The organism is Hydrogenophaga aromaticivorans, assembly GCF_013387465.1.
In the GTDB taxonomy this organism is placed as follows: Bacteria; Pseudomonadota; Gammaproteobacteria; order Burkholderiales; family Burkholderiaceae_C; genus Hydrogenophaga; species Hydrogenophaga aromaticivorans.
This window is the reverse complement of record NZ_VYGV01000006.1, coordinates 1,002,538-1,110,574: the sequence shown is the minus strand read 5'-3', so window position 1 is coordinate 1,110,574 and position 108,037 is coordinate 1,002,538. Positions and strand designations below refer to the sequence as shown.

128 protein-coding genes, 1 tRNA gene and 1 other RNA gene (2 of these 130 running past the window's edge) are annotated in these 108,037 nt (G+C 64.1%); 68 read left to right on the top strand and 62 right to left on the bottom strand.

Annotation, left to right across the window (positions count from 1 at the left end; translation table 11 throughout):
* From F3K02_RS09690 to F3K02_RS09680, 3 genes are all read left to right on the top strand, one after another.
* Positions 1–861 carry the 3' portion of a LysR family transcriptional regulator gene (locus F3K02_RS09690; RefSeq protein ID WP_177135346.1) on the top strand. It extends 69 nt beyond the left edge of the window, so 861 of the gene's 930 nt are visible here — the last part of the coding sequence; its start codon lies beyond the left edge, outside the window; its stop codon occupies positions 859–861.
* 89 nt (positions 862–950) lie between these two features.
* Entirely contained in the window at positions 951–3,572 is a 2,622-nt protein-coding gene (gene alaS / locus F3K02_RS09685; RefSeq protein WP_177135345.1) for an alanine--tRNA ligase, read from the top strand.
* Between the two features lie 42 nt (positions 3,573–3,614).
* On the top strand, positions 3,615–4,046 hold the full coding sequence (locus tag F3K02_RS09680; protein WP_177135344.1) for an acyl-CoA thioesterase: 432 nt from the start codon (positions 3,615–3,617) through the stop codon (positions 4,044–4,046).
* A gap of 5 nt (positions 4,047–4,051) precedes the next feature.
* Here the strand turns inward: F3K02_RS09680 and F3K02_RS09675 are convergent, their stop codons facing one another.
* A complete protein-coding gene (locus F3K02_RS09675; protein ID WP_343067048.1) occupies positions 4,052–4,882 on the bottom strand; it encodes a pseudouridine synthase in 831 nt (276 codons plus the stop codon).
* Between the two features lie 168 nt (positions 4,883–5,050).
* Between F3K02_RS09675 and F3K02_RS09670 the strand changes: the two genes are divergently transcribed.
* Positions 5,051–5,305, top strand: coding sequence for a hypothetical protein (locus F3K02_RS09670; protein ID WP_343067047.1), 255 nt, complete (start codon positions 5,051–5,053; stop codon positions 5,303–5,305).
* 13 nt (positions 5,306–5,318) lie between these two features.
* Here the strand turns inward: F3K02_RS09670 and trmB are convergent, their stop codons facing one another.
* On the bottom strand, positions 5,319–6,080 hold the full coding sequence (gene trmB / locus F3K02_RS09665) for a tRNA (guanosine(46)-N7)-methyltransferase TrmB (RefSeq protein ID WP_177135342.1): 762 nt from the start codon (positions 6,078–6,080) through the stop codon (positions 5,319–5,321).
* A 122-nt stretch (positions 6,081–6,202) separates the two neighbouring features.
* On the opposite strand from trmB, the gene F3K02_RS09660 reads away from it, so the two are divergent.
* The gene (locus tag F3K02_RS09660; RefSeq protein WP_177135341.1) at positions 6,203–6,424 is read left to right on the top strand and encodes a hypothetical protein; all 222 of its coding nucleotides are present in this window, start codon (positions 6,203–6,205) and stop codon (positions 6,422–6,424) included.
* On the opposite strand, the gene gluQRS is transcribed toward F3K02_RS09660, so the two are convergent.
* From gluQRS to F3K02_RS09645, 3 genes are all read right to left on the bottom strand, one after another.
* On the bottom strand, positions 6,402–7,322 hold the full coding sequence (gene gluQRS, locus F3K02_RS09655) for a tRNA glutamyl-Q(34) synthetase GluQRS (protein ID WP_177135340.1): 921 nt from the start codon (positions 7,320–7,322) through the stop codon (positions 6,402–6,404). The two genes, F3K02_RS09660 and gluQRS, sit on opposite strands and share 23 nt — an antisense overlap.
* A gap of 103 nt (positions 7,323–7,425) precedes the next feature.
* Positions 7,426–8,568 carry an NAD(P)/FAD-dependent oxidoreductase gene (locus F3K02_RS09650; protein WP_425485569.1) on the bottom strand — a complete coding sequence of 381 codons (1,143 nt, stop codon included), beginning with the start codon at positions 8,566–8,568 and terminating at the stop codon, positions 7,426–7,428.
* Positions 8,569–8,644: 76 nt separating this feature from the next.
* Positions 8,645–9,592 (bottom strand): LysR family transcriptional regulator, encoded by a 948-nt coding sequence (locus tag F3K02_RS09645; RefSeq protein ID WP_177135339.1) that lies wholly within the window; start codon positions 9,590–9,592, stop codon positions 8,645–8,647.
* Between the two features lie 153 nt (positions 9,593–9,745).
* Here F3K02_RS09645 and F3K02_RS09640 point away from each other — a divergent pair, with 153 nt between their 5' ends.
* Genes F3K02_RS09640 through F3K02_RS09625 form a run of 4 tightly spaced genes read left to right on the top strand, consistent with a single transcriptional unit; the run spans position 9,746 to position 12,255 of the window.
* Positions 9,746–10,447: a pirin family protein gene (locus tag F3K02_RS09640; RefSeq protein WP_177135338.1), complete on the top strand. Its 702-nt coding sequence runs from the start codon at positions 9,746–9,748 to the stop codon at positions 10,445–10,447.
* A gap of 52 nt (positions 10,448–10,499) precedes the next feature.
* A complete protein-coding gene (locus tag F3K02_RS09635) occupies positions 10,500–10,907 on the top strand; it encodes a DoxX family protein (protein ID WP_177135337.1) in 408 nt (135 codons plus the stop codon).
* A gap of 58 nt (positions 10,908–10,965) precedes the next feature.
* The gene (locus F3K02_RS09630) at positions 10,966–11,520 is read left to right on the top strand and encodes a flavodoxin family protein (RefSeq protein ID WP_177135336.1); all 555 of its coding nucleotides are present in this window, start codon (positions 10,966–10,968) and stop codon (positions 11,518–11,520) included.
* 39 nt (positions 11,521–11,559) lie between these two features.
* The gene (locus F3K02_RS09625; RefSeq protein ID WP_177135335.1) at positions 11,560–12,255 is read left to right on the top strand and encodes a DUF599 domain-containing protein; all 696 of its coding nucleotides are present in this window, start codon (positions 11,560–11,562) and stop codon (positions 12,253–12,255) included.
* A gap of 22 nt (positions 12,256–12,277) precedes the next feature.
* Here the strand turns inward: F3K02_RS09625 and F3K02_RS09620 are convergent, their stop codons facing one another.
* The gene (locus F3K02_RS09620; RefSeq protein WP_218179381.1) at positions 12,278–12,976 is read right to left on the bottom strand and encodes a phosphatase PAP2 family protein; all 699 of its coding nucleotides are present in this window, start codon (positions 12,974–12,976) and stop codon (positions 12,278–12,280) included.
* 141 nt (positions 12,977–13,117) lie between these two features.
* Between F3K02_RS09620 and F3K02_RS09615 the strand changes: the two genes are divergently transcribed.
* From F3K02_RS09615 to F3K02_RS09545, 16 genes are all read left to right on the top strand, one after another.
* On the top strand, positions 13,118–13,453 hold the full coding sequence (locus F3K02_RS09615; RefSeq protein ID WP_246309265.1) for an acyl carrier protein: 336 nt from the start codon (positions 13,118–13,120) through the stop codon (positions 13,451–13,453).
* Positions 13,450–14,715 carry a beta-ketoacyl-[acyl-carrier-protein] synthase family protein gene (locus F3K02_RS09610; protein WP_177135334.1) on the top strand — a complete coding sequence of 422 codons (1,266 nt, stop codon included), beginning with the start codon at positions 13,450–13,452 and terminating at the stop codon, positions 14,713–14,715. The genes F3K02_RS09615 and F3K02_RS09610 overlap by 4 nt, the downstream gene beginning before the upstream one ends.
* Positions 14,716–14,731: 16 nt before the next feature.
* Positions 14,732–15,016 (top strand): phosphopantetheine-binding protein, encoded by a 285-nt coding sequence (locus F3K02_RS09605; protein WP_177135333.1) that lies wholly within the window; start codon positions 14,732–14,734, stop codon positions 15,014–15,016.
* A 52-nt stretch (positions 15,017–15,068) separates the two neighbouring features.
* Complete coding sequence (locus F3K02_RS09600) at positions 15,069–16,418, top strand: AMP-binding protein (RefSeq protein WP_246309263.1); 1,350 nt, start codon at positions 15,069–15,071, stop codon at positions 16,416–16,418.
* Complete coding sequence (locus F3K02_RS27480) at positions 16,405–16,710, top strand: 3-hydroxyacyl-ACP dehydratase FabZ family protein (RefSeq protein ID WP_246309261.1); 306 nt, start codon at positions 16,405–16,407, stop codon at positions 16,708–16,710. Before F3K02_RS09600 ends, F3K02_RS27480 begins: the two co-directional genes overlap by 14 nt.
* Positions 16,707–17,624, top strand: a complete 918-nt coding sequence (locus F3K02_RS09595) for a lysophospholipid acyltransferase family protein (protein ID WP_177135332.1) — start codon at positions 16,707–16,709, stop codon at positions 17,622–17,624. Before F3K02_RS27480 ends, F3K02_RS09595 begins: the two co-directional genes overlap by 4 nt.
* Positions 17,625–17,821: 197 nt before the next feature.
* Positions 17,822–18,310, top strand: coding sequence for an outer membrane lipoprotein carrier protein LolA (locus F3K02_RS09590; RefSeq protein WP_246309259.1), 489 nt, complete (start codon positions 17,822–17,824; stop codon positions 18,308–18,310).
* Positions 18,307–20,655 (top strand): MMPL family transporter, encoded by a 2,349-nt coding sequence (locus F3K02_RS09585; RefSeq protein WP_177135330.1) that lies wholly within the window; start codon positions 18,307–18,309, stop codon positions 20,653–20,655. Before F3K02_RS09590 ends, F3K02_RS09585 begins: the two co-directional genes overlap by 4 nt.
* A complete protein-coding gene (locus tag F3K02_RS09580; protein WP_177135329.1) occupies positions 20,652–21,293 on the top strand; it encodes a hypothetical protein in 642 nt (213 codons plus the stop codon). The genes F3K02_RS09585 and F3K02_RS09580 overlap by 4 nt, the downstream gene beginning before the upstream one ends.
* Positions 21,290–22,090, top strand: coding sequence for a polysaccharide deacetylase family protein (locus F3K02_RS09575; protein WP_177135328.1), 801 nt, complete (start codon positions 21,290–21,292; stop codon positions 22,088–22,090). Before F3K02_RS09580 ends, F3K02_RS09575 begins: the two co-directional genes overlap by 4 nt.
* Positions 22,087–22,863 carry a class I SAM-dependent methyltransferase gene (locus F3K02_RS09570; protein ID WP_177135327.1) on the top strand — a complete coding sequence of 259 codons (777 nt, stop codon included), beginning with the start codon at positions 22,087–22,089 and terminating at the stop codon, positions 22,861–22,863. The genes F3K02_RS09575 and F3K02_RS09570 overlap by 4 nt, the downstream gene beginning before the upstream one ends.
* A 47-nt stretch (positions 22,864–22,910) precedes the next feature.
* On the top strand, positions 22,911–24,101 hold the full coding sequence (locus tag F3K02_RS09565; RefSeq protein ID WP_177135326.1) for a beta-ketoacyl-ACP synthase: 1,191 nt from the start codon (positions 22,911–22,913) through the stop codon (positions 24,099–24,101).
* Entirely contained in the window at positions 24,098–24,901 is an 804-nt protein-coding gene (locus F3K02_RS09560) for a beta-ketoacyl synthase chain length factor (RefSeq protein WP_177135325.1), read from the top strand. Before F3K02_RS09565 ends, F3K02_RS09560 begins: the two co-directional genes overlap by 4 nt.
* Positions 24,895–25,329 carry an ApeP family dehydratase gene (locus F3K02_RS09555; RefSeq protein WP_177135324.1) on the top strand — a complete coding sequence of 145 codons (435 nt, stop codon included), beginning with the start codon at positions 24,895–24,897 and terminating at the stop codon, positions 25,327–25,329. Before F3K02_RS09560 ends, F3K02_RS09555 begins: the two co-directional genes overlap by 7 nt.
* Entirely contained in the window at positions 25,326–26,063 is a 738-nt protein-coding gene (gene fabG, locus F3K02_RS09550; RefSeq protein ID WP_177135323.1) for a 3-oxoacyl-ACP reductase FabG, read from the top strand. Before F3K02_RS09555 ends, fabG begins: the two co-directional genes overlap by 4 nt.
* A 36-nt stretch (positions 26,064–26,099) precedes the next feature.
* Positions 26,100–26,588 carry a hypothetical protein gene (locus tag F3K02_RS09545; protein WP_177135322.1) on the top strand — a complete coding sequence of 163 codons (489 nt, stop codon included), beginning with the start codon at positions 26,100–26,102 and terminating at the stop codon, positions 26,586–26,588.
* An 11-nt stretch (positions 26,589–26,599) separates the two neighbouring features.
* Here the strand turns inward: F3K02_RS09545 and F3K02_RS09540 are convergent, their stop codons facing one another.
* The 7 genes from F3K02_RS09540 to F3K02_RS09510 form a co-directional block, all read right to left on the bottom strand.
* The gene (locus tag F3K02_RS09540; protein WP_343067046.1) at positions 26,600–27,808 is read right to left on the bottom strand and encodes a cation:proton antiporter; all 1,209 of its coding nucleotides are present in this window, start codon (positions 27,806–27,808) and stop codon (positions 26,600–26,602) included.
* Positions 27,805–28,563: a class I SAM-dependent methyltransferase gene (locus F3K02_RS09535; RefSeq protein WP_177135321.1), complete on the bottom strand. Its 759-nt coding sequence runs from the start codon at positions 28,561–28,563 to the stop codon at positions 27,805–27,807. Before F3K02_RS09535 ends, F3K02_RS09540 begins: the two co-directional genes overlap by 4 nt.
* Before the next feature lies 1 nt (position 28,564).
* A complete protein-coding gene (locus tag F3K02_RS09530; protein ID WP_177135320.1) occupies positions 28,565–29,344 on the bottom strand; it encodes a glycosyltransferase family 2 protein in 780 nt (259 codons plus the stop codon).
* Entirely contained in the window at positions 29,337–30,113 is a 777-nt protein-coding gene (locus F3K02_RS09525; RefSeq protein WP_177135319.1) for a lysophospholipid acyltransferase family protein, read from the bottom strand. The genes F3K02_RS09530 and F3K02_RS09525 overlap by 8 nt, the downstream gene beginning before the upstream one ends.
* Complete coding sequence (locus F3K02_RS09520; protein WP_177135318.1) at positions 30,106–30,972, bottom strand: MipA/OmpV family protein; 867 nt, start codon at positions 30,970–30,972, stop codon at positions 30,106–30,108. The genes F3K02_RS09525 and F3K02_RS09520 overlap by 8 nt, the downstream gene beginning before the upstream one ends.
* On the bottom strand, positions 30,969–32,303 hold the full coding sequence (locus F3K02_RS09515; protein ID WP_177135317.1) for an NAD(P)/FAD-dependent oxidoreductase: 1,335 nt from the start codon (positions 32,301–32,303) through the stop codon (positions 30,969–30,971). Before F3K02_RS09515 ends, F3K02_RS09520 begins: the two co-directional genes overlap by 4 nt.
* A gap of 128 nt (positions 32,304–32,431) precedes the next feature.
* Positions 32,432–34,069 (bottom strand): NAD(P)/FAD-dependent oxidoreductase, encoded by a 1,638-nt coding sequence (locus F3K02_RS09510; protein WP_177135316.1) that lies wholly within the window; start codon positions 34,067–34,069, stop codon positions 32,432–32,434.
* A gap of 191 nt (positions 34,070–34,260) precedes the next feature.
* Between F3K02_RS09510 and F3K02_RS09505 the strand changes: the two genes are divergently transcribed.
* From F3K02_RS09505 to F3K02_RS09490, 4 genes are all read left to right on the top strand, one after another.
* Positions 34,261–35,004, top strand: a complete 744-nt coding sequence (locus F3K02_RS09505) for a COG4648 family protein (protein WP_177135315.1) — start codon at positions 34,261–34,263, stop codon at positions 35,002–35,004.
* A gap of 49 nt (positions 35,005–35,053) precedes the next feature.
* Positions 35,054–38,620 carry a DNA polymerase III subunit alpha gene (dnaE, locus tag F3K02_RS09500; RefSeq protein WP_177135314.1) on the top strand — a complete coding sequence of 1,189 codons (3,567 nt, stop codon included), beginning with the start codon at positions 35,054–35,056 and terminating at the stop codon, positions 38,618–38,620.
* Positions 38,621–38,733: 113 nt separating this feature from the next.
* Positions 38,734–40,968 (top strand): ATP-binding protein, encoded by a 2,235-nt coding sequence (locus tag F3K02_RS09495; RefSeq protein WP_177135313.1) that lies wholly within the window; start codon positions 38,734–38,736, stop codon positions 40,966–40,968.
* Positions 40,969–41,103: 135 nt separating this feature from the next.
* Positions 41,104–42,198, top strand: coding sequence for a transglutaminase-like domain-containing protein (locus F3K02_RS09490; protein WP_177135312.1), 1,095 nt, complete (start codon positions 41,104–41,106; stop codon positions 42,196–42,198).
* Positions 42,199–42,336: 138 nt separating this feature from the next.
* Here the strand turns inward: F3K02_RS09490 and tolA are convergent, their stop codons facing one another.
* The 19 genes from tolA to F3K02_RS09395 form a co-directional block, all read right to left on the bottom strand.
* Complete coding sequence (gene tolA, locus F3K02_RS09485) at positions 42,337–43,236, bottom strand: cell envelope integrity protein TolA (protein WP_177135311.1); 900 nt, start codon at positions 43,234–43,236, stop codon at positions 42,337–42,339.
* An 11-nt stretch (positions 43,237–43,247) separates the two neighbouring features.
* Entirely contained in the window at positions 43,248–43,685 is a 438-nt protein-coding gene (locus tag F3K02_RS09480; RefSeq protein ID WP_177135310.1) for an ExbD/TolR family protein, read from the bottom strand.
* Between the two features lies 1 nt (position 43,686).
* Complete coding sequence (gene tolQ / locus F3K02_RS09475) at positions 43,687–44,379, bottom strand: protein TolQ (RefSeq protein WP_177135309.1); 693 nt, start codon at positions 44,377–44,379, stop codon at positions 43,687–43,689.
* Positions 44,380–44,409: 30 nt separating this feature from the next.
* Complete coding sequence (gene ybgC, locus F3K02_RS09470) at positions 44,410–44,841, bottom strand: tol-pal system-associated acyl-CoA thioesterase (protein ID WP_177135445.1); 432 nt, start codon at positions 44,839–44,841, stop codon at positions 44,410–44,412.
* Positions 44,842–44,945: 104 nt separating this feature from the next.
* On the bottom strand, positions 44,946–46,166 hold the full coding sequence (locus F3K02_RS09465) for a pyridoxal phosphate-dependent aminotransferase (protein ID WP_177135308.1): 1,221 nt from the start codon (positions 46,164–46,166) through the stop codon (positions 44,946–44,948).
* Between the two features lie 21 nt (positions 46,167–46,187).
* Positions 46,188–46,727, bottom strand: a complete 540-nt coding sequence (gene nusB / locus F3K02_RS09460) for a transcription antitermination factor NusB (RefSeq protein WP_177135307.1) — start codon at positions 46,725–46,727, stop codon at positions 46,188–46,190.
* Between the two features lies 1 nt (position 46,728).
* Positions 46,729–47,193, bottom strand: a complete 465-nt coding sequence (gene ribH / locus F3K02_RS09455) for a 6,7-dimethyl-8-ribityllumazine synthase (protein ID WP_177135306.1) — start codon at positions 47,191–47,193, stop codon at positions 46,729–46,731.
* 33 nt (positions 47,194–47,226) lie between these two features.
* Positions 47,227–48,357, bottom strand: a complete 1,131-nt coding sequence (gene ribBA, locus F3K02_RS09450; RefSeq protein WP_177135305.1) for a bifunctional 3,4-dihydroxy-2-butanone-4-phosphate synthase/GTP cyclohydrolase II — start codon at positions 48,355–48,357, stop codon at positions 47,227–47,229.
* Positions 48,354–49,001 carry a riboflavin synthase gene (locus F3K02_RS09445; RefSeq protein ID WP_177135304.1) on the bottom strand — a complete coding sequence of 216 codons (648 nt, stop codon included), beginning with the start codon at positions 48,999–49,001 and terminating at the stop codon, positions 48,354–48,356. Before F3K02_RS09445 ends, ribBA begins: the two co-directional genes overlap by 4 nt.
* 113 nt (positions 49,002–49,114) lie before the next feature.
* Positions 49,115–50,248 carry a bifunctional diaminohydroxyphosphoribosylaminopyrimidine deaminase/5-amino-6-(5-phosphoribosylamino)uracil reductase RibD gene (gene ribD / locus F3K02_RS09440; RefSeq protein WP_177135303.1) on the bottom strand — a complete coding sequence of 378 codons (1,134 nt, stop codon included), beginning with the start codon at positions 50,246–50,248 and terminating at the stop codon, positions 49,115–49,117.
* A gap of 38 nt (positions 50,249–50,286) precedes the next feature.
* The gene (locus F3K02_RS27760) at positions 50,287–50,727 is read right to left on the bottom strand and encodes a type IV pilin protein (RefSeq protein ID WP_281362742.1); all 441 of its coding nucleotides are present in this window, start codon (positions 50,725–50,727) and stop codon (positions 50,287–50,289) included.
* A gap of 8 nt (positions 50,728–50,735) precedes the next feature.
* Positions 50,736–54,245: a pilus assembly protein gene (locus tag F3K02_RS09430; RefSeq protein ID WP_177135301.1), complete on the bottom strand. Its 3,510-nt coding sequence runs from the start codon at positions 54,243–54,245 to the stop codon at positions 50,736–50,738.
* A 17-nt stretch (positions 54,246–54,262) separates the two neighbouring features.
* Positions 54,263–55,027 carry a pilus assembly PilX family protein gene (locus F3K02_RS09425; RefSeq protein WP_177135300.1) on the bottom strand — a complete coding sequence of 255 codons (765 nt, stop codon included), beginning with the start codon at positions 55,025–55,027 and terminating at the stop codon, positions 54,263–54,265.
* A 5-nt stretch (positions 55,028–55,032) separates the two neighbouring features.
* Positions 55,033–55,860, bottom strand: a complete 828-nt coding sequence (locus F3K02_RS27295; RefSeq protein WP_343067045.1) for a PilW family protein — start codon at positions 55,858–55,860, stop codon at positions 55,033–55,035.
* On the bottom strand, positions 55,857–56,426 hold the full coding sequence (gene pilV, locus F3K02_RS09415) for a type IV pilus modification protein PilV (RefSeq protein WP_177135299.1): 570 nt from the start codon (positions 56,424–56,426) through the stop codon (positions 55,857–55,859). The genes F3K02_RS27295 and pilV overlap by 4 nt, the downstream gene beginning before the upstream one ends.
* Positions 56,427–56,451: 25 nt before the next feature.
* Positions 56,452–57,009 carry a GspH/FimT family pseudopilin gene (locus tag F3K02_RS27290; RefSeq protein ID WP_281362740.1) on the bottom strand — a complete coding sequence of 186 codons (558 nt, stop codon included), beginning with the start codon at positions 57,007–57,009 and terminating at the stop codon, positions 56,452–56,454.
* Between the two features lie 120 nt (positions 57,010–57,129).
* Entirely contained in the window at positions 57,130–57,579 is a 450-nt protein-coding gene (gene nrdR / locus F3K02_RS09405) for a transcriptional regulator NrdR (protein ID WP_177135298.1), read from the bottom strand.
* A gap of 85 nt (positions 57,580–57,664) precedes the next feature.
* Positions 57,665–58,909 carry a serine hydroxymethyltransferase gene (gene glyA / locus F3K02_RS09400; RefSeq protein ID WP_177135297.1) on the bottom strand — a complete coding sequence of 415 codons (1,245 nt, stop codon included), beginning with the start codon at positions 58,907–58,909 and terminating at the stop codon, positions 57,665–57,667.
* A 284-nt stretch (positions 58,910–59,193) separates the two neighbouring features.
* A complete protein-coding gene (locus tag F3K02_RS09395; RefSeq protein ID WP_177135296.1) occupies positions 59,194–60,099 on the bottom strand; it encodes a lytic transglycosylase domain-containing protein in 906 nt (301 codons plus the stop codon).
* 725 nt (positions 60,100–60,824) lie between these two features.
* Between F3K02_RS09395 and F3K02_RS09385 the strand changes: the two genes are divergently transcribed.
* Positions 60,825–63,581, top strand: coding sequence for a DUF349 domain-containing protein (locus F3K02_RS09385; RefSeq protein ID WP_177135294.1), 2,757 nt, complete (start codon positions 60,825–60,827; stop codon positions 63,579–63,581).
* 51 nt (positions 63,582–63,632) lie between these two features.
* Here F3K02_RS09385 and F3K02_RS09380 read toward each other — a convergent pair whose 3' ends face one another.
* From F3K02_RS09380 to F3K02_RS09355, 6 genes are read right to left on the bottom strand one after another with little or no spacing between them, the layout of a single operon-like run.
* On the bottom strand, positions 63,633–64,493 hold the full coding sequence (locus tag F3K02_RS09380; RefSeq protein ID WP_246309335.1) for a M90 family metallopeptidase: 861 nt from the start codon (positions 64,491–64,493) through the stop codon (positions 63,633–63,635).
* The gene (locus F3K02_RS09375) at positions 64,490–65,302 is read right to left on the bottom strand and encodes a UDP-2,3-diacylglucosamine diphosphatase (RefSeq protein WP_177135293.1); all 813 of its coding nucleotides are present in this window, start codon (positions 65,300–65,302) and stop codon (positions 64,490–64,492) included. The genes F3K02_RS09380 and F3K02_RS09375 overlap by 4 nt, the downstream gene beginning before the upstream one ends.
* A 40-nt stretch (positions 65,303–65,342) precedes the next feature.
* On the bottom strand, positions 65,343–65,849 hold the full coding sequence (locus F3K02_RS09370; protein ID WP_177135292.1) for a peptidylprolyl isomerase: 507 nt from the start codon (positions 65,847–65,849) through the stop codon (positions 65,343–65,345).
* Positions 65,850–65,851: 2 nt separating this feature from the next.
* On the bottom strand, positions 65,852–66,469 hold the full coding sequence (locus F3K02_RS09365) for a peptidylprolyl isomerase (RefSeq protein ID WP_246309257.1): 618 nt from the start codon (positions 66,467–66,469) through the stop codon (positions 65,852–65,854).
* On the bottom strand, positions 66,469–67,974 hold the full coding sequence (locus F3K02_RS09360; RefSeq protein ID WP_246309256.1) for a L,D-transpeptidase family protein: 1,506 nt from the start codon (positions 67,972–67,974) through the stop codon (positions 66,469–66,471). The genes F3K02_RS09365 and F3K02_RS09360 overlap by 1 nt, the downstream gene beginning before the upstream one ends.
* Positions 67,974–68,999 (bottom strand): tetratricopeptide repeat protein, encoded by a 1,026-nt coding sequence (locus tag F3K02_RS09355; RefSeq protein WP_177135290.1) that lies wholly within the window; start codon positions 68,997–68,999, stop codon positions 67,974–67,976. The genes F3K02_RS09360 and F3K02_RS09355 overlap by 1 nt, the downstream gene beginning before the upstream one ends.
* Before the next feature lie 324 nt (positions 69,000–69,323).
* Here F3K02_RS09355 and cysS point away from each other — a divergent pair, with 324 nt between their 5' ends.
* From cysS to F3K02_RS09320, 7 genes are all read left to right on the top strand, one after another.
* On the top strand, positions 69,324–70,712 hold the full coding sequence (gene cysS, locus F3K02_RS09350; RefSeq protein ID WP_177135289.1) for a cysteine--tRNA ligase: 1,389 nt from the start codon (positions 69,324–69,326) through the stop codon (positions 70,710–70,712).
* Positions 70,712–71,362, top strand: a complete 651-nt coding sequence (locus F3K02_RS09345; protein WP_177135288.1) for a DNA-3-methyladenine glycosylase family protein — start codon at positions 70,712–70,714, stop codon at positions 71,360–71,362. The genes cysS and F3K02_RS09345 overlap by 1 nt, the downstream gene beginning before the upstream one ends.
* 109 nt (positions 71,363–71,471) lie before the next feature.
* On the top strand, positions 71,472–72,461 hold the full coding sequence (locus F3K02_RS09340) for an acetyl-CoA carboxylase carboxyltransferase subunit alpha (RefSeq protein WP_177135287.1): 990 nt from the start codon (positions 71,472–71,474) through the stop codon (positions 72,459–72,461).
* Positions 72,462–72,528: 67 nt separating this feature from the next.
* Entirely contained in the window at positions 72,529–73,473 is a 945-nt protein-coding gene (gene tilS / locus F3K02_RS09335) for a tRNA lysidine(34) synthetase TilS (RefSeq protein ID WP_246309331.1), read from the top strand.
* A gap of 102 nt (positions 73,474–73,575) precedes the next feature.
* Entirely contained in the window at positions 73,576–74,856 is a 1,281-nt protein-coding gene (locus F3K02_RS09330) for an aspartate kinase (RefSeq protein WP_177135286.1), read from the top strand.
* Between the two features lie 65 nt (positions 74,857–74,921).
* Positions 74,922–75,014: transfer RNA gene (locus tag F3K02_RS09325), tRNA-Ser, on the top strand.
* 165 nt (positions 75,015–75,179) lie between these two features.
* Complete coding sequence (locus F3K02_RS09320) at positions 75,180–76,337, top strand: tyrosine-type recombinase/integrase (RefSeq protein ID WP_177135285.1); 1,158 nt, start codon at positions 75,180–75,182, stop codon at positions 76,335–76,337.
* 36 nt (positions 76,338–76,373) lie between these two features.
* On the opposite strand, the gene F3K02_RS09315 is transcribed toward F3K02_RS09320, so the two are convergent.
* From F3K02_RS09315 to F3K02_RS09205, 22 genes are all read right to left on the bottom strand, one after another.
* Positions 76,374–76,607 (bottom strand): hypothetical protein, encoded by a 234-nt coding sequence (locus F3K02_RS09315; RefSeq protein ID WP_177135284.1) that lies wholly within the window; start codon positions 76,605–76,607, stop codon positions 76,374–76,376.
* Entirely contained in the window at positions 76,591–76,749 is a 159-nt protein-coding gene (locus F3K02_RS09310; protein WP_177135283.1) for a hypothetical protein, read from the bottom strand. The genes F3K02_RS09315 and F3K02_RS09310 overlap by 17 nt, the downstream gene beginning before the upstream one ends.
* 75 nt (positions 76,750–76,824) lie before the next feature.
* Positions 76,825–77,013: a hypothetical protein gene (locus tag F3K02_RS09305; protein WP_177135282.1), complete on the bottom strand. Its 189-nt coding sequence runs from the start codon at positions 77,011–77,013 to the stop codon at positions 76,825–76,827.
* Between the two features lie 157 nt (positions 77,014–77,170).
* Complete coding sequence (locus F3K02_RS09295) at positions 77,171–77,473, bottom strand: hypothetical protein (RefSeq protein WP_177135280.1); 303 nt, start codon at positions 77,471–77,473, stop codon at positions 77,171–77,173.
* A complete protein-coding gene (locus F3K02_RS09290; protein ID WP_177135279.1) occupies positions 77,470–77,832 on the bottom strand; it encodes a hypothetical protein in 363 nt (120 codons plus the stop codon). Before F3K02_RS09290 ends, F3K02_RS09295 begins: the two co-directional genes overlap by 4 nt.
* Entirely contained in the window at positions 77,822–78,067 is a 246-nt protein-coding gene (locus F3K02_RS09285; RefSeq protein WP_177135278.1) for a hypothetical protein, read from the bottom strand. The genes F3K02_RS09290 and F3K02_RS09285 overlap by 11 nt, the downstream gene beginning before the upstream one ends.
* Complete coding sequence (locus F3K02_RS09280) at positions 78,067–78,468, bottom strand: hypothetical protein (RefSeq protein ID WP_177135277.1); 402 nt, start codon at positions 78,466–78,468, stop codon at positions 78,067–78,069. Before F3K02_RS09280 ends, F3K02_RS09285 begins: the two co-directional genes overlap by 1 nt.
* Positions 78,465–79,484 carry a hypothetical protein gene (locus tag F3K02_RS09275; RefSeq protein WP_177133711.1) on the bottom strand — a complete coding sequence of 340 codons (1,020 nt, stop codon included), beginning with the start codon at positions 79,482–79,484 and terminating at the stop codon, positions 78,465–78,467. Before F3K02_RS09275 ends, F3K02_RS09280 begins: the two co-directional genes overlap by 4 nt.
* A 2-nt stretch (positions 79,485–79,486) precedes the next feature.
* On the bottom strand, positions 79,487–79,693 hold the full coding sequence (locus F3K02_RS09270) for a hypothetical protein (protein WP_177135276.1): 207 nt from the start codon (positions 79,691–79,693) through the stop codon (positions 79,487–79,489).
* Positions 79,694–79,701: 8 nt separating this feature from the next.
* The gene (locus F3K02_RS09265; RefSeq protein ID WP_177135275.1) at positions 79,702–80,391 is read right to left on the bottom strand and encodes a phiTE_015 family protein; all 690 of its coding nucleotides are present in this window, start codon (positions 80,389–80,391) and stop codon (positions 79,702–79,704) included.
* Positions 80,388–80,945 carry a hypothetical protein gene (locus F3K02_RS09260; RefSeq protein WP_177135274.1) on the bottom strand — a complete coding sequence of 186 codons (558 nt, stop codon included), beginning with the start codon at positions 80,943–80,945 and terminating at the stop codon, positions 80,388–80,390. Before F3K02_RS09260 ends, F3K02_RS09265 begins: the two co-directional genes overlap by 4 nt.
* Positions 80,942–81,595 carry a hypothetical protein gene (locus tag F3K02_RS09255; protein ID WP_177135273.1) on the bottom strand — a complete coding sequence of 218 codons (654 nt, stop codon included), beginning with the start codon at positions 81,593–81,595 and terminating at the stop codon, positions 80,942–80,944. Before F3K02_RS09255 ends, F3K02_RS09260 begins: the two co-directional genes overlap by 4 nt.
* Positions 81,592–83,523, bottom strand: coding sequence for a YqaJ viral recombinase family protein (locus tag F3K02_RS09250; protein WP_177135272.1), 1,932 nt, complete (start codon positions 83,521–83,523; stop codon positions 81,592–81,594). The genes F3K02_RS09255 and F3K02_RS09250 overlap by 4 nt, the downstream gene beginning before the upstream one ends.
* A gap of 20 nt (positions 83,524–83,543) precedes the next feature.
* A complete protein-coding gene (locus F3K02_RS09245; protein WP_177135271.1) occupies positions 83,544–84,362 on the bottom strand; it encodes a hypothetical protein in 819 nt (272 codons plus the stop codon).
* A gap of 3 nt (positions 84,363–84,365) precedes the next feature.
* Positions 84,366–85,217: a recombinase RecT gene (locus tag F3K02_RS09240; RefSeq protein WP_246309255.1), complete on the bottom strand. Its 852-nt coding sequence runs from the start codon at positions 85,215–85,217 to the stop codon at positions 84,366–84,368.
* A gap of 58 nt (positions 85,218–85,275) precedes the next feature.
* A complete protein-coding gene (locus tag F3K02_RS09235; RefSeq protein WP_177135270.1) occupies positions 85,276–85,653 on the bottom strand; it encodes a beta-sandwich lipoprotein in 378 nt (125 codons plus the stop codon).
* Positions 85,654–85,661: 8 nt separating this feature from the next.
* Positions 85,662–85,844, bottom strand: coding sequence for a hypothetical protein (locus F3K02_RS09230; protein WP_177135269.1), 183 nt, complete (start codon positions 85,842–85,844; stop codon positions 85,662–85,664).
* A 7-nt stretch (positions 85,845–85,851) separates the two neighbouring features.
* On the bottom strand, positions 85,852–86,178 hold the full coding sequence (locus F3K02_RS09225) for a hypothetical protein (protein WP_177135268.1): 327 nt from the start codon (positions 86,176–86,178) through the stop codon (positions 85,852–85,854).
* Entirely contained in the window at positions 86,175–86,339 is a 165-nt protein-coding gene (locus tag F3K02_RS09220) for a hypothetical protein (protein WP_177135267.1), read from the bottom strand. Before F3K02_RS09220 ends, F3K02_RS09225 begins: the two co-directional genes overlap by 4 nt.
* Positions 86,339–86,599, bottom strand: a complete 261-nt coding sequence (locus F3K02_RS09215) for a hypothetical protein (RefSeq protein ID WP_177135266.1) — start codon at positions 86,597–86,599, stop codon at positions 86,339–86,341. Before F3K02_RS09215 ends, F3K02_RS09220 begins: the two co-directional genes overlap by 1 nt.
* A gap of 1 nt (position 86,600) precedes the next feature.
* Positions 86,601–87,032 carry a hypothetical protein gene (locus F3K02_RS09210; RefSeq protein ID WP_177135265.1) on the bottom strand — a complete coding sequence of 144 codons (432 nt, stop codon included), beginning with the start codon at positions 87,030–87,032 and terminating at the stop codon, positions 86,601–86,603.
* Positions 87,032–87,448, bottom strand: coding sequence for a hypothetical protein (locus F3K02_RS09205; RefSeq protein WP_177135264.1), 417 nt, complete (start codon positions 87,446–87,448; stop codon positions 87,032–87,034). The genes F3K02_RS09210 and F3K02_RS09205 overlap by 1 nt, the downstream gene beginning before the upstream one ends.
* Positions 87,449–87,641: 193 nt before the next feature.
* Here F3K02_RS09205 and F3K02_RS09200 point away from each other — a divergent pair, with 193 nt between their 5' ends.
* A complete protein-coding gene (locus F3K02_RS09200) occupies positions 87,642–87,830 on the top strand; it encodes a hypothetical protein (RefSeq protein ID WP_177135263.1) in 189 nt (62 codons plus the stop codon).
* A gap of 782 nt (positions 87,831–88,612) precedes the next feature.
* On the opposite strand, the gene F3K02_RS09195 is transcribed toward F3K02_RS09200, so the two are convergent.
* Together F3K02_RS09195 and F3K02_RS09190 are read right to left on the bottom strand one after the other, a co-directional pair.
* Positions 88,613–89,023, bottom strand: a complete 411-nt coding sequence (locus F3K02_RS09195) for a hypothetical protein (RefSeq protein WP_218179378.1) — start codon at positions 89,021–89,023, stop codon at positions 88,613–88,615.
* A 407-nt stretch (positions 89,024–89,430) separates the two neighbouring features.
* The gene (locus F3K02_RS09190) at positions 89,431–90,144 is read right to left on the bottom strand and encodes a LexA family protein (protein WP_246309254.1); all 714 of its coding nucleotides are present in this window, start codon (positions 90,142–90,144) and stop codon (positions 89,431–89,433) included.
* 70 nt (positions 90,145–90,214) lie between these two features.
* Between F3K02_RS09190 and F3K02_RS09185 the strand changes: the two genes are divergently transcribed.
* From F3K02_RS09185 to F3K02_RS09035, 30 genes are all read left to right on the top strand, one after another.
* A complete protein-coding gene (locus tag F3K02_RS09185; RefSeq protein WP_177135261.1) occupies positions 90,215–90,442 on the top strand; it encodes a hypothetical protein in 228 nt (75 codons plus the stop codon).
* 211 nt (positions 90,443–90,653) lie between these two features.
* Positions 90,654–91,043 carry a hypothetical protein gene (locus tag F3K02_RS09180; protein WP_177135260.1) on the top strand — a complete coding sequence of 130 codons (390 nt, stop codon included), beginning with the start codon at positions 90,654–90,656 and terminating at the stop codon, positions 91,041–91,043.
* Complete coding sequence (locus tag F3K02_RS09175) at positions 91,040–91,345, top strand: hypothetical protein (RefSeq protein WP_177135259.1); 306 nt, start codon at positions 91,040–91,042, stop codon at positions 91,343–91,345. Before F3K02_RS09180 ends, F3K02_RS09175 begins: the two co-directional genes overlap by 4 nt.
* The gene (locus tag F3K02_RS09170; protein ID WP_177135258.1) at positions 91,342–91,590 is read left to right on the top strand and encodes a hypothetical protein; all 249 of its coding nucleotides are present in this window, start codon (positions 91,342–91,344) and stop codon (positions 91,588–91,590) included. Before F3K02_RS09175 ends, F3K02_RS09170 begins: the two co-directional genes overlap by 4 nt.
* Positions 91,580–92,416: a helix-turn-helix domain-containing protein gene (locus F3K02_RS09165; RefSeq protein WP_177135257.1), complete on the top strand. Its 837-nt coding sequence runs from the start codon at positions 91,580–91,582 to the stop codon at positions 92,414–92,416. The genes F3K02_RS09170 and F3K02_RS09165 overlap by 11 nt, the downstream gene beginning before the upstream one ends.
* Positions 92,400–93,206, top strand: a complete 807-nt coding sequence (locus tag F3K02_RS09160) for an ATP-binding protein (protein WP_177135256.1) — start codon at positions 92,400–92,402, stop codon at positions 93,204–93,206. The genes F3K02_RS09165 and F3K02_RS09160 overlap by 17 nt, the downstream gene beginning before the upstream one ends.
* Positions 93,203–93,346 (top strand): hypothetical protein, encoded by a 144-nt coding sequence (locus F3K02_RS09155; protein ID WP_177135255.1) that lies wholly within the window; start codon positions 93,203–93,205, stop codon positions 93,344–93,346. The genes F3K02_RS09160 and F3K02_RS09155 overlap by 4 nt, the downstream gene beginning before the upstream one ends.
* A 34-nt stretch (positions 93,347–93,380) precedes the next feature.
* Positions 93,381–94,010 (top strand): hypothetical protein, encoded by a 630-nt coding sequence (locus F3K02_RS09150; protein WP_177135254.1) that lies wholly within the window; start codon positions 93,381–93,383, stop codon positions 94,008–94,010.
* A 3-nt stretch (positions 94,011–94,013) separates the two neighbouring features.
* Entirely contained in the window at positions 94,014–94,505 is a 492-nt protein-coding gene (locus F3K02_RS09145) for a RuvC family protein (protein ID WP_177135253.1), read from the top strand.
* Positions 94,502–94,723, top strand: coding sequence for a hypothetical protein (locus F3K02_RS09140; RefSeq protein ID WP_177135252.1), 222 nt, complete (start codon positions 94,502–94,504; stop codon positions 94,721–94,723). The genes F3K02_RS09145 and F3K02_RS09140 overlap by 4 nt, the downstream gene beginning before the upstream one ends.
* Before the next feature lie 227 nt (positions 94,724–94,950).
* Positions 94,951–96,351 carry an SNF2-related protein gene (locus tag F3K02_RS09130; RefSeq protein WP_177135250.1) on the top strand — a complete coding sequence of 467 codons (1,401 nt, stop codon included), beginning with the start codon at positions 94,951–94,953 and terminating at the stop codon, positions 96,349–96,351.
* Positions 96,348–97,256 (top strand): DNA-methyltransferase, encoded by a 909-nt coding sequence (locus F3K02_RS09125; RefSeq protein ID WP_177135249.1) that lies wholly within the window; start codon positions 96,348–96,350, stop codon positions 97,254–97,256. The genes F3K02_RS09130 and F3K02_RS09125 overlap by 4 nt, the downstream gene beginning before the upstream one ends.
* On the top strand, positions 97,253–97,738 hold the full coding sequence (locus tag F3K02_RS09120; RefSeq protein WP_177135248.1) for a recombination protein NinB: 486 nt from the start codon (positions 97,253–97,255) through the stop codon (positions 97,736–97,738). The genes F3K02_RS09125 and F3K02_RS09120 overlap by 4 nt, the downstream gene beginning before the upstream one ends.
* The gene (locus tag F3K02_RS09115; RefSeq protein ID WP_177135247.1) at positions 97,735–98,013 is read left to right on the top strand and encodes a Ref family recombination enhancement nuclease; all 279 of its coding nucleotides are present in this window, start codon (positions 97,735–97,737) and stop codon (positions 98,011–98,013) included. The genes F3K02_RS09120 and F3K02_RS09115 overlap by 4 nt, the downstream gene beginning before the upstream one ends.
* Positions 98,010–98,360 carry a ParB N-terminal domain-containing protein gene (locus F3K02_RS09110; RefSeq protein WP_177135246.1) on the top strand — a complete coding sequence of 117 codons (351 nt, stop codon included), beginning with the start codon at positions 98,010–98,012 and terminating at the stop codon, positions 98,358–98,360. Before F3K02_RS09115 ends, F3K02_RS09110 begins: the two co-directional genes overlap by 4 nt.
* Complete coding sequence (locus F3K02_RS09105; RefSeq protein ID WP_177135245.1) at positions 98,357–98,902, top strand: hypothetical protein; 546 nt, start codon at positions 98,357–98,359, stop codon at positions 98,900–98,902. The genes F3K02_RS09110 and F3K02_RS09105 overlap by 4 nt, the downstream gene beginning before the upstream one ends.
* Positions 98,902–99,432 carry a hypothetical protein gene (locus F3K02_RS09100; RefSeq protein ID WP_177135244.1) on the top strand — a complete coding sequence of 177 codons (531 nt, stop codon included), beginning with the start codon at positions 98,902–98,904 and terminating at the stop codon, positions 99,430–99,432. The genes F3K02_RS09105 and F3K02_RS09100 overlap by 1 nt, the downstream gene beginning before the upstream one ends.
* A 17-nt stretch (positions 99,433–99,449) precedes the next feature.
* Positions 99,450–99,650 carry a hypothetical protein gene (locus F3K02_RS09095; protein ID WP_177135243.1) on the top strand — a complete coding sequence of 67 codons (201 nt, stop codon included), beginning with the start codon at positions 99,450–99,452 and terminating at the stop codon, positions 99,648–99,650.
* Entirely contained in the window at positions 99,647–99,904 is a 258-nt protein-coding gene (locus tag F3K02_RS09090; RefSeq protein ID WP_177135242.1) for a hypothetical protein, read from the top strand. The genes F3K02_RS09095 and F3K02_RS09090 overlap by 4 nt, the downstream gene beginning before the upstream one ends.
* Positions 99,901–100,170 carry a hypothetical protein gene (locus tag F3K02_RS09085; RefSeq protein WP_177135241.1) on the top strand — a complete coding sequence of 90 codons (270 nt, stop codon included), beginning with the start codon at positions 99,901–99,903 and terminating at the stop codon, positions 100,168–100,170. The genes F3K02_RS09090 and F3K02_RS09085 overlap by 4 nt, the downstream gene beginning before the upstream one ends.
* A complete protein-coding gene (locus F3K02_RS09080) occupies positions 100,167–100,742 on the top strand; it encodes a hypothetical protein (RefSeq protein ID WP_177135240.1) in 576 nt (191 codons plus the stop codon). The genes F3K02_RS09085 and F3K02_RS09080 overlap by 4 nt, the downstream gene beginning before the upstream one ends.
* Positions 100,739–100,999 (top strand): hypothetical protein, encoded by a 261-nt coding sequence (locus F3K02_RS09075; RefSeq protein ID WP_177135239.1) that lies wholly within the window; start codon positions 100,739–100,741, stop codon positions 100,997–100,999. The genes F3K02_RS09080 and F3K02_RS09075 overlap by 4 nt, the downstream gene beginning before the upstream one ends.
* A 3-nt stretch (positions 101,000–101,002) precedes the next feature.
* Entirely contained in the window at positions 101,003–101,377 is a 375-nt protein-coding gene (locus F3K02_RS09070; RefSeq protein ID WP_177135238.1) for a phage protein NinX family protein, read from the top strand.
* Entirely contained in the window at positions 101,374–101,640 is a 267-nt protein-coding gene (locus F3K02_RS09065; RefSeq protein ID WP_177135237.1) for a hypothetical protein, read from the top strand. Before F3K02_RS09070 ends, F3K02_RS09065 begins: the two co-directional genes overlap by 4 nt.
* Positions 101,641–102,284: 644 nt before the next feature.
* Positions 102,285–102,576: a transfer-messenger RNA gene (ssrA, locus tag F3K02_RS09060) on the top strand.
* A 348-nt stretch (positions 102,577–102,924) separates the two neighbouring features.
* Positions 102,925–103,362, top strand: a complete 438-nt coding sequence (locus F3K02_RS09055; RefSeq protein WP_177135236.1) for a GIY-YIG nuclease family protein — start codon at positions 102,925–102,927, stop codon at positions 103,360–103,362.
* Positions 103,363–103,487: 125 nt separating this feature from the next.
* Complete coding sequence (locus F3K02_RS09050; protein WP_177135235.1) at positions 103,488–103,892, top strand: crAss001_48 related protein; 405 nt, start codon at positions 103,488–103,490, stop codon at positions 103,890–103,892.
* Between the two features lies 1 nt (position 103,893).
* Positions 103,894–104,631 (top strand): hypothetical protein, encoded by a 738-nt coding sequence (locus F3K02_RS09045; RefSeq protein ID WP_177135234.1) that lies wholly within the window; start codon positions 103,894–103,896, stop codon positions 104,629–104,631.
* Positions 104,615–106,069, top strand: coding sequence for a terminase large subunit domain-containing protein (locus F3K02_RS09040; protein WP_177135233.1), 1,455 nt, complete (start codon positions 104,615–104,617; stop codon positions 106,067–106,069). The genes F3K02_RS09045 and F3K02_RS09040 overlap by 17 nt, the downstream gene beginning before the upstream one ends.
* Positions 106,069–108,037, top strand: partial view of a portal protein gene (locus tag F3K02_RS09035; protein ID WP_484496845.1) — the 5' portion only. Its footprint extends 164 nt past the window's final position; 1,969 of the gene's 2,133 nt are visible here — the first part of the coding sequence; the start codon lies at positions 106,069–106,071; its stop codon lies off the right edge, out of view. The genes F3K02_RS09040 and F3K02_RS09035 overlap by 1 nt, the downstream gene beginning before the upstream one ends.

Sequence of the window (108,037 nt, the reverse complement as noted above, 5' to 3'; positions counted from 1 at the left end):
ATCCACGAGCTGGGGGTTTCGCAATCGGTGGTGTCGCAGGCCATTGCGCAGATGGAGGCCGATCTGGGCACCTTGCTGTTCGAGCGCCGGGCCCGCGGCATGTCGCTCACCCACGCGGGCCACCAGTTCCTGCGCCATGCGCACCAGATCGACGTGGCCATGCGCAACGCACGAGACGCACTGGCCTCGCGGCCGCACACCGTCACCGGCAGCCTCAATGTGGGCGTGACCAGCCTGATGGTGGGTTACTACCTGCCGTTCCTGCTCGACCGCTTTCGCCGCGTGTTCCCGCGCATCCAGGTGCAGATCACCGAAGACCGGCGCGACTACCTGGAGCACCTGCTGATCAGCGGCGAGCTCGACGTGGCGCTGATCGTGGTGTCCCAGTTGCAGAACCGCCAGGCGCTGGAAACCGAAACCATCCTGCGTTCGGGCTGGCGGGTGTGGCTCCCTGTCAACCACCGCCTGACCGGCGAGGAAAAAATCGAGGCCACCGAGCTGGCCCGGCAGTCGCTTGTCCTGTTGCAGGTGGACGAGTTGGGTGACGCCACCACCGCCTTGTGGAACGCTGGCGGTGCGGACCCCACGGTGCTGATCCGCACCTCGTCGGTGGAAGCCGTGCGCAGCCTGGTGGCCACCGGCGCCGGCTGCTCGGTGTTGCCCGACATGCTTTACCGGCCGTGGTCTCTGGAGGGCGACCGCATCGAGGCCCGGCCGCTGGCCCACACCTTGCCGCATCTGGAGGTGGGTCTGGCCTGGCGCAAAGGCGCCGTGTTGCCGGAGTCGCTGAGCAATTTCCTGACGGCGGTGCGCCCCACGCTCGAAGGGCATGCGCCGGGCGGCGTTGGCCACGTCCGCTAGCTGCCTGCCCGCAGGCGCGCTCGGCGCCCCGGACGCCCGGTCGGGCGATAATGTAAAGCTGTTCAGAACCTGCACGAAGCACCACCGACATGACCCGCCCAGCCTCCGTTGCCGACATCCGCAAGACCTTCCTGGACTTCTTCGCCTCCAAGGGCCACACCGTGGTGGCGTCCAGCCCGCTGGTGCCGGGCAACGACCCCACGCTCATGTTCACCAACTCGGGCATGGTGCAGTTCAAGGACGTGTTCCTCGGCACCGACAAGCGCCCCTATGTGCGCGCGGCCTCGGTGCAGGCCTGCCTGCGCGCCGGCGGCAAACACAACGACCTGGAAAACGTGGGCTACACCGCGCGCCACCACACCTTCTTCGAGATGCTGGGCAACTGGTCGTTTGGCGACTACTTCAAGCGCGAATCGCTGAAGTGGGCCTGGGAGCTGCTGACCGAGGTCTACAAGCTGCCGGCCGAGCGCCTGCTGGCCACGGTGTACGAAGAGGACGACGAGGCCTACGACATCTGGACCAAGGAAATCGGCCTGCCGCCCGAGCGCGTGATCCGCATCGGCGACAACAAGGGCGGCCGCTACAAGAGCGACAACTTCTGGATGATGGCCGACACCGGTCCGTGTGGCCCCTGTTCGGAAATCTTCTATGACCACGGCGACCACATCCCGGGCGGCCCTCCCGGCAGCCCCGATGAAGACGGCGACCGCTTCATCGAGATCTGGAACAACGTGTTCATGCAGTTCAACATGGACGAGACCGGCGCCGTGACGCCGTTGCCCGCGCCCTGCGTGGACACCGGCATGGGCCTGGAGCGCCTGGCCGCCATCCTGCAGCACGTGCACAGCAACTACGAAATCGACATCTTCGACGCACTGATCAAGGCCGCCGGCCGCGAGACCGGCACCGCCGACCTGAGCAACCCCTCGCTCAAGGTGATCGCCGACCACATCCGCGCCACGGCGTTCCTGATCAGCGATGGTGTGATCCCCAGCAACGAAGGCCGTGGCTACGTGCAGCGCCGCATCGTGCGCCGCGCCATCCGCCACGGCTACAAGCTCGGGCAGAAAACCCCGTTCTTCCACAAGCTGGTGCCCGATCTGGTGAAGGTGATGGGCGAGGCGTATCCGAACATGGCGTCCCAGGCGCAGCGCATCACCGAGGTGCTCAAGGCCGAGGAAGAGCGCTTCTACGAGACCCTGGCCAACGGCATGGAAATCCTCGACGCCGCCCTGGCCGAGGGCGCGAAGGTGCTGCCGGGCGATGTGGCCTTCAAGCTGCACGACACCTACGGCTTCCCGCTCGACCTGTCGGGCGACGTCTGCCGCGAGCGCGGCCTGACGGTGGACGAGGCCGGTTTCCACGCCGCCATGGAAGCGCAGAAAGCCAAGGGCCGCGCGGCCGGCAAGTTCAAGATGGACAAGGCGCTGGAGTACACCGGCGCCGGCAACAGCTTCGTCGGCTACGAGCAGCTCGAAGCGCCCGCCAAGGTGGTGGCCCTGTACCTGGACGGCACGGCCGTGGCCGAACTCAAGGCCGGCCAGCAGGGCGTCGTGGTGCTGGACACCACGCCGTTCTACGCCGAGAGCGGTGGCCAGGTGGGTGACGAAGGCGTGATCACCAGCGGTTCGGCGAAGTTTGCCGTCGGCGACACGCAGAAGATCAAGTCCGACGTGTTCGGCCACCACGGCGTGATGGAGCAGGGCACGCTCGCCGTGGGCGACACGGTGACCGCCGCGGTGGACACCGCCCAGCGCGCCGCCACCGTGCGCAACCACTCGGTCACGCACCTGATGCACAAGGCCCTGCGTGAGGTGCTGGGCACGCATGTGCAGCAGAAGGGCAGCCTGGTCGACGCCGACAAGACACGTTTCGACTTCACGCACAACGCGCCGGTGACGGACGCGCAGATCCGCGAGATCGAGCAGCGCGTGAACGCCGAGATCGTGGCCAACGCGGCGACGCAGGCGCGCGTGATGGACATCGAATCGGCTCAGAAGACCGGCGCCATGATGTTGTTCGGCGAGAAGTACGGCGAGACCGTGCGCGTGCTCGACATCGGCTCCAGCCGCGAACTCTGCGGTGGCACGCACGTCGGGGCCACGGGCGACATCGGCTTTTTCACCATCACCGCCGAAGGCGGTGTGGCTGCGGGCGTGCGCCGCGTGGAAGCGGTGACGGGCCTGAACGCGCTGGCCTACGTGCAGGGCATGGAAGCCACGCTCGGCGGTGTGGCCGGCACGCTCAAGGTCACGCCCGGCGAGGTGCCCGCGCGCGTGGGTGCGCTGCTGGACCAGATGCGCGATCTGGAAAAGGAAATGAGCGCGCTCAAGAGCCGTCTGGCCTCGGCACAGGGCGACGAGCTGGTGAACCAGGCGGTCGAGGTCAAGGGCATCAAGGTGCTGTCGGCGGTGCTGGCCGGTGCCGACGCCAAGGGCCTGCGCGAAACCATGGACAAGCTGAAGGACAAGCTCAAGTCGGCGGCCATCGTGCTGGCCGCGGTGGACGGCGGCAAGGTGCAGATCGCCGCGGGTGTGACCGCCGACGTGATGGGCAAGGTCAAGGCCGGCGAGCTGGTGAACTTTGTGGCCCAGCAGGTGGGCGGCAAGGGCGGTGGCAAGCCCGACATGGCCATGGCCGGCGGTACCGATGCGAGTGGACTGCCCAAGGCGCTGGCTTCGGTGCAGGCCTGGGTGGCCGAGCGGGTGTGATCGCCTGCGCGCCTGTCAGCGATTGCCAGGGACCCTGAAGCCATGCCGCGTATCCAGATCGATCTGCCCGACCACTTCGCTTTCAGCACGGAGATGTCGATCTACATCAGCCACGTCAACCAGGGCGGGCACCTGGACAACGCGCAACTGCTGACGCTGGTGTCTGAAGCCCGGGTGCGTTACTTCAAGTCCCTGGGTTACACCGAGTCCGATGTCGCCGGCCACCCCATCGTCGTCGGCGACATCGTGGCCCAGTACAAGGCCGAGGGCTTTCATGGCGAGACCATGCGGGTGAGCCTGCTGCCGCAGGACCCCAACAAGTACGGTTTCGACCTGGTCTACCGCATGGACAACGTGGCATCGGGCCGCGAGGTGGCACGCGGCAAGATCGGCATCGTGTTCATCGACCGCGAAACCCGGCGCGTGGCGCTCATCCCGGCCCGCTTCCGGGAGCAGGTGCTGGCTGAGGGCTGAACGGTTCAGGTGGGCCAGTCCAGCTCGCGCTGGCTCTGGAAGGCACGCGGCGCGCCCGTCACCGGGTCCGTGAACGCGATGCCCCGCGCCAGCAGGCGCAACGGGTTCGCAAAATCTTCCGCTTCGTCCGGCCCGTGCAGCACGGTCGGGTAGAGCTGGTCGCCCACGATGGGCAGGCCGAGCGCGTTCATGTGCACGCGCAGCTGGTGGCGTTTGCCGGTGACGGGTTCCAGCGTATAGCGCGCCCAGTCGCCGCGCCGCTCCAGCACATCGATGCGTGTCTCGCTGTTCGGCTCACCAGCCACCTCGTTCATGCGGAAAAAATCGGCCGGGTGTTCCACGATGCGGCTGCTGCTCGTGCGCGGCCAGGTCCATGCGTCGGTGGCCGGCGCGATGGCCTCGTAGGTCTTTTGCATGGTTCGCCCACTGAAGAGCGCGTGGTAGGTCCCGCGCTCGGCGGGGTTCACGGCCAACAGCACCAGCCCGGCGGTTTCGCGATCAATGCGGTGCAGCGGTGCCAGCTGTGGCAGACCGAGCTTGCGTTGAAGGCGCACCAGCAAAGTCTGCTGCACATAACGCCCGCCCGGCGTCACGGGCAGAAAGTGCGGTTTGTCGGCCACCACCAGGTGCGCGTCCTGGTAGAGCACCATTTCTTCAAACGGCACCACCCCTTCGTCCGGCAGCTCGCGGTAGTAGTACAGCCGCGTATTGCCCCGGTACGGCGCCTCGGGCGGTACGGCATGGCCTGCTTCGTCCAGCACCGCGCCCGTGGCCAGCCGCTCGGTCCACGCCGCGCGCCCCACCTTCGGCAGGCGCTCGTCCAGAAAGTCGATCACGCCGGGCCAGCGGACGTCTCCGGTTCTGACCCCAGGCAGTGCGACGCAGCTGGGCGACACGCCGTCGCGGGCGGGAATGAGCGGGTTCTTGGAGGATCGGGCCACGGCGGAGGAGGGTGAGCGAAGGAAATCCGGGTATTCTCTGCGCCTTCACCACAGGACCCCGCCGTGATCAAAGCCGCCAACCTCTCCGACACCGTCATCCGTGCCCGCGTTGGCCGTGCTCGCCTGGCGCTGGCGCTTGGCGTGAGCAGCCTGCTGCTGAGCGGCTGCGCTGTGGTGGCCGTGGTCGATGTGGCGGCATCGGCGGTGGTGGGTGTTGCCGGCCTCGCGGTGGACGCGGCGGTCGGCACGGCCCGCATCGGCGGCCAGCTCATCGGTGCCGGTGCCGACGCGGCACTGGACTCGGACGAGGACGAGTGACCCGACGCGCCGTTCAGGCGCGCACGAACACCAGGTCCCACACGCCGTGGCCCAGCTGGATGCCGCGGTTCTCGAATTTGGTCAAGGGCCGGTAGTCCGGCTTGGGCACGTAGCCGTCGCTGCCGGCCGCGGCCGTGTTCTTCAGCAGCGGCTCGGCGCTCAGGACTTCCAGCATCTGCTGCGCATATGGTTCCCAGTCGGTCGCGAGGTGCAGGTAACCACCCGGTTTCAGGTGGCGCGCCAGGCGGTTCACGAACGGGGTCTGGATCAGGCGGCGTTTGTGGTGACGCGTCTTGTGCCAGGGATCGGGGAAAAAGATGTGCACGCCGTCCAGGCTGCCTTCCGGCAGCATGTGGTCAAGCACCTCGACCGCGTCGTGGCGGAAGATGCGGATGTTCTGCAGGCCCGCTTCGCCCACGAGCTTGAGCAGCGCGCCCACGCCGGGTTCGTGCACTTCACAGCAGAGAAAGTTGTCGTTCGGGCGCACGGTGGCGATGTGCGCCGTGGCGCCGCCCATGCCGAAGCCGATCTCCATGATCAGCGGCGCCGCGCGGCCGAAGGCGGCCGTGGTGTCCAGCGTCTGGCTGGCGTCGTAGTTGAGCAGAAACTGCGGACCGAACTGTTCGTAGGCGCGGGCTTGGCCCGGGCCGGTGCGCCCGGCGCGCAGCACGTAGCTCTTGATCACGCGCATGAAGGGCGCGCCATCGGGCCGTGGTGTTCCGGCGGGAGGTGGGGGCTGGTCGGCGGTGGCGTTGTCGGGGATGTCAGGGTTCATGGTGCGGCGCAAGAGGGGTGGGAGATTGTAGGAGCCCGGCTCGGTGGCGCGGCGCGTGCCGTGATTTCCCGTCGGGGGCAGAATGGGGGTGACAGACTCCACAACCTTTTCAGAGAATCACCATGAACGCCACCAAACTCATTGCCTTGGTCCTGATCGCTGGCGGTGCGCTGGCCCTGATCTACGGCGGCTTCAGCTACACCCAGGACAGCACCGCGGTGAAGCTGGGCCCGCTGGAGTTGACCGTAAAGGAAAAGAAGACCGTCAATGTGCCGCTGTGGGCGGGCATCGGTGCCATCGCGGTGGGGGGCCTGCTGCTGGTCATGGGCGGGCGCAAAGGCTGAGAGGCTGAGCGTCCTTCCACTGCGCGACCCAGGCGGCGAGGGCTTCCGGCACCGATCCCGGAGCGGCCAGCAGACCCAGTGTCGCGGCCGCCCGGTGCAGCGCCAGCACCGGTTCGCTCAGGTCCAGTGCCTGTGCCCCGTTCTGCTTGCTGAGCTTTTCACCGTTGGCGCCCAGCACCAGCGGGGTGTGCAGGTGAGCCGGGCGGGGCAGGCCCAGCGCCCGCTGCAGCGCAATCTGGCGCGGCGTGTTGTCGGCCAGGTCTTCGCCGCGCACCACGTGCGTGATGCCCTGCGCAGCGTCATCCACCACCACGGCGAGCTGGTAGGCCCAGAGGCCGTCGGCGCGTCGCAGGATGAAGTCACCGACCTCGCGGGCCACGTTCTGCGCCTGCGGGCCCAGGCGGCGGTCGGTCCACGTCATGACAGCCGGCTCGCTCGGCACCGCAAAGCGCCAGGCGCGCGCGGGCTTGCCTTGCAGCCCGCCGTTTTCGGGGCGGCAGGTGCCGGGGTAGACGGCCGCGTGATGGCGCTCGCGGTTCAGCCCTGCCGCATGCAAGGCCGCTTCGATGTCCTTGCGCGAGCAGCCGCAGGGGTAGGCACGGTCCGTGGCGACGAGCTGGTTCAGTGCCTGCAGGTAGAGCGCCCCCCGCTCTGATTGCCAGACGGCGGGTTCGTCGCTGACCAGGCCGCAAGTGGCGAGCTGCTGCAGGATGAGACGGTCGGCACCGGGCACGCAGCGCGGCGTGTCCACGTCTTCGATGCGCACGATCCAGGTGCCGCCGTGGGCACGGGCGTCAAGCCAGCTGGCCAGCGCTGCCACGAGCGAGCCCGCGTGCAGCGGGCCGGTGGGAGAGGGCGCGAAGCGCCCGCGGTAGGACGAAGCAACCGACAAAGCCATGTACTCGGAGCGCGTGTCTGTGCCAGCACACACCGCGGGACTGGCTTCGCCAGACCGCTGGTGTGGTCCCCCCCGGGGGGAAGCCGCGCAGCGGCGCAGGGGGTCAAATCATTTCGAGAGCGAGTTCGAGCCCGGAGACGAAGGCGTCTTCCACGCGGTGGCCCAGGCACCAGTCGCCGCACAGGCCGATGCCGAGCGACTTGTCGTACACATAGGGCCGGCCCAGCGGCTGCTGGGTCTGCGCGAAGCGCCAGCGGTGCACCTCGGCGTGGGTCGGTGTGGCGCGGATACCGGTGATCTCGGCGAAGCCCTTGAGCAGCTTGGCCTTGACGCGCTCGGCATCGTCTTCCAGGTGTTTGCTGGACCATTCCGGGCTGGCCTGGATGGTCCAGCGTTCGATCGGTTCGCGGCGGGGCTTGCTGTTTTCGCGCGCGAGCCAGCTGATGCGGTGGTGCACGCTGCGCGCGGCGTTCCACTGGGGCCCGATGTGGGGCAGGCCGGGTTGCATGGCCTGGGGGTAGGCGACCATGAGCGTCCAGCAGGGGGCCACCTGCACGGGCGCCAGGGACTGGCGCAGCTCGGGCGAGTGGCCGGAGACCAGCAGCAGGTCGTGGGCCTGGAGGTGCGGGATGGCGAGCACCACGCGGTCGAAACCACCGAGCACATGCTGGCCGCCTTCGGCGTCTTCGGTGCGCAGTTGCCATTGCTCGGGATGCAGCACGTCGCGTTCGATGTGGGTGACGCGGGTTTCGGTGAGCGTGCGCGCGGGCAGGTCGCCGTGGAGCTCCGGGTGGGCCAGGGGCTGGACCCAGTGCTCGACCAGGCCGCTCATGCCGGGGGTGGCCACAAAATGCGGTTCGGAGGGGGGAGGGGAGCTGGCCAGAACGTGACCGAATTCGTCGAGCACGCGCACCGTGTTCGCACTCCAGGGCCGCACCACGGTCTGGGCCGTGAGCAGGGCCTGGGCGAAGCGCTTGTCGCGCACGGTGAAGTACTGCGCCCCGTGGTCGAAGCCACCAAATTCGCTGCGGCGGGTGGACATGCGGCCACCGAAGCCGCGGCTCTTTTCAAGCAGGGTGACGCGGTGACCCGCCTGCAGCAGCGTGCGTGCGCAGGCCACGCCGGCCATGCCGGCGCCCACCACCGCGAAGTGCAGGGGTGTGGTCATCTTGGGTTTTCTGGCGGGGCTGGCCGGCTGGCGTTTGGCGGCAGCGGTCGGGGCGCGGGTTTTTTTGCTGGTGGTCATGTCTCGGTGCGCTGGGTGTTGCGGGAGTTTGAGGTTGACTGTAGCAGCCTGCATGGTGGCGTGAGCCCCGTTCGCATCAAATCTGGTGGTGGTTGTTGAGCAGGGCGGCGCGCGTGGTGGGGTGCTGCAGGCGCTCCAGCCACCAGCGCAGCGCGCGCCCGGTGTCGCCCGCGCTGCGCGGCTGGCGCCACGCGTAGGCCAGGCGGATGCTGCGGTTGGGCCGCTGCACGGTCTTCACGATCAGGCGTCCGGCGTTGATGAAGGGTTGCGCCAGCGGCAGCGGCAGGAAGCCCGCACCCAGGCCCCGCAGCTGGGCTTCGAGCTTGTGCTGCATGGTGGGCACGGTGAGCACGTCCTGCCCGGGCAGCAGGTTGTAGGTCACGCCATTGCCGCGCTGGGTGCTGTCGGCCACGGCCACGGCGCGGTGCACGCGCAGCTCTTCGTCGCACAGGCTGTGTGTGGCCGAGGCCAGCGGGTGGTGGGGCGCCACCGCATAGACGAACTGTGCGCTGCCCAGCGGCGCAGTCTGGATTTCGGGCTGTGCCAGCTCGCTGGGCACGCCGAGCGCCAGATCGGCCTGGCCGCTTTGCAGGGCTTCGAGCGTGCCCGAGAGCGTTTCGGCGCGCAGCTTCAGGCGCGTGGGAGCGCCTTCTGCGTAAAAGGCCTCGCACAGCTCGAACAGGGTGGCGCGGGCGATGATGGCATCGGCCGCGATGGTGATCTGTGGCTCCCAGCCGGTGGCCACGCGCTTGACGCGCTGGGCCACCGCATCGAGTTCGTTCAGCAGGTACTGCCCCGAGCGCAGCAGCTCGGCGCCGGCGGGGGTGAGCTGGGCGCGGCGCGCGCTGCGGTCGAACAGCAGCACGTCGAGCGCGTCCTCGATCTGGCGGATGCGGTAGGTCAGGGCGCTGGGCACCATGCCGAGTTCTCGCGCGGCGGCGGCCATGCTGCCGAGCCGTGCCACGGCTTCGAGAAGACCGAGGTTCTCTGGGGAAAGTGCGGCGCGGGGATTGGAACTGGCCATGGTGCTTGCGGAACTTGTGTGTTCAATTGAATTGAATGATGCCATCAAAACCGTGCAAACACGCCGGGGGGTGGCGGTTCCACAATTCAACCCATGCCAGCCGCTGCGGTCCCGCAAACGGTCAGCACCACCCCCTTGAAAGGACGAGACACCATGATGCAGATCCGACGTTCCGACGCCCGCGGCTACGCCGACCACGGCTGGCTCAAGAGCTTCCACTCATTTTCGTTCGCCGAGTATTTCGACCCCGCCTGGATGGGCTGGGGCAACCTGCGCGTGATCAACGAGGACCGCATCGCCCCGGGCACCGGCTTCGGCACGCACGGCCACCGCGACATGGAAATCATCAGCTATGTGCTGTCGGGCAACCTGGCGCACAAGGACAGCATGGGCAACGTCAAGGGCATCCCGCCCGGCGACGTGCAGCGCATGAGCGCCGGCAGCGGCGTGCGCCACAGCGAGTTCAACCACGCACCCGACCAGACCACGCACTTCCTGCAGATCTGGATCGAACCCAATGTGAAGGGCATCGATCCCGGCTACGAACAGAAGAGCTTTGCCGAGACCGAAAAGCGCGGCCAGCTGCGCCTGGTGGCTTCGCCCGACGGCGCCGGGGGCTCGGTCAGCATCCACGCCGACGCTTCCATGTACGCCGGCCTCTTCAATGGCAGCGAAACCGCCGAGCTGGCGCTGGACCCGAAGCGCAAGGCCTATGTGCACCTGGTGCGCGGCGCGCTCGACGTGAATGGCCAGCGCCTGCAGACCGGCGACGCGGCGGTGATCGCCGATGCCGAGCGACTCTCCCTGTCCCGAGGCGACGACGCCGAGGTGCTGGTGTTTGACCTTGTGGCCTGACGCACAGACAAGCTTTTTGACCCAACCCAAACTTCATTCAAAGGATATTTCCATGCACACCCTGCAAAACCCCCTCGCCCTGTTGTCCCGCCTGCTGCTGGCGGCCCTGTTCCTGCCCGCCGGCATCGGCAAGATCACCGGTTTTGCCGGCACGGTCGGTTACATCGCATCGGTGGGCCTGCCCATTCCCACCGTGGCCGCTGCGGTGGCCATGGCGGTGGAGGTGCTGGGTGGCCTGGCGCTGATCGTCGGCTTCGGCACGCGCTGGGCTGCCCTGGCTCTGGCGCTGTTCACGCTGGGTGCCTCGTTCTTCTTCCACAACTACTGGGCCATGCCGGCCGAGCAGCAAATGATGCAGCAGCTGATGTTCATGAAGAACATCGGTGTGACTGGTGGTCTGCTGGCACTCGCGGCTTTTGGTGCCGGTGCCTTCAGCCTGGACGCCCGCCGCTCGGCCTGAGTGATCTTCGAGTCCTTTTTCCCCACCCGCGCTGCGGCGCTTTTCTGAAAGATCTCCAATGGCAAACGTTGTTGTGGTTTACCACTCGGGTTACGGTCACACCCAGCGCATGGCGCAATCGGTGGCCAGTGGCGCAGGGGCCGAACTGATCGCCATCGACGCCGACGGCAATCTGCCTGAAGGCGGCTGGGAAGCGCTGGCCGCGGCGGACGCGATCATCATGGGCTCACCCACCTACATGGGCAGCGTGAGCTGGCAGTTCAAGAAATTCGCCGATGCCTCCAGCAAACCCTGGTTTTCCCAGCAGTGGAAAGACAAGCTCGCGGCCGGTTTCACCAACAGCGCCGGCATGAACGGCGACAAGCTGTCCACGCTGCACTACCTGTTCACGCTGTCCATGCAGCACGGCATGATCTGGGTGAGCCAGGGCCTCATGCCCAGCAACACCAAGGCTGCGCAGCGCGACGATGTGAACTACCTGGTGTCGTACAGCGGTGCGATCGCACAAAGCCCGTCGGACGCGAGCGCCAACGAGATGCTGCCCGGTGATCTGAAAACGGCGCGCCTGTTCGGGGAGCGTGTCGCCGAGGTGGCGGCAAAATTCAAGGGCTGAGCGGCCGGTTGGCGGCTTCGTGCGGCTAACATCCGCCGCATGAAGATCTTCGACATCCTCCCCTGGGCAGACTGGCTGGCGCTGGTCTGCTTTTTTGCCTTGTGGGTGGGCTACGCCTGGTTCGCCAAAGTCTGGGGTCGCCGCCGTTCCTCGCTGCTGGTGACCACCAACCGCTACCGGTCCTACTGGATGCGCCAGGCGGCGATGCGCGACCCGCGCATGCTCGATGGACTGATCACGCAAACGCTGTCCAACACCCCGGCTTTTTTTTCGTCCACGTCGATCCTGGTGATCGGTGGTCTGTTCGCCTTGCTGGGCACGACCGACAAGGCGTCCGAGCTGATGAACGAGATTCCTTTTGCGCAGGCCACCTCGCTGATCGTCTTCGAGTTCAAGATCCTGGTGCTGGTGGCGATCTTCGTCTATGCGTTTTTCCGCTTTTCCTGGTGCATGCGCCAGTACACCTTTGTCGCCCTGGTGATCGGCGCGATGCCGCCACCCGAAGATTTTGAATCGGGCAAGTTCGACCGCAACCAGTACGCCGATCGTGCGGCCGCCATGGTGGGCGCCGCCGCCGAAACCTTCAACGACGGTCTGCGTGCGTATTACTTTTCGTTTGCGGCGCTGGCCTGGTTCGTGTCGCCGCTGGCGATGGTGCTGGGCACGCTGACGGTGGTGGCCATTCTCTACAGCCGCGAGTTCCACTCGGACGTCTTGCGCGTGTTGCGCGACTGAAGCGAAACACCCCCTGCGGGGCTCATGAAGCGGCGGTCGGCTCTGCGGTGTTCTTCACATGGGCCAGCGAGGCGGCCGCGAAAACCAGGCCCACCGCAACACCCGCAAACACGTCGAGGGCCACATGCTGCAGGGTGGCCATGGTCGACCAGACGATCGCCACACATTGCACCGCCGAAATCCACCGCAGCACGGCGGGTGAACGCAGCTGGGCCAGGATGCGGTGCATCCAGCACAGGCTGAACACCGCCGAAGCCACATGCAGCGAAGGGCAGGCGTTGCCGGCCGCGTCCACCCCCTTGACGACCGCCAGACCGGGGTACAGGCTCCAGTCCATGTGGACCAGTGGTGTCTGGGTCGGAAACCACCAGAAGAGCGCCAGACAGAACAGGCACATGGCCCCCACCCAGACGCCAAACCACACCAGGGCACGCAGGTTGCCCATCACCGCTGGCGGAAGGAACACATACAACCAGAGCGACACGTAGATCGGGAACGCGGACGGTACAAATCCGACCCAGTGGTCCAGCCAGATTTCGGGCATGACCACGGCAACGCTGCGCGGGTGCTCCAGGATCCAGAAGTAGCTCCAGAAAAACAACGCCATGAAAGCCGTGGTGCCAAACGCCTTGAGCGGCCAGTGGATGACAAACCGCCGCCCGAGCCTGCGCAGCCAGCCCGATGTCCCGGTCGGGCGGGGTGTGATTTCGGAGGCTGGCATGGCAACAAACGGCATTTGTGCGCGTGCGGCGTCTCGCGGAGGAGGGGTCATGGTGGGGAGCGGAGAGGAACAGCCTGCATTGTGCCGGCTGTACAATCAAATCACTGAAAATTACGCGCTGATCGGCAGTCTGCGCCCGGGTTGAAGCACTTTGCCAACCGGCCGGACCTGCCGGGCATTCGTTACCGGGTGTCGGGGTCGAGCAAGACAGCCAGCCATGAAATGTATGCCATGCAATCGACCGAACTGATCCGCCAATTTCTCCATGATCGCCTGGGCGCAGCGCCCGAGGCGGTGGTTCCTGATGCGTTGCTTGCTGACCTGGGTGTTGACTCGCTGATGCTCGCCGAGCTGATGTTCGAGGCGGAAGACCGCCTGGGGATTTCCATCGACTCCAGTGTGGCGATCCCGAAGTCTGTCGGCGAGATGGTGAAACTGATCGATTCCCTGCGCGCAGCCAAAGCTTCCGCATCATGATCCGGCGCCGGGTGGCCATCACGGGGCTGGGTTTGGTCAGCCCCTACGGCGGAGGTGTGGACCATTTTTTTGAACACCTGCTCGCGGGGCGTTCGGCGGTCAGCTACCTCCAGACCGATGACAAGCCCAGGCCCTTGTCCATGCCGTTTGTGAGCTGCACCGGGTTTGACCCGGTGGCAGCACTGGGCAAACCGCTCGCCGCCATGATGGAGCGCTTTGCCCATCTGGGTGTGGCCGCGGCTTTCGACGCCTGGCATGACGCCGGGCTGGAGCGCCTGCCCGCCGATCTGGAACAACGCAACGACTGGGCCTGCATCTGGGGCACGGCGCTCGGCGGCATCATGGCCTTCGAAAAAGGCTACCGCGACATGTGGCAGAACGGGCGCGAGCGCCTGTCGCCGCTGGGCGTGGTGATGGGCATGAACAACGCGGTCAATGCGCACCTGTCCATCCAGCTCGGTCTGGGCGGGGTGAGCATGAGCCACACCGTGGCCTGCGCTTCGTCTTCGGTGGCGATCGGCGAAGCGTTCCGGCGCGTGCGCTCGGGCGAGGCGACGGTGGCGATCACGGGCGGCTCCGACGGCACCCAAACCTATGGCGTGGCGCGCGCCTGGGAAGCCATGCGCCTGATCTCGCCGGGCAACGAGCAGACCTCGCCTTCGGCCTGCCGACCGTTTTCGTCCGATCGCCGCGGCCTGGTGCTGGGCGAGGGCGGCGCGGCGCTGGTGCTCGAAGACTGGGACCACGCCATCGCGCGTGGCGCCCGCATCCAGGGCGAGATGGTGGGTTACGGTGCGAGCTGTGATCGCAGCCACCTGGTGCGCCCCGACGCCCAGGGTCAGGCCCGTGCACTGCAGGCCGCCTTGCGGGACGCTGAACTCACTCCCGATGACATCGATTACGTCAATGCCCACGGCACCGCAACCCAGGAGGGTGACCCGGTGGAAATTGCGGCCCTGCGCCAGGTTTTTGGCGATCGGGCGCCCTCGCTGCCCGTGAGCGCCACCAAGTCCATGCATGGCCACCTGCTGGGCGCAGCGGGGGCCATCGAGGCGCTGGCCACCGTGCTGGCGCTGCGCGAGCAGGCCATCCCGCCCACGGCGCACCTGGAAGGTCGGCTTGACCCGGCCTGCGAGGGGGTAGACCATGTGGTCGAGGGCCGTCGCCAGATGCCCATGCGTGCGGCCCTGTCCAATTCTTTTGCGTTTGGTGGCAGCAATGCCGTGCTGGTTTTTGCCGCCGCCCCGACGCACACCCACTGACAACCAGGGAATCCCCATGTCTGAAAACTTTGCCAGCGTTTCCTTCGACGACCTCATGAGTGAGGTGGCTGCGCTGATCGTGGAGGCCCTCAACCTGGACGTGCAGCCCCAGGACGTGAAACCCGACGATCCGCTGTACGGCGAGGGGCTGGGTCTCGACTCGATCGACATGCTCGAGATTTCGCTCGTCATTTCCAAGCACTACGGTTTCCAGCTGCGCTCGGACAACGAGAACAACGACAAGATCTACGCGTCCCTGCGTGCGCTGACGACCCATATCGCCAGCCAGCGCACCAAATGACCTGGGGCGTTTCGCGAGCCAGGGGTTGTTGGCGGTTTCAGGCTGGCGGCGCATGAACGGGCTGCCCCTGATCAGCGCTCACGGGCTGGACGACGTGCTCGCCTGGCGCCCTTCGGGCCCGGTGACGGTGCGCGACTTCCTGGCCGATGCCCAGGCGGTGGCCAGTGTGTTGCCTGCGGGCCAGGGGGTGCTCAACCTGTGTGAAGACCGGTACCACTTCGCCGTGCTGTTTGCCGCCTGCGTGCTCGCGGGCAAGACCAGCCTGCAGCCGGCCTCGCACTCGGGGGTCACCCTGCAGCGGCTGGCGCAGGAACATCCCGGCGCGTTCGGTGTGGTGGATGGTCCGTTCGACGTGGCCGACCTGCCTTGCATCGATTTTCCCGATCTGGCCACTTTGCCCCGCTCACCCGCGCAAGAGATGCCGATGGTGGAAGCCGACCGCGTGGTCGCGATCCTGTTCACCTCGGGCTCCACGGGCCTGCCGCAGCCGCACGCCAAGACCTGGGGCCGGCTGGTGCAGAACGGGCAGGCCGAGGCGGTCGGGCTGGGTCTGGGGGGCGGGCGAATGGTGCTCGTGGGCACGGTGCCGGCGCAGCACAGCTACGGATTCGAGTCCACCTTTTTGCTCGCGCTGCACGGCGGCTGCAGTTTCTGGAGCGGCAAGCCGTTCTACCCTCAGGATGTGGTGGACGCGCTGCAGGCCGTGCCGCGGCCGCGCATGCTGGTGACCACCCCTTTCCACCTGTCGGCCTTGCTGGCGTCCGATCTGGACTGGCCGGCGCTGGACATGTGCCTGTCCGCCACCGCGCCGCTGGGCACCGAACTCGCTGCGCGCGCCGAGCAGCGCAGCGGGGCACCGGTGCACGAGATTTACGGCTCGACGGAGTCGGGCCAGCTGGCCTGCCGGCGCACCACCGACGGCCCCCTGTGGCATTTGCTGCCGGGCGTCGTGCTGGAGCAGGAGAACGACACCACCTATGCCCGCGAGGGCCATGTGGAAGGCCGGGTGCCGCTGTCGGACATCATCGAACTCCAGGGCGAGGGCCGCTTTCTCCTGCACGGCCGGCATGCCGACCTGATCAACATCGCGGGCAAACGCAGCTCGCTGGCCTACCTGAACCACCAGCTGTGTGCCATCGATGGTGTGCTCGATGGCGCCTTTTTTCTGCCCGAGTCCGCGGACGATGAGGTCGAAGGCATCACACGGCTGACGGCGTTCGTGGTGGCCCCTGGTGTGTCGGCGGACACGCTGCAGCGCGCCTTGCGCCAGCGCATCGACCGGGTCTTCCTGCCGCGCCCGCTGGTGCTGGTTGACGCGCTGCCGCGCAACAGCACCGGCAAGCTGCCGCGCACGGCGCTGCTGGCGCTCTACCAGGAACGCTTGGGTCATGGTCGTGCTTGAGCGGGTCTGGCGCGTGCCGCCCGACCACCCGGCCTTTGCCGGGCATTTTCCGGGGCATCCCATCGTGCCCGGCGTGGTCCTGCTGGATCAGGCCGTGCTGCTGGCGCAAGCGCACCTGGGGCTCGCGGGCGGTGCCTGGCAGGTCGCGCAGGCCAAGTTTCTCAGCCCCTGCGGGCCGGATGACGAACTGGTGTTCACGCTGCAGGACGGTGCACGTGGCGGGCTGTCTTTTGTGGTGCGCTGTGGCGATCGCGATGTCGCCTCGGGCAGCCTGCAGCCGGCCGTGTCATGACGGACAAGCCCCGTCACACCGACGCACAGCCCGAGTGGATGCGGCGCCAGGAGCGCAGCAACCTGGCCATCCTGCGCCTGATGGTCTGGATCTCACTCTCGTTTGGCCGGCGGGTGGGGCGCCTGGTGCTGCACGGCATCGCCGTCTATTTCGTGCTGTTTGCGCCCGCGGCGCGCCGTGCGAGCCGCGCCTACCTGCACCGCGTCCTGGGCCGTTACGCGGGCTGGCGCGACGGCTACCGCCATGTGTTCAGTTTCGCCAGCACCATCCACGACCGCATCTACCTGCTGAACGACCGCTTCAACGTGTTTGACATCGAGGTCAAGGGCGACCAGGCGTTGCTGGCGGCGATTGAAAAACAGCCCGGCGCGCTGCTCATGGGGGCCCACCTGGGCAGCTTTGAGGTGCTGCGTGCCATGGGGCGTGGCAAGAAGGGGCTGCGCGTGGCCATGCTGATGTACGAGCAGAACGCGCGCAAGCTCAACGCCACGCTCGCGGCCATCAACCCCAAGGCGATGCAAGATATCATCTCCCTGGGACACTTGGAGTCGATGCTGGAGGTGCGCGACAAGCTCGACGAAGGGTATCTGGTGGGCATGCTGGCCGACCGCTCGCTGAGCGATGACGCCACGGTCCCGGTCGAGTTCCTGGGCCAGGAGGCTGCTTTCCCCCTGGGCCCCTGGCGCATGGCGGCGATGCTCAAGCGGCCGGTGTTCCTCATGGCGGGTCTGTACCTCGGAGGCAACCGCTACCAGCTGCATTTCGAGCAACTGGCCGACTTCTCGAACATCGAGCGCGGTGGGCGTGACGCGGCGATCAAGGCGGCGATGCAAGCCTACGCCGACAGCCTCGCCCGTTTGTGCAGGCTGGCGCCCTACAACTGGTTCAACTTCTTCGACTTCTGGAAATCATGAACAACCCCCCTGCGTCGCTTCGCGCCTTCTCCCCTTCTGCGAGGGGGGACGCAGCCTCTGGCCCGGCGAAGCCGGTTCCAGGGCTGCCCGGATTGCGCGCCACCACCTTTGCGTGGTTCTGTCGCTGTGCTGCCGTCGCGCTGCTGTGCCTGGGTCTGTCTACCGGGGCGCACGCGGCCTACAGCATTGAACAGCTGATGACCGACCTGGCCAGCCACAAGGGTGGCCGGGCGCGTTTTGTCGAGAAGCGTCACATGGCCCTGCTCGACAAGCCGGTCCAGGCCAGCGGCGAGATGGTGTACAGCCCGCCCGACCGGCTGGAGAAACGCACGCTGTTGCCCAAACCCGAGACCCTGGTGCTGGACAAGGACATGCTCAGCATGGAGCGCGACAAGCGCAAGCTCACCATCAACCTCGCCAGCCGACCCGAAGCGCTGGCGTTTGTGGACAGCATTCGCAGCACGCTTTCAGGCAACCGCAAATCCCTGGAGCAGAACTACACGCTCAACCTGCAAGGCGAGAGCAGCCAGTGGGTGTTGACACTGGTCCCGAGCGAACCCGCCATTGCGGCTCTGCTCCAGCGCATCACCGTCAGCGGCGGCAAAAACCAGGTCCGCCACATCGAGTACCTGCAGGTCGACGGAGACCGTTCGGAAATCAGCATCGAACCGATCGAAGTCCAATGAGGTCGGCCGCGGTCCGGGTGTTTCTGGTCTGGCTGGCCCTGATGCTGGCCGGGGTGGCGGTGGTGTGGAACAGCCGTTTTTCGGCCGACATGTCGTTTTTCCTGCCCTCAAAGCCGAGTGCCGAACAGCAGGCGCTCGCCGGGCAGTTGCGGGACGGCACGGTCTCGCGCCTGCTGATGGTTTCGGTGGGTGGCGGTGATGCCGTGCAGCGCGCGGCCGTGTCGCGCGAGCTGCGCAAGCGCCTGGCCAGTGATCCGGCCTATGTGTCGGTGCAGAACGGCGAAGCGGGCGGGCTGGAAGGTGAGCGCGATGTGCTGCTGCGCCACCGCTACCGCCTCAGCCCCGCGGTGACCCCCGAGCGCTTCACCGAAGAGGGGCTGCTGTCGGCCGTGACCGACACCATCGACCTGCTCTCGTCGCCGGCCGGTCTGTTGCTCAAGCCGTATTTGTTGAACGACCCCACGGGGGAGGTGCTGGCCGTGCTGGGCCAGCTCAACCCGGCATCGCAACCGCAGATGCGCGAGGGGGTCTGGGCCTCGCGCAACGGCGAACGCGCCATGCTGCTGCTGCAGACGCGCGCCCTGGGCTCGGACACCGACGGCCAGGCGGCCGCGATCGACGGTGTGCGTACGGCCTTCGCGCAGGCCGTGCAGGCCACGGGTCATGCGGGTCTGGCGTTGCAGATGTCGGGCCCCGGGCAGTTTGCCGTGCAGTCGCGGGAGACCATCAAGAACGAAACCTCGCAACTCTTCCTCATCAGCATGCTGGGCATCGCGGGTGTGCTGCTCTGGGTCTACCGCTCGCCCCGCCTGCTGGCGCTGGGCCTGTTGCCCATGCTCAGCGGCGCACTGGCGGGCGTGGTGGTGGTGAGCCTGGTGCATGGCACGGTGTTCGGCATCACGATGGGCTTTGGCACGGCCCTGATCGGCGAAGCGGTGGACTACGCCATCTACTTTTTTGTGCAATCCGGGCGCATGGGCCTGGCCGCCTGGCGCCAGCAGTTCTGGCCCACGGTGAGGCTGGGCGTGCTGACCTCGGCGCTGGGTTTCGGCGCCCTGCTGTTCTCGGGCTTCCCCGGTCTGTCCCAGCTGGGTCTGTACGCGCTGACCGGCGTGGTGACGGCGGCGCTGGTGACGCGCTTTGTGCTGCCCGTGCTGGCCGGAACCGGGTTCGAGGTACCGGCGCCCGGGGCCTGGGTGCACCGGGTTCATGCCTTGCTGGGGCAGGCCTGGCGGTTGCGTGCGGCGGTGGGTTTGCTGGGGCTTGTGACGCTGGGCTACCTCTGGCAGCAGCGCGACAACCTCTGGCACGCCGATCTCTCGGCGCTGTCGACCGTGAGCCAGGCCGAGGCCGAGAACGATGCGCGCATGCGCGACGACCTGGCCGCACCCGATGCCCGCTACCTGGTCAGCATCCACGCAAAAAACCCGGAGCTCGCGCTGCAGGCGGCCGAGCGGGCCGGGCAGCAGCTGGACCGGCTGGTGGAGGAGGGCGTGATCGGCGGCTACGACAGCCCGGCCCGCTTCCTGCCCAGCGCCCAGTTGCAACAGCAACGCCTGGCCAGCCTGCCCGAGGCGCCGGTGCTGCAGGCGCGGCTGCAGGCGGCGCTGGTCGATTCGCCCCTGTCCGCGTCCCGGCTCGGCCCGTTTGTGGCCGACGTGCAGGCGGCACGCACCGCCGGTGTGATGCAGCGCGCCGATCTGGACGGCAGCGCGCTGGCGCTGGCGGTGGATTCGATGCTGATGCCCGACCAGGACGGCGGCTGGAACGTGATGATGCCGTTGCGTCCGGCGCCCGGTGCGCCCGACGCCAGCCTGCCGGTCGAGCGCCTGCGCGCGGCGCTGGCGGGCAGTGGCGCGGTGTTTGTCGACCTCAAGACCGAGTTCGAATCGCTGTACGGCGGTTACGTGGGTGAGGCGGTTCGGCTGTCCCTGCTGGGCTTTCTGGCGATTGTGGTGCTGCTCGCTGTGACCCTGCGCTCACCCGGACGTCTGCTGCGTGTGCTGTTGACCCTGGTGATCACGGTGATGGTGGTGATCACGGCGCTGCATTTGTCGGGCCAGCGCCTGCATCTGCTGCACCTGGTGGGCATGTTGCTGACCGTGGCCGTGGGCTCCAACTACGCGCTGTTCTTTGACCGGGCGGCCGGCGGCGAACCGCTGGACGCGGCCACGCTGATGTCGCTGTCGGTCGCAACCGTGACCACCGCGATCGGCTTTGGTGCCCTGGCGACGTCGAACGTGCCGGTGCTCAACGCCATCGGCATCACCGTGGGGCCAGGCGCACTGATGTCGCTGCTGCTGGCGGCGGTGCTGGTGTATCCGAAGGCGACAGCGGATCGATGAATCCGACCGAAAGCCAGCTCTGCGGGGCCGACAGCGTGCTGTTCATGCTGCCCGGGGCCCTCATGACGCCGCAGCACATGGTGCAGGCGGGCCTGTTTGCCGAGGTGCAGCAGCGGGGTCTGGCGCTGGACCTGATCGCCCCCGACCTGCACGCCGGGGGCGCCGACAACCAGCTGGCGCTGCGTTCCCTGGAAGAAGACTGGCTGGCGCCAGCGCGTGCGCGCTACCAGCGGGTGTGGCTGGGGGGCATTTCGCGCGGCGGTCAACTGGCGCTGTCCTGCCTCGCCGGGCGCACGGGTGAGGTGCACGGCCTGTGCCTGCTCGCTCCCTACGCGGGCGGTCGGCTGACCACCAACGCGATCAATCGCGCTGGCGGGCTCGACGCCTGGCAGGCGAGCCCCGATCAGCAGACCGACCCCGACGTGCGCCTCTGGCAGTGGCTCAAGCAGCCCTTGCCCCAGGTGCCGGTGTTCATGGGTTATGGGGCGCAGGACCGTTTTGCCGATGGCATGCGCTTGCTGGCGCGGCACATGCCCGAAGCGACCCACATCACCTTGCCGGGCGAACACGACTGGGCGGTCTGGTTGCCCCTGTGGCAGCGTTTCCTCTCACTGGGGCATTTCCCGGCGTTGCCATGAGCCGGCCCTGGACCGTCCCCCCCGCGATCAAGGCGTCCGCGCTGCTGCATGCGGGGGCCGCGCTGGGCACGGTGGCCGTGCCAGCCGTCTGGCCGTGGGCACTGGGGGCGGTGGCGCTCAACCACGCGGTGATCACGGTGGCCGGTCTGTTGCCGCGCTCCAGCCTGCTCGGCCCCAACCTCACCCGCCTGCCGGCGCACGCACAGGCGCGGCGCGAACTGGCCTTGACCATCGACGACGGGCCCGACCCCGAGGTCACGCCGCGCGTGCTCGACCTGCTGGACGCGGCTGGCGCCCAGGCCAGTTTTTTCTGCATCGGCTGGCGCGCGCGGGCCCACCCGGCGCTCTGCCGCGAGATCGTGGCGCGCGGTCACCGGGTCGAGAACCACGGTGACGCCCACTCCAACGCGTTTTCCCTCTTCGGCCCCCGGCGCATGCGTGCCGACGTCGCGGCCGCCCAGGCCACGCTCTCGGACATCACCGGCCAGGCCCCGCTGTTTTTCCGGCCCACCGCCGGTCTGCGCAACCCCTTCCTGGAGCCGGTGCTCGCCGGGCTCGACCTGCAGCTGGCCGCCTGGACCCGCCGCCCCTACGACACGCGCGACGGCAGACCGCAGCAGGTGCTGCAGCGCCTGACGCGCGGCCTGGGGCCGGGCGACATCCTGCTCATGCACGACGGTCACGCCGCGCTCACGCCCGATGGGCAGCCGGTGATCCTGGCTACCTTGCCGCTGTTGCTCGACCGATTGAAGGCCGAGTCCTTGCGGGCCGTGACGCTCCAGCAGGCCATGGCATGAGCGAGGCGACGGGCGGTTCCCAACCAAGCTCGCAGGGCGGCGCGGCGCCAACGCCCCGGGTGTTTCTGAAAATCCTGCGCGCCGACGCGAGCCGCCTTTTCTGGGCGGCAGGCCGTTTCGCTTTTTTCCACGCCTGGGGCAAGCTGGGCGGCGACCCGATCTTCCGGGAGCTGTTGCGGCGCGGCCTGTTGTTCAGGGGCGGGCGGCTGCTTGACCTCGGTTGCGGGCAGGGTTGCCTGTTCGCCTGGCTGCTGGCGGCGCAGCGCCTGTCGGAGCGCGGGCAGTGGCCGGCCGGCTGGGCGCCCGCGCCCCGTTTCCAGAGCCTGCGCGGTGTTGAACTGATGTCGCGCGATGTCGAACGCGCGGTGGCGGCGTTCGGCGGCCACCACCCGCTGGTGCAGGTGGAGCAGGGCGACATGACCCAGGTGGATGTTGGTCAGGTGGACACCGTCACCGTCCTCGATGCGCTGCACTACGTGGACCCCGCCTCGCAAGAGCGCCTGCTGCGACGCATTCGCTTGGCCTTGCCGCCCGGCGGCCTGTTCCTCACCCGTGTCGGTGACGCAGAAGCGGGCTGGCCCTTTCTGGTGTCGAACTGGGTCGACCGCGCGGTGACCCTGGCGCGCAGCCGCCGTCCGCCGCGCCTGTACTGCCGCAGCCTGGCCGAATGGCAGGCGCTGTTGACCGCGCTGGGCTTTGAGGTTGAAACCGAACCCATGAGCGAAGGCAAGCCCTTTGCCAACGTGATGCTGGTCTGCCGGGTGCCGGTCTGATCGGTGCCTTCCTCTACACTGCGGGTTTAGACGTTCCACCGCCTCACGTGACCCCACTGCAACTCTCAGCTTACACATTGACCACCGCCCTGGGCCGAGGGCTGGAGGCCACGCGCGAGGCCCTGCGCGCCGAGCGCTCGGGACTCGCTCCCTGTGCCTTTGAATCGGTGGCGCTCGACACCTGGGTGGGCGAGGTCGCGGGTGTCGATGCGCAGCGCCTGCCCGAGGCGCTGGCCCGCTACGACTGCCGCAACAACCGGCTGACCCTGATGGGCCTGGAGACCGACGGGTTCGCGCAGCGCGTGCGTGAGGCCGTCGCTCGCTACGGCGCCGATCGTGTGGGCGTGTTCCTCGGCACCAGCACCGCCGGCATCCTGCAGACCGAGCTGGCCTACCGGCGGCGCGATCCGGTCAGCGGCGCGTTGCCCGACGATTTCCATTACCGGACCACGCACAACGCGTTCTCGCTCGCCGAGTTCACGCGCGACTACTTCGGTCTGGAGGGCATGGCGATGGCGATCTCCACCGCCTGCTCGTCCAGCGCCAAGGTGTTTGCCGCGGCGGCGCGCCAGCTCGCGCTGGGCCAGATCGACGCAGCCATCGTGGGCGGTGTCGATACCCTCTGCCTGACCACCCTGTACGGTTTTGCTTCCTTGCAACTGACCTCATCCCGGCCCTGCCGGCCCTACGACGCGGCGCGCGACGGCATCTCCATCGGCGAAGGTGCGGCCTTTGCATTGCTGGAGCGCCCGGACCAGCCTGCGCCGGGCACCGTGTTGCTGCTGGGCGCTGGCGAGTCCAGCGACGCGTACCACATGTCGGCGCCGCACCCGCAGGGCCTGGGTGCACGCCTGGCGATGGAGGCCGCACTGCGCTCGGCGGGCCTGGGCGCCAGCGACATTCATTACATCAACCTGCACGGCACGGCCACGCCCGCCAACGACTCGGCCGAAGGCCTGGCGGTGAGCGCGCTGTTCGGCGACACCGTGCCCGGCAACTCGACCAAGGGCTACATGGGCCACACACTGGGTGCAGCGGGCGCGATCGAAGCGATCCTCTGCGCGATGGCACTGACCGATGGCCGCCTGCCCGGCAGCCCCGGCACCGGCTCGCTGGACCCGGCCATACCGATCCGCTACCAGCTGCACGGCACCGACGCGCCGCTGCGCCATGCGCTGAGCAATTCGTTCGGATTTGGTGGCAGCAACTGCAGCCTGGTTCTTGGAGTCGCCGCATGATCGCAACGCCGCTGCAAGCCTGGATCAACGGCATCGGCCTCATCGCGCCCGGCCTGCCCGACTGGGCCACCGCTGCGGCGGCGCTGCGCGGTGAAGCGGGCTATGTGCCGGCACCGAGCGTGTTGCCTGTGCCCCTGCTGCTGCCCCCGGCCGAGCGCCGCCGCGCCAGCCGCGTCATCCGGCTCAGCCTGGGCGTGGGGCAGGAGGCCGTGACCCACGCGGGCGCCGACGCGTCCACGCTGGCCACCGTGTTCGCCGCCTCGGGCGCCGACGGCCACAACTGCCATTCGCTGTGTGAGCAGCTCGCGGGCGAGGATCGCCAGATCTCGCCCACGCGATTTCACAACTCGGTGCACAACGCCGCCGCCGGCTACTGGGGCATCGCCACGCGCAGCATGGCGCCCTGCCAGGTGCTCGGTGCGTTCGACGCCAGCTTCGGCGCCGGCCTGCTGGATGCGCTGGCCCAGGTGGCCCTGGACGGCCAGCCGGTGCTGCTGGTGGCCTACGACAGCGAATACCCCGAACCCTTGCACGCCAAGCGCGACACGCCCGACTGCGGCGGCGTGGCCTTGTTGCTCAGTGCGCAGCGCAGCGAGGCTTCGCTGGCGTCGATCACGGTCACACCCAGCCGGGCGCCCGCCGATGTGCTGGAGGACGCGGCTCTCGAAGGGCTGCGCCAGAACATCCCGGCCATGCGCGCCTTGCCCCTGCTGCAGCGCCTGGCGCGCGGCACGGCCGGCCCCGTGGTGCTCGACTACCTCGCGCCCATGCAGCTTCAGGTGGAACTGCAGCCGTGCTGAACCGCGACTGGATCGCCGCCCACATTCCCCACCAGGGCAGCATGTGCCTGCTGGAGAACGTGCTCGAGTGGAGCGAGCAGCGCATCGTCTGCGACGCGCTGAGCCACACCGACCCCCTGAATCCCCTGCGTGCGGCCGACCGCCTGGGCGCGGCGACCGGCGTGGAGTACGCCGCTCAGGCCATGGCCGTGCACGGTGCCTTGCTCGCGCAGTCGGCCGCTGCGCCCACCCAGGGCTACCTCACCAGCGTGCGCGGCCTGAGCCTGCACGTGAACCGGCTGGACGACCAGACCGGGCCGCTGCGCATCACCGCCGAGCGCCTCTCGGGCGACGCGCGGCTCATCCTCTACCAGTTCCACATCCACCACGGTGAACGCTGCCTGATCGAAGGCCGGGCCTCGGTGGTGCTCGACGCTCAAACCTTATGACCTCTTCAGCGAAAAGCAGGCGCGCCCTCGTCACCGGCGGCAGCGGTGGCATCGGCGCCGCGATCTGCCAGCGACTGGCCGCCGACGGCCACCATGTCATCGTGCACGCCAACCGGGGCCTGGAGAAGGCGCAGGCCATCGCGGCGCAGATCATGGCCGAGGGCGGCAGCGCCGAGGCTGTGGCCTTCGACATCACCGACCGTGCAGCGACCGCCGCCGCGCTGGAAGCGCTGACCGAGGCGGGTGCGATCCAGATTCTGGTCAACAACGCGGGCATCCACGACGACGCGGTGTTCCCCGGCATGAGCGGCGAGCAGTGGGACCGCGTGCTCGACGTGTCGCTCAACGGTTTCTTCAACGTGACCCAGCCGCTGACCATGCCCATGATGCGCACGCGCTGGGGCCGCATCGTCAGCATCTCGTCGGTCGCCGCCGTGGCGGGCAACCGCGGGCAGGTGAACTACTCGGCCGCCAAGGGCGCGCTGCACGCCGCGAGCAAGTCGCTGGCGCTGGAGCTGGCGAGCCGGGGCGTGACCGTCAATGCCGTCGCGCCGGGGCTCATCGCCACCAGCATGATCGAAGGCACGTTCGATGCCGACATGGTCAAACGTCTGGTGCCGATGCAGCGCGTGGGCCGCCCGGAAGAAGTGGCCGAACTGGTGGCCTTCCTGGCCTCGGACCGCGCGTCCTACATTTCCGGGCAGGTGATTTCCATCAACGGCGCGATGATCTGATCGCATCGTGACCCCACTCCAAGGAGCCTCAACCCCATGACACACCTCCGCAACCGATGCACCCGCAGCGTCCTGATCGCCGGTCTGCTCCTGGGGGGCGCCACCGGACCGGCGCAGGCCCAGGACAGCGAAAGCGGTGCGCTGCAAGCCTGCCTGAAGGCCTGGGGCGAACACCCTTTCGGCCCCAATCCCGCCTACCGGACGCTGGCCACGTCGGTCAAGGTGTTCGGCATCGGCCAGGGCACGGCAGACCGCGAGGTCACGCCGGGCCCGAGCCTGATCATGGTGAACCCGGGCGTGAACGTCATGGGCGGCTCCGAGATCGAGCTGCTCAACCCCAACGGCTGGTACTGCCTGCGCGCGGCCGTCAACGTCATGGGCGGCATGGACATCAAGCTGCACTGCGGCGCCCGCCTGGCCTCGGCCAGCAGCGGCACCACGGTCATGAGCGGCGAGAACGCCGCCAAAGGCGTGTCCGTCATGGGCTCGATCAAGGTCGAGCGCGTCGGCTGCAGCAGCTCTTGAGCTGCGCGAACTCAGGTGCTCTGACCGGCTGAACCCGCCAGCGCGCGCGAGCGGCGCATCTGCGGCTCCACCATCGGCACCGTCAGCATGGTGCTGGCCACCGCCATCAGCAGCAGGGCGGTGAAGGCCTCGCTGGTGATCACCTGTTTGTCCAGCAGGATGTTGGCGAAGATGATCATGATCAGGGCCTTGGTCTGCAGCAGCCAGCCGATGATCGATGCTTCACCCGGTGCCCAGTGCAGCACCCGTGCAGCGATGCGCACGCCGATCAGCTTGCCGGCCACCGAGGCCACGAGCAGCAGCGCGGCGGCGGCGAACACCTCGGTGCCGCCCACGGCCCAGTTGGTGCGTAGGCCGGTGGAGAGGAAGAACACCGGCATCATCACCAGCAGCACGTGGTGGCGCAGCAGGTCGAGCTTTTCCTGGTTGAACCAGTGGCCGTCCATGATGGCGCCGGCCAGGAACGCGCCGACCATGAAATGCAGGCCCGCCCAGTCCGCACCGAGGCCGCAAAGGGCCAGCCAGATCGGTGCCACGTACCAGCGGTCCGCCTCGTCCAGCCAGGCCATGAGGCGGCGAAACGCCAGGCCCAGCACCACGAAGGCGATCAGGAAGGCGAGCTGTTTGCCGATGCGGCTCCAGTCCATCAGGATCAGCGCCAGCACGCCCCAGATCGCGATGTCGTCCAGGCTGGCGTAGCGCAGGATGCGCTGGCCCAGCGGCTGGCGCAGGATGTCGAGCTTCTCCATCAGCAGGATCAGGATCGGCAGGGCGGTGACGGCGCAGGCCATGCCGATGCCCACCACGAACTGCCAGGTCTGTGCCTTCGGGCCCATCCAGCCGTCAAAACCCAGCAGCACGGCGGCCGCGCCGCAGCCCAGCAGCAGCGGAGCCCCCAGCGCCAGGCCGGCCGTGATGCCACTTTCGCGCCGGTGCTGCCAGGCCTTGCCGAGGTCGAGCTCGACGCCCGCGATCATCACGAACAGCATCACCGACCACCAGGCGATGCCGTTGAGCGAATGCACCACGGTGGGCGTGAAGACGAATTCGTAGTAGGCGGGGAACCAGTGGCCGAGCACGCCCGGGCCGAGCACGATGCCCATGACGATCTGCACCACCACCAGCGGCGCGAAATAGTCGGTCTTGAGAAGCCGCCAGACCAGCCAGGGAATGCTGAAGATGATCAGCATCGCGATCAGGAAGATTTCGGTGGTGTTCACGGTCGGCGCCCGGTGTACTCGCGGAAAACGCCCAGGGTGACCGAGCAGTCCACGTCGGTAAAACCGGCGAGCCTGAGCGCGCCTAGGATCTGCTCGGGGTCCAGCGCCGATTCGATGGTGTCGCCGTAGTACGCCCACAGCCGCTGGACGTCGGCGTGGCGGCGCGTGAGGCGCGCGAGCACCGGCACGACCACGGCGATGTGAAAGTGCAGCAGGCCGCGCAGCAGCCGGTTGCGGGGTCGGCTGATTTCCATGATGCAGACGCGACCGCCCGGGCGCAGCACGCGCAGGTATTCGGCGAACGCCAAGTTCAGGTCGCCGACGTGGCGCAGCGCGTAGCCCATGGACACAAAATCGACCTGCGCATCGGGCAGCGGAATGGCCTCGGCGTAGGCGACGATGGTTTCCACGTCTACCTTCTTGCGCAGCTCGGCCAGCATGCCCGGCGAGGGGTCGAGCGCCCACACGCGGCCCTGAGGCCCGACCAGTTCGACGCCAGCCACGGTGACCAGGCCGGTGCCCGCGGCCACGTCCAGCAGGGCCATGCCGGGCTTCAGGCCGTTGCGCTGCAACACCTCGCGCCGGTACCAGGCGCCGCTGCCCAGCCCGGTCAGTGCCTCGGCCTTGTCGTAGCCGGGCGCGGCTTCGTCAAACATGGTTTGCGTCATGCGGCGGCGTTCGTCCTCGCTGCCGAAATAGTGTTTCATGCGCGGGTCGGACTTCAGCGCGCTGGTGCGTTCTTGGGTATTGGTCATGTCAGTCTCCGGAGGCACGCAGACGGCGCCAGATCAGCAATGGCAGGCGCACCACAAAGCCCAGAAAGAGGCGGGTGTGCATCCAGGTGAGCAGGGTGTTGTCGCGCAGGTATTTGAAATGCGAGACGCCGCCTTCTTCGGCGCTGAGGTAGCGCACGGGCGCGTCGATGTTGATCGGCCGCACGCCGGCCCAGCACAGCCGCACCACCGCTTCCGGATCAAAGTCGAAACGCCGCATGAAAGGATTGGCTTGCATGATCCGGGACAGCGGCGCGATGGGGTAGACGCGGAAACCGTAAAGCGAGTCGCCGATGCCCATCCACAGCGTTTCCAGGTTCGCCCAGCCGTTGGACACCTTGCGGCCGTTGACGCGCAGGGCAGGGGCCTCGGGGCCGAACACCGGCTTGCCCAGCACCATGGCCTGGGGCGCCTTCAACGAAGCGGCCATGAAAGTGGGGATCAGGTCCGCCGGGTGCTGGCCGTCGGAGTCCATGGTGAGCGCGTGCGTGAAGCCGGCCTGGGCGGCCAGGCCGATGCCTTCGAGCACGGCCGATCCCTTGCCGCGGTTTTCCGGCAGCACGATGATGCGCAGGCCCTCGTCGCCTTGGGCCAGCGCCTGCAGACTGCGGTCGGTGCCATCGGTGCTGCCATCCACCACCACCCAGACGGGCGTCCATTGCGCGCGCGCCTGGCGCACCGTTTCCAGCACCTGCGGTCCGGGGTTGTAGCTGGGGATCAGGACCAGGTGGGTGGTCGATGGGGCGGGCGTGGTCTCAGGCATGGGTGGCGGTTGGCACGGGGGGCGTCAATTCTTGCCGGAAGTAGGCTTCCAGGGTCTGGGTGAAGGCAGAGTGGTCGGTGGGCGCATCGAACCGGCGACCGAGTCGGGCGCGGCAGTGCAGCGGCAGCGTGGGCTTGCGGAACAGGGGCCAGGCCTTGCCGAGGTAGGGGGTCGAAAACTCCAGGAACACCGTCTGCACCGGGGCTCCCGAGCGCCGGGCAATCAGTCCCAGCGTCGGGGTCAGCGGGTCCAGCGGAAAGGCCTTGGTGCGTGTGCCTTCGGGGAAGATCAGCACCTGCGCGCCGGTCTGCAGCGTTTCCCGACTTTGCTGCACGATCTGCAGCATGCCGTCGTTGCGGATGTAGCGCGCCAGCCGCGCTGCCGACCCGAACAAAGGGTGCAGCATCAGGGCCGCTTTCATGACGCAGACCACGTTGGGCAGTCGTGAGACGATCAGCACCGCGTCGAGCAGGGAGGGGTGGTTGGCGGCGATGATCAGCGGCCCCTGGTCGCGCAGCGTGTCCAGTTCGCTCAGGTCAAAACGGCACGAGCACAAGCCGCTGAGCAGGCGCAGGTAGAAGTGGAAACCCCCCTTGATGACGCGGCGGCCGAGGCGCTGGCCGACCGTGCGTGGCAGCAGCGGGTGCAGCAGCATGGCGAACGGCAGCCAGGCCAGGCACAGCGCGGCCAGGCTGCCCAGGCCGATGACCATGGCGACATGCTCATACAGCGTCCACAGCGGACCGTTCGGTGGGCGGCGCTCACTCATCAACCAGGACGCGCGTCGTCGATTCACCCAGGATCCAGGACACCGCCACACCCGCGGCGACGTAGTTCCGGGTGCGCACCAGGGGGCTGTCCACGAAGCGTGCTCCGTTCAGGTTGTCGTAGCGCAGGAAGGCACCGACCCAGTGTTTGGGGTAGCGCTTGGACACGCCCACGATGGCCTGCATGCCCGCGAACCCGCCACCGGCCGCGTAGGCCTGGCGATCAGCGGTGGCGTAGGCCGCGTCGACGCCATAGAAGTAGCCGTGCTGCTTGCGGTCGCCGAACAGGGGGCCGAGCTGCAGCCCCAGGTTCCAGCCGGGAAAGCCGGCGAGGTCGCTGATGTCCAGGTTGAGCTTGGGGTGCAGCACCCAGCCCAGGCTTCGGGACTGTTTTTCCAGCGTGAAAGCGGCACGCAGGGGCAGCAGCAGCTTGAGCTCGCGGTTGCGGTCGTCCGTGCGCCACAGGGACAGGTTCAGCTGGGGTCCGAGTTCGAAGTTGGTCTTCAGGTCCGGCATGCCGGCGCGCGCGCGGATGTCGTCGCTGGAGGCCGGCGGCGAGAGCGCGGCCGAGAAGGTCAGCTCCGCGCGGTCCGAGTCGAACAATTGCGCACGCACGCCGTCGCGATCGGCCTTCAGGAACTCGCCGCGGTAGACGAAGTAGGGTGTGGGCAGCAGAAATTGGTGGCGCTGGTCAGACCCCCGGTAGGCGGGGAAGCTGACCGTGGCCACGCCGATACCGGCTTCCCACAGCGGTTTTTCTTCGGCAGCCTGAGCGGTCTGGCCGGCGCCGCACAGCAGCAAGGCGCAGGCGGCAACCTGCCGGAGGGAAGGCCATGCAGGGCGGCGGTGTGGGAAGCTCATGCGTTGTACAGGGCGGGGTCGTCCACCTTGCGGATGTTGAAACGGCGCCGTTGCCAGGCCATGAACGCGCGTTTGGGCTGCAGGATGTTGGCGGTGTAGTACATCGCCTTGAAGACGAGGATCGAGCGCCAGATCGGCGTCTTGCCGAACACGTCGCCCGCGAGCACCGACAGGATCGCTTCCTTGACCCGCAGCACGTTCCGGGGACCCATGAGGAAGTCGCGCATGATGGGATTGGTGACCCGGTAGATGAACCAGGAGAATTCCCGGGGCCCGTGGCGCATGACACGGTCGAAGCGTTTGAGCGCTGCACCGGCCCGCTGCGGTTCGCGCAGGCAGGTGTCGACGGTGTCCGCGCCCACCACGGCGCTGTGCATGGCCAGCCAGACACCGGACGAGAACACCGGGTCGATGAAGGCGTAGGCATCGCCCAGCATCAGGTAGCTGGGGCCGTGGTTGCTCTGCGAGACGTAGGAGAAATTGCCGGTGGCCTCCGCGGGGCTGACCTGGCGGGCGTCCTTGAGGCGTTCGACGAGCGGTTCGCAGGTGGCGATGTTGTCCATCATGAACTGCTGCAGGCTGCGCTGCCCGCGCGTCTTCATGTGGTACGGCCAGGTCACCATGCCGATGCTGGTGGTGCCGTTGGTGAGGGGAATGAACCAGAACCAGCCGTGGGCAAACCAGAAGATGGTGATGTTGCCTTCATCGGCACCTTCGCGCCGTTGTGCGCCGTCAAAGTGCGCGTACACGGCCGAGCTGTTGTGGTGCGGGTTGCGCTGCTTGATCTTGAAGCGGTTGGCGAGGAAGGTGTCGCGCCCCGAGGCGTCGATCACGAAGCGCGCGCGCCATTGCATCTCCTGGCCATCGTCGCAGCGCGCCGTGATGTCGGCGCCGCCTTCGGCCAGGAAATCCACCTTCGTGACCTTGACGCCTTCGTGCACCCGAGCGCCCTTGGCGGCGGCGTGGCGGAACAGGATGTCGTCGAAGTCCGCGCGCCGGACCTGGTAGGCGCTGGGCATGGACTTGTCCCAGGCATCGGCAAAATGAAACGTCTGTGTGCAATCGTGATCGGGCGACACGAACTCGGCGCCGGGCTTGTGCATGCCGATCGCCTTGATCTGATCGGCGATGCCCATCTTTTCGAACAGCGGCAGGTTGGCCGGCAGCAGCGATTCGCCGATGTGGAAGCGGGGGTGGTGGGCTTTTTCAAGCACCACCACGTGGTGCCCCTTTTCGGCCAGCAAGCTGGCCACGGTCGAGCCGGCGGGGCCGCCGCCGATCACGAGCACGTCGCAGGTGGGGCCTGGTTCCCCCTGGGCCTTTGGATTCATGGGATGTGACTTTGAAATGCCGACGGGCGGACAGCGTTGATGGGCGGCTGGAAGCCCCGAATGATAGTCTTTCCGCCCTGGCGAACAGCGGGCGGCGGGTCCACCGCGATGAGGCGGGGTCCGGAGCTTCAGAAGACGGTTTCGGGCAGCATGCGGGCGCTGTTCGATAACGATCCCGCGTCAGCGGTCGCCGGCAGCAACGCGGTCAGTTCGCCGGCCTGGAGGTCCGGATGGTCGGTCTGGGCCCGCAGGATGATCTCGCAAGCCAGCTGTTTCAGGCGGAGGTGGGATTCGCGGATGCGCGCCAGGAAGCCTTCGGTGTCCAGATCGTCGTTCAGGCTGCGGTTGAGTTCCGCGAACCAGGGTATCTCGGCCTGGTCGAGCATCACCGCCGGGTTGCGCTTCTGGCTCACCAGCGACCACTGGCGCAGGAACGCCTGCACCAGCACGTTGATTTGCTGGCACTCGGCCAGTTCGCTGCGCAAAGCGGCGAGCGACGAGAGGTCGGTCAGGCGCTGGTGGAAGAAGAACTGGGCCAGCACGCCCCAGTAATAGGTGTAGTCCCAGATCACCTTGACCGGCAGCACCTCCGGGTCACCAAACAGCGGGTACTGGTCCTGGTACAGCACCATGGTGCTGTCGTAGAACGAATGGAACAGCTGGTCAAAGATCTGCGCGCGCGCGCCCAGCCGTTCGCCGCGCCGGTCCATGGCGATCAGTTCGGTGACGTAGGTGTTGCTGATGGCGATGAAGTCGCTGCCCGGCGAGTAGAACGGGTCGAGGAACAGGCCGGCTTCGCCGGTGAGGGCCCAGCGGTCGGCCGAAAATACCTGTTTGCAGCCGTAGGAGAAGCGCTTGAAGAAGGCGAAGTCCTGCAGCAGGTCCCGCTTGGGGTCCAGTTCGTCGAACAGCAGGGGCTGGTACTGTTCCAGCCAGGTCATGGCCTTGTCGAACGTGTCCATGGTGGCGAGTGGGTGGATCGCCGGGTCGGCCACGATGCCGACCGAGTGCGAACCGGACGACAGCGGGATGAGCCAGACCCAGTAGCCGGCGCCCACCAGGTGGTTGGTCGAGAGCCAACGTGCCTGGGGGTCGCAGCGCTCGCGCCAGGCGGTGTTGTCGCTCCAGCCGTCGATGTGGATGCGGTCCTTGATGCGGAACCAGACCGCGTGGGCCGGGTGGTCGTTGAGCTCGGCCAGGTTGAGCTTGCGCTTGAGCAAGCCAGCCCGGCCACAGGCGTCCACGATCCAGCGTGCGTTGACGGTGTGCTGTGCGCCCTGGTGTTCGTAAACCACCTGATGGGTCGCAGGGGAATCCGGTTCACCGTTGGTCAGTTCGACCTGCCGCACCATGGCGGTTTCGACAAAACGGACGCCCCGTTCCTGGGCTTCGATCGCGAGGAAGTTCTCGAAAATTCCGCGATCGATCTGGTAACTGGGCACCGAGAGGTGGCGGCTGGCCCCGATTTCGGTGACCTGGTCGATGTCGCGCCGACCTTCGGAGAAGAAGAAGCGGAAGCCGAACTTGCGCAACTGCCGTTCCCTGAGGTGTTCGCCGAGGCCGAGCACCTTGTCGAAGTAGTGCGCGCCGATTTCGACGGACGATTCGCCGATCTTGTGGATGGCCTCGGGAACCGGGTGGGCGCGCCGCTCCAGCACCAGGATGTTGATGTCCGGTTCGCGCCGTTTCAATTGCATGGCCAGCGTGAGCCCGGCCAGACCACCACCGAGGATGACGACGTCGTGAAGTGGCGGTGTGTTTCCCATCGCAGGAGTATCGCCTCAAAAGCTCACCGCTATTGCTGCGGCGTTTTGGCAGGCCGAGCGGGGGACTCGTTAAAATCGAAGCTTCATCCTTCCGGGCTTGTCGCGGTGCCTTCAAGTGCAGCCCCGGCACCCGCACGGTGCGCCCAAGCTGTCGGGACGCGCCCCACCCCACGACCGAACGCTCCCTCCCGATGTCATCCCATCCGTCCGATACCGTTGAAGTCCTGCTGCCCGACGTGGTGGCCAGTGGGGCTGGGCCTGGGCGCCCAGGGGTGGGCGGCGGCACGTCGATGGTGTGGAACTGGGTTCGCGGCATCGGCGTGGCCCTGCTGACCGTGGTCTGGGCGGTGACAGCGCACTACACGAGCACCGGCAACGAGTCTTCCGGCTGGGGGGCGGCACTGGCGCTGACGCCCATGAGCATGGCGCTGGCACTGGGCCTGTGGCGTCTGCCCTCGCGCTGGCTGGGGGCATTGGCCGGGGCCGCGGTGCTGACGGGGCTGGTCGTGTCGTGGCCGTTCCTCAAGGGCCAGGTGGCGCTGCTCTACTACGTGGAGCATCTGGGCGTCTATCTTTTGCTGTCGGTCTTTTTCGGGCGCACCCTGAAGGGACCGGAGGAGTCGCTGGTGACCCAGATGGCGCGGCGCGTGCACGGCGGCGTGCTCTCGCCCGCGCAGGCCGCCTACACCCGCCAGGTCACCCTGGCCTGGTGCGTTTTCTTTGCCGGCATGGCGCTGATTTCCACGCTGCTGTTCCTGTTCGCGCCGGTGGCGGCCTGGTCCCTCTTTGCCAACCTGCTGGGTGGACCGTTGATCGCGCTGATGTTCGTGGGCGAATACCTCTGGCGCCGCCGCGCCTTGCCCGAAGAGAAGCGGGCCACCATGGCCGACGCCGTGCGCGCCTGGAAGGCCCAGCGTTCGGACAAAGCGCCTTGAAGGCGCTTTGAGCTTCGCCCGCCGACCCACCCCGAGACAAGTTAGACCGATGTTCATCCACCTTCGCCTGCACACCGAGTTCTCCGTCGTTGACGGCACCAACCGCATCGACGACGTGGTCGCCGCCGCGGCCGCCGATGGCCAGCCCGCGCTGGCGATCACCGACCTGAGCAACCTGTTTGGTGCGGTCAAGTTCTACAAGGCCGCTCGCGGCGAGGGCGTGAAGCCCTTGCTGGGCGCCGAGGTGATGCTGCAGGGCTTCACCGAAGAAACGCCAAACGCCATGCCCGGCAGCCACCAGCCGGCCGCGCCGCGCGTGATCCTGCTGGTGCAGGACAAACAGGGCTACCTGAACCTGAGCGAGCTGCTGGCGCGCGCCTGGACGCGCAGCGACGGCCGGGGCGGGGCGCTGGTCCAGCGCGAATGGCTGGAAGAACTCAACGGTGGTCTGCTGATGCTCTCGGGCGCACAGGCCGGGCCGGTCGGGCAGGCGCTGATCCAGGGCGATGCGAACCGTGCCGCCGACGTGGCCCTGAAGCTCGCCGGCCTGTTCACGCACCGCTTCTACATCGAACTGCAGCGCGCCGGCCGTGTGGACGACGAACGCCATGTGACGGCCGCCGTGCAGCTGGCGGCCCGGCTGCACCTGCCGGTGGTGGCCACGCACCCGGTGCAGTTCCTGGAGCCCGACGACTACGAGGCGCACGAAGCGCGCGTCTGCATTTCTGACGGCGAGATCCTGGGCAACAACCGGCGCGTGCGCCGCTTCACGCGTGAGCAGTACTTCAAGAGTGCGGCGCAGATGGAAGCGCTGTTCGCCGACATCCCCAGCGCCGTGACCAACACGCTGGAGATCGCCAAGCGCTGCAGCCTCACGCTGGTGCTGGGCAAACCGCAGCTGCCCAACTTCCCGATCCCGCCGGTGGATGGCGTGATCATGTCCGTGGAAGACTATTTCCGCCACGTCTCGTACGAGGGGCTGGAGGGGCGGCTGAAGCACCTCTTTCCCGACGAGGCCAAGCGCGAAGCCGTGCGCGCGCGCTACGTGGAGCGCCTGGAGTTCGAACTCAACACCATCCTGAAGATGGGCTTCCCGGGCTACTTCCTGATCGTGTCGGACTTCATCAAGTGGGCGAAAGAAAACGGCTGCCCGGTGGGTCCGGGCCGGGGCTCCGGTGCCGGCTCGCTGGTGGCCTACGCGCTGCTGATCACCGATCTCGACCCGCTGCAGTACAACCTGCTGTTCGAGCGCTTCCTGAACCCGGAGCGGGTGTCCATGCCCGACTTCGACATCGACTTCTGCCAGTCGAATCGCGACCGCGTGATCGACTACGTGAAGGACCGCTACGGCAAGGACGCCGTGAGCCAGATCGCCACCTTCGGCACCATGGCCGCGCGCGCGGCCATCCGCGACGTCGGCCGGGTGCTCGATTTCTCCTACGGCTTCTGCGACGGCATTTCCAAGCTGATCCCCAACAAGCCGGGCATGTCGGTCACGCTGCAGTACCCGCCCAACCCCAAGGTGGAGGGCGACAAGAACAACTACGCGATCGAGATGGAGCCGGTGCTGGCCGAGCGCATCCAGAAGGAAGACGACGTCAAGACGCTCATCGAGCTGGCGCAGAAACTCGAAGGCATGACGCGCAACATCGGCATGCACGCCGGCGGTGTGCTGATCGCGCCGGGCAAGCTGACCGACTTCTGCCCGCTCTACATGCAGCCGGGCAGCGACTCGGCCGTGAGCCAGTACGACAAGGACGACGTGGAGGCCATCGGCCTGGTGAAGTTCGACTTTCTGGGCCTGGCCACGCTGACCATCCTGGAGATCGCGCGCGAGTTCATCATGAAGCGCCACAAGGGCCAGGAGAACTTCCGCTTCGAAGACATTCCACTGGACGACCAGCGCGTGTATGCGCTGTTCTCGCGCGGTCAGACCGAAGCCGTGTTCCAGTTTGAAAGCCGCGGCATGCAGGGCATGCTGAAAGACGCCAAGCCCAGCCGTCTGGAAGACCTGATCGCCCTGAACGCGCTCTACCGCCCGGGCCCGATGGACCTGATCCCCAGCTTCGTGGCGCGCAAGCACGGGCGCGAGGTGATCGAGTACCCGCACCCGCTGGTGGCCGAGATGCTGAGCGAGACCTACGGCATCATGGTCTACCAGGAGCAGGTGATGCAGACCGCGCAGATCCTGGGCGGTTATTCGCTCGGCGGCGCCGACATGCTGCGCCGCGCGATGGGCAAGAAAAAGGCCGAGGAGATGGCCGAACACCGCGCGATCTTCCGCGCCGGTGCGGCGAAGAACGGCATCTCCCAGGAAAAGGCCGACGAGGTTTTTGACCTGATGGAGAAGTTCGCGGGCTACGGCTTCAACAAGTCGCACGCCGCCGCCTACTCGCTGCTGGCGTACCACACCGGCTGGCTCAAGGTGCACTACACCGCCGAGTTCTTCTGCGCCAACATGACGGTGGAAATGGACGACACCGACAAGCTCAAGGTGTTGTGGGAAGACGCGAAGAAGATGGGCATCAGCTTCGAGGCGCCCGATGTGAACCGCGGGTTCCACCGCTTCGAGCCCATCACCGACAAGTCCATCCGCTACGGCCTGGGCGCCATCAAGGGCACGGGCCAGCAGGCCATCGACGCCATCGTGGCGGCGCGCGAAGGCCGCGGTGAAGGCCCCAACGGCGCCGAGACCGGCCCGTTCAAGAGTCTGTTCGATTTCTGCCGCCGCGTGGACCGCCAGCGCCTGAACAAGCGCACGGTGGAAGCCCTGATCAAGGCCGGTGCCTTCGACTCGCTGCACCTGAACCGGGCCGAGGTGCTGGCCTCGGTGGAGGTGGCGTTCGACTTCGCCGCCGCCAGCGTGGCCAACGCCAACCAGGGCGGCCTGTTCGACATGATGGGCGAGGACGACCACGGCTCCAGCACGCAGGAGCCCGACCTGGTGTCCACCATGCCCTGGGGCGTGAAAGAGCGTCTGACGCTGGAGAAGACCGCCCTCGGCTTCTATTTCTCCGGCCATCTGTTCGACGAGGTGCAGCGCGAGGTGCGGCGCTTCGCGCGCACCGAGCTGGGCGATGTGAAGGAGAGCCGCGACCCGGTGATCCTGGCCGGCATCGTGACCGACTTCCGGATCATCAACGGACAACGCGGCAAGCTCGCGCTGTTCAAGATCGACGACAAGACGGCGGTGCTGGAAGTCAGCGCCGACGAGAACCTGATCAACCTGCACCGCAACCTGCTGAAGGACGACGAACTCATCGTGGTGCAGGCCGTGGCCCAGCCGGACCGTTTTTCGGGTGGCCTGCGGCTGAAGATCCAGCAGATCTGGGACCTGGCCGCAGCACGCTGCCGCTTCGGCAAGTTCCTGCGCGTGGCGGTGAACGGCACGGCGCCTGCCGTCGCCACGCTGGTGCGCGAATTCCCGCCCAAGCGTGAGCTGACCGATCAGGGCGAGCTGTTGCGCGGCCTGCCGGTGCGGCTGGCGCTGCAGCGCGCGGGCGCGCAGTGTGAACTGCAGCTGGACGACCGGGCGCTGTTCTTTCCGACCGATGCGGCGCTGGCGAGCTGGATGGCCCAGGCGCACGAGCGGCGCGCCGAGATCGTGTTCGATTGACCCCGGATTCGCGTGTGGAGGTGGTAACGGGTGGTCATTCTGCGCAGCCCGTCACGCCCGCACCGGGTTTGTCGCTTCAGTTGCCGTCAACGGCGCCGATGATTCGGATAGCCATGAAACTGCAACACAAAGCCTGGGCGCTGGTCCTGGTCGTCGTCGGACTGTGCGCTTCGAGCGCCATGCTCGGAGCGCGCTACTTCGTCGGGGATTCTTTCAAACATCTGGAAGCCGATCGTGCCGCGCGCGAGGGCGAGCGCGCCCGTCGCGTCCTCAACCAGCAGCTCCAGTCCCTGAGCGCCACCGCCCGCGACTATGCGTTCTGGAGTGATGCCGTCGACTACGTGCAGGGCAAGGACGCTGGCTTCATGTCGGACAACTTCGATGTCGAAAACATGGGCTACCTCCGCATCGCCGAGGTGGTGGTGTTCGATGCGCAGGGCAAGGTACTGGCCACCGTCGCCCGGCGTGGCGAGGGCGAACTGGCCAGCGTGTTGCCCGAGCGCGTCGCCCCCCTGGCCGAACTCGCCGCACCGGTCCTGGCGTCCAGCAACCCCAAGGACGCGCTGCAAACCCTGCGGGTGACAGATGACCAGCTGGATCTGGTGGTGGTGGCCGCGGTGCACCTGCCGGGGCTGGAAGGCCAGAAACCGCAGGGTGCCATCGCCATGGTGCGCCGTTTCGAGGAACGTGAGCTGGCGGGCTTTGCCGAGGTGTTGATGATGCCGACGCGCCTGTCGTTCGCCAACCCCGGTCATGACGGGCAGGACGTTCACGTCGAGCCGGTGGATGACACGCTCGACGAGTTGCACGCCGTGTTGCGCGACCACCTCGGCCGCCCTGTGGCCGAACTGGTGCTGGGGCTGGACCGGCGGCTGCAGCAGCAAGGTGAAGCGCTGGCCTGGAGTGGCATGGGTCTGGCCGCCGTGGCGGGCCTGCTGGCCAGTGCACTGCTGGTGCTGCTGCTGGACCACCTGATGTTGCAGCGCCTGCAGCGCTTGCACGCCGACCTGAAGGGCATCACCGAGCACGGGCCCAGTGCCTCGGGGCTGGTGCGTGTGCAAGGGGATGACGAACTGGCCCAGCTGGCGAATGGGGTCAACGGACTGCTGCTGCGCGTGCGGCACGATGCCGAGGTGCAGCGCAGCGCCCACGAACGGCAGGAAGCGCTGCAGATGCAGCTGATGCAGAGCCAGAAAACCGAGGCGCTGGGGCGCCTCACCGGGGGCATCGCCCACGATTTCAACAACTCGCTGGCCGCGATCACCGGTTGGGTCAGGCTGGCGGTCGAGGACTTGCCGGACACCCAGCACCCCAGCCACGAAGCCTTGCAGCAGGCCCTGAAAGCGACGCGCTATGCCGATGGCCTGATGCGCCAGCTGCTGGCTTTTGGCCGCCAGACTCCGCCCAAGCTGCGGCGCCTGCACTGGACCAACCTGATCGAGGAAACCCGGCAGATGGTGGGTTCGGGCCTGACGCGCGATTGCGAACTGGTGGTGGACTACCGGGTGGACGACGACGAGGTCGATGCCGACCCCACGCAGCTGCAGCAGGTGCTGGTGAACCTGTTGATCAACGCCGCCGACGCCATGCAGGGCAAGGGCCGTATCGAACTCACGCTGGATGCCCTGGACCTGCCGCTGTCCCCGGCGCAGGCCGTGCCGCCTGGCGCGGCCGGGCTGGAGCCCGGTCACTACCTGGTGCTGACCGTGCGCGACCACGGCGCTGGCGTGGCACCCGAGCACCTGGACCGGGTGTTCGAACCGTTTTTCACCACCAAGGCCAAGGGGCGTGGCACCGGGCTGGGCCTGTCGGTGGCCCAGGGCATCGTGGTGCGCCACCACGGCGGCCTCGGGCTGCGCAACGAAACCGACGGGGGCGCCTGCTTCCATCTTTACCTGCCCGCCAGCCGGCGCGATGCAACGGTCGATCCGGTCACAGCGCCAGGCGGGGGGCCCGGTCTGGGACGCCAGCTCCTGTTTGTGGACGACGACCAGTTGGTGCGCCACGCCTGGAGCGCGCTGCTGGAGCGCAAGGGCTGGAACGTGACCCGCTCGCGCGACGGGGAAGAAGGCTGGGCGCAGTTCGTGCAGACCGGCAAGCGCTGGGATGTGGTGCTGACCGACCAGTCCATGCCACGCCTCGATGGCGTGGGGCTGGCGCAGCGCATCCGCGCCACCACGTCACCCCCACCCATCGTGCTGATGAGCGGTCATGTCAACGAGATCGCCCCCGAGCTGGTGACTTCGCTGTTTGCCGCCGTGCTGCACAAGCCGGTGGATGCGGCCGAACTCCAGCGCGTGCTGCAGGACGTGCTCGCGGGCGTCGGAGCCACGCCAGCCGCTGACTGAGCGGGTCCGCTTCGCCCGGTCCGTCCGGGTTTTGCGCGCGCCAGCAATGTTTGCATGGCGGCTTTCCCGTCCGATGGAAGAATGGCTTCCAGAGCCGCCTCACAAGGTGGTCAGATTGGTCAGGGAGGAAACATCATGTCGCAACCATCGGGGCTGCCGCCGCGGGCTGTTCTGTTGTCTTTGTTTGGCGATTCACCGCTGGGTCTGCATTTGGGGCTCCGCACCAGCCATCTCTTCAACCTGGGCTCCGTGCAGCGGCTCCAGCCGGGGCAGACGCTGCCGAACCACGGTGGGTGCCCGGTGCACCTGGTGCTCGCCGGGCGGCTGGCCGGTGGCGGGGACTGGTGGGGGCCGGGTAACCACTTCGCCGCCCGGGGCCCGGCGCGGCAGGCTCTGGACACCGACACCTTGGTCTGGAGTCTCGACGCCACCCAGGCGATCTGGCGGTCGGCTGCGGCTCAGCACCTGCGCAGCGCCTGGGCCGAGGCCCTCTTGGCGGTCGATCGGTCCGAGCTCGGCGCCCGCTTTCCCGATGACTTGCCCGACCCGAAAACCCTGTGCGATCACGGACACCCAACGATCCGCCAGCTGGCGCAATCGCTGGAGCGCACCACGCCAGCCGATACCGCAGAGACCATCCTCCGTTTCGTGCGGTCCATGCCCTACCGGTTTGGCCTCCGGCAGGAGCTGGCGTCGGACACCCTGGCGCGGGGCAGCGGCGTGTGCACCGCCAAGGCCAACCTGCAGGTGGCGCTGATGCGCGCGGTGGGCATCGAGGCGGGGTTTGTCGAGGCCCCGCTCGACATGGGGACCCTGGGTGCGCTCATGCCCGACGGCTGGCGCGCACAGATGGGCGCCCGTGTGAAACACCACTTCGCAGCGGCCCGGCTCGGCGGGCGCTGGCACGCGGCCGATGCCTCGTTTTGCGACCCCAGTTGCTCGCTGTTCACGGAAGCTGCGCCGCAGCTTGCCGCGGTGGTTCCGGTCCGGCTTCAGGAGGGGCGCCCCGTCCATCCGGTGGCCGTCATCAACGGCACCGATCCGTTCGAGATCCGCGTCCTGCCCGATCTGGGTGCCGAGATGGGCAAGAAGAGCCGCTTCCTGCCCCGGCATTTCGAGGCCATGAACACCCGGTTGGACCGGGCCCGGTTCAACCACCCGGTCAAGGTGCGGGCCGCCTCCACAACCACTGTCATCACATTGCGACCTGGCGAAAGTGCACCCGCATGAGGCAGTACATCCGCGGGCCCATGGTCGAGGCCGGTGGCGCGCACCCTTGAAAGGCAAACAGCAGATTGAGGCCCAGGTGGCTGGAACCCCTCGATGCTGGGTGTCCTGAACCGTTGCGCGGAGCGCGGGCAGAGGCGCTCAGTCCAGCGGGCGCATCTCCACGATCATCGGCGATGGCACCGTCCCATCGGTGTCGCGGGGCAGGCTGCCGGTGCGGTCGATGGCGCGCAGGGCAGCATCGTCCCAGGCGGGATTGCCACTGCTTTTCACCACGCGACGCGAGGAGATGGTGCCATCGGCCAAGGTCCGAACCTCAATCTCGGTCAGCAGATTCCGGGGGAGCTCTTGAGAGATGCGGATGTTGGGACGGATGCGTTCACGCACCCGGTTGCCGTAGCCCGACGACGGGCCGCTTGATCGGGCCGCAGAACCGCGCGCATCAGGGTTGCCACTGGCCCCGACCTGACCCATCATGCGGGCCACCTGTTCGCGACGGAGCTGGTCGCGCAACTTCTCTTCTGCGACCTCTCTGGCCCTTTCGGCCTTCTCCGCTTTCTGGTCAGCCAGTTTTTTCTCTCGGGCCTTTTTTTCGGCAGCGAGCTTCTCGGCGGCTTCCTTCTTCGCCTCTTTTTCTTTTTCCTGCGCCTCGGCCTTGCGCTTGGCCTCGATCTTTTTCGCCTCTTCCCGCTTCTCGGCCTCGGCTTTCTTCTTGGCCTGGGCGGTGGCGATGTCGGCCTCTTTCACCGCTGGCGGCGGCGGCGGTGCCGGGCGCGGTTCGGGTTTGGGTTCGGGCCGTTTCTCGGGTTCCGGTGGTGGCGGCGGAGGAGGGGGGGGCTGCACCGCGCGCGGTGCGGCTTCGCGCGGCACGGCGGACCAGAGTTCGGCCTCGAACGACACCAGCGGTTCGTCCTTCCAGTGCACGCCCCAGGTGAGCGCGCCCATGAGCAGGGCATGCGCCAGCAACGCCAGCCCGACAGGGCCCAGCCAGCGGCCCGGACGAGGTGGCTTGAGGTCGTGGGTGTCGGCGGTGATCTGCATGGCGGGGCGGGTCAGCGCGTGGTCTGGACCGACAGGCCGACACGTTGGACACCCGCGCGCTGCAGGGTGTCCATCGCCTTGACCACGGTCTCGTACTTGATGCCCTTGTCGGCGCTGATGACCACGGGGACCTTGTCGGCTTCACCACCTTCTGACGCCGCCTGCAGCTTGCGCACTTCGTCGGCGAGTTGCGTCATCTTGATGCTGCGACCGTCTTTGTTGGACAGGCCCTCGCGCACCTCGATGCCCTCGTCCTTGTCGATGATGACCTGCACGAAATCCTTGGGTTGCGCGTTGGCCTGACCGACGCTGGGCAGATCGATCTGGCTCGGCGAGATCAGTGGCGCCGTGACCATGAAGATGATCAGCAGCACGAGCATGACGTCGATGAACGGGACCATGTTGATCTCGTTCTTGGTGCGCCGTGGGCGACGGGACGACGTCGCCATGTCAGTGTCCGGAGGCAGACTGGTTGCCCAGGTTGCGCTGCAGGATGTTGGAGAACTCTTCCATGAACGTTTCCATGCGGCTGGCCGCGCGGTCGATGTCGTGGGCGAAGCGGTTGTAGGCCACCACCGCGGGGATGGCGGCGAACAGGCCGATGGCGGTGGCGACCAGGGCTTCGGCGATGCCGGGCGCCACGCTGGCCAGCGTCACCTGGGCGAGGGCGGCCAGGCCGGTGAAGGCGTGCATGATGCCCCAGACGGTGCCAAACAGGCCGACATAGGGCGCCACGGAGCCGACCGTACCGAGGAAGGAGAGATTGGCTTCCATCACGTCGAGCTCGCGCTGGAAGCTCGCGCGCATGGCGCGGCGGGCGCCGTCGAGCAGGGTGCCGTTGTCGGTGATGTGGCGTTCGCGCAGTTTCTGGTATTCGCGCATGCCGCTGGCGAAGATGCGTTCCAGCGGGCCGCCGTGGCGTGCGCTCTGGGCGGCGGCGGCGTAGAGGTCGTTGAGGTTGGCACCGGACCAGAACTCGCGTTCAAAATCTTCGTTGTGCGCGTTCACCCGCTTGAGCGCAAAGACTTTGCGGAAGATGGCGGCCCAGCTGATGATGGACACCACCACCAGCAACAGCACCACGGCCTGGACCACCCAGCTCGCGTTGAGCAGCAACTGGACGATGGAGAGTTCTTGGGTCATGTCGTTCGGAGTGGTTGGAAGGAGAAAGGTTCAGGTGTTCGGGCTGCCCGGCAGGGCCATGACATCCAGCACCGCGGTGGGGATGCGCTGGGGTCGCATGGTAGCGGTATTCACCCAGCCGATGCGGATGCTGCCTTCACAGAGCAGCACATCGGTTTCACCAACCTGCTGCGCTTTCAGGAGCGCAGACTGCCTGATTGTGAGGGAGGCCTTGCCGACTTCCAGCACACGGGCGGTAACCAAAAGCAAATCGTCCAGCCGGGCCGGCCGCAGGTAGCGCACCTGGGTGTCGGTCACGACAAACATGCCACCCGCTTCTTCGCGCAGGCGTTGCTGCTGGATGCCCAAACCACGCAGCCACTCGGTGCGGGCGCGCTCGAAGAACTTCAGGTAGTTGGCGTAGAACACGATGCCGCCGGCGTCGGTGTCCTCCCAGTACACGCGGACTGGCCATTGAAATATGGCCCCCACACTCCCCACTGCGTGTGGTTCGCTGCCCCCCAAGGGGGCTGGCCCCGCCTTGGGGCGGCCCGGCGGCCGGGCCGGGGCTTCGACTTGCGTCCCGTTCACAGGGCCGCCTCCAGCCGGGCCACCGCTTCACGCAACTGTGCCATCGAATTGGCGGTGGAAAACCGCAGGTAGCGCCCGGGGTCCGCGTTGCCGAAATCGCGGCCGGGTGTGGTGGCCAGCTGGCAGCGTTTCATCAGTTCGAAGGCCAGTGCCCAGCTGCCGCCTTCGTCAGCGCGTGCACCCTGCGGCGGGATGCCCCAGCGCTCGCACGGACCGCTCACATCGGCCCAGGCGTAGAACGCGCCGTCGGGCATGACCGGCACCGTGAGGCCGAGGCGGTTGAGTTCGGGGATGAAATAGTCGCGCCGGGCCTTGAACTCGGCGCGGCGGCGCTCGTATTCCGCCAGGCTCTCCGGCTCGAAGCAGGCCAGCGCCGCGTGTTGCGCGATGGTGCTGGCACAGATGAACAGGTTTTGCGCCAGCCGCTCCACCACGGGCACCAGCGCGGGCGGCAGCACCAGCCAGCCCAGGCGCCAGCCGGTCATGTTGAAGTATTTCGAGAAGCTGTTGATGCTGATGACCTCGTCGCCCAGACCATCGGGCAGCCCGAGCGCGCTGTGGCCGTAGGCATCTTCATAACTCAGCCCGAGGTAGATTTCGTCGACCAGGGTCACGCCGCTGCGCTCGCGCACGAAACGGGCGATGCGTTCCAGCTCGTCGCGCGCGATGCTGGTGCCGGTGGGGTTGGACGGCGAGGCGAGCAGCACGCCGCGTGTGGCCGGTGTCCAGGCCGCTTCCACATGGGCCGCGCTGAGCTGGAAGCGCTCGGCCGGGCCGGAAGGAATGAGCACCGCCTTGCCCTCGGCCGCCTGCACGAACTGGCGGTTGCAGGGGTAGCTCGGGTCCGGCATGAGCACTTCGTCGCCGGCCTCGATGAGCGCCAGGCAGGCCAGTTGCAGCGCCGCCGAGGCGCCCGCGGTGATCACGATGCGGCCCGGATCGATGTCCAGCCCGAAGCGCGTTGCGTACCAGCCGCTGATGGCGTGGCGCAAGGCGGGCAGGCCGGTGGCCGCGGTGTACTGGCTGCGGCCGTCGCGGATGGCGCGCTCGGCGGCGGCTTGCACCAAGGGCGGCGCGGTGAAGTCGGGTTCTCCGATGTTGAGCGTGATCATCGGCCGGTCACCGGGCCGGGCTCCGGCGGCCATGTCGGCCGCGGCTTTGGCCAGCTCCATCACGTAAAAGGGCTCGACCCGCTGGGCGCGTTGGGAAATCCGCATGCTGTGGCTGGTGTCCCGGTCTCAGGCTTCGTCGGCGCCGTCGCTGCGCTGGCCCGATGGCTTGCGCGCTGGCGCCTTGCTCGGAGCGGCGGCGATCTCGGCCGGTCGCAGCTGGGCGGCGAGCTGGTGCAGCACGCCGTTGACGTATTTGTGGCCGTCGGTGCCACCAAAGGACTTGGCCAGCTCGATGCACTCGTTGATGACCACGCGCCAGGGCACGTCGAGGCAGTGCTGGAGCTCGTAGGCGCCGATCCAGAGCACGCCGCGCTCGATGGGCGAGAGTTCGACCAGCGGGCGATCGAGCAGGGGCGTGATCAGCGTGTCGAGCGCGTCGGCCTGGGCCACGCAGCCGTGGAGCAGGGCGTCGTAATGCACGCTGTCGGCCTTGTGGAAGCCGGAGAGGTCGCGTGTGAAGGCATCGATGTCGCTGGCCTCGTTGCGGCCCACCATGTGCTGGTAGAGCGCCTGCAGGGCGAACTCGCGGGCGCGGGTGCGGGCCGATTTGTCGGCGGCCTTGCGCGCCTTGGGCGCGCTGGTGGTGGTCGAGGTGGTGTCGTTCATGTCAGCCGATGTCTTCCAGCAGGTGGGCCATTTCGATGGCCACGCGTGCCGCGTCACGGCCTTTTTCTTCCTGGCGGGCGACCGCCTGCTCCAGGTTCTCGGTGGTGAGGATGGCGTTGGCGATCGGGACCTGGTAGTCCAGGGCCAGGCGCGTCACGGCCGAGCCGGATTCGTTGGCCACGAGTTCGAAGTGGTAGGTCTCGCCGCGGATGATGCAGCCCAGGGCAATCAGGGCGTCGAAGTCGTCGCGCTCGGCCAGTGCCTGCAGGGCCACGGGCACTTCGAGCGCGCCGGGCACCTTCACATGGGTGATGTTTTTCTCTTGCACGCCCAGCGCCAGCAACTCGGCGTGGCAGGCGTTGAAGAGCGCATCGGTGATGCCTTCGTTGAAGCGGGCCTGCACGATCCCGATGGCGAGCTTCTTGCCATCGAGCGGGTTGGGGGTGCCTTTGTCTGCGCCGAACATGGGGAGCTTCTTTCTGGTTGTGTGTGAGGAAGTTCAGGCGTTGCGACTGAGGTATCCGGTGATTTCGAGGCCGTAGCCGGTCATGCTGGGCATGCGGCGCGGGTTGCCCATGAGCTGCATCTTGTGCACGCCACATTCGCGCAGGATCTGCGCGCCCACACCGTAGGTGCGCAGGTCCATGCGGCCGCGTTCAGGGGCCTGGGCCGAGCGGGCCGTGCCTTCGAACTGGGCCAGCAATTGCGCGGCCGTCTCTCCGCAGTTGAGCAGCACGGCGACGCCTGCGCCGGATTCGGAGATGTGGCGCAGGCTGGCTTCGAGGCTCCAACTGTGCATGGAGCGGCCCACTTCCAGCGCGTCCAGCACGGACAGCGGCTCGTGCACGCGCACGGCCACACTCTGGTCGGGCACCCACTGGCCCTTGACCAATGCGAGGTGCAGGGCACCGCTGGGGCCGTCGCGGAAGGCGTGGGCGGTGAATTCGCCGAAGGCGGTGTTGAGGCTGCGGGTGCCGAGCTTCTGCACCAGGCTCTCGTTGCGGCTGCGGTGTTCGATCAGGTCGGCGATGGTGCCGATCTTCAGACCGTGTTCGGCCGCGAACAGCTGCAGGTCCGGCAGGCGGGCCATGGTGCCGTCGTCCTTCATGATTTCGCAGATCACCGAGGCGGGTGAGCAGCCGGCCATGGCGGCGAGGTCACAACCGGCTTCGGTGTGGCCCGCGCGCATGAGCACGCCGCCCTCAACGGCCTGCAGCGGAAAGATGTGGCCGGGCTGCACCAGATCGTCGGCCTGGGCTTTGGGTGCCACGGCGGCTTGCACGGTACGCGAGCGGTCGGCCGCCGAAATGCCGGTGGTCACGCCCTCGGCGGCCTCGATCGATACCGTGAACGCCGTGCCTTTTTTATCGCCGTTGCGCACGACCATGGGCGGGAGCTTGAGCTGTTCGCAGCGCTCGCGCGTGAGCGTGAGGCAGATCAGGCCGCGGCCGTAGCGGGCCATGAAGTTGATCGCTTCGGGCGTCACGTGGTCGGCGGCGAGCACGAGGTCGCCTTCGTTTTCACGGTCTTCTTCATCGACGAGGATCACGATGCGACCGGCGCGCATGTCGGCGACGATGTCTTCCACCGGGGAGATGGCCACGGGCGCCAGGGTTTCGGGGGCGTTCATGCTGAAGGGTCCTTGTGTGGGGTGCTGGAGGCGCTGAGCATGCGTTCCACGTAACGCGCCACGGTGTCGATTTCGAGGTTGACCTGACTGCCATCGGCCAACTGGCCGAGCGCGGTGTTTTCCACCGTGTGGGGAATGAGGTTGATGCTGAACTCGCAGCCGGCGGCGCTGTCTTGAATCTGGTTCACCGTGAGGCTCACGCCGTTGACGGTGATGGAGCCCTTGTAGGCCAGGTATTTGCCGAGCTCGGGCGGCGCCATCACCCGCAGTTCCCAGCTTTCGCCGACCCGGGCGAAGCGCGTCACGGTACCGATGCCGTCCACATGACCAGAAACGATGTGGCCGCCCAGCCGGTCGTTGCCGCGCAAGGCCTTTTCCAGGTTGACGCGGTTGCCCACGGTGGCCAGGCCCGCCGTGCAGGCCAGCGATTCGGCCGACACATCGATGGTGTAGCGGTGGTTGGGTGCGTCCAGCGTGGTCACGGTCATGCAGGCACCGTTGTGCGCAATGCTGTCGCCCAGGCCCACGTCGTCGAGGTAGCCCGGCGGCGCCTCGATCGTGAGTCGCTTGCCGTGGTCCAAAGAGCTGCCCTGAGCGTGGAGGTCGGCGATACGCCCCACGCCGGTGATGATGCCGGTAAACATAGGCGCGTATTTTCGCAGGGTTTGCGCGCGCTTTCTGGCCGAGGGTCACCGAAAGGCAGAAATGCCGGGCGGCAGGGCGCCAAATTGGTGCCCGCCCAGAGCAGATGGCGTATTCAGGCGTGCAGAAATGCGTCGTGGCCGCGCACCCGGGCCACGATCCGCAGGTCTTCACCGACCGGGTCGATGGCATGAAAAGCCAGCTTCATGCCGTCATCCAGCGTCTGCAGCGGACCAAAACCGGCCATGCCGTGGCCTCCCGAGCCCAGCAGCAGTGGAGCCAGGTAAAGCAGCAGTTCGTCCACTAGGCCTTCGCGGATGAACGAGCCATTGAGCTTGTGGCCCGCTTCGAGATGCAACTCGTTGACCTCGCGCTGGCCCAGATCGCGCAGCATTGCCGCCAGGTCCACCTTGCCCTGCGGGCCGGGCAGGCAGATCACAGTGGCACCCCGGGCTTCCAGCGCCGCCTGTTTCTGCGGTTCGATAACCGCGCAATAGATGAAGATCTTGCGCGCCAGCCCCTGGGCAGGGGGGCCGAAGAGGCGGGCGGTCAGCGGCGTCTCCAGCCGGCTGTCGACGATCACCAGATGCGGCTGGCGCGGCGTGTCCACCAGCCGCACGTCCAGCATGGGATCGTCTTCGAGCACGGTGCCTATGCCCGTCAACACCGCGCAGGCGCGGGCCCGCCAGGCATGGCCATCGGTGCGCGCGGCTTCGCCGGTGATCCACTGGCTCACCCCGTTGCCGAGCGCCGTGCTGCCGTCCAGCGAAGCGGCAACCTTCATGCGCACCCAGGGCGTTTTCCGGATCATGCGGCTGAAGAAGCCGATGTTGAGTTCGCGCGAGGCGCGAGCGGCTTCGCTGTCGGGTGGCAGCAGCTCCACCGTGATGCCCGCGGCGCGCAAGCGTTCCAGCCCGCGGCCCGCCACCAGCGGGTTTGGATCGCTAGTGGCCACCACCACTTTGGCGACATGCGCCGCGATCAAAGCGTCACAACACGGCGGCGTGCGGCCGTGGTGGGAACAGGGTTCCAGCGTCACGTAGGCCGTGGCGCCTTCGACGGATTCACCGCGAGCCTGTGCATCGCGCAAGGCCATGACTTCGGCGTGAGGGCCACCGGCTTGCTGGGTATGGCCTTGGCCAATCACGCGACCATCGGACGAGCTGATGATGGTGCAGCCTACCCTCGGGTTGGGGTTGGAGAGGGTGAGCGCGCGTCGGGCAAGTGCACTTGCTCCATCTATGGGCATTCGAGCCGGAATAGGCGGAACAACGTTCTTCGCACTGCTCATCGTCCCCAGCACTCATCGACCGACAAGCTACCCGTTACCGTGCGTGTTCCGGCCTGGTTCAAAACAAAGTTGCCGCATTCATCTGAAACCTGTGCACCCTGTGCCGTGGCTGTCAATGCGTACGTGCTGCCGTCGGCTGAAACGATGGCCATGCTATATCGGTTGCCTTCCACATTCAAAAGTCCTGCCGGCACATTGGCCGTGAGCGGATAGGTGCCTTGAGCTGTGGATGCACGCTCCATCCATTGAGCGGCCTGCAACATGGCCGATTTGGCGTTAGATCGATGCGTTCGCCGGATGTATGCGTCGTAGCTTGGCAGGGCAATCGCAGACAGTATGGCTACGACGGCCACCACAATCATCAGCTCGATCAGGGTGAAGCCTGCCATCCTGCGCGCAGCATTTGTGGCCAAGCGTTGGGCTCTCTTGTTCATCATGGCTTCTTTCAGCGCAGTTCACGCCAGTCGGTTCGCGCACCAAACAGACCACTGCGACAGAGGTCCAGGATGCCGCCGGTCACGCCGCATTCACCCCGGCAACCAGGGCCGCTGCAAGCACAGTCCGGGCCCACGCAGGTGCAGTTTTGCCCATTGCAGCTGCAATCAGGTCCAACGCAGGTCGTGCCAGGGCAGTCTGGTCCAGTACAGGATGCGCAGTCTGAACCCACACAGGTCTCGTCGGGTGCCGAATCGTCATCGCAGTTACCACCAGTGCAGAAGTAGTCGGTATTGATGGCCGTGGTCTTGCGGTTCTTCGAATCCACCAGGGTGATGAATTCACCGGAGCCGTATTGCAGACGGGTGGCGTTGCCCGACGGGTCCATTTCATCACCAAAGACAGATGTCTTGGGCGGTGCGCCACTGATCGCATTCAGGATGGTCAGGAAGTTCCGGTCCACAGCCGAGGCCAAGTCGCAGGTTTCTCCCTCGATCACCTGCTTGGGCACCACGCTGCTGAACAACAGGTTGGGGCCATCGAAGAACCGGGGGGCACCCAACACACGCTCACCGGAGACAGGGAGATCAAAGTACCAGCCTCGCTTGGAGGCGCTGTCTGTCCGGTCGTAGGTGACCGTGTTCGCAGAGGTCTCGACCAAGCCTGAGCCTGCAGTGCCCGTCACCGTCTGGGCCACCAGCTTGCTGCGACCGTTGCTGACTTCGATGGCGCCGGACTCATCGGCCACCAATTTCCCGGATTCGATCCGGTAGGTGCTCAGGTCCCATACGCTGAAGATGGTTTCGCGCGGTGGAGAAGTGGTGTCGCGATCGCTGGCAACCAAGTCTTTGCCAGTGCCAAAGACAACCTGCAGACCGCCCTGAGGATGGATCATAAGCATGGGTGCCGCGGTGATGGGGCGTGTGGTTCCTCCCGAGTCTTTTGCCACAAACAGGGGCTTGCAGGCCGTGGAGTTGTAGCAGGTGGTCGAGCCGGACCAAGCACTTACGCCCCAGTTCGTGTCACTTTCACTCACCAGATTGAACTTCCACATATTGCCCTTGAGGTCGCCGGCAAACACCACGTCCACCGTGCCGTTGCCATTCACATCAAAGCTGGCCGGGGCACCCAGGCCATTGGTCTGACCGGTGGAGCTGTTGGCGATGATTTTCTTGAGTTCCTTTGATCCATCGAGATACTGGATCAGCAGGACCGGGCGCTCATTGCTGCTGTTGTAGCCATTGCCCAGTATCACAGCCCAACGGTCGTTGTTGAGCTTCACGATCTGCTGCGACAGCGTGCTGGTCTGGTTGTCGACCGTTGGGGCAGCGAAGATATACCCCACGTCTGCGTCGACATTGGCGGTGTTGTCCATCAGGACGATGGAGCCAGCGCTGGAGTCATTAAAGGTGGCCGGGTTGGTGACGTCCAACGCGAAATAGCCTTTGCCACCCGCACCCAGAGAAGCAACCAGAACCGTCCGCCAGTTGGTGCCGGTGCCCGATTGCAGGTCGGCGTCGCCAGCAAACGGATGTCCGTCAACATAGTATTTGTGGGCGTACTCCGGTTGCGTGTAGTTGCGCAGGTTGGCGTAGACACCCAAGGGTACATAGGCCAACATTTCCTTGCCGGTCTGGGCGTTGAAACCATGGAGCATTCCGTCGTTGGCGCCGGCGTACAGCACCGGTGTGCGGGTGGCGTAGGAAGACCGGAACGACGAGTGTCCACTGTAGTCGGTGTCCATGCGCAGCGGCTTGCCCACGTACCAGAGGTTCGAGTTGACGATGTCACCCAGGCGCGAATCGCGCTGGCGCAGATATCCGCCTGTGGCGGGTTGCTCTTTCGTACGATCGCCGCGCAGGAAGTTCAGCCGTTCCTGACCCACGGTGTTGTTGTCTGCACCGTTGTTGGTCAACAGGTTCTTCTGGCTGGTGGTGAGCGCGGTCCACTTGAAGGCTATACCCGATCCGGAGCCACCGGTCAGGCCGTTGTGGGTCAGCACCACTCGGTTGCTGTGGGAAAACTCCGACGTGTTGGTGGAATCCAGCAGGGTGGACACCTTCCAGGTCGGGGTCAGGGCTGGCAGTCCCGTGTTGTCGTCGATGGGATAGGCCTTGATGTCTCCACTCCAGCGCTCGGAATTGAAACTGGCGACGTAGGCCAAGCCGTTCTTGGAGAGGCGGGATGTGTTGCTGGCGATCGCGACCAACGGTTTTGCAGTTTGAGACAGGATGTCCTTGAGGATGTCTTCGAACGCATTTTCGAGCGCCTCTGGTGTACGGGCAGGGAAGTAGCGACCACGGCCGTTCAGAGCGGCATGCCAAAGGTCAGAGGCACGACGACCTTCGAGGGTGGTCTGCGTTTCCGCGGTGTTCAGAAGGTTCTGCCAGTTGGTGGGGCCGTTGACGAGGCTGCTGTAGTCACCACCATAAGTGCTGTCGGTGGTGGAGTTCCACGTCGGGGACCCGTTCCAGGTGGTGGCCGAATTCCCGAAGCCGATGGTGTACTGGGTGACGCCTTGCCAGGTCATCGGGTTGTTCTTTGGATTCCAGTATTTGGTCAATGCTGTGCCACCAACGGTTTCATTGGCGTTGACTGGGAACAGCGGTCGTACGTCGTTATTCAGTGTGGACTGAAAGTCTGTGGCCCAGTTGGCCATGGCCCAGTCGGCCAGCGTTCCTTTGGTTCCGCCCCAGGCGTCCCGGTAGACTCGCGTCTGATTGGTGGTGGTTGTGTACGTCGTCCCATCGGGCAGCGTGCGGGCGGTACCGTCGTAGTTGCCCTTGTTGCCGGCGCCCGTGGTTTCCGAGTTCCAGGCGCCGTCGGTCATCAGGATGTGGTAGCTACGACGGCAGGACAGGTAGGGTGCACCCGTGACCCCGGGGCTGGTCGCAAAGGGCCCTGTCGAACCCGTGGATGACATGTAGCTGTTCACATTGGCCATCATCTTGTGCGATGGCGTGCCGTTGACCGGACTCAGTGTGGTGATGAAGGAGTGGAAGTTGGATCGGTGGGTGCCCGAAAACGGTTTGATCGTGTTGATCTGTCCCGCGGTCAGCAGGTCTTGGTCGTTACGCTGACCGCTGGGTCGGGAGTCTTTGCCGTTGTCCCACATTGCCTGCCAGGCCAACCTGATGCGATCATCCGAGATGATGCCTTTGTCGCCGGTGGTGGGGTTGCCAAAGGTGTTGAGGATGGCTGCTCGCAGCGAAGCCATGCGCGAGGGATTGGTGTTGGCTGTTCGGCTGGGACAAGTTGGGGATCCCGCGGGTCGCGTGGGGTCGTTGAGGTTTCCGTACACGTCCGTTCGGAAGTCCATGGTCATGCAGCCATTGATGTCCCATCCCATACTCCCTGAATCATCCACCGACACGATGATGTTGGGCGCCGGCTCCTTCGCACCCGCGCCTGGCGGGATCTGACTGAAGGTCATGGGTGCGGCCAAGGCGTTCGCCGAAGCAAGCAAGCCACTGCCCAATACCCAGAGAGACTGGGTCATCTTGCGATTTGGTTTCTTCATTTTCGGCTCCCGGACAATCAAACTTCGGGGTCGTACACATCAGGTACGAATACGGATCGCAGTACGACACGGGTACCGGGCTTGCGGCCCTGCGCCAGTGCAGTGATGCGGTAAACATAGGGTCGATCCACCGTCGGTACCGGTAGGTTGCCCACGGGGGGTGGTCCCATGGCGCCGCTCAAGACGTTGAACTCCATCACTTCAATCCAGTACCAGCCGCTGTAGTTGCCGTCGGCATCGGCGGCCAGCAAGGGATTGCCGGTGGTGCCGACATTGGCGCCGGTGAATTCACCATAGGTGGCTGCAATCGCATTAGGTGTCCGGGTGTCAGCGGTCATGTCAACCAAATCGTCGTTCCACCAGTTGGCACCCAAGTCGTCCTCGGCTGTGATCAGACAGATCCCTTGACGGCAAGGCAGTGTCGCGAAGTTCGGGATGGCAGCCTGAAGATCTTCACTGTCTTGAACAGGAGACTCTGGAATGAACGGAAGACCTGCGCCATACCGATTGCGGCAGCCAAAAAAATTGGCGCTGCTGTTGCAAGGAATGCCCCCGGGCAGAATGCCGCGAATATCGGTTTCGGCATCGGCAATCAGGGCTTCTGCCGCGACGTAAGCGCGCTGGTAATCGCTCTCGTTGCTAACCAGGGATTCATTGAGCCAGTTGGTGCGTGTGGAGCCGAGCACCAGAATGCTGCCCAGCAGCAGCATGACCATCACTACGATCAACGAGATGCCGCGTTGTGATCCGGCGTCGGGGAGAATGCGAATAATGCGTGGCATGAGAGTCAGCCCTGTGACTGGAGGTTGCGCAGGGTGAAGACCTGGCGGAAGACGCGGCGGATGCGGCCGTCGTCGGCCACGGCTTGCCCAGTGCAGCCGGTGCTGGCTACACCTACGGTCGGGTTGTTGCCACTGGTGCCTGCCAGGCGAATACAAACCTGAACTGCTTCGACGGTGGTCCAGTCCGCGAAACCACCGGCCTCAAAGTACCTGAGCTGGTTGGTGGCCGGATCACGCACGGCGTACCAGAACTGGAGCTCTTCCACGTTGTTCACAACGGGTTGGGCGTTGGGCTGGTTAGTGCCCTGACAGAGGAACTGACCGTCCACACCCCGGCTGAAAGTGTTGATGATGTCGCGTTCGGCCGGAATCGTAGGATCCGGGCTTTCGCCCATGCAGTCCCCGACGGTGGCAGCCTGGTTGGGGTTATAGGTGTAGCTGACCCTGAGCGTGTCTCCCGAGGCAACATTGGTGCCGTCAACAGAAACAGGCGCAGGTGTGGGGGTCCCCTGAGGTAAACCTAAGTAGGTATCCTGATAGCCAAATTTCAGCGGTGCAAGGGGGTCATTGACCACCGGAACCGCTCCGGTCTGTTTGAGTTGGCGCCCGATCATGCGCATCACCGTGGCCGCGTCCTGCTGCAGGGCCACCGTGTCGGCCACCATGGTGCTGGACACGCGGTTGTATACCAAGGTTCCCACGGCTGCCACGGACACGAGCATGCCGACGGTGATGCCCACCATCAGTTCGATCAGCGAAACGCCGGCCTGCGCCCGGCGCTTGGGCGCGCTATGCCTAGCTTGGGGTGAGGGGTGATGTCGGGGTGTTCTCACGGGCGAACCCTCGTCAGGTGGCAGATCATGTTGGCCGGACAGGCGGCGTTGCCCACATTGGTGGTGACCGATACGGTGAATGGGTTGGTGTAATCGGCCAGGTCTCCGATAGCCTTGTCATCGATGTTGTCGGTCCAAGCGATCAACACGCCAAACTCCCTAGGGTCGTCTGTGCTTTGGTAGATCAGTCCATCACCACCGGGAAGAACTGTGGAGAGGGTGTTTTTCCACTGGGAGAGGTCAAAACCAGCCAGCTGCGCATGGGTGCAAGCCGTGGTGTTGCAGTTGGTGCCAGCAGGCACGCCACCCCATCCAACCACGTAGGGAAACGGTGTGGCGTTGTTGATGCTATCCACCATGGCACCGTTGTTGAGCAACATCCGCTCATGAATGTCTGTGGTCATGCGGACGGCTGCGGCGCGCGCATTGGTGAGGCGGGTTTCGGTCAATGTACGGGTCTGCAGACCGGCGAGCCCGAGAATGCCGAGTGCCAGCACAAACAGCGCCACCAGCGACTCGATCAGGCTGACACCGGACTGGGCTCTGAAGACAGGGAAGCGTGGCATGTGAATGAATCTCACAAATGAAGTCTTAGGGACAGAATCCGGAACCTGATCCTTTGGTCGACAGGGCTCGCATGGCAGAACTGAACGCTACTCGTGTGCAGTTGTTGGCGTCGTCATTGGGCGTCGGACCAATGAAGAACGAAAAAAATGGACTCCCCGCAAACTGCCCAAAGATGTTGACTGCTTGGAAATCCGCACTGCCTGCGTTGGATCGTATGGAAACACCTCGCTGAGTTTCCGTTTCTCTGATCGAGGCTTCACCAGCTTGCTGTGTGTTGTTGCCGTTGGTGTCGCGAAATACAACCCATCCACAACCCCAGTTGTTGCTGGCGCAATCGGCTTTTCGGCGTACCACAACCGGCTGTCCAGTGCGGATGGCTTCGGTACGCGCAAATTGAATGGTCGAGACCAGGTTTTCTCGTGCCGACGCCACTCGATAGGCCTCGAACGAGTCCTGAAAGCTTGGGGCGGCGATGCTGGCCAATATCGCCAGCACGGAAATGACCACCATCAGCTCGATCAAGGAGAAGCCGAGCGTGCAGGTCCTAGATGGGACGGAAAGGGGTGTATTGGCAGGAACCATGACATCAATGCTATCGGCAGGATGTTGTCGTATTGGGCCCATCCAGCTGACCGGCAGATGCCGCGCGACCAGCGGTAAAAAGTACTCCTGAGCCTGTGATGCCGATCACAGGCGAGTGCATCAGCGTCGCACTTCGTCCACGAGTGCCCGGAATTCGTCGATGTCTTCGAAGCTGCGGTACACGCTGGCGAAGCGGATGTACGCCACCTTGTCGAGCTTCTTGAGTTCGCGCATGACCATTTCTCCCAGCCGGGTGGCGGGGACTTCGCGGGCGCCGAGGTTCAGCAACTTTTCTTCGATGCGCTCGATGGCCGCGTCGACCTGCTCGGTGCTGACCGGGCGTTTGCGCAGCGCCAGGGCAAAGGACGCGCGCAATTTGGCCGGCACGTAGTCGACGCGCCGGCCGTCTTTCTTCACCACGGCCGGGAAGCTGACTTCCGGCCTTTCATAGGTGGTGAAGCGTTTTTCGCAATGGCCGCACTGGCGGCGGCGGCGAATGAAGTCCGCGTCTTCGGAGATCCGGGTCTCGACGACCTGGGTCTCCAGATGACCGCAGAAGGGGCATTTCATGCTTGGTCTCGCCGCCGGGTCGCCCCAAGGCAAGACGAGCCCCCTTGGGGGGCAGCGACCCTCGAAGCGGCGGAGCGTGGTGGCGTCATTTGTACACCGGGAACCGGGCAGTCAGCGCGTTGACCTTGGCGCGCACGGCCTCGATGTTGGCCGGGTCGCGCGGGTTGTCCAGCACGTCGGCGATCAGGTTGGCGGTCAGGCGGGCCTCTTCGTCCTTGAAGCCGCGGGTGGTCATGGCGGGGGTGCCGATGCGCACGCCGCTGGTGACCATGGGCTTTTCCGGGTCGTTGGGAATGGCGTTTTTGTTGATGGTCATGTGGGCGCTGCCCAGCACGGCTTCGGCTTCCTTGCCGGTGATGCCTTTGGCGCGCAGGTCAACCAGCATGACGTGGCTCTCGGTGCGGCCGCTGACGATGCGCAGTCCGCGCGAAACCAGGGTTTCGGCAACGATGCGTGCGTTGGTCAGCACTTGTTGCTGGTAGGCCTTGAAGTCGGGTTGCAGCGCTTCCTTGAAAGCCACCGCTTTGGCCGCAATGACGTGCATCAGCGGGCCGCCCTGCAGGCCGGGGAAGATGGCGCTGTTGATGGCCTTTTCGTATTCAGCCTTCATCAGGATGATGCCGCCCCGCGGGCCGCGCAGGCTCTTGTGGGTGGTGGAGGTGACCACGTCGGCAAAAGGCACCGGGTTGGGGTAGACGCCTGCGGCGATCAGCCCGGCGTAGTGGGCCATGTCCACCATGAAGATGGCGCCAACGTCTTTGGCCACTTTGGCAAAGCGCTCGAAGTCGATGCGCAGGCTGTAGGCCGATGCGCCGGCGATGATGAGCTTGGGCTTGGTCTCGTGGGCCTTGCGCTCCATGGCGTCGTAGTCGATTTCTTCTTTGTCGTTCAGGCCGTAGCTGACCACGTTGAACCACTTGCCGCTCATGTTGAGCGCCATGCCGTGGGTGAGGTGGCCGCCCTCGGCCAGGCTCATGCCCATGATGGTGTCGCCGGGTTTCAGGAAAGCCAGAAAGACGGCTTCGTTGGCGGACGCGCCACAGTGTGGCTGCACGTTGGCCGCATCGGCGCCGAAGATCTGCTTCACGCGGTCGATGGCCAGTTGCTCGGCGATGTCCACGTATTCGCAACCACCGTAGTAGCGGCGGCCGGGGTAGCCTTCGGCGTATTTGTTGGTGAGCTGGGTGCCCTGGGCAGCCATGACGGCGGGCGAGGCGTAGTTCTCGCTGGCGATCAGCTCGATGTGGTGTTCCTGGCGCGCGTTTTCGGCCTGGATGGCGGCAAACAGCTCGGGGTCGGTTTGCTCGATGAGGATGTTGCGGTCGTACATGGTTGGCAGTCTTGGGTAACGTGGATCCCGGCGCGCGTCAGCGGGTGACGACGGCAGGGGCTGCCCAGGCGAACGGCTGATCACCTGTCTTGGCAGCCAGGCGGCACGCTTCCCAGTGGTTGTCCCTGGTGTCCCGGATGGGGCAGGGGGGCCACGTCAGCACCGAAGGTGGGGTAGCGAGCCCCGCACCTTGAGTGCCTATCGCCAGTTGCGTACGGGGTCTAGTTTATCCGAGCAGGGCGGCCAGGCGCCTGGGTGGGCGATATTTCCCGGGGCGGGGTGGATCACGAACTGGCCAGCAGCAGGGGTGTTTCCACGGTTTCCGCAACGGGGGGGGCAGCGTCGGCTGCCTCCAGTTCGGTGGCGTCGGGCGCTGGCGGCGTCTCGGTTTCAGCGGGCGCGACGACCGGTATGGTTCTGTAGCTGGGGAAACGGGTGGGCATGGGCTTGCCCAGCGCCACGCTCTGGATGCGCAGGTGTTCGGCCATCACCTTGTTGATGTAGCCGCTGCCATCGGTGGTGACCGCACCGACGTACAGGCGCAGACCGCCTTCGATGGAGCCCGCCCTTTTGATGCAGTCCTGCAGCACCTGTGCACCCACCCGCAGGTTGGACACGGGGTCGAACGCCGCCAGCTGGCCGCCAAAGTCTTCGTATTTTTCAGTGTGCACGCGCGTGAGCACCTGCATCAGCCCTTGCGCGCCGACGGGGCTCTGGGCAAACGGGTTGAAGCGCGACTCCACGGCCATCACCGCCAGGATCAGGGTCGGGTCCATCCGCGCCTTTTCGCCCACCTCAAAAGCTTCAGCCACCAGGACCCCCAGCGGCTCCGGAGCAACCCGGTACTTGCGGCTCAGCCAGAAGGCCACGTTGGCCTGTTGCTTGGGCAGTTGGGCGGGCAGCACGGCCGTCACCCGTGGCACGGCTTCGGGTTCGGGTTCGAACGCGACCACGGGCGTTGCGGCCACCTGGCGTTGCTGCAGCCATCCCAGCAAGTGTTGCTCGGCGTCGCTGCGCAGGTCGTGGCGCGCGGCCAACGTGATCAGGCCCACGGCGAGAACGGTGCCCAGCAGCGCAACACTGTTGTGGGTGATGGCGAGGAAGCCCTGGACCACGTCGCTCAGGGCGGTGTTGAGGGATGCCTTGGCACCTGGGGTGCTCTTGTGGTGGCGGGGGGTGGTGTCATTCATGATGTCTCTCCTGTCGGTGCCGCGATGACCGGGTGGGTCTGTGCGGCTGGCTGGGCACCTCATCGAGGCGGGCTTTGTGAGCCATCGCGTTCGATGGACCCTGCTGGGTCAGCGGCTCGGGTTTACTCTGAAGGGCAAAACCGGCGAATGTTAGGGGGAGTTTAATATCAAGTCAATGTTTAAGAGTTGATTCATAAATACTTAAAGGTATATGTAATGGCGGTGCTGGCCACTTTTTGTGTTCCGTGCTAGCACGGATGCCAGCCCGGATCAGCGGTGCTCGCCGGTCAGCGTTTCAGAGGTACCGCTGGTCGATTCGGGTGCGATCGGGTGTTGTTACTGCTGTTAACAGGGTGACTTTCATCACGCGCCGATCGCGATTGAAAATCTCCATGACGTTGCTCGGGGGTACGTCTTGAAGCGGATCAGGAACCCGGTTAACCTTCAGTTGCCCGTCGTGGATGGGCATCAAACCGGTGACGCGGAGCATCCGCCAACCGGTTCCAAACGGGAGCAATCTGTTGCTTCCAGGCTGGAGAGACATCCAACTCCCTCCGCCAAAACCGACGGCAAGTGCAAATTGCCCGCCGTCAACCCCGGTGGGTTCTGCTCACCGGGGTTTCTTGTTTTTGGGCGTGCCTGATCGGCATGTGAAGCAACAGCAGCGACAATACGGGCTTCGCCAGGCGCTCATGCGCCGGCCCCTATCCCGGAACGATCCCTGTATGTCGCTGTTTTCCCTGCGAAGAAGTCCCCCCCAGTCCAATGCCCCGGAATCTGCCGTGAACACGCCCGCCAGCTCCAAGCAAGCCCCTGCCAACGCCGCACACCCCCTGGATGCGCTGACCGGTGGCGCGTTTTCTGCGCCCACTTCTGGCGAGCGCGCATCCCGCATCCGCGAATGGCTGGCCGGCGAACCGGGTCTGGAGCAGATGACCGAAGTGTTCAAGGAACTGTCGCAGCGTGACCGGGGTGCGGCCAAGCCGCTGAAGGAAAAGCTGGACGAACACAAGCGTTTGAAGGCCCAGGAGCAGATAGCCGCCGAATGGGCCGTCAAGGCCGAGGCCCTCATCGGGCAGGCCCGTCTGAATCTGGCCGATGCCATGGCCTGGCAGCGCGATGCGGCCCGGGCGGGTGCTCCGCTGTCGCGCGAACCGTTGGCGGGGCTGAAGCAGGCCCTGGCCGAACGCGTCAAGGCGATCGAAGATGTGCAGCACCGTGTTCAGGTGGAGCGTGAGTCGGCGGTGTTGATGGCTCAGCGCATCGAGGTGATGTCGACCAAGCCGTGGCGCGAAGCCCAGCAGAGCGCCGAAGCGCTGCGCACCGACGTGGCTCAATGGCAGCAGCAGGCCAGCACCCTGGCCGATGACGCCCAGTGGCCCAGCGTGGAGCCGAAATTTCCCCCCATGCTCCAGGCTTCGCGCAGCCAACTGCAGCTGGTGTGGGAGGCTTTTGAAGCCGCCCTGGCCCAGGCAGTCGCAGCCGACGCCAACCCGCAGGCTCCGCTGCCGGCCGTGCCGGTGTGGGCGGATGAATTGCGTGCCGCGCGCGGTATGGATGCCGCTGTGCCGGGCGAAAAAACCGCTCACGATGCCCAGGCCGCCCAGGAGCGCCGGGCCAAGGTGCTCGCAGAGCTGGATCGGGCCCTGGGTGTGCTGGAGCGCGAGCTGGCCGAAGGCCATGGAAAAGCCACGCCGAAGGCCGCGGCCGATGTGCGTGCGGTGCTGAAGTCGCACGCCCGCCTCATTGGTCCCGAGCTGGAGGCCCGCGCCCACGCGGCGCTGACCCAGGCCGGAGATCTGGAAGACTGGCAGCGCTGGCGCGCCGATCAGCTGCGTGAAGAGCTGGTGAAAAAGGCCGAGGCGCTGTTGCAGCCGCCGGAGGGCCAGCGACTGGGCGGGCGCAAGATGCAGGAAACCCTGCGCAGCCTGCGCGATCAATGGAAGGCGACCGACCAGGGCGGCCAGCCCAACCACGCGCTGTGGAAGCGTTTCGACGAAGCCTGCACCGAGGCGCACAAGAGCGTTGAAGTCTGGTTGACCCAGGTCCGCCAGCAGGCGGAGGCCCACAAGACCCAGCGCATGGCCATCATTGAAGAGCTCAAGGCCTGGACCGCCATGCATGGGCAAAGCACCGACTGGAAGGCACAGGTGCGTGAGCTGCACGCGTTTTCCGAGCGCTGGCGGGAAGCCGGTCACCTGAGCGAAAAGGCGTTTGCCGAAATGCAGCCGCTCTGGAAAACCGCCATGCACGCCGCGCACGCCGGACTCGAAGCCGCGCAGGCACAAAGCGTCGAGCGTCGCCGTGCCCTGATCGACGAAGCCAAGGCCATGGGCGCAGCGCCCCAGTTGCGCATTGACGCGGTCAAGGCGCTGCAACAGCGCTGGCAGGCCGAGGCGCACGCAGTGCCGCTGGAGCGCAAACAGGAACAAAAGCTGTGGGAGGCCTTCCGCCAACCCATTGACGAAGCCTTTGCCCGCAAGAGCAGCGAGCGCGAGAAGGCGTCCACGGCACTCAATGCCCACGACCAGCGCGTGCTGGAGGCGTCGCAAGCGGTGGATGCCGCCAGCGCGAGCGGCGACGCCCAGCAGATTCGCACCGCCATGGCGGCGCTGGAAGCCGCCTTGCGCGGTCAGGCGGAGGCTGCAGCTGAACCCGCTCGTGGCGGGGCGAATGCCGTTGCCACGCCTGCCGAGGCCGACGCCACCGACGTGAAGGCGGAAGAAACGCCGATGGCGCCGGTTGCTGACGGCTCCGCGCCGGCCGATGCCGCGGACGAAGTCGCCGCGGCGGAGGCCCCTGCACCCGCCAAGCCCGCCGCCCCGCCCAAGAAGATCGTGGCGGTGCGTGGCGATGACCGGCCGGGCATGAAAAAGACCGAACCCGCCGGACGTGATGACCGACGGGGTCCTCCAGGCCGCGACACCCGCGATGCACGGGGTGGTTTTGGCGGCCGTGGGGACGGGCGAGATGCCCGCGATGGGCGAGGCGGCGAACGGTTTGACCGCGAGCCGCGGGGACCGCGCCTGGGGGATGCCGCTTTCCGTGCCCAGCGTCAGGCGATCGAACACGCCGAAGCGGCGTTGCGCAAGCTCGCGGCGCAGGCGCACGGTGAGGTGTTGACCCAGCTGCTGACCGCCTGGGAGCAGCGCGATGCGTCGCAGTTGCCGACGGCGCAGGCGCTGGGTTCGCGCGTCAACGCGGCGACCCGCAGCGCGTGGTCCCAGAGCCTGAACGGGGGTGCACCTGCTGCGGTGCCTGCCGATGCCTTGCTGCGCCTGGAAATGGCGGCCGAAGTGCCCACGCCGGCCGAACTGCTGGATGCCCGCCGCATGCTGCAACTGCAGTTGCTCACGCGCCGCCACGAAGCCGCGCCAGCCGATACCTGGGCCCAGGATGTGTCCCGTGTGCTGGCCGGCGGTTTTGACGCAGGTGCTGCGCGCCGCCTGCAGAACGCGCTCAAGGTCCTGCTCAAGCGTTGAAAGACACAGAGGTGCGGCCACCGCCCGCCTGGCCAAGTGGGGGGTGGCCGTTTACGGCGGGTGGGCCCGGAAGAACCCGTCGTACAGCGGTAGCAGGGTTGGGCATTCGAGGGCGAAGCGCTCGCGGTTGACGAAGTAGGCCTCGCAGGTCACCGCGAAGAACTCCGCCGGGTCCTTGGCGGCATAACTTTCCAGCCACGGGCGTTCACCGCCAAAACGTTCGGCGACGTTCAGCGCTTCACGAAACTGGGTGTAGGCCTCGGTCATGGTCCGGCGCCAGTGTTGTCTGGCCTGGGCCGAATGGGCCGCGCCCCACAAGCCCTGGGTCATCGCGGGTGCGCCATCGGGGGTGTCGCCGGCTTGCATGCCGCGCATGTCCATCTTGTGCACGAATTCGTGGATCACCACGTTGCTTCCGCTGCCGGCCACCTGACCGGCTTGTGCCACATCTTCCCAGCTCAGCATCACCGGGCCGCGGTCCATGGCTTCGCCCGCGAGAACCTCGCGGTAGCGGTGCACCACGCCCGCGGCGTCGATGGACTCCCTCATGGCCACAGCAGCACCCGGTTGCACCACGATGCCCACGAAGTCGTCGTACCAGTCCAGCGCATCCATCGGGTCCCGGGAGCTCCGGGCGGTCGGACTGGCGATGTGCAGCAGCGGCAGGCAGGCCTGTGCCGCGATGCTCAGCGCCATGGCGTCGGTGACCACCAGGCCATGGGCGCCGTGGAATTCCTTCTCAAGCAGGAAATGACCACAGAGCTGTTGCAGGCGAGTCTGTTCGGTGGTGGTGAGTTCGGCCAGGAAGGGGTGTTGCTGCAGCGTTTCGCGCCACAGCGCCGCGGGCAGCGGCAGAGGGCTGCGCCAGCGCCTGGGTAGCCAGCGTTGCAGCAGGCGGGCCAGTGGTTTCAGCACAGGGGCAGTCGCTGCAGTCCGTCCTGCGCTCTGAGGCGAAGCACATCGGCCCGCGGTGGCAGGGCGGTCGGATCCCAGTCGCTGAGTACCACGCGCCGCAGGCCTTGGCCCAGATCGTGCTGATCCGGGCGGTGGGTGTGGCCGTGTATCAAGGTTTGTGAGCCGGCCACCTGCAGCCACTCTCTGGCCGCACCCGCATCCACGTCGGCCCAGAGGCTGGGATCGTGCGCACTGCCGCGTTTGCGGGCCTCGCTTTGCTCGCGCAGTCCGCGGGCGATCGCCTCGCGCTCGCTCAGCGGTTTGGCCAGGAAATCGCGCTGCCAGTCGGCGGAACGCACCACGGCCCGGAACTGCTGGTAGTCGGTGTCGGCCAGACACAGGGCGTCGCCATGGCTGAGCAGCCAGCGCTGGCCACGAAATTCCAGCACGGTGGGATCGTCCAGGCCCTGCATCCCGCAGGCGTCCAGCGCGCGGGTGCCGAGCAGGAAGTCGCGGTTGCCGTGCATGAAATACACCATGGTGTGGCGGCTGTACTCACGCAGCAGCTGGGCGCAGGTGTGCCAGAAGGACGCGGTGTCAGACGCTTCGGGTGCCAGCACATCGTCACCGATCCAGACCTCGAAGAGGTCGCCCAGAATGAACAGCGCATCGGCGCGCTGCGCAGGGGGGTGCTGCAGATAGTGTTGCCACAGGGCGAGCGTGGCGGGCTCCGCCGCCTGCAAGTGCAGGTCGGAAATGAAATCGACCGCTTGCCAGTGCGCGGGTGCGCGCAGGGTGGCGAAGCGGTCGGGGGTCGATTCTGGCATCGGGACGGGGCAGGGAGCCCCCGCCATCAAATGGCGACAGTCAGATGGCGACGGCTTTTTCGATGACGACATCTTCCTTGGGCACGTCGTCATGGAAGCCTTTGCGACCCGTGGCCACGCCCTCGATCTTCTTCACGATGTCCGAACCGGCAACCACCTTGCCGAAAACGGCGTAACCCCAGCCCTGGGCGCTGGGAGCGGTGTGGTTGAGGAAACCGTTGTTGGCGACGTTGATGAAGAACTGGGCGCTGGCCGAGTGCGGGTCGCTGGTGCGCGCCATGGCCACGGTATAGAGCTCGTTCTTCAGGCCGTTGTTGGCTTCGTTGTTGATGGGTGCGTCGGCGGGCTTCTGGTTCATGCCCGGTTCGAAGCCGCCACCCTGCACCATGAAGCCGGGGATGACGCGGTGAAACACCGTGTTGTTGTAGTGACCCTTGTTCACGTACGACAGGAAGTTGGCGGTGGACAGCGGTGCCTTCTCGGCGTCCAGCTCCAGGGTGACGATGCCAAAGTTGGCGATGTGCAGTTCGACTTGGGGGTTGGCCATGTTCATTTCTCCAGAGTGGCTTTGAGGATGGTGAGAGGTGTCTTGGGCACGTTCTGATGCATGCCCTGGTTGCCGACTGGAACGAGCTTGATTTTGTCCACGACGTCCATGCCTGCGGTGACCTTGCCAAAAACGGCATAACCATGGCCGTCGGGGTTGGGGGCGTTCAAGGCGGCGTTGTCCACCACGTTGATGAAGAACTGTGCCGTGGCGGAGTTGGGGTTTTGCGTGCGGGCCATGGCGATCGTGCCGCGGTCGTTCTTCAATCCGTTGCTGGCTTCCAGCGGAATGGGCGCACGGGTCGCCTTTTGCTGGAAATCGGCGTTGAACCCGCCGCCTTGGATCATGAAGTTGTTGATCACGCGGTGGAACACCGTGCCGTCATAGTGTTTGTCGCGCACGTATTGCAGGAAGTTCTCGACCGTTTTGGGGCTCTTGTCTGGATACAGTTCCAGCACGATGTCACCCATGGAGGTGCTCAGGCGCACCTTGGGCGCCTCGCCGGTCGGCGTGCCCTGGGCCCAGGCGGCCACCGGGAACAGGGCCACTGCCGCGCTCGCGACGAGCAGGGAAGCCAGATGACGACGCAATGGGCGTGGCATGAAAGACGTGTTTTGCATCAAAGGGTACCTTCAGAGAATATTTTCCACTGGTCGCGTTCCAGCGCCCAGTACTGTCGGCGCGTCACGCCGCGGGATTGGCCCAGGGGAACCTCGCCAAAGGTCACCACCATGGTGTCCTGGGCATCGCGCCAGCGAAGCAGGGAGAGTTCTTTGAGCTGCAGCTCCCGGGGGCCTTTTTCGGGACGCAGTTCGCTCTCGACGCGCGGCCACCATTGGGCCAGATCGCGGCCCTGGTTCAGGAACCGGCTGGAGTAAAACCCCTTGAGTTGTCCCAGATTGCCTTCGCTCTTGGCGACGCGCCAAGCCTCCAGGGCCGCCTCAAAGGCCTGACGTTCGGTGTCGAGGGCCTCGGGTTGCACCCATTGAAGTTCGGGCGCGATCACGACCGGCGTGGTGCGGATCTGCACGGTCTTGAGCAGCCGCTCCAGGTCCGGGTTGGACAGCACCACGCAGCCATCCGAGGCTTGAGGGGCGCGCACAAATTGTTCCCTCGGCGTGCCGTGCAGCCAGATGCCGCTGCCGGTCTTGCCGCGTTGCACGTCGAGCGGGTTGGGGTAGTTGATCGGCAGTGCTCCCACGCCGTACAGGTCGGGCAGGTTGTCCGGGTTGAGGTTGCTGGTGATGTAGTAAACGCCCAGCGGCGTGCGCTTGTCACCCTCAACGGTTTTCTCGATGCCGGACAGCCCGACGGAGATGTAGAAATCACCCACCAGGTGCAACCGGGGTGCTTTTGCGATCAGGCTGCCCGACGCAGAGGGGGTTTGATTTTCAAACAGGTACAGACGCGAACGTGAAGCATCGATGGCGATGGCATGCCGGCTCTGCGACGACAGGGCGAGGAACTGCGCGGGGATACTCCCGGCGGGTGGTCGCTCCATCAGCGCCCGCAGCCGGCGGTGCGACTCTTCTCGCAGCGTCTTGAGCTGCTCAGAGGCGGCCAGCGCCTTCGTGTCGGGCACATCGCCGAGCTTGTGCACCGGGCGCGTTTGCAGGCTCAGCAAGTCGCCATGCACCAGGTGCGCGAGATGAAAGTTCGGATGATCACGCACCAGTGCGTCGGCCTTGGTCAGTGCTTCGCGCGCCAATCCCTGGCTGATCAACTGGTAGATCTCAATGAGACGGGCCTCGGCCTGGCCCATCAGCGGCATCACCTGTTGCAGGGCTTCACCGGAGAGCGGGCTGGAGAGCAGCCCGGACGCTGCTTTGGGCGTTCCAAGCAACTGGGCAGCGTCCTGAACCTTGCTCAGCGCGTTGTCGAGCATGGACGGGGCGGATGATGCGTTGGCTGGATCGGCGGTGGTGACCACAGCGGTCATCCTGTCCAACAGACCGCCAGACAAGCCCATCGGACCCACGCAGGAACTGATCAAACCGATGGCCAGCGCCAACGCAGCCAGAACGGCCAGTCGAGTGGTCGGGCGCAGCAGGCCGCCAATGCCAGAACTCAGGTTGGCGGTGGGAATGCTGGCATGGCCATGCTGGAAGTACCGCCGACCGGCCATCAGGAACCCGTGGATTCGCGCACGATCAACCAGCGGCTGCCACTCTTGACGAAATCAAGTTTCTTGCGGCTGGTGACATTGAGCGTGTCGGAGCTGTAGTCCTGCTTGAAACTGGCCGATGCGCGATCGCCATCAACCGTTACCGACAGGTCGCTGATGTCCACGCCGATGCGCGAACGCGGCAGGATGCGGGCCTTGCGGTCCGCTTCCCACGCACCGCGGGCCTGGCCGCCGGGAGGCGTGAAGTTGCCGGCGTAGGCGCCCAGGTAGCCTTGCATGTTCTTGCTGGACCAGGCCTTGGCCCAGGAGGACACGGCGGCTTCCACAGCGGCTTCGGCGTTGCCCGAAGCGGCTGGAGCGGGCGTCGGTGCCGGGACTGCGGGCTTGGCCACCGCCACGGGTGCGGTGGCAACGGGCGCCGCTGCCGCCGGAGCTGGCGCCGTGCCCGTGCGGGCACCGCCTTTGGCGTCGGCGCTGAACAGGGTGCGGATCAGGCTGAGCTTGGGGGCCACGGCGGTGTTGCCGGCATCCAGCTGCAGTGCCTTGCTGTACGACTGGCTGGCCAGCTTGGCGTACACGTCACCCAGGTTCTCATGGGCTGTGGCGTAACTGGGGTTGGTGCGGATGGCCATTTCGAGCGCTGCGCGTGCCTTGTCGAACTGGCTTTGTCCGGCGTAAAGAACGGCCAGGTTGTTGTAGGGCTCGGGCAGCTCGGGGAATTCTTCGGTCAGCTTGGAAAAGGTGGCAATGGCATCGCTGTGTTTGCCGCCTTCAGTCTGGATCACGCCTTTGAGAAAGCGCATCTGGGGATCGCGAGGCTTGCTGGCGAGGTACTGGTCCACCTTGCTCAAAGCTTCGCTGAGTTGCCCGGCCCGCATGAGGCGGTTCACCTCGGCGTAATCGTCGGTCTGGGCCATGACCACAGTAGCCCCCAGCGCGGCCGAAACAGCCACCGAGAGCGCCAGCAGGCGCAGTCGGGAGGTGACCAGGGTGGAGGTGCTGCCGCGACTTGAATCGGACAGCATGGACGAAGTTTTGACGGGGTGATGCATGGGACCTCAGAAGAGCGAATGCGGGCAGATCGAAGACCGCGAGCGGGCCTGAAAACATGAATATAGCGCCTGTCTGTGTGTGCTCGCTCAAGACCAAGCTGGCTATACTGGCAGATTGTATCTGAGGGTGTAAGTCCAATGGCTTCCTGACGCCGGTCGGGTGTGACATTCGGCCCGCTCGCACCCACTGCTCCCGATCTTGTGTGCCGCTCCGCGCCTGCTGGCAGGTGCCGACGGAAGGCGCTGTGTTCGGCCTTTGCCCCCTTTGCTTGCGCACGCTGCCCGATTTTTGTTTCCATGACCCTGAGCATTTTCAATACCCTGTCCCGCCGTCCGGAGCCGTTCGAGCCATTGGAACCCGGCCATGTGCGCATGTATGTCTGCGGCATGACCATCTACGACCTGTGCCACATCGGGCACGCCCGGATGATGATGGCCTTCGATGTGGTGCAGCGCTGGCTCAAGGTGAGTGGCTACCGCGTGACCTACGTCCGCAACATCACGGACATCGACGACAAGATCATCAAACGTGCTGTGGAACGGGGCGTCACGCTCAAGGACCTGACAGACGAGATGACCGTTGCCATGCACCAGGACATCGCTGCGCTGGGTATCGAGGCACCCAGTTTCGAGCCGCGTGCCACAGCCTATGTGCCCCAGATGCTGACGTTGATCGGTCAGCTCGAAGCGAAAGGCTTGGCCTACCGCGCTCAGGATGGTGACGTGAACTTCGCGGTACGCCGGTTTCCCGGGTACGGCAAGTTGTCGGGCAAGTCGCTGGACGACCTGCGCGCCGGTGAGCGGGTGGCGGTGGCCAGTGACAAGAACGATCCACTGGATTTTGTGCTCTGGAAAGCCGCGAAACCCGGTGAGCCGGACGAGGCCCGATGGGATGGACCCTATGGTCAGGGGCGTCCGGGTTGGCACATCGAGTGTTCGGCCATGAGTTGCGCACTGTTGGGTGAGTCCTTTGACATCCATGGCGGCGGGGCCGACCTGCAGTTTCCGCACCACGAAAACGAGATTGCCCAGTCCGAGGGGGCGAGCGGGAAACCGCTGGCGCGTTTCTGGATGCACAACGGTTTTGTGCGGGTGGACAACGAAAAAATGTCCAAGAGCCTGGGCAACTTTTTCACCATCCGTGAGGTACTGGCCAAGTACGACGCCGAGACGGTGCGTTTCTTCATCGTCCGCACCCACTACCGCAGCCCGCTCAACTACAGCGACGCGCATCTGGACGATGCCCGTTCCGCCCTCAAGCGCCTGTACACCGCCTTGTCGCTGGTGTCAGCCGAACCGGTGGCCACCATCGATTGGTCGCATCCGTTTGCCCAGCGCTTCCGCGCTGCGATGGACGAGGACTTTGGCACGCCCGAAGCGGTGGCCGTGTTGTTTGATCTGGCGAGCGAAGTCAACCGCAGCAAGGACGCGGCGCTGGCCGGGCTGCTGCGCGCCCTGGGCGGCACGCTGGGGCTGCTGCAGGTCGATCCGGCGGCTTATTTGCAGGGCGGTGGTGCGGCTGCAGGTGGGCTGGACGAGGCGACGATCCAGGCGCTGATCGCGGACCGTGCCGCCGCCAAGGCGGCAAAAAATTTCACCGAAGCCGACCGCATACGCCAGGACCTGCTGGCGCAGGGCGTTGTGCTGAAGGACAGTGCCACGGGCACCACCTGGGAGCGCAGCTGATGGCGTCGTCTGTGTTGCCCGATGTGGGACCCGACGCACCGTTGTACTGGCAGGAGGCCTGCCGCCACCTCATGAAGCGCGACCGGGTGATGAAAAAACTCATTCCGCAACATGCCGGTGTGAGCCTGCAGTCGCGGGGGGATGCTTTCGTCACACTGGCGCGCAGCATCGTCGGCCAGCAGATCTCCGTGAAAGCGGCGCAATCGGTCTGGGACCGTTTTGCCGTGTTGCCCAAGAAGATGTTGCCCGCCCAGGTGCTCAAGCTCAAGGTGGACGACATGCGAGCGGCCGGCCTGTCGGCCCGCAAGGTCGAGTACCTGGTGGACCTGGCCCTGCACTTTGCCAACGACCAGGTGCATGTGAATGCCTGGGCCGACATGGACGATGAGGCCATCATCGCCGAGCTGGTGGCGATCCGCGGCATCGGCCGCTGGACCGCCGAGATGTTCCTGATCTTCCACCTGATGCGGCCCAACGTGCTGCCGCTGGACGATGTGGGCCTGCAGAACGGCATCAGCCGCTGCTATTTTTCGGGTGAGCCGGTGAGTCGCAGCGAGATACGCGAGGTGGCCGCCACCTGGGCGCCGTTCTGCAGTGTGGCGACTTGGTATATTTGGCGCTCGCTGGACCCGGCCCCTGTGGCCTATTGATACCAAAAGACGTCGTTGAAACACCGTCCTGATTTTTCAGGACACGGAACCGCGAACCGCTTGCATGCGGACCGCGGACGGGTCGATACAAGACCACAGGAGTCACACCTTGGCCAAGAAGAACTTTCTCGATTTCGAGCAACCGATTGCCGATCTCGAATCCAAAATCGAAGAACTGCGTTATGTCCAGACCGAATCGGCGGTCGACATCTCCGCCGAGATCGAGCAGCTGTCGGGCAAGAGCCTGCAACTCACCAAAGACATCTACAGCCACCTCACGCCCTGGCAGATCACCAAGATCGCGCGGCATCAGGATCGCCCTTACACGCTGGACTACCTGCGAGAGATCTTCACGCACTTCCAGGAACTGCACGGTGACCGTCACTTCTCGGACGACCTGAGCATCGTCGGTGGCCTGGCCCGCTTCAATGGTCAGCCCTGCATGGTGCTGGGTCACCAGAAAGGGCGCGACACCAAGGAGCGCGGCCTGCGCAACTTCGGCATGACCAAACCCGAGGGCTACCGCAAGGCGCTGCGCCTGATGAAGGTGGCCGAGAAGTTCAAGCTGCCGGTGTTCACCTTCGTGGACACGCCCGGTGCCTACCCCGGCATCGATGCCGAGGAGCGTGGCCAGTCCGAAGCCATTGGCCGCAACATCTTCGAGATGGCGCAACTGGAAGTGCCGATCATCTCCACCATCATTGGTGAAGGTGGCTCGGGCGGCGCCCTGGCCATCTCGGTGGCCGATCAGGTGCTGATGCTGCAGTATTCGGTGTACTCGGTGATCAGCCCCGAAGGCTGTGCCTCCATCCTCTGGAAGACCAGCGACCGCGCCAGCGATGCGGCCGATGCGCTGGGCATCACCGCGCACCGCCTCAAGGCGCTCGGCCTGGTGGACAAGATCGTCAACGAGCCGGTGGGTGGCGCGCACCGCGACCACAAGCAGATGGCCGCCTTCCTCAAACGCGCGCTGACCGACGCCTGGCGCCAGGTGGCCGACCTCAAGGTCAAGGAACTGGTGGACCGCCGTTACGCACGCCTCAACAGCTACGGGCGTTACACCGACACCAAGGCCGAGAGCAAGTCGGACAAGCGCTGAGGTGAGCGTGCCATCCGGACCCGCCAACCCCTGCGAGCAGGCGTTGGCGGCGTGGTGTGCGCGCTGGCTGCCCGCGAGCGCGGATGCCAGCGCATCACCCACAACGGTGGCGGTGGCCTACAGCGCTGGCGCAGACTCCACAGCCCTGCTGCTGGCGGCACAACAGCGCTGGCCGGGCAGGGTGCAGGCCCTGCATGTGCACCACGGGCTGCAGGCGGCGGCCGACGGCTTTGAAGCACTTGCCGTCAGTTTTTGCGAGCTCCATGGCATCGGGCTGCAGGTGCGCCGGGTGCAGGCGGCACATGCCCCGCGTCAGAGCCCCGAAGACGCTGCGCGGGACGTGCGCTACACGACGCTTGCCGACATGGCCCAACAGGCGGGCGCATCCGCGGTGCTGCTCGGGCAGCATGCCGACGACCAGGCCGAGACCCTGCTGCTCGCGCTCAGCCGGGGCGCGGGACTGCCCGGTCTGGCGGCCATGCCGGACCGGTTTCAGCGGCACGGCGTGGTGTTTGGCCGTCCCTTGCTGGGCTTGCCATCCCGGGCCCTGCGCGATTGGCTGGAGACGGCAGGGCATGCCTTTGTGGACGATCCGACCAACACCGACCTGCGCTACACCCGCAACCGCATCCGGGCGATCCTGATGCCGGCCTGGGAGACCTGTTTTCCCGGCTTTCGCCCCCTGCTGGCGCGCAGTGCGGGTCACGCGGCACAGGCGCAGGTGTTGCTCGATGATCTGGCCCTGATCGATCTGGCGCAGACCGGCATGCCGCCCGCCATCCAGGGTCTGCAGTTACTGAGCCGCGAGCGCCAGGCCAATGCGCTGCGTCACTGGCTGCGCTGCAGTGCGGGCGTGGCCGCCAGCGCCGCCCAGCTGGACGAGCTGCTGGACCAGATCGCCGATTGCCGAACGCGGGGCCACCGCATCCGCATCAAGGTGGCCAGCGGTTTCGTGACGCGCGAAGGTGGGCGTCTGGCCTTTGCCCGCCTGACCGGCACCTCGCCGATATAATTCCAAGGCTTTGTCCAGCGCGTTTCGCGCCCCGCAGGATCACCGCAGCGCCCCGGCACCGCGGCTCCTGTTTCAACGATCTTTCCAACCCAATCCAACCCGATGGCTTTGATTGTTCACAAGTACGGCGGCACCTCCATGGGGTCGACCGAGCGCATCCGCAACGTGGCGCGCCGCGTCGCCAAATGGCACAGGGCCGGTCACCAGATGGTGGTGGTGCCCAGCGCCATGAGCGGCGAAACCAACCGCCTGCTGGGCCTCGCCAAAGAGCTGGCCCCGGGCAAGACCGACAGCGCCTACGGCCGCGAACTCGACATGCTGGCCGCCACCGGCGAACAGGCTTCCTCGGCTTTGCTGGCCATCGCCCTGCAGGCCGAGGGCATGGAAGCGGTGAGCTACGCCGGTTGGCAAGTGCCGATCAAGACCAACAGCGCCTACACCAAGGCGCGCATCGAATCGATCGACGACGCCCGCGTGCGCACCGACCTGGACGCCGGCAAGGTGGTCATCGTCACCGGCTTCCAGGGCGTGGACCCGGACGGCCACATCACCACGCTCGGCCGTGGTGGCAGCGACACCTCGGCCGTGGCGGTGGCCGCCGCGCTGAAGGCGGCCGAATGCCTGATCTACACCGACGTGGACGGCGTCTACACGACCGACCCGCGCGTGGTGCCCGAAGCGCGCCGCCTGCTGCGCGTGAGCTTTGAAGAGATGCTGGAAATGGCCAGCATGGGCAGCAAGGTGCTGCAGATCCGTTCGGTGGAATTTGCCGGCAAGTACAAGGTGCCCCTGCGTGTGCTTTCGAGCTTCACGCCCTGGGACATCGACCTGAATGAAGAAGCCGCCTCCGGCACCCTGATCACTTTTGAGGAAGACGAACAAATGGAACAAGCCGTCGTTTCCGGCATTGCCTTCAACCGCGACGAAGCCAAGATCTCCGTGCTCGGCGTGCCCGACAAGCCCGGCATCGCGTACCAGATCCTGGGTGCGGTGGCCGATGCCAACATCGAGGTCGACGTGATCATCCAGAACCTGAGCAAGGACGGCAAGACCGACTTCAGCTTCACGGTGCACCGCAACGATTTCCAGAAGGCCATGGACCTGCTCAAGGGTAAGGTTGTGCCCGAGCTCGGCGCGGCCGACGTGGTGGGCGACGCCCGCATCTGCAAGGTCAGCATCGTCGGCATCGGCATGCGCAGCCATGTCGGCGTGGCCAGCCGCATGTTCAAGTGCCTGAGCGACGAAGGCATCAACATCCAGATGATCTCGACCTCGGAAATCAAGACCTCGGTCGTGATCGACGAGAAGTACATGGAGCTGGCCGTGCGCGCACTGCACCGCGAGTTCGATCTGGACCGCACCGAAGACAGCATCGCCGGCTGAAGTCGGCAGCCACAGCCCCGGTTCCCTCGGGAGAGGGGGCAACTTGAGGCATAATATGAGGCTCCGGAGCGATGACCGAGTGGCCGAAGGTGCTCCCCTGCTAAGGGAGTATGGGGTGTAGAGCCTCATCGAGGGTTCGAATCCCTCTCGCTCCGCCAAGTTTGCCCCGCGTTTCCCATCGGAAGCGCGGGGTTTTTCTTTTTTCCCCTCTATGATTGCGGCTACATCCACCCGGATAGCCCGACATTTCCAGACGTTCACGGCGATAGACCGTGTGGCATCGGTGGGCATCCGTGGTGGCATCGAAAACACAGGGATGCGGGATGCCTACAACGAACAAGCTCACGGACGCCAAGTGCCGTGGCATCAAGCCGGCTGAAAAAGCCGCCAAGTATTTCGACGGCGAGGGCATGCACCTCTACGTTTCCCCAAAAGGCGCCAAGGTGTGGCGCCTGGCCTACAGGATCAACGGGAAGCCCCAGACCCTGGTGATAGGCCCATACCCTGCGGTCAGCTTGCAGGAGGCCCGCCAGAAGCGCGACGAGGCGAAGGCGGTACTCAGGGCAGGGCAGGACCCGAACGCGGCGCGCAAGGCCAAGCGCAACGCTGTCACGCTGGACGAGGCCCACACCGCCTACTGGTCCGGTCGCAAAGACCTGTCCACCTCCTACCTTGAGAACGAGCGCAGAGCCTTCGAGATGCACGTTCAGCCGATGCTGGGCGCTCGAGTCATGCGGGACATTGCTCGAGCCGATGTGCTCGAGACTTTGAACCGATTGGATGCTCGAGGCAAGCACGACTACGCGCGCAAGGTCAGGATGTGGCTGGCTCAGCTATGGGATTGGGCCATCGAGCAGGGGCACGCCACAGAGAACCCGCCGCGATCCATCAAGCCCGAGCGCGCCTTCGGGAAAAAGCAGGTGGAGCACTTCGCCGCGCTGGAATTGCGCGAGGTGCCGGCGTTCATGGAGCGCCTGTCAATCGAGGGCGAACTTCAATCCGTCCTGGCGCTGCGCCTGCTGGCCCTGACGTGGGTCCGCACAAACGAACTCCGGTTCATGCGCTGGGATGAAATCGACGGCGACACCTGGCTGATCCCTGCCGGCAAGATGAAGCGGCGCCGGGAGCATGTGGTTCCGCTGTCCAAGGCTGCTCTGGATCTGCTGAAAGTGCTCAAGCCGCGCGCTGGCTCAAGCGTCTACGTGCTGCCCGCCGAGCACCGGCCTGACCGACCGATCAGCGAGAACGCGATACTGGCGCTGCTGTACCGCATGGGATTCAAAGGTCAGATGACTGGCCACGGGCTGCGCTCGGTGGCCAGCACCTGGGCGAACGAGGCAGGCTATCCGCCCGACGTGATCGAGCGCCAGTTGGCGCATGTGCCTGGAGACAAGACCAGGGCTGCGTACAACCGATCGATTTACCTCGATCAGCGCCGCGCCATGCTGGAGGCTTGGGCTATGTGGCTCTGTCGTGCGTAAATGCTTGTGCCGGTGTTATGCGACGGTGGTCGTCGCCTAATTGGTGTTCAACAACTTCGCCTCAGCAGCGCCTGACAAGCTGTGCGGGTGAGCGCCTTCCTCGAAGTGCTGGCAGGCCAACATGAGGTTGTGCCTTGGGCGCTCGTCAAAGCGCGGCGCTGGCACCAGCGGGTTGTGGCAGTGGCCTTCCCAGCAGCCGTAGCCGCTGGCGCTGCTGCCGAGAAACACGCTCTCTGTCCAATGCTTGCAGTTGTCACAGCGTTTCGCCATGGTCTTCTTCCTCGGTTGAGTCTTCAATGTCGAACACCTCGCCGCAGGCGGCGCAGCGTTCCAGGTTCTCGGGCTGCTGTTCTCCGTCCCAGCCGGTGTCGTACTGGTAATGCACCTTGCAGCCGCATTTAGGGCAGGCCATGGTTTTCTCCGGCGTGTTGCGTTGTTGAACTCTGCGCCCCAGCGGGACGCCTTCAGCGCCCCTGGGCTTCGGTGTTCATACCTTCACCCCATGCGCAACCAGGGTGGACCGCTTCCAGCCCGAGGTCTTGCGCGAAAGGGCGACATCGTATGGCGGCAGCTTGTTCGCCTTGCACATCTTGCGCACGGTGTCGCTGCACACATGGAGCATCTTCGGCAGATCGCCGCGCTTGATGATCTCGTTTGGGTCTTGTTCGGTGGTCATGGCGCATCTCCTTGGCAAAGCGGGCAGGGCAGCAGATAGTCATTCCACGGATCACGTCCGTCACCATGACAGCGCTCGCACTCTTCGTCGTCGTAGTCGATGCACTCATCGCAGCCGTTGCATCCGTCCTCGCAGGTTTGTTCTTCGGTTGTGGTTGTCATGTCTTCGACCTATCAATCGCCTTCCTCAAGGCCCTTTTCTGCTCTGTTGTGATGAACGAATAGTCGTCGTTGCAACCGTATGCTTTGCAGACCTCTTTCACAGCATTCGCCCACTCGGTATTTGCCATGATTGCCTTGATGACCAGGTAGACCATTCCGAGGATGGTCCCGGCTGTCAGCAGGCCGGTGATGATCCCTGACCCATAGTGCAAGGCCACCCACAAGATAGCCGCTGTGCTTGCGTCACCGCTGATCCCTTGGATCGTCTGCAGGACAAGTTTCAGTTCTTCGATGTTCATGCTGTCTGCTCCTGTGTGCTGGTAATGGCTGCGTCGATGGCCATCCCCAAGGCTTCCGCGTAACCGGGTTCGCTGTTAGGTCCGTAGATGATGGTCACTTTGCGGCTTGGCTTTTCATCTGTTGGTGTTGGGACAACAACAGTCAGAGGTTCTCCCTTCGCCAATTGTCGATACCGCGCAGCACCCAACTCCAGCGCCGCCCGTTTCGCCTCCCAAGCAAGCCATTCATCCTTCTGGCTTTCCATCTGGCGTTTTGCCTCGGCAAGCTGCTGCTCAAGCAGTGCGATCCGCTCGCTCAAAGCCTTCACATCTGCATGGTGAGCGCTGGCAAGGTTCCGGCGTTGTGCGTCAGTTGGCATCTCGGGCTCCTTTCTCGGCGGCACACCGAACACCGCTGTCGAACGGCTCAAGCGCATCACGCAACGCATCGGCGTACTGTGCCAGTGACTCCGCCAATTTCTCGTCTGTGCTGTCTGTATCGAGCAAGCGGGCAATCAAAACCAGTGGCTTCATGTTCCGCTCTGTCGTCTCTGTTTTCCGCTTCAAAAGAACTTGAAGTTTGTGCTCGTCTTGGAACGTCCATCTGTCTTTCATCACTCCCCCTCTTTCTCGACCGTGGCCGGTGTGATGCCGTGGGCGGCTTCTACTCCTTCGGGTGCCATAGACGCAGCAGCCCGCACGATGGCTTTTCTGGTAGCTGCCTCCGCGCCTCCATCGACGTGCAGGTGGATAAGCAGCACCTCGAAGTACTCGTTGAGTACCCTAGTGGCTCCGGCATCAATATCGATCTGAACGACCATTCCAAGCCTCACGGCAAGCCTGAGAGCTTCGCCGCTTTCAGCGAGTGGATTCCATCGAAAGCCGGTCAGCATGTTTTTATTGTCATAGGGCACGTTGAAGAAGTAGCGGTCTTGGATGAATGCCGTATCTTTCTCCCAGAACCCCGAAATCCCAGCCGCCCGCGCAGCGCGCTCAAGTAGTTCACGGTCTGTCATTTGAGTTCCACTCCATTCTTTGCCGCGAGCGCGGATTGCCCAGCCTTCAAGCCTTTGTCAAATGCATCCATCAGGCTCATGCTGTCGCCAGCCAGTGCGGAAGGACCCATGTGCTCGATGGCAAGAGTTCCTTCTTCAAACTCACTCAGCATCTGTAGCTGCGTTGGCTGCGAACAATGGGGTTCTGAGAGCGCAGCGATCTTCCGGCACGACCGCTCATGATCTTCCCAGCGGACCAGCGGTATCGCAGACTCGAAGGCGTCGAATGCGTTAGAGTATTTCGACGCTCCGGGCACAAACTTCCCACTGTGGCTACCAAGGTGCCCAGCTATTGGCGTGTCCAGTTCCTGCAGCATTGCCGCCAAGTCAGGCTGGATTGACGGCTTGTAAATTCCGTGACCAAGCATGTGCAGGAACATGCAGAAATTCGCCACATCGCGCGGGTCTCCCTTCTCGACGTGAGCGCGAAGCATGTCGCTCAGGACGTATGGGTCACAGTTCTCCCATCCGCCTCGACCCTTCGCACGCGCTGCGGAAAGCTTGGCTTTCATAGCCACCGAGAAATGATCCACTGCGGCGTCATCTGGGTGCTGCTCATCGGTCAGTGGCGCCGCCTTTGGTGGCGATGTATAGAGCGCCCTATACTCGACTTCATAGCCTTGGGAGTCGATTTGCCAAGCCGGGCGGTCTGATACAGCGCAAGATTGCCACGTAGACCAACCCGGCATTGTTTTTTGTGGGTGGCGGAACCGATGCTGAGCCGCCACCGGCTGCGCGGCCTGCTCGACTTGAGCCTCAAGGGCTGCGATGCGTGCCAGTAGTGGCGCGACTGCTGCGGATTCGATGGCTTCAAGGGCCGCTCGCGTTGCTGGCACTCGCTCGTCCCTTAGTGCTTTGAACTCGTTGGCATATTCTTCTGACCAGCCTTTGCCATGGCAACGCTCCCACAGTTCCCCAAGGCGGTGAGCCTGTCGCTCGAATCGTGCTATCAAAGATTTGGTATCGGTAAGAGCCATGTTCACTCCTTCTGTTCTTTCTCGGCACGCACGGCCTTGAGCGTGAACTCGACTCCAACCCACTCGGCGCAATCGGCGCGGTTGATCGGCATGAAAAATGTCAGCGGCTTGTCGTCTGCACTCATTGGCGCGATTGGCGACTTGAGCATTGACTCAGCCACCAGCACCACACCGAACGGGTTCAGGCCCACGGTGTGCAGGTCGTTCATGATGTTGCTCATTGGTTGTCCTTATGTTGGTTGGTTGGCGGTGGCGGGAGTGGCATCCAGTGGGTGTATGGAGGTGTGTAGCTCACGCCATGGCCGCCGATGATTTCTACGTGTTCGGCGTGCTCATGCCAGCCCATCCAGCACCCGTCTTCTTTGTAATCAAACTCGCGCATCGGAGCGCCATCGGAATCGATCCAGAAAACCATGACCGGCTCTGTCATGTCGTCTGGCGCTGTCTCAATCGGGTGCCACTCTCTCGCTTGCACTGGCTGTGCCAACTTTTCCAAAATCAACGATTGCAGTTCAGGACTTCCGTACTGGCTCGCCTGCACTGGCTGCGCCACTTGTTGCGGCTGGGGTGCTGCTGCGAGAGCGTCCCGCAATGCGGCAAGGTGTCGAGCCTTCACCTGAGAGCAGGCATTTGATGGGATGTCTCTCACCTTGCTGCTGGCGCTCAGACAGCCACCGAGCGCGAAGTCCGCATGTTCAATTAGTCGACGGGCGCACTCCACGATTCGAGCATCCGGCACCGCTGGCGTGTTGGCTTCGATAGCTGCGCGGGCTTGCCATGTGACCCATGCGGATTGAGCCGCTGCAAGCTTGTACCCATCGCCGATGCGCTCAACTGCGGCAGGCCACTTGCCTTGATCGCCGTACCACGCTTCAAATTCCTCGCGCTCTTTCAGGTTGTCGATCACAGTTGCTCTCCTTGTGCTTTGGCAATCGCTGCGAGTGACGATTCCATGGCGTCGCTGGCCTTCACATACCAAACCGTGGGGCCAAGCTGAACGCCACGGCTCAAGTTGCTGAGTCCGGCTGCGGTAATCACGCCGGTCAGGTCTTTCAGCGCCTCCAGCAGTTCCGCATTGATTGCGGACAGGCGGGCGACCTCTGCTTTTGCCTCAATCTTTCGTCGCTCGACTGCTGCAGCAACTGCGGCTGTGCTGATGACGCGCGCCTCAAGGGCCAGCTGTGCATCTTCGGCCTCAAGCGTCACCCTTGCCGTGAATGGTTGTTCAATGCCATCAACAAAGAACGCACGCTTCCACTCGGCCAGCTGCGCTGCAATCTCAAGGCGGCGCATCTTGATGTCCTGCGCTCGAAATTCTGGCGATTGTTCTGCGCTCATATTCATTCCCTCGTATACCCGGTGGTCGGGTGTGTCGTTTCCCTTGCTGATGACGTACGGCATCGCTGCCATCGGGGTGCCGTCCCACAGGTGGGGCTGCGGCGCTGGTTGAATGGCGTTCATGCCACCTCCGTTCGCTTGAATTCCACGCACCACACCCAGGGGTTTGAATCCCAGCTTCCGGCGCCATTGATGGAGTTCCACAACAGTGCGTAAGCGGCCCTCGCCGTGGTTCCCGCACCACTGATTCCAGGCACCGAAAACCAGCCTGTTGTTGGCTGCTGGTGGATTCCTTCCGCCTTGGCGTCGGCCTCGCTGATGTCCTGCAGGCGATCCACGCGCACGCCAGTCAATTCCAGCGTGATTCGACACGCGGCGCGCGGCATGAAGATGGCCGGCCGTTTCCAGTACATTGGCTCAACACCACCGCGGCGTTTGATGAACGCCTTGGTGTCGCTGACGCCATCGGCAGCGTAGAGGTAGGACTGGCCGCACTCCAGCGTCATGTCGATGAAGTGCCACTCGTCGCGGCCCTTCTTGGCGCTGAATCGCGTCTCCCAGCGGCCCCAGGCGAAGAAGGTTTCGCGCACCCACAGGTGATCTCCGGGCTGTCCGTATGGACAGCGGATCGCGTTGTCGGGTTCGCGGAGGCCTTGGTGTTCGTCCATCCACGCGAGGTCGCTCGGCTTCACCACGCGGCGCGTCTGGGTCTTCGTTCCGCTCAGCAATGCGAGAACCATGGGCTTGCTGAACAGGATGGGGCGTTCTTTCATGCAGCCTCCGTAGCGCAAGCAGCCAGGACGTGCGCGCTGATAGCCCCGCAGATCGCAGGCAGATCGCATTCCCTGTAAAACCGCGAAGCCTTCACCTGCTCGACCGGATCAAAGCCCAGCGTTGACAGGCCGGCGACGTTGATGCTGACCGGGGCAAGGCGGTCGTTCAGTTGGCCGAGCGTTAGGCGGGTGCCGTTGTCTTCGCTTTTCACGAAACGGACGGCCGGGTCAATGTGGCCGACTTCCCCATGAATCAGCTTGACTCCGGCAACAGGGGTCCCTACGGCTGATAACTCGGCGTACAAGTCCGGCTCAGGGTGCACAAACGTAACTTGTACATCTTCCACCTCGGCGAACGCGGTGATGCGCTGCATCGGCTTTGCCTGCTCTTCACGGATGCGCGCGGCGCTCACAGCTTCGGCTTGCTCACGGGAGATGCGGTCGGCCTCCACCTGCGCAGCATGGGCGCGCTCGCGCTCCAGCCGGTCGGCATCTGCCTTTTCCGCTGCCGCCTTGGCCGCTGCCTCACGCTCCAACCGTGCCGCTTCCTCTGCCCGGATGCGCTCGCGCTGCGCTTCTTCCTTGGCCTTCTCGGCGGCCTGGTGCTCAGCAATGCGCGACTTCACCAGCAAACGCAGATCGTCCGCGGCCTTGCCAATCAGCGCCAGGCGGTCATTGAACAGGAACTCGTAACCGGCGCCATCGTCGGCCAGGATGCGCAGGCTTTCACGGATCTTGCGCGCCGACTCATCGGCCTTCATCTTGGCTGCTGCCAGCGCCGTGTCCACAGCGTTCTGAATGCTGGTGAACGTCCGCAGGTTCTTGATGGCGCCACCAAAGTCTGGCTTTCCCAACACAATCCAAGGACCACCAGTGTCGCGGATCAGTTCGGACTCGTGCTTTTCGTAGGCCGCAATACCACCGGCCACAATCTCAGCCTTGCGCTCGGCCTTGCGTGCGTCCATGGCTTTGGTGAACTGGATGCGCGTCTTGTCCAGTTCGGACATGAGGCGGTCAAGCGTTCCCACGGCGGTGTTCACGTCGCCGGTTGCAGACATGAGGTTTGACTTTAGGCCGTCCAGCGTGGTCTTGCTGCTGACGCACCATTTGACGGCAGCATCAGCGTCTTCAAAGTCCTGATCGGTCTTCAGCTCATGGTCGCGCACCGTCTGGATGTAGACCAATGCAGCGGATTCCCATTCCTTGATGTTCGATTCAAGTACCAGTTCACCCTTCACGGAAGACCGCAGGGCCGGCAGTTGGTCAGGCGTGCGGCCAACTGGTTTGATTGGCTCTGCGGCTGCGGGTGTGAAGTCGATCAGGTCCTTGGCGAACTGAGCCCAGCCGGCGACGATCTTGGCGCGCAGATAGGAATCCGATGCGTACCAGCAGTGGCGCTCTTCGACCAGCGTTTCGCCTTGCCAATTCGACGCCATGAACAGCACGCGATCTGCACCAGAAACGGCCATCTGCTGTTCCATCTGAACGCGGTAGGTCAACGGAAGATGGTTTCCTGCTGAGTTGATGATGCTTTCAACGTCCGACCGGTCGTATTGCCCGAACCAGACGATCAGTTCGGTGTTCAGAGTTTTGTGCTCAAAAGCCGTCATTCCGTCCAGCGTCAGGCCGTCGAAGCTGGCCGACAAATCGCCGCGCGATCCGGTCACCGGGTATAGGTCGTCGCTGATGATCTTCTCTGCCAGCGGGCGGGCCAGGGCCTCGAAGCGGTGGCCATCATCGAAACGGCGCTGCGTCCCCGCGTCCACTTCGGCGCTGATGCCGGTCTTCATGCGGGTCAGCAGTTCGGTGCGGGTCTGGTACGGGCTGCAGCCCATCATGGCTGGGGCGTCAGATGCGTTGAAATGCGTGCTGCGGTGCTGGTGCCATTCAGGCGAACCCTGTGCGAAGTCGTGAAAGGTCATGTTCATGGTGTTCTCCGGTGTGTGGTTCAGGCGGTGGCTGCGAGTTGTTGCTTGAGCGCTTCGATCTGCTTCGACTTCTCGGCAATCTCGCGCTCAACCATGGCGACTCGGGCGGCGGCAACTGAGTCGATCAACTCTTGCGGAACTTCGACACCGTGGGCTTTTGCAAACTTGATGAGTTCGCTGGTGTTGCGACGATCCTTGTCGTCCTTGGCCATCTGGGCCGCTATTTCTGCCAGGATGATCGCCACGGCCTTTGCCTTTGCATCCTCTTCACCGCAGCAGGGAAATACGCGCTCAGTCCTGTCGTTGGTGTAGCGGCTTTCCCATTTTTTGTTGTAGTAGATGGACCACTTGATTTGCTTGTTCCAGCCCATGAACGGATGGAGTGTCAGTAGCCCATAACCGTTGTTGGATGGGTAGCTTTCCAGCGTGTCAGAGACCGGGATGATTTCCACGCCGAACCCGTATTCCTTGACCGCAACGTAGTGCGTGATTTCACCGGCCAGATAGCGGTCCAGAAGTTCAAGAGCGCCGTGCTGCTTGATGCGGGCCAGACGATCTTTCTCGCTCTTGTTGAACTCGTTGATCTGGTCACGAATTGCGGACACTTGCACGTTGAGGTCGTGCAGTCGCTTTTCAGCTGCTGCCGTCTCGGCATCCAGCTTCGGCGCTGGCGGTGTGCGGAAGACCGTGCGCCACGTTTCAACGTCGCCTTCGTGCGATCCATCGTCGTCTTCAAAGATTGGACGGACCAGATGCTCTCCGCAACTTGATGCGACAAGAATTGCCTCTTGCCCGTGCTGGTTGTAGACCGTATCCCCACGGTTCAATGTGTTGCTCATCGGTCAGCCCTCCAGTCCAGCCAGGAACTCGGCGTGCGCTTCCTGTTCGGCGGCGCTCATGGCCGGTTCAGCGGGCACCTCGTTCTTGATCGGCGCATCGGTCACGTCCTGCGACTTCGCAAGATCGCGGATGCCCTGTTTCTGGGCTTCGGACAGCACGCCCTTGGTTCCCACCATGGCGATCAGTTCATCCGGCGTCTTGCGGCCTGACTTCACGATGCCGGCCCACTGCGGCAGGTTCTTTGTGAAGTCGGCTTGCGCGTAGGCGGGCAGTGTGGGGCGCTCGGGCTGCTTCTGCTGGGTGATTTCTCCGGTCGTTGCGTCAATGGAGCCGGCGTCGATGATCCGGTGAGCTTCGTCCTCGTCGTAGATGCCGGCGAAACCGAAGGCGATGCGGGCGCCTTGGATCAGGGTCTTGTGGCGCAAGAAGCGCTTTGTGTGGCTCTGCCAAGGGCCGTCATAAGCGTTCTGGCCGCGAGGCGCCTGGTACACCTCGTCAAGATACTCACGAACCACGGTCGGGCGGTCGCGGTCCTTGCGGTAGATCACAACTTCGCACCAGGCCGGGCAAGGCTTGCCGCGCGGCATGGTCACGATTTCATCCGAGTACCGAAACTCCAGTCCGTTGAAGGCGGGGTTCTCGTTGATGATGCGCGACCAGCCATCGACCGACACCACCGGGACAATGGCGCCCTTGTCGGCAAAAGCAAAAAGCTCCTTCGTAAAAGGATTCAATCGGTACTGTTCTGCCACGATCAGCAGAGCCTCCATCTGGGCGTCGGTAACGATGTCGTTCCCGCGCTGTCGGAAGCAAGTCAGCTTGAGGGTTTCGACAAGGCTGGTGCCGTCGCCCATGTCCAGGCGCTTGGCCAGCTTGTGCGTGAGGGTTAAAAGTGCGTTGCTCATGTGGTTCTCACTTGCGGATTTCGATGTCAGGAATGATGGCCAGTGGCTTGAAGACGACGCGGTACTGATACGGGCTTGCCGCAACACCGTCGATCTGCTCAACGAAATACGTCACGTTGTCGGACAGGCCGAGGAAGTTCTTTTTGTATTCAGTCGGAGCGGTCTTGCACGTCACCGTCAGCGTCCGCGCCGGGTCTTGGTTTCCCAGTGAGCACAAGCCCTGAATGGTCAGCATGTACTCGCCCGTGATGCCGTTGTAGAAGACGATGCGGCGCGTGACCTCGAACATGTCGGCAGCCTTCGACAGGTTGCGGCTTGCCACATCGGCGTCATTGCAGGCGGTCAGCAGCGCGGCGGCGCAGAGAATGGTTGCGGTTGTTTTCATGGCTTGAATCACTTGTTGATTGCGATAACGAAAGCGATCACTGCAATGACCAAAAACAGGCCGACATAAAAAGGCGCAAGCACCCACCACCACGACCAATCAATGAACCCAGTCAGCTTGAGTCCGATAAACAGCAGGCCAAGCAGGCTCAAAAACGAGACGCCGGAAGATGAAGAAGAGTTCGTGCTCATGTGGTCCTCAGATGGAAGAAACGTAGAAAGTGCAGGCCAGAGCCAGCATTGCGGCGATGACCAGGGCGGCAGTTTTGAGCCGTTCAGCGCCGCTGATCACGGACTTGACGGGCTCGATCATTTCGATGGGCATATCGCACTTGAGCTGCGAGTCGAGGAACTTGGCGTCGATGACGGGAAGGTTCAGAACTGCAGCTTTCAGCTCGCACTCGCCGATGCAATCCACCGCTGCGGCACAGGTCCCGTGACCGCACTCGTGGGCCTCCCATCGGGCTGCACCGATCAGGCGCGCTGCCGATGCAGGGCCTTCGCTGATTCGTTGGGTGTTGTTCATGACAGTCCTTTCAGGTCATCAAGTTGGTCGTAGAGGTTGCACAGGCGCAGGACGATTTCCGGCACGTCGGCATGGCATGGGTCTATCTGCTGCAGGGCCAGTTCGTAGAACCAGATTCGTGCGCGCAGCAGGTGTTCTGTGAAGAGGTTTGCCAGGGCCATCACGTACCGCCTTTCTCTGCGGCTTCGATGGCGTCACGAAGGAATTGGTCATGCTCACGGCCCTTGAGCGCGACCAGGGCTTGTTTGCAAGCCTTCAGCAGATCGTCACGCTGCGCCTTGAGCGAAACCACTTTGTCCCACAGCACTTGGTGGCACAGATCGGCCTCGCGCATGTCGCCTTCTTCGTTGATGACGGGAACGCCGCCAGCGTCTTGCACCTCGAATCCGAGGTGGCCCATCCAGTTGAATGGCTTGCTCATTTCAAAACCCCCACTCAGTTGAAAGGTGCACCACAGCAGACCCTTTCGGGTACGCCTTTGGCAGCAGGGAAACACGCATCGATGCGCGATCAGTGACGGCCGCTGCAACGCTGACCGATGCCATCGGCGACACGCTGCGCGAGTACCCGGTGATGCCGCCGACCATGACGGCGGCAGACAATCCGTTCCAGCGCTGCGACTCCATGACGTAGGCCGCGTAAACGCTCTGCCGGCGCTCGCTGTTGCGCAGGGTGCCCAGAACAAGACCGGAATCCCAGCGGGCGTACACACCGGGGTTGATGTCGTTCCAAGTACCGGACTCGCGGGCCGTGAAGTGGTGGCTTCCGATGTGCAGGCCCATCGTGGAAGGCGTGAGGCCCTCGGCTTGAGCGCTGGTGCAGATCAGGGCAGCGATGACGATGGCCAACTTCATCACTCCACCCCGCTGTTGTGAAACGCGAAGCTGCGGCCCATGCGCTCGATCAGGCCGCGCGCCATCGATGGGGTGTTCACCAGATCAGCGCTGTACGCGACGTTCAGCAAGAGCTGCATCGCCTCGCACATCGTTGGGCCATCGGGGTAGTCCAGCGACTCGACCATGACTTCGTGCAGGGCCTGCTGGCGCTGAGGAAGGTTCTTCGCTGACCAGTCCAAGCCCAAGGCCATGCGCTGCTCGTTGTCGACCACCTGGCCAGCCCACGGCGCCAATGCGTTGGCATCGACCTTCTTGCAGGCCTTGAGAAAGTCACCAGCCAGATCGGCCTCGGACTCGATCTGTGCGTCTGATGCCTCATAGAGCGCGTCGCAGTGACGCATCGCATCGAGCACGGGATTGCTGCTGTAGCTCATCTTGTTTCACCCCTTGTCGGTCTGCTGCGGGATGCAGCATCTGGGAACCGATGGGGAGAATATTAGCCTGAGCTACCAAACAAGTCAATAGCCCAAGCTAACAAAATTCAGTAAAATATTCTGAAGCTACAAACGGTCATCCAGACCGGACGCAAAAAAGCCCGCGCACGGCGGGCTCAAACTGGAGAGGGTGATGAAGCTACTGGACCGACTTGTGTTTTCAGATCTGTTGCTGGACTTGGCAGCGGCGCCGGCATGGCCTTACAACTGGCTCATGCGCAAGCGCATGGAGTTCATTTGCCGAAGCGGTGTTGATCGACCCGGCGTGGAAGACCGAGCCGAGCTTCAATGGAAACTCAAGGCGTCATCTGCGACGAGATGATGTTCAATGAACTATGAGCGGGCCGTGGATTGCACCACGACCCGCCATAGCCAGGTGAGGGGCTACACCGATAGAAGCAGGATGGCTATCAACACTCGTCCGAGTGAGAGAGCTTGCTTTACGGTGATCCTCACCACCAGTGAAAACTCCAACATGGGACTATCCTTGATGGAGCGGCCACTGAGGCCCCAGCGACCGCCGAATGACGGACGTTGGCTTGCCGGTTACGAGGGCGGGGTTTGCCTAGCTAGCTTGCCCAGTACTCTTGGCCGGCGATCCGTGGGATAGCGACTCCCACGGCGCTCCCCCTGCCGCCGGCTTGCAAGCACTGGCGGATATCGCTCCGCCAATCGGTTGCGGCAGGGGGTGCGAAGGCTTTACGTGTTGGATTTGTTCAATACCTCAAGGAACTCAGATGCAAGAGCGTCAAAGGCGTCCAGGGCCTCGCCAGCCCACAGATCAGACTCCACCGGAGTCATCTCTGGAAACACTGTCATGGCCACCTCTGAGCGTTGCCGCGATAGATGCAATTCCAGTGACCTCAGCTGCTCGGATCGCCCAGATGCTCCGGGAGGCAGCAGCAAGCCTCGGACAAGCTCGGCCGACCAAAGGGCCAGCAGGCGACCTGCCCAAGCCTTAGCGTTGGCGCGAATCTCTTGGTTCTTCTCAGGTGTCATGCCGTCACCCAGTCTTTGAAAGCGAGTGCAGCGCCAATCACGGCAGCGCACATGAAGGCCCACGGCAGGGCGCGACGCATGAGGCGGTGCATGATGCGTTCTATTTCAGAGCCCTTTTCCGCGATTTTTCAGATACTTTTCAGCGTATAGGCTGCATATTGCCTCTGCATTTACAGACGCAATATTTCCAGCATCAAAAATGAAATCGCTTTCATATTTAAACTCTCCGTCTAGATTTAACGTGATAAGTTTTCCTTTCTGCCTGTAGCAGTCTTCCGTTTTGACGTACCACTGATAAATATCAATACTTGATGATTTGTGATCTGTTAACTTTCCAGTCACAACAGCAATTTCATCACCATTTTTATTAGATCGAACTTCGAAAGAGTCTCTCAAAATAAAGAACTCTGATGTACCAGTCAAGTTTCCTGAGATTTTTTCCCAAGCGTTCTGCGGAAGGCATATCGCTGGAGAAAGCGCAAAAAGCAGGGTGGTTAAGTGGCGAATATTCATCATGATGATCGACTTCAATAGCATCCAGTTCTATCGCAAATCCTGGTGAAGCTGTTTCCATTGCTGTCAGTCCCATAGGTGGTGCTACCTCTTGGGGTGCGGTGCGTCTGGGCGTTCCATGAGTTGCCGTCTGAGTCAGTTCCGTAGGTGCTGGACGTGTTCCCACTGCGGTACGTCTGAGAGTTCCATGTGCTACCCGTCTCGGCATTGCTCCCCTGAACATAGGTGCTGTTTCTGGATTTGTTGATCGTGTAGTTGTTTCCGCTGTCGTCGGTGCATGTACGGAATGATCCTGTTCCGTAGCAATCGGCATGGGCACTAAATGCCGCGAATATAAAGGCGGCAATGACGTACTTTTTCATGATAACTCCCTGGTTTCGGCGAAGAATCGGGCGCCGACTTCCCGTTTTTCACGGCAGCGATCCAATAGAGGCGTCAACCACCACGCCGCACCACACGTCGCCCGGCTGAAGAGCCAAATACTTGAGTTCTCGCGGCCAGTCTGGATTGATGGCCTCAAGGAACGGAACGCCTTCAAAAATCACGTACTTCTTGAAGGTAGCCTCCTTCGTAGACTCGCGGCGCACGATCACGAATTGACCAGGCACGGGGTCCATGTCTGGGTTGACATGCAAGATCATTCCCTCTGGGAACGAGTACCTGCCGCCCGGGTTTTCCATTGACCTTCCATACACGCGAAGCATGTAGCCGTGGCGCCCAAGGTTCTTTGTGGACATGAATTTTTCATCTGACTCTCCCGGATGGAAGTTGTCGCAAAGCTCCGCCCAAGATCCGGCAACCACATCCGATATCAATGGGTAAGGCCCATTTTGTTTCGGTCCGTCCGATACGTTCTCATATGGCCCACCAAGACGAGTGCCTTCAGGCAAAGCCATCTTCGGCATGGCCCCTTCCGCAAGCCAGGCGGGTGAAATTTCTGGCCTCCATCTGGCGCAGATCAACTCAGCATCCGACCTGCTGATGGTCGTCACCTTGTCCGGGTTGTTGATCCATGCAGAAACGGTCGGCCTGCTCTTGTGACAGAGCCTAGCTATCTCAGCTTGAAGCCCGCGTGCTGATGTGTCTCCCAGCACCTCGGCCATTCGTTCTTGCAGTGTCGGCATAAGTCTAGCCTAACAGCACCAATGTTAGTCTAGGCTTGCGCAAAACGTTTGCTTGGGCTAACATAGCCGCATGAACACGAATGCAGCAAAGATCATCGACGCCCTTGGCGGTACCGCCGAAGCAGCACGGCTTTTTGAAGTGCGCATGCCATCTGTCAGTGCGTGGCGGTACCACGGAATCCCCAAGCCACGAATGATGTTCCTCCAGGTCGCAAAGCCAGAGGCGCTTGAGGGCGTCGATGTGGTTGCAGCTACCGCTCTTTCGAATCAGCAGCCCGCGATCAAGACCGAGGTCTGACCCGTGTTTTTCGCCCACCGCCGCATAGCCGTATCCGGCCGGCACGAGCAACGTCTCCCGCTTTCCTCCCTGGCGTGGCAGGCAGTGAGTGCCGGTGGTGGGCTTTTTCTTCATGTGACTGATGGCGTGGTTCGTTTCCATGCCAACAGTCTCTTTTTTTGCCTGTTGGGTGTCATTCCCAACGGTTCCCAATTTTTAGGAGTGCAGAGGAATGGGTGAAGACCAGTCTCTGAATGCAGCGCTGATCTCTGTCGTTAAGGACCTTGGCGGCAGCAAGGTTGTGGCGCACAAGCTCTGGCCCGAGAAGATGGTGGACGCCGCCCAGCGGCACCTGCTGGCGTGCCTGAACGAGGACAAGCCCGAGCGCTTGAGTCCAGATCATCTGATGCTGCTTCTGCGCATGGCGCGCGACCAAGGGCATCACGGCGCGTTCTTCTTCATGTGCTCCATGCTGGGCTATTCGGAGCCCCAGCCGATCAACCCGAAGGACGAGCTTGCCGAGCTGCTGCGCGAGTATCTGGCAGCAAAGAAGCAGGACGGAGAAAGCGCCTCGCGCATCGAGCGGGCGATTGCCAGTTTGAAGATGGGGGTCTCGGCATGACCTCCGTCTACTGGCCAGATACCAAGATCATCAAGTCCACCAACAACGCCTTCACCCAGGCGCGCGCATCGCTGTTTGCGAACGATCCTGGCGAAGTTGGAAAGGCCACGCTGGCACGCAAGCAGGCCGCTGCAGATCACTCCAAGGAAGCCCAGAAGGCGCGCGGTACCGGATTCGGCCACGCCACCCTCAAGGGCCTGTCCAAGCGCGGCAAGAAGCTGCTGAACAACGCACCGCAGTCGATCACCATCGGCCCGCGTGGAAGCAGCCGCGGCGACCAGATCAAAAGGGGTGGCATATGACACCCGCATACACCCCAGACGAGCTGGAAGCCGCCATCCGAGCGGCAGGCGCTCAAGTCGAGGCACACCAGAACGCTGGTCACCGCCAGAAGGCCCGCGAGGCTTTCGATGATGTCCGCCGCCTGGTGGCGCTGCGGTCGCCTGAGATGGTCGAGGCGATGGAGCGATCCCGTGATCTGCAGCAATTGGACCGCATTGAAGAGCAGCGCGAAGACGCCTATCAGGAGTCGCTGCGTGAGCTTTGATGCGATTCGTTGGGCGCTTTCCCAGCCAATTCCAAAGTCGTCAACCAAGTTTGTTTTGGTGGCGATGGCTGATTGCGTGAATGTGGATGGCGAGCAAATGCTTTGCTGGCCTTCCACAAAGCATATATCCGATGTGACAGCCCAGGATAGAAAAACGGTTCTTGAAAACATCAAACGACTGCGCGATCTTGGATTCCTTGAGCAGCAAAAAGAACGCCGAGGGATGACAGGCCAGGTGTTTGTCTATGAGTTAAAGACTCCCAAAAACGGGACTGTTAAAGCCGATCAAGCGGTACCGGAAACGGACGAAAACAGTCCCGAAAACGGCACCAGCAGCAGTACCAAAAACGGGACTGTTTCAGAAATTCAAACAGTACCGAATTTGGACATGAAGAGTACCGAAAACGGACATGAAGAGTCCCAAAAACGGAATGAAACAGTCCCGAAAACGGGACACGGAACCAGTAAAGAACCAGTAAAGAACCTAGAAGGAACCAGTAATAAGGGATCGCGTTCGCGACCCTTCGATGCTGGATTGATTGAACTTCCTGAGTGGCTGGATCGGGAGACATGGGGACGTTGGGTCCGTGACCGGAAAACCCGGAACAAGCCGATCACCGAAGAGGCCGCAAAGCTGCAGGTCAAAAAGTTGGGCGAACACCTGGCCGCTGGATTCACGCCGGAAACCGTGATCGACACCGCCATTGAAAACGGATGGCAAGGGCTTTGGGAGCCGAAAAACAAACCCCGCACAGCAACCCGTCACGCCGGATTCGCCGGCAAGAACTACCGAGAAGGAGCGAGCACCGATGGAAGCCTCATCTGATTCCAAAATTTCTGGATTGATTCCGGTCGCAATTGATCCGAAAACGATCAATTGCCAAATCCATGGCGAGTACATCGCAACCGGTTTGCGACTGCGAGGTGGCCGTGAGGTCTGGTCTCAATGTCCTGGGTGCGCAGAACAGGAAAAGGCGGACCGGTTGGCGGCTGAGCAGCGCGACCGGAACATCATGGAAAACATGCGCCGCGCCGATGTGATACGGCAGTCTCGCCTTCCTGTTCGCCTAGAGCCGTGCAGCTTTGCGAACTACATCGCCTCCACCGACCAGCAGAAGCACGCGATGCAGGTCTCCATGGACTTCGCGGCCGACTTTGATCGCCACATGGTGAGCGGTGAAACGCTGATCTTTGCAGGCCTTCCAGGAACCGGGAAGGGGCACCTGGCCGCAGCCGTGATGAACAAGCTGATGCCCGCCAAGCTTCCGATCTACACGACCTGTCTCGACCTGATTCGTTCGGTGCGCGATACGTGGCGCAAGGACTCCCCGGTCAGTGAGACGGATGTGCTTTCCGAGTACGAGCGTGTCGCCCTGCTGATCGTGGATGAAATCGGCGTTCAGTACGGGACGGACGGTGAGCAGACGATCCTGTTTGACGTGATCGATCGGCGCTATCGGCAAATGAAGCCCAGCATCTTCATCACAAACCAAGACCGCGCCGGCTTCACCCAGTACATCGGAGAGCGCGCCTATGACCGCATGCGCCAGACGGCGCGCTGGGTGGCCTTCGACTGGGAAAGCTATCGGCCACAGGCCCGCAGGAGTGCGTCATGAGCATGCTGCGCACGAACAACCCGCGCGCCAGCCTGGCGCACCGAATCCTTGACGAGATCCGAGCTGGCATCTGGCACAGCGCGCGGTCTGTCAACTGGGCGCTTGCCGTTCTTGGCGAGCCGATCAACGAGTTCGCCTGACTACACCACCAACCCACCTGAGAAAGAGCCAACCATGTTTTCCCTCCTGAAGCCGACCTACGTCACCCTGAGCAACCTGAACACCCGTGTCGAGAAACACGGCGACGACAGCGTGAGCGCCATCGACTTGTCGATCAACTACGACGCGCCGAACACCATCCTTGACGACTTCCAGCCCGGGCTGCTGGATGCCTTTTACAAAGCCGCCGAAGCCGGCGACGACAGCCAGGCCACGATGGACGGCTTCGAAATCAGCGCCAAGCCGCTGCTGCGCTTCAACAACCTGGGCGCGCAGAAGCTGGGCACCGAAATGGTCGGCCACCGCTTCGCCGTCGAATACGGCATCGACGAAGAAGTCGGCATCGTGCTGCCGGCCGTCAACGTGGGCAAGTTCTCGCTGGAGCTGAAGGAAGGCGGCACCGTTTCCATGAAGTTCCGCGTGCAGGCCAACAGCGGCTTGACGGAACAGATCATCGGGAAGCTGGCCATGCTGATCAGCCAGGAAGTGCGTGTGACGCTGACGCCGCCCGAGGTGAAGGCCGAGGTGGAAGAAGAGCCCAGCCTGATCCTGCCCGGCATGGACGAGGAAGACAAGGAACTGACCGCCGAAGACATCTTCACGGCCGGCGTGGTGCCCGGTACCGAAGCTGCAGCGGTGCACTGAGCCATGGCGATCTTCTGCGCGATCGATCCCGGCATCTCTGGTGCCATCGCGGCCATTGGCCCGAACGGCGCCAGCGTGGCCGACATCCCGACGCTGGAGATTGCTGGCTCTGGCCGCACCAAGCGAATCATTCACGGCTACGCGCTGGCTGTTCTCCTGCGAAAGATGATCCCTGCCGAAGAGTCGGCCATCGTGGTGCTGGAGGACGTGCACGCCATGCCATCGAACAAGTCTGGCAGCGGCGCGAACACCAGCCTCATGCACAGCAAGGGCGTGATCGAGGGCGTGCTGTCTGTGCTTCGCATGGATGTGAAGCTGGTCAACGCGCAGCGCTGGAAGCGCATGTATGGCCTTGACGCCGACAAAGCCAAGGCACTGACGCTGGCCCGCTCACTGTACCCGGCGATTGCAGCAAGCCATCTGAGCCGCCAAAAGGACAACGGCCGGGCAGACGCCCTGCTCATGGCGCATTACGGGAAGGCGAAATTCGCATGACGCAGTTCCTCATGGCCAGCTTCGGCCTCACGTCCATCTGGTTCGCCATGGGCCGCAATCTCACGCTGCGCAAGTGGGCGCCGATTGTGGGCCTCGCAGGACAGCCGTTCTGGTTTGTTTTCGCGCTGGACGCTGGCGCATGGGGCCTGATGGTTCTGGTTGCCGCCTACACGCTGGTCTACCTGCGCGGCGCGCTGATTCAGTGGGGTGTTGCATGACCATCTGCGCCGCCTGCCACAGACCCCTGAAGAAGCCAGCCGTCAAGCACGGCCACGCGGCATATGGCCCGGTGTGCGCTGCCAAGTGGGGCCTCATGCCAGGCGCAAAGCAGGCAGCGCCAGCGCGCGACGACAAGACCGCCGACCTTTTCGACGCCACAAAAAACGAAACCTGTCTGCGCGAACAGACAGGCCTCTGACCCCAGTCATCAACAAAGGAAACGACTATGGCTGAAACGATTATCGACTACGGCGGATTCGTCCGTCAAAAGCTCACATCAACGCCACCCGTTGGCATCACGCACGACGTTGACCTGATCGACGGACTGTTCCCGCATCAGGTGGCGCTCGTCCGCTGGGCGCTGCGCCGTGGCCGCTGCGCGATCTTTGCTGATACCGGTCTTGGAAAGACCCGTATGCAAGTCGCATGGGCTGACGTGGTGTGCCGAGAGACTTCCGGCGACATTCTGATCCTGGCCCCGTTGGCAGTGGCGCAACAGACGGTTGCTGAAGCTGCGGCATGTGGCGTGACGATCACGCACGCTCACGATGCGGATGATGTGAAGCCAGGCATCAACATCACGAACTATGACCGGCTGCACAAGTTCGATGCATCGCGGTTCGTGGGTGTCGTTCTGGACGAATCCAGCGTCATCAAGCACCACACCAGCAAGACCCTGCAGGCGCTGCTGGACGCATTCAGCCGCACGCCTTACCGGCTGTGCGCCACGGCCACTCCGGCGCCGAACGACTGGACCGAGCTTGGAACGCATGCCGAGTTCCTGGGCATCCGCTCGCGCGCCGAGATGTTGGCAGAGTTCTTCGTCCATGACGGCGGCGACACCCAGACATGGCGCGTCAAGGGCCACGCCCGGCAAATCTTCTGGCGCTGGGTGGCTTCGTGGGGCGTGATGCTGCGCAGCCCTTCCGATCTGGGTTATGACGCATCGGCCTACAACCTGCCGCCGCTGACCGTGCATCAGCACACCGTCGAGAGCGAGCACAGCCAGGAAGAAACCGGGTTCCTGTTCGCCATGAAGGCCAATGACCTGATGGAGCGCCGCAGCGCCCGCAAGGCCAGCATTGAAGAGCGCGTAAAAGCCTGCGCTGCCATGGTCAACGCCAGCACCGAGCCATGGGTTATCTGGTGCGACCTGAATGCCGAGGGCGAAGCACTGCGCGCAGCCATCCCTGACGCCGTGGAGATTCGCGGCGCCGACGACGAACAGACCAAGGAGAAACGCCTGCACGACTTCGCCGAAGGACGCACCCGAGTGCTGGTCACAAAGGCGTCTATCGCCGGATGGGGCTTGAACTGGCAGCACTGCCGAAACGTGGCTTTCGTCGGCGTGACGGACTCGTGGGAGGCCTATTACCAGGCCGTGCGCCGCTGCTACCGCTTCGGCCAAAAACAGGAAGTGCATGTGCACATCTTCGCCAGCGAGCAAGAGGGTTCCATCGTGTCGAACCTCAAGCGCAAGGAAGAGGACGCCAACCAAATGGCCGAAGCCCTGGCGACAGAAGTCCTCGAATCCGTCAAGTCCGAACTGTTTGGCCAGTCCCGCGAGAGCAATGACTACGCCGCGAACACCCCGATCAACGTCCCTTCTTTTCTGGTGGCCGCATGAACTGCATCAATCAAACCAACGGCAAAAACTTCTCCCTGTTCCATGGCGATTGCGTGGAGGTCATGAGTGGCCTGCCTTCTCAGTCGGTGGACTACTCGATCTTCTCGCCGCCTTTCGCCAGCCTGTACACCTACAGCAACAGCCCGCGCGACATGGGCAACGTGCGCAACGATGCCGAGTTCTTTGAGCACTTCGACTTCCTTGTTGCCGAACTGGCGCGCGTGATGAAGCCGGGCCACAACGTCAGCTTCCACTGCATGCTGATGCCGACCAGCAAAGAGCGTGACGGATACATCGGGCTGAAGGACTTCCGCGGCGAACTGATCCGCGCGTTCCAGAAGCACGGTTTCATTTACGCCAGCGAGGTGTGCATCTGGAAAGACCCGGTGACCTCCATGCAGCGCACCAAGGCGCTGGGCCTGCTGCACAAGACCGTCCGCACCAATGCGTGCATGAGCCGCCAGGGCATCCCTGATTACCTCGTGACCATGCGCGCTCCCGGTGAAATGATGGACAAGGTGACGCACACGCCTGAGACCTACCCGGTGGACAAGTGGCAGAAGGTGGCATCACCGGTCTGGATGGACATCAACCCGAACGACACCCTGCAGTTCCGCAGCGCCCGCGAGCACGACGACGAACGCCACATTTGCCCGCTCCAGCTCGAAGTGATCCGGCGCGGAATCGACCTGTGGACGAACCCGGGCGACGTGGTGCTGTCGCCGTTCACGGGCATCGGGTCCGAAGGTTTCGTGGCGCTGGAAATGGGCCGCAAGTTCGTCGGTGCCGAGTTGAAGGACAGCTACTTCAAGCAGGCATCCGCCAACCTGCTGATGGCCGAGAAAGAGCAGGCGCAAGGGCTGTTCGCCCCGGACGAACCCGAAGAACTGAGCGAGGCCGCATGACCACCGGCATCACCATCACCCTGCACAACCCAGTGCAGGCCTACAAGGAAATCAAGGAGGTGGTCTGGCCATGGGCGAAAGCCATGCTGATGGCCGAGCACCGCCTGACCTTGACCGTCAAGCCAGCGAAGCGCACGCAAGAGCACAGCGCCCGCCTGCACGCGATGCTGGGATGGATCAGCAAGAACATCGAATGGGCTGGGTCGAAGCGCGACATCGAGACATGGAAGCGCCTCCTGGTGGCCAGCTGGTGCCGCGCCATCGGTGAGCCCGTGGGATACCTGCCAGCTCTGGACGGCCACGGCATCGACATCGTGTTCCGACGGACATCCGAGCTGACAGGCCGCGAGATGGCCGAGCTGATCGAGTTCGTGTTTTCGTGGGCGGCGCAGCAGGGCTACGAAATCCCCGAAGTGCAGCGCATCGACGGCCAGATGGTCGAGACAACCCGAGCGCCGAAGCGTGAAGAGGTGGCCGCATGACCCGAGCCGAGCACATCCACAAGGGCAAGCTGGCAGAACTCGGTTGCCTGGCCTGCCTGCGCATCCACGGCCCGCACGCACCAGGACCAGTTGAGCTGCACCACTACCGCGGTGGCGGATGGGGCCGCGGCGACTACAAGACCCTTGTTCCGCTCTGCCCGGCCCACCATAGAGGCCCGCTCGGCATCCACGGACTCGGCACCAAAGGTTTCGACAAGCACTACCCATTCACCCAGCGCGACCTGCTGGACGATGCACTGAGGATGACCGCATGAAGATCAAACCCTGGATCGAACCGAAAGACCAGATGTCGCATATCGGAAGGCACCAGTGGAGCGTGCCTCGCTTGTTCGAGCTGTCGAAAGACCTTCCCGTGATGGAAGTTCCGCTCGCTCACCTGAACGTCTGGCACAACTACAACAAGCTGACCATGCGAGAGCTGGTCATGCACATCAAGGCCATCGAAGCCGCCGACTTGGCCATGCCGATCATTCTGGACGAAGACGGCGAAATCATGGATGGCCGGCACCGGATCATGAAGTGCATGTGGAAGGGCCTCCCAACAATCAAGGCGGTCCGGTTCGATGAGAACCCTTCGCCGTGCCGGGTGGATGAAGCATGAGCACACCGAAAAAGAAGGGCCTCATCGGCCCGCCAAAAGACCTCTCGGGCCCGTACCTGCTGCAAGTCATCCGTTCACGAAGCAAAGAGTGCGGAGACTGCTGGGAGTGGGGCGGTTCGTTCACCAGTGGCAGTGTGCCAATGATGTACCACCAGGGAATCCGCCGTCCCGTGCGAGCGCTGATCATGGCTGGTCTGAAAGACAGACCTACGCCACCAGGCCATGTGGCCAGCACATCGTGCGAGAACAGCTGGTGCGTGAACCCCGAGCACGCCAGGAACATCACGAAATCGAAGATGTTGATCCGCACGCGCAAGAACACGAATCAGGAAGCGCGCGCCGCGAAGATATCAGCGACCCAGACAAAGAGGCTCGGAAAACTTGACGACGCCGCGATCATTCGAATCATGGACGGCGAAGAGAAGGGTGTGCACCTTGCGAAGGAACTCGGTGTGGACCAGTCGCTGATTTCCGCCTACCGGCTTGGCAAGGCTGGGCGGTTCCGCAGGGCGAACCCGTTCTCCGGTCTGGGAGCACGTTGATGGGCAAGAAGATGACCGCCTACGCCCGCAAGCGACTGGGCAACCCCACCGCCAGGACATTCAACGGCGCCGAGTTCCTGAACACCCTGCAACGCTGCCGGCCCTACACCGACGAACCGCTTCCCGGTAGCTGGCTCGAAGGAACGCAAGACGCCGCCGACAACGCCCGCAACATCGTGAACCGCGCGCTGGGTGCGCTGGTGAGCCACAAGCTCAAGCCAGAAGAGTCAGCGGAGTTCGATCTATTGGCCCACGCCATCGGGGTAGCCCTGATCCGATCGATCGAAATCGGCGGAGATGATTGCCAGCCAGTGGCTGACTGCCGGGCCGGATCGGAAGCGCTGCGCAGCATCCAGACCCGCCGCAACACGCTGGGTAAATGGGCAACCACCCGACCGGAGCAGCTGGCGCTGGGGGACGCGATCTTGGTCTATGAGGCTATCTTGCAGGCCAGCAGCCCGCAGCAGATGGTTCTGGCGACTCAGGCCCGGATGCGGATTCTTGAAGCCATGCGATCAACCACCCACTGAAATCACAGGAGAAAACCATGATTGAACCCGTCTACGAAGACATCCCGGCCGACATCATCAAGACCGAAACAGACGATCAGCGCTGGCTGCGCGAGCAGATTGATCGCATCGACCCGTTCACTGGAGAGCAAGGCCATGAAGCGGGCTACGCCATGGCGCTGGAAAAGCTGGTGTTCGAGCTGCGCGAAGAAAACATGAGGCTGAAAGGTCAGATGTGACCTGCGAAGCCTGCACCACCGCCAGCCACAACCCGGCCACCGGGCGATTCCACGCCGACTGCCCAGAGTGCAAGGCCCGTGCACTGGCCCAAGGCCGCGAACTGTTCGAAAGCAAACGCGCCGGCATCAAGTCCCCGGAGTACGCCAAGGCCCTGAGCCAGGTGTTCGGCGAAGGCAACGAGGAAGCCGGCCATGCGCGTGTGCGCGAGTGGGCCAAGAAGATTCGACAACACCAAAAAGGAACGACGACATGAGCAAGTTCAAACCAGGTGCGTTGGTGATGCTGTTGCGCTCCAGAAATGCATTCTGTGATCCGTTTGTTGGATCTGTTCAAACGCTCAGGGAGCGAACACCGGATGCGGGGGCGTGGTTTTTCGACCCACCAGCAATTGCTTTTGATGGCCTGGAGTGCGGTTGGTCTGAGCCAAACATGAAGTTGATCGACCCTGGCTCTGGCACAGACGAGATGCTGCTGAAAGTCGGCATGCCGGAGAGCAATGGGCTGGAGGTGCTATCTTGAGCGACGACAAACCCACAACAGCCGAGCGCTACGCCCGAGCCGCGCACACCAGCCACCTCGGAATGAGCGAGCACCGGCAAGGGGATGTGGACATGATCGCCGCGGCCGGCATGGTGCACGGCATCGGACCGAAGCTGCTCAGGCTCATGCAGGAATACGACTCCGTGGCCCAGGACGTGCGCAAGACGGCCGACAACGACCTGACCGGTATGCTGCTGATCCTGATGGAGCTTCGGACCCTGCGCGAAACGAAGGAAGCGCTGCACCTGTGGGCACTGGACCGAGCGACAAAACGTCGGGTGATGCTGTCGGACAAGCAGATCGCCGCCATCGTCGGCGGGTGCCTGTCATCGTTCCTGAGCCCGACATGCCCGACATGCAGCGGAACCGGCCTGATCGGCGGGTACGATGGCAGCATTCAGAACATCTGCCGGCGCTGTGGTGGATCAGGGAAATCACAGGACGCGGTAGGGTTGGACGTTTTGCAGAAGGAATTCGCCGCCGACCTGATGCACGCCATGGCCGGCGCGTACAGCTTCGCTGAGATGGAAATTCGGAGGCAGTTGGCATGAGCCTGATGGACACCCTCGGAAACGGACAATGGCTGAAGGACAACGAGGACAAGGTGAAGGCCATGCTGCCGGAAACTTGGACCCACGTCGCAAACCTGAACGGTCTGCAGCTCGGATTCCGCATGAAGCTTCTCGGCATCGACTGGCGCAGTGAAGACGAGTTCGGCCGGGTCATGGCCTTTCTTGAGCGCATCGGGATCATGATGCGCGACGGCCTGAACGTGAAGCGAAACCCGCACAGCATATTCAAGGACTGAGCCATGAAACACAAGACCTCTGAGCTTTCAGGATCCCTGCTTGACGCTGCTGTGGCGAAGGCTGAATGCATTGAAGTTGCTCAGTGCCGTGGTGGATACCTTGCCTACGCAGAGAGCGCGAGGATTCACGCCTATTCCGCCAAGCAGTACAGCCCATCGACCGATTGGGCACAGGGCGGGCCACTCATTGAGCGCGAGGAAATCAGCCTGATCTGTCCTTTATTCGATTCAAGGCTCAAATGGATCGCTGGCGTGAACGCCAGTGTTTCGAGCCGTGAAGCGCTTGAAATGGACCACCAGCAGGAAGGCGAAACCGCCCTGATCGCGGCCATGCGGTGCTTTGTGGCTTCGAAGCTGGGCGACGAGGTGGATTTGTGAAGCTGCGCTCGACAACAATCATCCCGTCGCTGGACGTTGGCCAGGAGCGTTGCAGGCACGGCAACCAGATCGGAACCAAGGACTTCGGCAAGCGGTTGATCTGCGACATCTGCGAACAGGCCCGGCAGACCGCCATAGTGATGACCACGCCGAACAATCCAGGCCACAAGTTCAAAGGCCTGGAAGCCGATGCGATGTGGATGGACGAGGTTGGCGACGTGCAGAAACAACCAGTTGCACAAAAAAGCAGCGATCATGCATAATCCTGCCACCGGTAGCGCTCGATTCGTTCCGCGCTGCTGACAGCTGGCCACAGGCGATGACGGTAAACCGTCCTCTTCGATGGTCAGCCGCCTTCAAACGAAGGTAAATGAACCCGCCAAGTGCGGGTTTTCTTTTGCCCAATCACTTTTCGAGCCTCAAGGAACGGCTCAAACGGCACTCCGGGCCGAAACATCGGGTACTCCACTGAAACCGCACGGATCAAAGAGGTGGACGGGCTACGACGAATCGTGGCGCTGCTTACTGGCAAGACGGCAGGCGACAGGTCCCTGGATAGTCGCGAAACAGGCATATGGCTACGACACCCGGCAACGGGTAGGCGCGAGGGCCAACGCGTAATAACGGCGCCTGATGAACCAACAGGGTACGACACAACAGATTCAAGCGGACTCGATCCGCTCCCCGGTCGGACAACGCAGGGCAAAGAATCCAACACGGTAGGTCAATGCCTATCGTCTTGCCTGTTGCCTGAAGCTATGCCAAAATGCTATAGCGTCTTGCCAAGTACGCGAAAACGGCATAACAGCCATTGAAAAGCCCCAAGGGAAACCACGGGGCTTTTCTCTTTTACGCAGGCGCGGACACCACCCATACGGCTACAAGCCCAAGGTCCAAGCCCTGCACCCATCCACCAAGGGCTTTCGTCGGCCCGCAGTGAACATGATCGTAGGCGGGCGAAACCCCGCCAGAAGCTGACGTGAAAGTGTGCTGGACGCGGGTTCGATTTCCGCCACCTCCACCATGCGGGGGTGTACTGGTTTCGACAGTGCCCGGAAGCCGATGCCGACGATCCGACAGGCGTTCGCCGTAAGCGAAGCAAAACCCAGAACTGCCAATGAAAGCACGTTCCTGAAAGCGGCCTAAAACCGCCTTCGGAGCCGCCCTGCGCTCGGCAACAGAAGCAGGGCACCCATTCAAACCCAGACATCACAAACTGATCGGGCCTTGCTCAGAGGCTCCCGAGAGGCAACGTCTGGGGCCAAGAAAACCAGCGACGAAAGAAGCCAAGCATCAGGCCGTCACATCCCCGTCAGGGGTTGGCCTCATACGGTTTCTCGCTCCGGAATAGCGGAACCCATCCGGCGAATATGGGCCGCAGCTCACCACGTAGGACGACGCATTCAGCCCCTCATTCTGGAAGGCGGGCGGGGGTGAGCAACAGTTTTTGGCTTCGGATAGGCTGGCCGGCCGATAAGGGGTGATCACACCACCCTTTCCGATAGCTCTCTCAGTGTGGCCTTGCGCTTTGCGCGTGTGAGGGCAATGTGATCTACGCAGTCCATATTCTCAATAGCCAGTACGTGAAGATCGGGTACTCGGGTAACCCGGATGTGAGCAAAAGGATTTCCGAGCTTCAAACAGGCTCTCCTTTTGAAATCAAACCCCTGTTCACTGTAGATGGAACGCTTCGACAAGAGCAGGCAATACACAGCGTTCTTCGAGAGGTGTTCACCCAGGTTTTTGTCCCAATGCCGCCAAATGAATGGTATCCGGGCCGGATGCCAGCCTTTCAGAAGTTCTTGATGGAGCTGCGGACAGGTGGCGCTGCAAACGCCTTGGCTCACGGAGAGTTGTACACCCCGCTTCAAGCGGAAAAAGGGGTGCGGCCCGGGAGCGATGATCGCCACAACCTCAAGGTTCGATTCAAGTGGGCAAAGAAAGCAGAAAGCGCTTCTGTCCAACTTGAATCGTGGGGTCGTTAGTTTCCACAGACAGAGTCTCCCGGCTGCGTGGCTTTCACAGGCTTTTTTCACGCGCAGCCCTTCACAGCGCCCGGATACCGGACCACCCGGACCCGGGCGATTTTTTACACCCAGAGGTCTGAGCCATGAGCGAAACCACCGAAGCCAGCCGTTTCGAAGTCGGCGATACCGTCGAGTTCAAAGGAGAGCCAGGCTGGGGCCAATTCGTTGTGCAAGACGTCGATCAAGACAGCGTTGATGGAGTGGAGTTCCACCGCCTTCACGTCTGCAGCAAGCGCAGCGGAAGGAAGATGACGTTCCTTGAAGAGAACGCCGTCAAGGTGCTCGATGCAACCGAAAAGCCGCTGCACCAGATGCGCGTCATCGCCGAACGCCTGGATCTGGAAGGCAACATCGAGCGCCTGCACGCCTTCACCGGATCGGACACCTTCCGCTCCCTCGACCTCGCCGAACAGCACCGCCTGGTCCGCCAGTTGAACCTGCAGCGCCAACTCAGCTCCGTCCTGGCCGAGCGCATCGCCGCGTTCTGAGATGTCGAAACTGGCCGAATCGCTCGCTGCTGCACAAAAAAGCAGCACTCCAGGCGCGTCAGGTTCGCTGGATGCCGAGCTTTCCGCACCAGCACCCGCGCCAGAGAAGCGCAAGCGCACAGACTGGGAAGCCGTAGAGCGGGACTACCGAACCGGCCAGTTCACCCTGCGCGAACTCGAAGCCAAGCACGGCGCCAACAATGGCTTGATATCCCGCAAGGCCAAGAAGGACGGATGGACGCAGGACCTGTCCAAAGCGATCAAGGCCGCAACCAATGCCAAGCTGGTCGAGGAATTAGTCAGCAAGGAAATCAGCAGTGGTCAGCAGAAGGTCAGCAGCACGGTCCTGGCAGCAGCAGAGCTGAACAAGAACGTGATTCTTGGGCATCGCAAAGACATTCAGGTTCTCACCAGCATCATGGTTGACATGGCGTCCGAGCTTCAGCAACTTGGAAAGTCAGACCTCAAGACGATGGCTGAAATGCTCTTGGACGACAGCCTGACGCAAGAGCAGGTTGCCGAGTTGCGCGCCGGGGTTTCCGCCATCGTGAAGCTTCCCGCTCGCAGCCTTGTGATGCAGCGGTTGGCAACCACGGCCGGGAAGCTCATCGGGCTTGAGCGTCAGGCTCACGGTCTGGATGACCCGGAAGCGCCTCCCCCTGTTGACGAAATCGGCGATCTGTCCGACGAAGACTTGAACGCCAGAATCAGCGAGCGCCTGCGTGTCGCTGGCCTCTGACCTGGCGGAGAAGCAGCGCCGCGACAAGCTGGAGCTGTTGGCGCTCTTGGAAGAGCGTGAGCGCAGGGCGCGGCACCGCAAGCTGTTCACCTACTACCCGGATGTCGGGCCGCTGCGCCGAGAGCTGTACGTTCAGCACATGGCGTTCTTCGAGCTGGGCGCCACGTTCGCCACGCGCGGCTTCATGGCTGGAAATCGTGTTGGTAAATCTGAGGCTGGAGGCTACGAAACCGCACTGCACCTGACGGGACGCTACCCGTTCTGGTGGGCTGGCCATCGGTTCGACCATGCGATTGACGCCTGGGCTGCTGGCGACACGAAGGAAACCGTCCGGGACATCGTTCAGCTCAAGATGCTCGGGCCGGATGGCGGACACGGCACCGGCCTGATCCCTGGCGAAGACATCGTGAAGGTGGTCAAGCGCCCCAACGGTGGCGGCGCGGTGGACTACATCATCGTCAAGCACGTAACGGGCAAGTTCTCCCGGCTGGGCTTCAAGTCGTTCGACCAGGGCCGAGAGGCTTTCCAGGGAACGGCCAAGGATCTGATCTGGCTGGACGAGGAATCGAACGAGGCAATCCGCGCTGAATGCGCTATGCGTCTGGCGACCACCAGCGGCCTGTTGATGGAGACGTTCACGCCGCTGCGAGGGTTGACCCCGGTGGTGCTCAAGTACCTGGGCGAAGACGCCGAGGTTCCGAGTGACCGAATCGGCAAGGCCGGGCACCAGGCGCTGGTGATGGCCGGATGGGACGACGCCCCGCACTTGGACGAAGACACCAAGGACCGGCTGCTTCGAGACTGCGAACCGCACCTGAGGGAAGCACGGTCCAAAGGCATCCCGAGCATCGGAGCCGGCGCAATCTACCCGGTCGCCGAGGATGAGATATCGGTCGAAGACTTCGCCATCCCTGATCACTGGCCTCGTGTCTACGGCCTGGATGTGGGATGGAACAAGACGGCCGCACCGTTCGCAGCCATCGACCGTGACGCCGACATCGTCTACATCTACTCGTGCCACTACCAGGGCCAGCAGGAGCCCAGTACGCACGTCGCAGCGATCAAGGCGCGCGGTGAATGGATTCCCGGAACGATCGATCCAGCCAGCCGCGGCAGAAGCCAGAAGGATGGCCAGCAACTCCTGCAGATTTACCGCGACCTGGGCCTGACGCTCACGGAAGCCGAGAACTCGGTCGAGTCCGGTCTGTATGAGGTGCACCAGCGCCTGGCAACCGGCCGACTCAAGGTGTTCAAGTCCTGCAAGCCGTGGTTCGCGGAATACCGCATCTACCACCGAGACGACAAGGGCCACATCGTCAAGAAGAACGACCACTTGATGGACGGCACCCGCTATCTGGTGGTCACTGGCATCCACCTGGCGAAGACGAACTCATCACAAAGCGCATCGAAGTATCGAGCGCTCAGAGGACTCCAGTAATGAAACCAACCACCCCATACGAAGACCGCTCCGGCGACACGTCGCGCGACTTCGCTGGGAAAGGTGCGTTCTCACTTTTCGCCCTCGAAAGAATGCTCCGCGACTGCATGGAGCAGCCTGAATGGAGGCTTCGCGCCAAGCTGGCCAACGCCTACTACGACGGCAAGCAACTGAGCGAAACCCAGCGCTGGAACATCCGCCAGGAAGACCTCGAAGAGCGTGCGATCAACCTGATCCGCCCGGTCATCAACTCGGTGCTCGGCCAGGAAGCGAAGAGCCGCACCGACGTGAAGGTCGAAGCCGACGACGACACCCATGCAGATGTCGCCGAAGTCACCAGCAGCCGCTTGAAGGAACTGGAGCGCGAGACACGCGCCCACATGGCCGTCTCGGAAGCCTACGCATCGATGGTGAAGAAGGGTCTGGGCTGGGTTCATGTGAGCCGCAGCAGCGACCCGCTGGCCTACCCGTACCGCTTCGAGTCCGTCCCGGTCGATGAAATGTGGTGGGACTGGCGCGGCCAGAAGGGTGTCACGCTAGATCACCGCTGCCGCTGGGTGGTTCGCTCGCGCATGGTGGATCTGGATGAGGTGGAAGCCGGTATGCCGGAGCACCGCGCGATTCTTCGTCAGAGCGTGTCCGGTTGGTCCGAAGGCATGGACGACGACGGTTCCCATCTGGGCCAGCCCGAGAGATACGACCTGGCCAGCGCCTACGAGAACGAATCCCGCTTCGCCCTGACCGTCAAGAAATGGGACTGGCTCGACAGCGCGCGCAAGATGATCCGGTTGTACGAGGTCTGGTACCGCGTGCCGGCCGAGGTGGTTGTGCTGCACCTGGGTGGGCGCAATGTTCCCTACGACGCCAAGGACCCGCGCCACGTCGAAGCGGTCAGCCGTGGTCTGGTCAAGCTGTCCAAGGGCATCACCAGCCAGGTGCGCCGCGCGCTGTACGCCGGCCCGCACCGACTGATCGATGAAGGCACCACGAAGCGCCACTTCCCCTATGTCCCGTTCTTCGCCTTCCGCGACGACGAGGACAGCAGTCCTTACGGCCTGATCGAAGGCATGATCGCGCCGCAGGACGAATACAACGAGCGCCGGCTGCGCGTTCAGTGGATGCTCAAGGCCCGTCAGGTCGAGATGGACAGCGATGCGCTGGACACCGAGTTCAACACCATTGACGACATCGCAGCCAACGTCATGCGCCCGGACTTCGTGGCGATCACGAACCCGAACCGGCAGAACCGCAACCAGACGGCGATCAAGATCCGCAACGACCTGCAGATGCAGCCCGAGCAGTTCGCCATCATGGCCGACAGCAAGGAACTGATCCAGGCCACGGCTGGCCGCTACACCAACCAACTGGGCAGCGCTCAGGTGCAGTCCGGGATTGCCAACTCCATGCTGATCGAGCAGGGCGAGCAGTCCATGGGCGAGATGAACGACAACTACAGCTACGCGCGCCGCATCGCGTTCGAGCTGGCTGTGGACGAGATTCTGGAAGACCTGAAGGGCGAGCGCACCCAAGTACCGGTCGGCACCGGCAAGACCCGCCGCGTGGTGGTGCTCAACGACTGGACGCCAGAAGGCATGCCGATCAATCAGGTCGGCGATGCTCACATCAAGACCTCGCTGGCCGAAGTTCCGAACACGCCAGCCTACCGCCAGCAGAGCCAGCAGCAGCTTGCCCAGATCATCCAGGCGCTGGGCAACAACCCGCAGGCCATCGCAGTTCTGGCCCCGGCTTACATCGAATCGACCAGCGTGAACAACCGCGAACAGGTCGCCGCCGATCTTCGCAAGGTGTCCGGCCTGCCAGACCCGAGCGACAAGGAAGCCGTTGCCAACGCCGAGAAACAGCAGCAAGGCATGCAGCAGGCTCAGATGGAGCAACAGGCACAGCTTGCCGCTGCCACGCTGGACGTGCAGGTGTCAGCAGCCGAGCGCAACCGGGCCAGCGCACAGC

Coding starts and splice junctions, on each gene's coding strand:
- pilV (WP_177135299.1), bottom strand. CDS start 56,426: ATGCCACGCTTCCCTGTCTTCAGAGCCCAGTCCGGTGTCAGCCTGATC.
- F3K02_RS09295 (WP_177135280.1), bottom strand. CDS start 77,473: ATGAACATCGAAGAACTGAAACTTGTCCTGCAGACGATCCAAGGGATC.
- F3K02_RS09205 (WP_177135264.1), bottom strand. CDS start 87,448: ATGAGCTACAGCAGCAATCCCGTGCTCGATGCGATGCGTCACTGCGAC.
- F3K02_RS09050 (WP_177135235.1), top strand. CDS start 103,488: ATGAGCGAAACCACCGAAGCCAGCCGTTTCGAAGTCGGCGATACCGTC.
- F3K02_RS09125 (WP_177135249.1), top strand. CDS start 96,348: ATGAACTGCATCAATCAAACCAACGGCAAAAACTTCTCCCTGTTCCAT.
- F3K02_RS09290 (WP_177135279.1), bottom strand. CDS start 77,832: ATGCCAACTGACGCACAACGCCGGAACCTTGCCAGCGCTCACCATGCA.
- F3K02_RS09160 (WP_177135256.1), top strand. CDS start 92,400: ATGGAAGCCTCATCTGATTCCAAAATTTCTGGATTGATTCCGGTCGCA.
- F3K02_RS09535 (WP_177135321.1), bottom strand. CDS start 28,563: ATGACCAATACCCAAGAACGCACCAGCGCGCTGAAGTCCGACCCGCGC.
- nusB (WP_177135307.1), bottom strand. CDS start 46,727: ATGAACGACACCACCTCGACCACCACCAGCGCGCCCAAGGCGCGCAAG.
- F3K02_RS09605 (WP_177135333.1), top strand. CDS start 14,732: ATGTCTGAAAACTTTGCCAGCGTTTCCTTCGACGACCTCATGAGTGAG.
- tolA (WP_177135311.1), bottom strand. CDS start 43,236: ATGCAGATCACCGCCGACACCCACGACCTCAAGCCACCTCGTCCGGGC.
- F3K02_RS09320 (WP_177135285.1), top strand. CDS start 75,180: ATGCCTACAACGAACAAGCTCACGGACGCCAAGTGCCGTGGCATCAAG.
- F3K02_RS09310 (WP_177135283.1), bottom strand. CDS start 76,749: ATGGCCTGCCCTAAATGCGGCTGCAAGGTGCATTACCAGTACGACACC.
- F3K02_RS09285 (WP_177135278.1), bottom strand. CDS start 78,067: ATGAAAGACAGATGGACGTTCCAAGACGAGCACAAACTTCAAGTTCTT.
- F3K02_RS09650 (WP_425485569.1), bottom strand. CDS start 8,568: ATGACCACCAGCAAAAAAACCCGCGCCCCGACCGCTGCCGCCAAACGC.
- F3K02_RS09645 (WP_177135339.1), bottom strand. CDS start 9,592: ATGGCCAGTTCCAATCCCCGCGCCGCACTTTCCCCAGAGAACCTCGGT.
- F3K02_RS09280 (WP_177135277.1), bottom strand. CDS start 78,468: ATGACAGACCGTGAACTACTTGAGCGCGCTGCGCGGGCGGCTGGGATT.
- F3K02_RS09185 (WP_177135261.1), top strand. CDS start 90,215: ATGAACACGAATGCAGCAAAGATCATCGACGCCCTTGGCGGTACCGCC.
- nrdR (WP_177135298.1), bottom strand. CDS start 57,579: ATGAAATGCCCCTTCTGCGGTCATCTGGAGACCCAGGTCGTCGAGACC.
- F3K02_RS09660 (WP_177135341.1), top strand. CDS start 6,203: ATGAACGCCACCAAACTCATTGCCTTGGTCCTGATCGCTGGCGGTGCG.
- F3K02_RS09145 (WP_177135253.1), top strand. CDS start 94,014: ATGGCGATCTTCTGCGCGATCGATCCCGGCATCTCTGGTGCCATCGCG.
- F3K02_RS09230 (WP_177135269.1), bottom strand. CDS start 85,844: ATGAGCACGAACTCTTCTTCATCTTCCGGCGTCTCGTTTTTGAGCCTG.
- F3K02_RS09190 (WP_246309254.1), bottom strand. CDS start 90,144: ATGCCGACACTGCAAGAACGAATGGCCGAGGTGCTGGGAGACACATCA.
- F3K02_RS09095 (WP_177135243.1), top strand. CDS start 99,450: ATGATTGAACCCGTCTACGAAGACATCCCGGCCGACATCATCAAGACC.
- F3K02_RS09385 (WP_177135294.1), top strand. CDS start 60,825: ATGTCGCTGTTTTCCCTGCGAAGAAGTCCCCCCCAGTCCAATGCCCCG.
- F3K02_RS27480 (WP_246309261.1), top strand. CDS start 16,405: ATGGTCGTGCTTGAGCGGGTCTGGCGCGTGCCGCCCGACCACCCGGCC.
- ribBA (WP_177135305.1), bottom strand. CDS start 48,357: ATGAACGCCCCCGAAACCCTGGCGCCCGTGGCCATCTCCCCGGTGGAA.
- F3K02_RS09130 (WP_177135250.1), top strand. CDS start 94,951: ATGGCTGAAACGATTATCGACTACGGCGGATTCGTCCGTCAAAAGCTC.
- F3K02_RS09195 (WP_218179378.1), bottom strand. CDS start 89,023: ATGATGAATATTCGCCACTTAACCACCCTGCTTTTTGCGCTTTCTCCA.
- F3K02_RS09630 (WP_177135336.1), top strand. CDS start 10,966: ATGGCAAACGTTGTTGTGGTTTACCACTCGGGTTACGGTCACACCCAG.
- F3K02_RS09155 (WP_177135255.1), top strand. CDS start 93,203: ATGAGCATGCTGCGCACGAACAACCCGCGCGCCAGCCTGGCGCACCGA.
- F3K02_RS09140 (WP_177135252.1), top strand. CDS start 94,502: ATGACGCAGTTCCTCATGGCCAGCTTCGGCCTCACGTCCATCTGGTTC.
- F3K02_RS09270 (WP_177135276.1), bottom strand. CDS start 79,693: ATGAACGACCTGCACACCGTGGGCCTGAACCCGTTCGGTGTGGTGCTG.
- ribH (WP_177135306.1), bottom strand. CDS start 47,193: ATGTTCGGCGCAGACAAAGGCACCCCCAACCCGCTCGATGGCAAGAAG.
- F3K02_RS09640 (WP_177135338.1), top strand. CDS start 9,746: ATGATGCAGATCCGACGTTCCGACGCCCGCGGCTACGCCGACCACGGC.
- F3K02_RS09355 (WP_177135290.1), bottom strand. CDS start 68,999: ATGCTGTCCGATTCAAGTCGCGGCAGCACCTCCACCCTGGTCACCTCC.
- F3K02_RS09360 (WP_246309256.1), bottom strand. CDS start 67,974: ATGGCCGGTCGGCGGTACTTCCAGCATGGCCATGCCAGCATTCCCACC.
- ribD (WP_177135303.1), bottom strand. CDS start 50,248: ATGCCCATAGATGGAGCAAGTGCACTTGCCCGACGCGCGCTCACCCTC.
- fabG (WP_177135323.1), top strand. CDS start 25,326: ATGACCTCTTCAGCGAAAAGCAGGCGCGCCCTCGTCACCGGCGGCAGC.
- F3K02_RS27290 (WP_281362740.1), bottom strand. CDS start 57,009: ATGGTTCCTGCCAATACACCCCTTTCCGTCCCATCTAGGACCTGCACG.
- F3K02_RS09370 (WP_177135292.1), bottom strand. CDS start 65,849: ATGGCCAACCCCCAAGTCGAACTGCACATCGCCAACTTTGGCATCGTC.
- F3K02_RS09275 (WP_177133711.1), bottom strand. CDS start 79,484: ATGGCTCTTACCGATACCAAATCTTTGATAGCACGATTCGAGCGACAG.
- F3K02_RS09170 (WP_177135258.1), top strand. CDS start 91,342: ATGACACCCGCATACACCCCAGACGAGCTGGAAGCCGCCATCCGAGCG.
- F3K02_RS09105 (WP_177135245.1), top strand. CDS start 98,357: ATGAGCACACCGAAAAAGAAGGGCCTCATCGGCCCGCCAAAAGACCTC.
- F3K02_RS09305 (WP_177135282.1), bottom strand. CDS start 77,013: ATGACCACCGAACAAGACCCAAACGAGATCATCAAGCGCGGCGATCTG.
- F3K02_RS27760 (WP_281362742.1), bottom strand. CDS start 50,727: ATGATGAACAAGAGAGCCCAACGCTTGGCCACAAATGCTGCGCGCAGG.
- F3K02_RS09480 (WP_177135310.1), bottom strand. CDS start 43,685: ATGGCGACGTCGTCCCGTCGCCCACGGCGCACCAAGAACGAGATCAAC.
- F3K02_RS09465 (WP_177135308.1), bottom strand. CDS start 46,166: ATGCGGATTTCCCAACGCGCCCAGCGGGTCGAGCCCTTTTACGTGATG.
- F3K02_RS09075 (WP_177135239.1), top strand. CDS start 100,739: ATGAGCCTGATGGACACCCTCGGAAACGGACAATGGCTGAAGGACAAC.
- F3K02_RS09585 (WP_177135330.1), top strand. CDS start 18,307: ATGAGGTCGGCCGCGGTCCGGGTGTTTCTGGTCTGGCTGGCCCTGATG.
- F3K02_RS09425 (WP_177135300.1), bottom strand. CDS start 55,027: ATGCCACGCATTATTCGCATTCTCCCCGACGCCGGATCACAACGCGGC.
- F3K02_RS09180 (WP_177135260.1), top strand. CDS start 90,654: ATGGGTGAAGACCAGTCTCTGAATGCAGCGCTGATCTCTGTCGTTAAG.
- F3K02_RS09510 (WP_177135316.1), bottom strand. CDS start 34,069: ATGGGAAACACACCGCCACTTCACGACGTCGTCATCCTCGGTGGTGGT.
- F3K02_RS09120 (WP_177135248.1), top strand. CDS start 97,253: ATGACCACCGGCATCACCATCACCCTGCACAACCCAGTGCAGGCCTAC.
- F3K02_RS09045 (WP_177135234.1), top strand. CDS start 103,894: ATGTCGAAACTGGCCGAATCGCTCGCTGCTGCACAAAAAAGCAGCACT.
- F3K02_RS09680 (WP_177135344.1), top strand. CDS start 3,615: ATGCCGCGTATCCAGATCGATCTGCCCGACCACTTCGCTTTCAGCACG.
- F3K02_RS09345 (WP_177135288.1), top strand. CDS start 70,712: ATGGCGTCGTCTGTGTTGCCCGATGTGGGACCCGACGCACCGTTGTAC.
- F3K02_RS09100 (WP_177135244.1), top strand. CDS start 98,902: ATGGGCAAGAAGATGACCGCCTACGCCCGCAAGCGACTGGGCAACCCC.
- F3K02_RS09175 (WP_177135259.1), top strand. CDS start 91,040: ATGACCTCCGTCTACTGGCCAGATACCAAGATCATCAAGTCCACCAAC.
- F3K02_RS09580 (WP_177135329.1), top strand. CDS start 20,652: ATGAATCCGACCGAAAGCCAGCTCTGCGGGGCCGACAGCGTGCTGTTC.
- F3K02_RS09210 (WP_177135265.1), bottom strand. CDS start 87,032: ATGAAGTTGGCCATCGTCATCGCTGCCCTGATCTGCACCAGCGCTCAA.
- F3K02_RS09595 (WP_177135332.1), top strand. CDS start 16,707: ATGACGGACAAGCCCCGTCACACCGACGCACAGCCCGAGTGGATGCGG.
- F3K02_RS09200 (WP_177135263.1), top strand. CDS start 87,642: ATGAAGCTACTGGACCGACTTGTGTTTTCAGATCTGTTGCTGGACTTG.
- F3K02_RS09085 (WP_177135241.1), top strand. CDS start 99,901: ATGAGCAAGTTCAAACCAGGTGCGTTGGTGATGCTGTTGCGCTCCAGA.
- cysS (WP_177135289.1), top strand. CDS start 69,324: ATGACCCTGAGCATTTTCAATACCCTGTCCCGCCGTCCGGAGCCGTTC.
- F3K02_RS09530 (WP_177135320.1), bottom strand. CDS start 29,344: ATGCCTGAGACCACGCCCGCCCCATCGACCACCCACCTGGTCCTGATC.
- F3K02_RS09240 (WP_246309255.1), bottom strand. CDS start 85,217: ATGGGCGACGGCACCAGCCTTGTCGAAACCCTCAAGCTGACTTGCTTC.
- F3K02_RS09115 (WP_177135247.1), top strand. CDS start 97,735: ATGACCCGAGCCGAGCACATCCACAAGGGCAAGCTGGCAGAACTCGGT.
- F3K02_RS09505 (WP_177135315.1), top strand. CDS start 34,261: ATGTCATCCCATCCGTCCGATACCGTTGAAGTCCTGCTGCCCGACGTG.
- F3K02_RS09245 (WP_177135271.1), bottom strand. CDS start 84,362: ATGAGCAACACATTGAACCGTGGGGATACGGTCTACAACCAGCACGGG.
- F3K02_RS09495 (WP_177135313.1), top strand. CDS start 38,734: ATGAAACTGCAACACAAAGCCTGGGCGCTGGTCCTGGTCGTCGTCGGA.
- tolQ (WP_177135309.1), bottom strand. CDS start 44,379: ATGACCCAAGAACTCTCCATCGTCCAGTTGCTGCTCAACGCGAGCTGG.
- F3K02_RS09365 (WP_246309257.1), bottom strand. CDS start 66,469: ATGCAAAACACGTCTTTCATGCCACGCCCATTGCGTCGTCATCTGGCT.
- F3K02_RS09430 (WP_177135301.1), bottom strand. CDS start 54,245: ATGAAGAAACCAAATCGCAAGATGACCCAGTCTCTCTGGGTATTGGGC.
- F3K02_RS09260 (WP_177135274.1), bottom strand. CDS start 80,945: ATGAACGCCATTCAACCAGCGCCGCAGCCCCACCTGTGGGACGGCACC.
- F3K02_RS09560 (WP_177135325.1), top strand. CDS start 24,098: ATGATCGCAACGCCGCTGCAAGCCTGGATCAACGGCATCGGCCTCATC.
- dnaE (WP_177135314.1), top strand. CDS start 35,054: ATGTTCATCCACCTTCGCCTGCACACCGAGTTCTCCGTCGTTGACGGC.
- F3K02_RS09490 (WP_177135312.1), top strand. CDS start 41,104: ATGTCGCAACCATCGGGGCTGCCGCCGCGGGCTGTTCTGTTGTCTTTG.
- alaS (WP_177135345.1), top strand. CDS start 951: ATGACCCGCCCAGCCTCCGTTGCCGACATCCGCAAGACCTTCCTGGAC.
- F3K02_RS09590 (WP_246309259.1), top strand. CDS start 17,822: ATGACCGACCTGGCCAGCCACAAGGGTGGCCGGGCGCGTTTTGTCGAG.
- F3K02_RS09625 (WP_177135335.1), top strand. CDS start 11,560: ATGAAGATCTTCGACATCCTCCCCTGGGCAGACTGGCTGGCGCTGGTC.
- F3K02_RS09545 (WP_177135322.1), top strand. CDS start 26,100: ATGACACACCTCCGCAACCGATGCACCCGCAGCGTCCTGATCGCCGGT.
- F3K02_RS09070 (WP_177135238.1), top strand. CDS start 101,003: ATGAAACACAAGACCTCTGAGCTTTCAGGATCCCTGCTTGACGCTGCT.
- F3K02_RS09525 (WP_177135319.1), bottom strand. CDS start 30,113: ATGAGTGAGCGCCGCCCACCGAACGGTCCGCTGTGGACGCTGTATGAG.
- F3K02_RS09250 (WP_177135272.1), bottom strand. CDS start 83,523: ATGAACATGACCTTTCACGACTTCGCACAGGGTTCGCCTGAATGGCAC.
- F3K02_RS09570 (WP_177135327.1), top strand. CDS start 22,087: ATGAGCGAGGCGACGGGCGGTTCCCAACCAAGCTCGCAGGGCGGCGCG.
- F3K02_RS09635 (WP_177135337.1), top strand. CDS start 10,500: ATGCACACCCTGCAAAACCCCCTCGCCCTGTTGTCCCGCCTGCTGCTG.
- F3K02_RS09610 (WP_177135334.1), top strand. CDS start 13,450: ATGATCCGGCGCCGGGTGGCCATCACGGGGCTGGGTTTGGTCAGCCCC.
- F3K02_RS09255 (WP_177135273.1), bottom strand. CDS start 81,595: ATGAAAGAACGCCCCATCCTGTTCAGCAAGCCCATGGTTCTCGCATTG.
- F3K02_RS09315 (WP_177135284.1), bottom strand. CDS start 76,607: ATGGCGAAACGCTGTGACAACTGCAAGCATTGGACAGAGAGCGTGTTT.
- F3K02_RS09575 (WP_177135328.1), top strand. CDS start 21,290: ATGAGCCGGCCCTGGACCGTCCCCCCCGCGATCAAGGCGTCCGCGCTG.
- F3K02_RS09515 (WP_177135317.1), bottom strand. CDS start 32,303: ATGAATCCAAAGGCCCAGGGGGAACCAGGCCCCACCTGCGACGTGCTC.
- F3K02_RS09520 (WP_177135318.1), bottom strand. CDS start 30,972: ATGAGCTTCCCACACCGCCGCCCTGCATGGCCTTCCCTCCGGCAGGTT.
- F3K02_RS09215 (WP_177135266.1), bottom strand. CDS start 86,599: ATGAGCAAGCCATTCAACTGGATGGGCCACCTCGGATTCGAGGTGCAA.
- F3K02_RS09220 (WP_177135267.1), bottom strand. CDS start 86,339: ATGGCCCTGGCAAACCTCTTCACAGAACACCTGCTGCGCGCACGAATC.
- F3K02_RS09330 (WP_177135286.1), top strand. CDS start 73,576: ATGGCTTTGATTGTTCACAAGTACGGCGGCACCTCCATGGGGTCGACC.
- F3K02_RS09375 (WP_177135293.1), bottom strand. CDS start 65,302: ATGCCAGAATCGACCCCCGACCGCTTCGCCACCCTGCGCGCACCCGCG.
- gluQRS (WP_177135340.1), bottom strand. CDS start 7,322: ATGGCTTTGTCGGTTGCTTCGTCCTACCGCGGGCGCTTCGCGCCCTCT.
- F3K02_RS09395 (WP_177135296.1), bottom strand. CDS start 60,099: ATGAATGACACCACCCCCCGCCACCACAAGAGCACCCCAGGTGCCAAG.
- F3K02_RS09600 (WP_246309263.1), top strand. CDS start 15,069: ATGAACGGGCTGCCCCTGATCAGCGCTCACGGGCTGGACGACGTGCTC.
- glyA (WP_177135297.1), bottom strand. CDS start 58,909: ATGTACGACCGCAACATCCTCATCGAGCAAACCGACCCCGAGCTGTTT.
- F3K02_RS09110 (WP_177135246.1), top strand. CDS start 98,010: ATGAAGATCAAACCCTGGATCGAACCGAAAGACCAGATGTCGCATATC.
- F3K02_RS09150 (WP_177135254.1), top strand. CDS start 93,381: ATGTTTTCCCTCCTGAAGCCGACCTACGTCACCCTGAGCAACCTGAAC.
- trmB (WP_177135342.1), bottom strand. CDS start 6,080: ATGAACCCTGACATCCCCGACAACGCCACCGCCGACCAGCCCCCACCT.
- F3K02_RS09225 (WP_177135268.1), bottom strand. CDS start 86,178: ATGAACAACACCCAACGAATCAGCGAAGGCCCTGCATCGGCAGCGCGC.
- F3K02_RS09445 (WP_177135304.1), bottom strand. CDS start 49,001: ATGTTTACCGGCATCATCACCGGCGTGGGGCGTATCGCCGACCTCCAC.
- F3K02_RS09620 (WP_218179381.1), bottom strand. CDS start 12,976: ATGCCAGCCTCCGAAATCACACCCCGCCCGACCGGGACATCGGGCTGG.
- F3K02_RS09235 (WP_177135270.1), bottom strand. CDS start 85,653: ATGAAAACAACCGCAACCATTCTCTGCGCCGCCGCGCTGCTGACCGCC.